At 63.0% G+C, this 113,897-nt stretch carries 108 protein-coding genes, 1 tRNA gene and 1 pseudogene (2 of these 110 running past the window's edge); 65 read left to right on the top strand and 45 right to left on the bottom strand.

Annotation, left to right across the window (positions count from 1 at the left end):
• The 3 genes in view from LB557_RS02985 to LB557_RS02975 are tightly spaced (at most 2 nt apart) and all read left to right on the top strand, a layout consistent with a single transcriptional unit that may run on beyond the window.
• Window positions 1–102, top strand: partial view of a M16 family metallopeptidase gene (locus LB557_RS02985; RefSeq protein ID WP_015318356.1) — the 3' portion only. 1,287 nt of this gene lie to the left of the window's left edge; the window shows 102 of its 1,389 coding nt (coding positions 1,288–1,389); its start codon lies off the left edge, out of view; its stop codon occupies window positions 100–102.
• Between the two features lie 2 nt (window positions 103–104).
• Complete coding sequence (locus LB557_RS02980) at window positions 105–1,502, top strand: M16 family metallopeptidase (RefSeq protein ID WP_181166518.1); 1,398 nt, start codon at window positions 105–107, stop codon at window positions 1,500–1,502.
• A complete protein-coding gene (locus LB557_RS02975; protein ID WP_140617132.1) occupies window positions 1,499–2,371 on the top strand; it encodes a patatin-like phospholipase family protein in 873 nt (290 codons plus the stop codon). Before LB557_RS02980 ends, LB557_RS02975 begins: the two co-directional genes overlap by 4 nt.
• An 84-nt stretch (window positions 2,372–2,455) precedes the next feature.
• Here LB557_RS02975 and efp read toward each other — a convergent pair whose 3' ends face one another.
• Window positions 2,456–3,025, bottom strand: coding sequence for an elongation factor P (gene efp / locus LB557_RS02970; protein ID WP_015318353.1), 570 nt, complete (start codon window positions 3,023–3,025; stop codon window positions 2,456–2,458).
• Between the two features lie 114 nt (window positions 3,026–3,139).
• On the opposite strand from efp, the gene epmA reads away from it, so the two are divergent.
• A complete protein-coding gene (epmA, locus tag LB557_RS02965) occupies window positions 3,140–4,186 on the top strand; it encodes an EF-P lysine aminoacylase EpmA (protein WP_224641488.1) in 1,047 nt (348 codons plus the stop codon).
• Window positions 4,187–4,210: 24 nt separating this feature from the next.
• On the opposite strand, the gene LB557_RS02960 is transcribed toward epmA, so the two are convergent.
• Window positions 4,211–4,627 (bottom strand): VOC family protein, encoded by a 417-nt coding sequence (locus LB557_RS02960; protein ID WP_015318351.1) that lies wholly within the window; start codon window positions 4,625–4,627, stop codon window positions 4,211–4,213.
• A gap of 175 nt (window positions 4,628–4,802) precedes the next feature.
• Here LB557_RS02960 and LB557_RS02955 point away from each other — a divergent pair, with 175 nt between their 5' ends.
• The 6 genes from LB557_RS02955 (at window position 4,803) to lpxK (ending at window position 10,395) form a co-directional block, all read left to right on the top strand.
• Entirely contained in the window at window positions 4,803–6,146 is a 1,344-nt protein-coding gene (locus LB557_RS02955; RefSeq protein ID WP_140661884.1) for a TldD/PmbA family protein, read from the top strand.
• Window positions 6,133–6,936 (top strand): 3'(2'),5'-bisphosphate nucleotidase CysQ, encoded by an 804-nt coding sequence (locus tag LB557_RS02950; protein ID WP_224641490.1) that lies wholly within the window; start codon window positions 6,133–6,135, stop codon window positions 6,934–6,936. Before LB557_RS02955 ends, LB557_RS02950 begins: the two co-directional genes overlap by 14 nt.
• A gap of 76 nt (window positions 6,937–7,012) precedes the next feature.
• The gene (locus LB557_RS02945) at window positions 7,013–7,258 is read left to right on the top strand and encodes a DUF4170 domain-containing protein (RefSeq protein WP_140661886.1); all 246 of its coding nucleotides are present in this window, start codon (window positions 7,013–7,015) and stop codon (window positions 7,256–7,258) included.
• 5 nt (window positions 7,259–7,263) lie between these two features.
• Window positions 7,264–8,055, top strand: coding sequence for a lysophospholipid acyltransferase family protein (locus LB557_RS02940; protein ID WP_224641492.1), 792 nt, complete (start codon window positions 7,264–7,266; stop codon window positions 8,053–8,055).
• The gene (gene waaA, locus LB557_RS02935; protein ID WP_224641494.1) at window positions 8,052–9,368 is read left to right on the top strand and encodes a lipid IV(A) 3-deoxy-D-manno-octulosonic acid transferase; all 1,317 of its coding nucleotides are present in this window, start codon (window positions 8,052–8,054) and stop codon (window positions 9,366–9,368) included. The genes LB557_RS02940 and waaA overlap by 4 nt, the downstream gene beginning before the upstream one ends.
• 1 nt (window position 9,369) lies before the next feature.
• The gene (lpxK, locus tag LB557_RS02930) at window positions 9,370–10,395 is read left to right on the top strand and encodes a tetraacyldisaccharide 4'-kinase (RefSeq protein WP_224583121.1); all 1,026 of its coding nucleotides are present in this window, start codon (window positions 9,370–9,372) and stop codon (window positions 10,393–10,395) included.
• A 96-nt stretch (window positions 10,396–10,491) separates the two neighbouring features.
• Here the strand turns inward: lpxK and LB557_RS02925 are convergent, their stop codons facing one another.
• The gene (locus LB557_RS02925) at window positions 10,492–10,725 is read right to left on the bottom strand and encodes a DUF2093 domain-containing protein (protein ID WP_010915490.1); all 234 of its coding nucleotides are present in this window, start codon (window positions 10,723–10,725) and stop codon (window positions 10,492–10,494) included.
• A gap of 114 nt (window positions 10,726–10,839) precedes the next feature.
• Between LB557_RS02925 and LB557_RS02920 the strand changes: the two genes are divergently transcribed.
• Window positions 10,840–11,442, top strand: coding sequence for a hypothetical protein (locus LB557_RS02920; RefSeq protein ID WP_224641497.1), 603 nt, complete (start codon window positions 10,840–10,842; stop codon window positions 11,440–11,442).
• Between the two features lie 59 nt (window positions 11,443–11,501).
• On the opposite strand, the gene LB557_RS02915 is transcribed toward LB557_RS02920, so the two are convergent.
• Window positions 11,502–12,428: a LysR substrate-binding domain-containing protein gene (locus LB557_RS02915; protein ID WP_140717657.1), complete on the bottom strand. Its 927-nt coding sequence runs from the start codon at window positions 12,426–12,428 to the stop codon at window positions 11,502–11,504.
• A 90-nt stretch (window positions 12,429–12,518) separates the two neighbouring features.
• Here LB557_RS02915 and LB557_RS02910 point away from each other — a divergent pair, with 90 nt between their 5' ends.
• Both LB557_RS02910 and LB557_RS02905 read left to right on the top strand, forming a co-directional pair.
• On the top strand, window positions 12,519–13,412 hold the full coding sequence (locus LB557_RS02910) for a DMT family transporter (RefSeq protein ID WP_140661889.1): 894 nt from the start codon (window positions 12,519–12,521) through the stop codon (window positions 13,410–13,412).
• Between the two features lie 133 nt (window positions 13,413–13,545).
• Window positions 13,546–14,307: a hypothetical protein gene (locus tag LB557_RS02905; protein ID WP_015318341.1), complete on the top strand. Its 762-nt coding sequence runs from the start codon at window positions 13,546–13,548 to the stop codon at window positions 14,305–14,307.
• 20 nt (window positions 14,308–14,327) lie between these two features.
• Here the strand turns inward: LB557_RS02905 and mutL are convergent, their stop codons facing one another.
• Window positions 14,328–16,217 carry a DNA mismatch repair endonuclease MutL gene (mutL, locus tag LB557_RS02900; protein ID WP_015318340.1) on the bottom strand — a complete coding sequence of 630 codons (1,890 nt, stop codon included), beginning with the start codon at window positions 16,215–16,217 and terminating at the stop codon, window positions 14,328–14,330.
• 43 nt (window positions 16,218–16,260) lie between these two features.
• The gene (locus LB557_RS02895) at window positions 16,261–17,163 is read right to left on the bottom strand and encodes a LysR substrate-binding domain-containing protein (protein WP_015318339.1); all 903 of its coding nucleotides are present in this window, start codon (window positions 17,161–17,163) and stop codon (window positions 16,261–16,263) included.
• Between the two features lie 92 nt (window positions 17,164–17,255).
• Here LB557_RS02895 and LB557_RS02890 point away from each other — a divergent pair, with 92 nt between their 5' ends.
• The 6 genes from LB557_RS02890 to LB557_RS02865 all read left to right on the top strand — a co-directional run bounded on the left by LB557_RS02890 (window position 17,256) and on the right by LB557_RS02865 (window position 24,932).
• Window positions 17,256–18,806: a trimethylamine methyltransferase family protein gene (locus LB557_RS02890; protein WP_224641499.1), complete on the top strand. Its 1,551-nt coding sequence runs from the start codon at window positions 17,256–17,258 to the stop codon at window positions 18,804–18,806.
• 44 nt (window positions 18,807–18,850) lie between these two features.
• On the top strand, window positions 18,851–20,500 hold the full coding sequence (locus LB557_RS02885) for an ABC transporter substrate-binding protein (RefSeq protein ID WP_015318337.1): 1,650 nt from the start codon (window positions 18,851–18,853) through the stop codon (window positions 20,498–20,500).
• A 73-nt stretch (window positions 20,501–20,573) separates the two neighbouring features.
• Window positions 20,574–22,556, top strand: a complete 1,983-nt coding sequence (locus LB557_RS02880) for an FAD-dependent oxidoreductase (protein WP_224641501.1) — start codon at window positions 20,574–20,576, stop codon at window positions 22,554–22,556.
• A gap of 52 nt (window positions 22,557–22,608) precedes the next feature.
• Window positions 22,609–23,718, top strand: coding sequence for a mandelate racemase/muconate lactonizing enzyme family protein (locus LB557_RS02875; RefSeq protein ID WP_224641503.1), 1,110 nt, complete (start codon window positions 22,609–22,611; stop codon window positions 23,716–23,718).
• A gap of 127 nt (window positions 23,719–23,845) precedes the next feature.
• Entirely contained in the window at window positions 23,846–24,322 is a 477-nt protein-coding gene (locus tag LB557_RS02870) for a DUF3828 domain-containing protein (protein WP_015318334.1), read from the top strand.
• A 4-nt stretch (window positions 24,323–24,326) separates the two neighbouring features.
• Complete coding sequence (locus tag LB557_RS02865) at window positions 24,327–24,932, top strand: YbjP/YqhG family protein (protein ID WP_224641505.1); 606 nt, start codon at window positions 24,327–24,329, stop codon at window positions 24,930–24,932.
• Window positions 24,933–24,940: 8 nt separating this feature from the next.
• Here LB557_RS02865 and queF read toward each other — a convergent pair whose 3' ends face one another.
• On the bottom strand, window positions 24,941–25,402 hold the full coding sequence (queF, locus tag LB557_RS02860) for a preQ(1) synthase (RefSeq protein WP_015318332.1): 462 nt from the start codon (window positions 25,400–25,402) through the stop codon (window positions 24,941–24,943).
• Between the two features lie 57 nt (window positions 25,403–25,459).
• Between queF and LB557_RS02855 the strand changes: the two genes are divergently transcribed.
• Window positions 25,460–27,505, top strand: a complete 2,046-nt coding sequence (locus LB557_RS02855; protein WP_140824549.1) for an FAD-dependent oxidoreductase — start codon at window positions 25,460–25,462, stop codon at window positions 27,503–27,505.
• 100 nt (window positions 27,506–27,605) lie between these two features.
• On the opposite strand, the gene LB557_RS02850 is transcribed toward LB557_RS02855, so the two are convergent.
• Entirely contained in the window at window positions 27,606–28,013 is a 408-nt protein-coding gene (locus tag LB557_RS02850; RefSeq protein ID WP_140824550.1) for a hypothetical protein, read from the bottom strand.
• Window positions 28,014–28,158: 145 nt separating this feature from the next.
• On the opposite strand from LB557_RS02850, the gene LB557_RS02845 reads away from it, so the two are divergent.
• Window positions 28,159–28,587 carry a MarR family winged helix-turn-helix transcriptional regulator gene (locus LB557_RS02845; RefSeq protein ID WP_224713004.1) on the top strand — a complete coding sequence of 143 codons (429 nt, stop codon included), beginning with the start codon at window positions 28,159–28,161 and terminating at the stop codon, window positions 28,585–28,587.
• 18 nt (window positions 28,588–28,605) lie between these two features.
• Here LB557_RS02845 and LB557_RS02840 read toward each other — a convergent pair whose 3' ends face one another.
• Window positions 28,606–29,343 (bottom strand): polysaccharide deacetylase family protein, encoded by a 738-nt coding sequence (locus LB557_RS02840; protein WP_224641509.1) that lies wholly within the window; start codon window positions 29,341–29,343, stop codon window positions 28,606–28,608.
• 68 nt (window positions 29,344–29,411) lie between these two features.
• Entirely contained in the window at window positions 29,412–31,484 is a 2,073-nt protein-coding gene (locus tag LB557_RS02835; RefSeq protein ID WP_015318328.1) for a putative bifunctional diguanylate cyclase/phosphodiesterase, read from the bottom strand.
• 306 nt (window positions 31,485–31,790) lie between these two features.
• Between LB557_RS02835 and LB557_RS02830 the strand changes: the two genes are divergently transcribed.
• Both LB557_RS02830 and tdh read left to right on the top strand, forming a co-directional pair.
• Complete coding sequence (locus tag LB557_RS02830; RefSeq protein WP_140617110.1) at window positions 31,791–32,978, top strand: glycine C-acetyltransferase; 1,188 nt, start codon at window positions 31,791–31,793, stop codon at window positions 32,976–32,978.
• A gap of 51 nt (window positions 32,979–33,029) precedes the next feature.
• Window positions 33,030–34,064, top strand: a complete 1,035-nt coding sequence (gene tdh / locus LB557_RS02825) for an L-threonine 3-dehydrogenase (RefSeq protein WP_015318326.1) — start codon at window positions 33,030–33,032, stop codon at window positions 34,062–34,064.
• 107 nt (window positions 34,065–34,171) lie between these two features.
• On the opposite strand, the gene LB557_RS02820 is transcribed toward tdh, so the two are convergent.
• Entirely contained in the window at window positions 34,172–34,609 is a 438-nt protein-coding gene (locus LB557_RS02820) for a MarR family winged helix-turn-helix transcriptional regulator (RefSeq protein ID WP_224583103.1), read from the bottom strand.
• Between the two features lie 87 nt (window positions 34,610–34,696).
• Between LB557_RS02820 and hmgA the strand changes: the two genes are divergently transcribed.
• From hmgA to LB557_RS02800, 4 genes are read left to right on the top strand one after another with little or no spacing between them, the layout of a single operon-like run.
• Complete coding sequence (gene hmgA / locus LB557_RS02815) at window positions 34,697–36,010, top strand: homogentisate 1,2-dioxygenase (RefSeq protein WP_224641514.1); 1,314 nt, start codon at window positions 34,697–34,699, stop codon at window positions 36,008–36,010.
• Window positions 36,011–36,021: 11 nt separating this feature from the next.
• Window positions 36,022–36,909 (top strand): MBL fold metallo-hydrolase, encoded by an 888-nt coding sequence (locus LB557_RS02810; RefSeq protein ID WP_224641543.1) that lies wholly within the window; start codon window positions 36,022–36,024, stop codon window positions 36,907–36,909.
• Entirely contained in the window at window positions 36,906–37,919 is a 1,014-nt protein-coding gene (locus LB557_RS02805; RefSeq protein WP_140661901.1) for a fumarylacetoacetate hydrolase family protein, read from the top strand. Before LB557_RS02810 ends, LB557_RS02805 begins: the two co-directional genes overlap by 4 nt.
• A 21-nt stretch (window positions 37,920–37,940) precedes the next feature.
• Window positions 37,941–38,477 (top strand): DinB family protein, encoded by a 537-nt coding sequence (locus LB557_RS02800; RefSeq protein WP_140662076.1) that lies wholly within the window; start codon window positions 37,941–37,943, stop codon window positions 38,475–38,477.
• 4 nt (window positions 38,478–38,481) lie between these two features.
• Here the strand turns inward: LB557_RS02800 and LB557_RS02795 are convergent, their stop codons facing one another.
• The 3 genes from LB557_RS02795 to hppD all read right to left on the bottom strand — a co-directional run bounded on the left by LB557_RS02795 (window position 38,482) and on the right by hppD (window position 40,259).
• Window positions 38,482–38,859 (bottom strand): type II toxin-antitoxin system VapC family toxin, encoded by a 378-nt coding sequence (locus tag LB557_RS02795; RefSeq protein WP_015318320.1) that lies wholly within the window; start codon window positions 38,857–38,859, stop codon window positions 38,482–38,484.
• Entirely contained in the window at window positions 38,856–39,080 is a 225-nt protein-coding gene (locus tag LB557_RS02790; protein ID WP_140661902.1) for a type II toxin-antitoxin system Phd/YefM family antitoxin, read from the bottom strand. The genes LB557_RS02795 and LB557_RS02790 overlap by 4 nt, the downstream gene beginning before the upstream one ends.
• Window positions 39,081–39,146: 66 nt before the next feature.
• Window positions 39,147–40,259 (bottom strand): 4-hydroxyphenylpyruvate dioxygenase, encoded by a 1,113-nt coding sequence (gene hppD, locus LB557_RS02785; RefSeq protein ID WP_015318318.1) that lies wholly within the window; start codon window positions 40,257–40,259, stop codon window positions 39,147–39,149.
• A 135-nt stretch (window positions 40,260–40,394) separates the two neighbouring features.
• Here hppD and LB557_RS02780 point away from each other — a divergent pair, with 135 nt between their 5' ends.
• The gene (locus tag LB557_RS02780) at window positions 40,395–40,862 is read left to right on the top strand and encodes an Lrp/AsnC family transcriptional regulator (RefSeq protein WP_041163864.1); all 468 of its coding nucleotides are present in this window, start codon (window positions 40,395–40,397) and stop codon (window positions 40,860–40,862) included.
• On the opposite strand, the gene LB557_RS02775 is transcribed toward LB557_RS02780, so the two are convergent.
• The 4 genes from LB557_RS02775 to aztA form a co-directional block, all read right to left on the bottom strand.
• The gene (locus LB557_RS02775; protein WP_015318316.1) at window positions 40,859–41,197 is read right to left on the bottom strand and encodes a TIGR01244 family sulfur transferase; all 339 of its coding nucleotides are present in this window, start codon (window positions 41,195–41,197) and stop codon (window positions 40,859–40,861) included. The two genes, LB557_RS02780 and LB557_RS02775, sit on opposite strands and share 4 nt — an antisense overlap.
• Window positions 41,198–41,341: 144 nt before the next feature.
• On the bottom strand, window positions 41,342–42,283 hold the full coding sequence (gene aztC, locus LB557_RS02770) for a zinc ABC transporter substrate-binding protein AztC (protein ID WP_140717685.1): 942 nt from the start codon (window positions 42,281–42,283) through the stop codon (window positions 41,342–41,344).
• A 31-nt stretch (window positions 42,284–42,314) separates the two neighbouring features.
• A complete protein-coding gene (gene aztB / locus LB557_RS02765; protein WP_140717687.1) occupies window positions 42,315–43,190 on the bottom strand; it encodes a zinc ABC transporter permease AztB in 876 nt (291 codons plus the stop codon).
• Window positions 43,190–44,002, bottom strand: coding sequence for a zinc ABC transporter ATP-binding protein AztA (aztA, locus tag LB557_RS02760; RefSeq protein WP_015318313.1), 813 nt, complete (start codon window positions 44,000–44,002; stop codon window positions 43,190–43,192). The genes aztB and aztA overlap by 1 nt, the downstream gene beginning before the upstream one ends.
• A gap of 220 nt (window positions 44,003–44,222) precedes the next feature.
• Between aztA and LB557_RS02755 the strand changes: the two genes are divergently transcribed.
• Window positions 44,223–44,567 carry a RidA family protein gene (locus LB557_RS02755; RefSeq protein ID WP_023773346.1) on the top strand — a complete coding sequence of 115 codons (345 nt, stop codon included), beginning with the start codon at window positions 44,223–44,225 and terminating at the stop codon, window positions 44,565–44,567.
• Between the two features lie 41 nt (window positions 44,568–44,608).
• On the opposite strand, the gene hutC is transcribed toward LB557_RS02755, so the two are convergent.
• Entirely contained in the window at window positions 44,609–45,355 is a 747-nt protein-coding gene (gene hutC, locus LB557_RS02750; RefSeq protein ID WP_015318311.1) for a histidine utilization repressor, read from the bottom strand.
• Window positions 45,356–45,360: 5 nt separating this feature from the next.
• A complete protein-coding gene (locus LB557_RS02745; protein ID WP_224641516.1) occupies window positions 45,361–46,716 on the bottom strand; it encodes a formimidoylglutamate deiminase in 1,356 nt (451 codons plus the stop codon).
• A 98-nt stretch (window positions 46,717–46,814) separates the two neighbouring features.
• Here LB557_RS02745 and hutI point away from each other — a divergent pair, with 98 nt between their 5' ends.
• From hutI to LB557_RS02705, 8 genes are all read left to right on the top strand, one after another.
• On the top strand, window positions 46,815–48,050 hold the full coding sequence (gene hutI, locus LB557_RS02740; protein ID WP_224641518.1) for an imidazolonepropionase: 1,236 nt from the start codon (window positions 46,815–46,817) through the stop codon (window positions 48,048–48,050).
• Window positions 48,047–49,588, top strand: a complete 1,542-nt coding sequence (gene hutH / locus LB557_RS02735; protein ID WP_015318308.1) for a histidine ammonia-lyase — start codon at window positions 48,047–48,049, stop codon at window positions 49,586–49,588. The genes hutI and hutH overlap by 4 nt, the downstream gene beginning before the upstream one ends.
• Window positions 49,588–50,406, top strand: coding sequence for an N-formylglutamate deformylase (gene hutG, locus LB557_RS02730; protein ID WP_015318307.1), 819 nt, complete (start codon window positions 49,588–49,590; stop codon window positions 50,404–50,406). Before hutH ends, hutG begins: the two co-directional genes overlap by 1 nt.
• Window positions 50,407–50,431: 25 nt before the next feature.
• The gene (hutU, locus tag LB557_RS02725; protein ID WP_224622089.1) at window positions 50,432–52,105 is read left to right on the top strand and encodes a urocanate hydratase; all 1,674 of its coding nucleotides are present in this window, start codon (window positions 50,432–50,434) and stop codon (window positions 52,103–52,105) included.
• Between the two features lie 3 nt (window positions 52,106–52,108).
• Window positions 52,109–52,687, top strand: coding sequence for a HutD family protein (locus LB557_RS02720; protein WP_140661910.1), 579 nt, complete (start codon window positions 52,109–52,111; stop codon window positions 52,685–52,687).
• A 288-nt stretch (window positions 52,688–52,975) separates the two neighbouring features.
• Entirely contained in the window at window positions 52,976–61,564 is an 8,589-nt protein-coding gene (locus LB557_RS02715; protein WP_224641520.1) for a GH36-type glycosyl hydrolase domain-containing protein, read from the top strand.
• 371 nt (window positions 61,565–61,935) lie between these two features.
• Window positions 61,936–63,708, top strand: a complete 1,773-nt coding sequence (locus LB557_RS02710; RefSeq protein ID WP_015318303.1) for a glucan ABC transporter ATP-binding protein/ permease — start codon at window positions 61,936–61,938, stop codon at window positions 63,706–63,708.
• Window positions 63,709–63,784: 76 nt separating this feature from the next.
• On the top strand, window positions 63,785–64,546 hold the full coding sequence (locus LB557_RS02705) for a heme ABC transporter permease (protein ID WP_140717704.1): 762 nt from the start codon (window positions 63,785–63,787) through the stop codon (window positions 64,544–64,546).
• An 8-nt stretch (window positions 64,547–64,554) separates the two neighbouring features.
• Here LB557_RS02705 and LB557_RS02700 read toward each other — a convergent pair whose 3' ends face one another.
• A complete protein-coding gene (locus LB557_RS02700) occupies window positions 64,555–65,613 on the bottom strand; it encodes a D-TA family PLP-dependent enzyme (RefSeq protein ID WP_224529927.1) in 1,059 nt (352 codons plus the stop codon).
• 198 nt (window positions 65,614–65,811) lie between these two features.
• Between LB557_RS02700 and LB557_RS02695 the strand changes: the two genes are divergently transcribed.
• Both LB557_RS02695 and LB557_RS02690 read left to right on the top strand, forming a co-directional pair.
• Window positions 65,812–66,498: a D-lyxose/D-mannose family sugar isomerase gene (locus tag LB557_RS02695; RefSeq protein WP_015318300.1), complete on the top strand. Its 687-nt coding sequence runs from the start codon at window positions 65,812–65,814 to the stop codon at window positions 66,496–66,498.
• Window positions 66,499–66,569: 71 nt separating this feature from the next.
• Window positions 66,570–66,971: a hypothetical protein gene (locus LB557_RS02690; protein ID WP_140617099.1), complete on the top strand. Its 402-nt coding sequence runs from the start codon at window positions 66,570–66,572 to the stop codon at window positions 66,969–66,971.
• Window positions 66,972–67,001: 30 nt separating this feature from the next.
• Here LB557_RS02690 and LB557_RS02685 read toward each other — a convergent pair whose 3' ends face one another.
• Window positions 67,002–68,687, bottom strand: coding sequence for a hypothetical protein (locus LB557_RS02685; RefSeq protein WP_224641523.1), 1,686 nt, complete (start codon window positions 68,685–68,687; stop codon window positions 67,002–67,004).
• Window positions 68,688–68,821: 134 nt separating this feature from the next.
• Window positions 68,822–69,454: a hypothetical protein gene (locus tag LB557_RS02680; RefSeq protein WP_224641525.1), complete on the bottom strand. Its 633-nt coding sequence runs from the start codon at window positions 69,452–69,454 to the stop codon at window positions 68,822–68,824.
• Between the two features lie 351 nt (window positions 69,455–69,805).
• On the opposite strand from LB557_RS02680, the gene LB557_RS02675 reads away from it, so the two are divergent.
• From LB557_RS02675 to LB557_RS02660, 4 genes are all read left to right on the top strand, one after another.
• Complete coding sequence (locus tag LB557_RS02675) at window positions 69,806–70,288, top strand: YidB family protein (protein ID WP_224641527.1); 483 nt, start codon at window positions 69,806–69,808, stop codon at window positions 70,286–70,288.
• 9 nt (window positions 70,289–70,297) lie between these two features.
• Entirely contained in the window at window positions 70,298–70,774 is a 477-nt protein-coding gene (locus LB557_RS02670) for a hypothetical protein (protein WP_140661918.1), read from the top strand.
• A gap of 278 nt (window positions 70,775–71,052) precedes the next feature.
• Window positions 71,053–71,295, top strand: a complete 243-nt coding sequence (locus tag LB557_RS02665) for a hypothetical protein (RefSeq protein ID WP_140717714.1) — start codon at window positions 71,053–71,055, stop codon at window positions 71,293–71,295.
• Entirely contained in the window at window positions 71,295–71,576 is a 282-nt protein-coding gene (locus tag LB557_RS02660; protein WP_224641529.1) for a hypothetical protein, read from the top strand. Before LB557_RS02665 ends, LB557_RS02660 begins: the two co-directional genes overlap by 1 nt.
• Before the next feature lie 311 nt (window positions 71,577–71,887).
• Here the strand turns inward: LB557_RS02660 and LB557_RS02655 are convergent, their stop codons facing one another.
• The 4 genes from LB557_RS02655 to LB557_RS02640 form a co-directional block, all read right to left on the bottom strand.
• A complete protein-coding gene (locus LB557_RS02655) occupies window positions 71,888–72,448 on the bottom strand; it encodes an EF-hand domain-containing protein (RefSeq protein ID WP_140746854.1) in 561 nt (186 codons plus the stop codon).
• A gap of 380 nt (window positions 72,449–72,828) precedes the next feature.
• A tRNA-Gln gene (locus tag LB557_RS02650) sits at window positions 72,829–72,902 on the bottom strand.
• Window positions 72,888–73,076: a hypothetical protein gene (locus LB557_RS02645; protein WP_224641530.1), complete on the bottom strand. Its 189-nt coding sequence runs from the start codon at window positions 73,074–73,076 to the stop codon at window positions 72,888–72,890. The genes LB557_RS02650 and LB557_RS02645 overlap by 15 nt, the downstream gene beginning before the upstream one ends.
• A gap of 3 nt (window positions 73,077–73,079) precedes the next feature.
• Complete coding sequence (locus LB557_RS02640; RefSeq protein WP_224641531.1) at window positions 73,080–74,012, bottom strand: lysylphosphatidylglycerol synthase domain-containing protein; 933 nt, start codon at window positions 74,010–74,012, stop codon at window positions 73,080–73,082.
• 295 nt (window positions 74,013–74,307) lie between these two features.
• On the opposite strand from LB557_RS02640, the gene LB557_RS02635 reads away from it, so the two are divergent.
• Both LB557_RS02635 and LB557_RS02630 read left to right on the top strand, forming a co-directional pair.
• Window positions 74,308–75,726 carry a Ppx/GppA phosphatase family protein gene (locus LB557_RS02635; protein WP_263492389.1) on the top strand — a complete coding sequence of 473 codons (1,419 nt, stop codon included), beginning with the start codon at window positions 74,308–74,310 and terminating at the stop codon, window positions 75,724–75,726.
• Window positions 75,727–75,751: 25 nt separating this feature from the next.
• The gene (locus LB557_RS02630; RefSeq protein ID WP_224713003.1) at window positions 75,752–76,549 is read left to right on the top strand and encodes an RlmE family RNA methyltransferase; all 798 of its coding nucleotides are present in this window, start codon (window positions 75,752–75,754) and stop codon (window positions 76,547–76,549) included.
• A gap of 134 nt (window positions 76,550–76,683) precedes the next feature.
• Here LB557_RS02630 and LB557_RS02625 read toward each other — a convergent pair whose 3' ends face one another.
• Entirely contained in the window at window positions 76,684–78,105 is a 1,422-nt protein-coding gene (locus LB557_RS02625; protein ID WP_224642245.1) for an MFS transporter, read from the bottom strand.
• A 241-nt stretch (window positions 78,106–78,346) separates the two neighbouring features.
• On the opposite strand from LB557_RS02625, the gene LB557_RS02620 reads away from it, so the two are divergent.
• The 5 genes and pseudogenes from LB557_RS02620 (at window position 78,347) to LB557_RS02600 (ending at window position 81,701) form a co-directional block, all read left to right on the top strand.
• A complete protein-coding gene (locus LB557_RS02620; RefSeq protein ID WP_015318288.1) occupies window positions 78,347–78,592 on the top strand; it encodes a type II toxin-antitoxin system Phd/YefM family antitoxin in 246 nt (81 codons plus the stop codon).
• Window positions 78,589–79,044 (top strand): annotated as a pseudogene (locus LB557_RS31700) (PIN domain-containing protein). The gene LB557_RS02620 and the pseudogene LB557_RS31700 overlap by 4 nt, the downstream one beginning before the upstream one ends.
• Before the next feature lie 135 nt (window positions 79,045–79,179).
• A complete protein-coding gene (gene guaB / locus LB557_RS02610) occupies window positions 79,180–80,682 on the top strand; it encodes an IMP dehydrogenase (protein WP_015318286.1) in 1,503 nt (500 codons plus the stop codon).
• Between the two features lie 22 nt (window positions 80,683–80,704).
• Window positions 80,705–81,256 (top strand): hypothetical protein, encoded by a 552-nt coding sequence (locus tag LB557_RS02605; protein ID WP_224642247.1) that lies wholly within the window; start codon window positions 80,705–80,707, stop codon window positions 81,254–81,256.
• 25 nt (window positions 81,257–81,281) lie between these two features.
• Window positions 81,282–81,701, top strand: coding sequence for an MAPEG family protein (locus LB557_RS02600; RefSeq protein WP_224642248.1), 420 nt, complete (start codon window positions 81,282–81,284; stop codon window positions 81,699–81,701).
• 47 nt (window positions 81,702–81,748) lie between these two features.
• Here the strand turns inward: LB557_RS02600 and rnd are convergent, their stop codons facing one another.
• The 3 genes from rnd to LB557_RS02585 form a co-directional block, all read right to left on the bottom strand.
• Entirely contained in the window at window positions 81,749–82,900 is a 1,152-nt protein-coding gene (gene rnd / locus LB557_RS02595) for a ribonuclease D (protein ID WP_015318283.1), read from the bottom strand.
• 75 nt (window positions 82,901–82,975) lie between these two features.
• Window positions 82,976–84,220, bottom strand: a complete 1,245-nt coding sequence (locus LB557_RS02590; RefSeq protein WP_140874321.1) for an MFS transporter — start codon at window positions 84,218–84,220, stop codon at window positions 82,976–82,978.
• A gap of 164 nt (window positions 84,221–84,384) precedes the next feature.
• Entirely contained in the window at window positions 84,385–84,951 is a 567-nt protein-coding gene (locus LB557_RS02585) for an avidin/streptavidin family protein (RefSeq protein ID WP_224642249.1), read from the bottom strand.
• 29 nt (window positions 84,952–84,980) lie between these two features.
• Here LB557_RS02585 and aspS point away from each other — a divergent pair, with 29 nt between their 5' ends.
• Window positions 84,981–86,768 carry an aspartate--tRNA ligase gene (gene aspS / locus LB557_RS02580; protein WP_224642297.1) on the top strand — a complete coding sequence of 596 codons (1,788 nt, stop codon included), beginning with the start codon at window positions 84,981–84,983 and terminating at the stop codon, window positions 86,766–86,768.
• Window positions 86,769–86,995: 227 nt separating this feature from the next.
• Here aspS and LB557_RS02575 read toward each other — a convergent pair whose 3' ends face one another.
• On the bottom strand, window positions 86,996–88,186 hold the full coding sequence (locus tag LB557_RS02575; RefSeq protein WP_224642250.1) for a hypothetical protein: 1,191 nt from the start codon (window positions 88,184–88,186) through the stop codon (window positions 86,996–86,998).
• Between the two features lie 331 nt (window positions 88,187–88,517).
• Here LB557_RS02575 and parC point away from each other — a divergent pair, with 331 nt between their 5' ends.
• Both parC and LB557_RS02565 read left to right on the top strand, forming a co-directional pair.
• Window positions 88,518–90,770 (top strand): DNA topoisomerase IV subunit A, encoded by a 2,253-nt coding sequence (gene parC, locus LB557_RS02570; protein WP_224642252.1) that lies wholly within the window; start codon window positions 88,518–88,520, stop codon window positions 90,768–90,770.
• Between the two features lie 263 nt (window positions 90,771–91,033).
• Window positions 91,034–92,242, top strand: coding sequence for an AI-2E family transporter (locus tag LB557_RS02565; RefSeq protein WP_224642254.1), 1,209 nt, complete (start codon window positions 91,034–91,036; stop codon window positions 92,240–92,242).
• A 10-nt stretch (window positions 92,243–92,252) separates the two neighbouring features.
• On the opposite strand, the gene LB557_RS02560 is transcribed toward LB557_RS02565, so the two are convergent.
• From LB557_RS02560 to LB557_RS02550, 3 genes are all read right to left on the bottom strand, one after another.
• Entirely contained in the window at window positions 92,253–93,149 is an 897-nt protein-coding gene (locus LB557_RS02560) for a DMT family transporter (RefSeq protein WP_224642256.1), read from the bottom strand.
• A 131-nt stretch (window positions 93,150–93,280) separates the two neighbouring features.
• Window positions 93,281–94,039 (bottom strand): arginyltransferase, encoded by a 759-nt coding sequence (locus LB557_RS02555; RefSeq protein WP_224642257.1) that lies wholly within the window; start codon window positions 94,037–94,039, stop codon window positions 93,281–93,283.
• Between the two features lie 139 nt (window positions 94,040–94,178).
• Entirely contained in the window at window positions 94,179–94,649 is a 471-nt protein-coding gene (locus tag LB557_RS02550; RefSeq protein WP_015318274.1) for an RDD family protein, read from the bottom strand.
• A gap of 204 nt (window positions 94,650–94,853) precedes the next feature.
• On the opposite strand from LB557_RS02550, the gene sthA reads away from it, so the two are divergent.
• Both sthA and LB557_RS02540 read left to right on the top strand, forming a co-directional pair.
• Window positions 94,854–96,242, top strand: coding sequence for a Si-specific NAD(P)(+) transhydrogenase (sthA, locus tag LB557_RS02545; RefSeq protein WP_140720793.1), 1,389 nt, complete (start codon window positions 94,854–94,856; stop codon window positions 96,240–96,242).
• Window positions 96,218–96,589, top strand: coding sequence for a TetR/AcrR family transcriptional regulator C-terminal domain-containing protein (locus tag LB557_RS02540; protein ID WP_224642299.1), 372 nt, complete (start codon window positions 96,218–96,220; stop codon window positions 96,587–96,589). The genes sthA and LB557_RS02540 overlap by 25 nt, the downstream gene beginning before the upstream one ends.
• A 27-nt stretch (window positions 96,590–96,616) precedes the next feature.
• Here LB557_RS02540 and LB557_RS02535 read toward each other — a convergent pair whose 3' ends face one another.
• Window positions 96,617–97,282 (bottom strand): alpha/beta hydrolase, encoded by a 666-nt coding sequence (locus tag LB557_RS02535; protein ID WP_224642259.1) that lies wholly within the window; start codon window positions 97,280–97,282, stop codon window positions 96,617–96,619.
• A gap of 201 nt (window positions 97,283–97,483) precedes the next feature.
• Between LB557_RS02535 and LB557_RS02530 the strand changes: the two genes are divergently transcribed.
• The gene (locus tag LB557_RS02530) at window positions 97,484–98,680 is read left to right on the top strand and encodes an OpgC family protein (RefSeq protein WP_224642261.1); all 1,197 of its coding nucleotides are present in this window, start codon (window positions 97,484–97,486) and stop codon (window positions 98,678–98,680) included.
• 18 nt (window positions 98,681–98,698) lie between these two features.
• Here LB557_RS02530 and LB557_RS02525 read toward each other — a convergent pair whose 3' ends face one another.
• The gene (locus tag LB557_RS02525; RefSeq protein WP_015318270.1) at window positions 98,699–99,775 is read right to left on the bottom strand and encodes a substrate-binding domain-containing protein; all 1,077 of its coding nucleotides are present in this window, start codon (window positions 99,773–99,775) and stop codon (window positions 98,699–98,701) included.
• A 367-nt stretch (window positions 99,776–100,142) separates the two neighbouring features.
• Here LB557_RS02525 and LB557_RS02520 point away from each other — a divergent pair, with 367 nt between their 5' ends.
• On the top strand, window positions 100,143–100,292 hold the full coding sequence (locus LB557_RS02520) for a hypothetical protein (protein WP_015318268.1): 150 nt from the start codon (window positions 100,143–100,145) through the stop codon (window positions 100,290–100,292).
• 15 nt (window positions 100,293–100,307) lie between these two features.
• Here the strand turns inward: LB557_RS02520 and LB557_RS02515 are convergent, their stop codons facing one another.
• Together LB557_RS02515 and LB557_RS02510 are read right to left on the bottom strand one after the other, a co-directional pair.
• The gene (locus tag LB557_RS02515; protein WP_224642262.1) at window positions 100,308–100,670 is read right to left on the bottom strand and encodes a DUF423 domain-containing protein; all 363 of its coding nucleotides are present in this window, start codon (window positions 100,668–100,670) and stop codon (window positions 100,308–100,310) included.
• A 32-nt stretch (window positions 100,671–100,702) separates the two neighbouring features.
• Window positions 100,703–101,956 (bottom strand): MFS transporter, encoded by a 1,254-nt coding sequence (locus LB557_RS02510; RefSeq protein ID WP_224642263.1) that lies wholly within the window; start codon window positions 101,954–101,956, stop codon window positions 100,703–100,705.
• A 115-nt stretch (window positions 101,957–102,071) separates the two neighbouring features.
• Here LB557_RS02510 and LB557_RS02505 point away from each other — a divergent pair, with 115 nt between their 5' ends.
• Window positions 102,072–102,737 carry a GntR family transcriptional regulator gene (locus LB557_RS02505; protein ID WP_224642264.1) on the top strand — a complete coding sequence of 222 codons (666 nt, stop codon included), beginning with the start codon at window positions 102,072–102,074 and terminating at the stop codon, window positions 102,735–102,737.
• 130 nt (window positions 102,738–102,867) lie between these two features.
• Window positions 102,868–103,101, top strand: a complete 234-nt coding sequence (locus LB557_RS02500) for a DUF982 domain-containing protein (protein WP_245262889.1) — start codon at window positions 102,868–102,870, stop codon at window positions 103,099–103,101.
• Window positions 103,102–103,167: 66 nt separating this feature from the next.
• Here LB557_RS02500 and LB557_RS02495 read toward each other — a convergent pair whose 3' ends face one another.
• On the bottom strand, window positions 103,168–103,314 hold the full coding sequence (locus tag LB557_RS02495; RefSeq protein WP_015318263.1) for a hypothetical protein: 147 nt from the start codon (window positions 103,312–103,314) through the stop codon (window positions 103,168–103,170).
• Between the two features lie 199 nt (window positions 103,315–103,513).
• Here LB557_RS02495 and LB557_RS02490 point away from each other — a divergent pair, with 199 nt between their 5' ends.
• Entirely contained in the window at window positions 103,514–104,485 is a 972-nt protein-coding gene (locus tag LB557_RS02490; RefSeq protein ID WP_224642265.1) for a glycosyl transferase family 90, read from the top strand.
• Window positions 104,486–104,622: 137 nt separating this feature from the next.
• Complete coding sequence (locus LB557_RS02485; RefSeq protein ID WP_224642266.1) at window positions 104,623–105,594, top strand: glycosyl transferase family 90; 972 nt, start codon at window positions 104,623–104,625, stop codon at window positions 105,592–105,594.
• A 24-nt stretch (window positions 105,595–105,618) separates the two neighbouring features.
• On the opposite strand, the gene LB557_RS02480 is transcribed toward LB557_RS02485, so the two are convergent.
• Window positions 105,619–106,662 (bottom strand): aldo/keto reductase, encoded by a 1,044-nt coding sequence (locus tag LB557_RS02480; protein ID WP_224642267.1) that lies wholly within the window; start codon window positions 106,660–106,662, stop codon window positions 105,619–105,621.
• Window positions 106,663–106,944: 282 nt separating this feature from the next.
• Between LB557_RS02480 and ppk2 the strand changes: the two genes are divergently transcribed.
• Window positions 106,945–107,865: a polyphosphate kinase 2 gene (ppk2, locus tag LB557_RS02475; RefSeq protein ID WP_015318259.1), complete on the top strand. Its 921-nt coding sequence runs from the start codon at window positions 106,945–106,947 to the stop codon at window positions 107,863–107,865.
• A gap of 255 nt (window positions 107,866–108,120) precedes the next feature.
• Here the strand turns inward: ppk2 and LB557_RS02470 are convergent, their stop codons facing one another.
• The 4 genes from LB557_RS02470 to LB557_RS02455 all read right to left on the bottom strand — a co-directional run bounded on the left by LB557_RS02470 (window position 108,121) and on the right by LB557_RS02455 (window position 111,667).
• Complete coding sequence (locus LB557_RS02470; protein WP_224642268.1) at window positions 108,121–108,765, bottom strand: dihydrofolate reductase family protein; 645 nt, start codon at window positions 108,763–108,765, stop codon at window positions 108,121–108,123.
• A gap of 132 nt (window positions 108,766–108,897) precedes the next feature.
• Complete coding sequence (locus tag LB557_RS02465; protein ID WP_224594304.1) at window positions 108,898–109,440, bottom strand: glyoxalase superfamily protein; 543 nt, start codon at window positions 109,438–109,440, stop codon at window positions 108,898–108,900.
• 260 nt (window positions 109,441–109,700) lie between these two features.
• Window positions 109,701–110,732 (bottom strand): porphobilinogen synthase, encoded by a 1,032-nt coding sequence (gene hemB, locus LB557_RS02460; RefSeq protein ID WP_140718243.1) that lies wholly within the window; start codon window positions 110,730–110,732, stop codon window positions 109,701–109,703.
• A gap of 113 nt (window positions 110,733–110,845) precedes the next feature.
• A complete protein-coding gene (locus tag LB557_RS02455) occupies window positions 110,846–111,667 on the bottom strand; it encodes a DUF2066 domain-containing protein (RefSeq protein WP_224642269.1) in 822 nt (273 codons plus the stop codon).
• Window positions 111,668–111,830: 163 nt separating this feature from the next.
• On the opposite strand from LB557_RS02455, the gene LB557_RS02450 reads away from it, so the two are divergent.
• The 3 genes from LB557_RS02450 to ldtR form a co-directional block, all read left to right on the top strand.
• Complete coding sequence (locus tag LB557_RS02450) at window positions 111,831–112,871, top strand: enoyl-CoA hydratase/isomerase family protein (protein WP_224622083.1); 1,041 nt, start codon at window positions 111,831–111,833, stop codon at window positions 112,869–112,871.
• Window positions 112,868–113,290 (top strand): DUF6163 family protein, encoded by a 423-nt coding sequence (locus tag LB557_RS02445; RefSeq protein WP_015318253.1) that lies wholly within the window; start codon window positions 112,868–112,870, stop codon window positions 113,288–113,290. The genes LB557_RS02450 and LB557_RS02445 overlap by 4 nt, the downstream gene beginning before the upstream one ends.
• Window positions 113,291–113,631: 341 nt before the next feature.
• Window positions 113,632–113,897 carry the 5' portion of a transcriptional regulator LdtR gene (gene ldtR / locus LB557_RS02440; RefSeq protein WP_013896002.1) on the top strand. Its footprint extends 250 nt past the window's final position, so the window shows 266 of its 516 coding nt (coding positions 1–266); it begins with the start codon at window positions 113,632–113,634; its stop codon lies off the right edge, out of view.

The raw sequence follows: 113,897 nt of genomic DNA, 5'->3' as shown, positions 1-113,897 counted from the left end.
AAGGTCACCACCGACGAGGTCAAGGCCGTTGCCGCGCGCTATCTGGTATTGGCCCGCTCGACGACCGGCTATCTCTTGCCGCAGCAACAGGCGGGGAATTGATGATGACGAACCAGTTTAGCGGCGCGTTGACGTCTCCCCGCCAGGCTCCCCCTTCTCCCCTCGCGCGAGAAGGGAAGGCCCTCCACGCCCTCGCAACCTTCTTCCTCTCCGTCCTCTTCCTGGTTCTGCCGGCGCTTGCCGCCCGCGCCATGGAGATCCAGTCCGTTACCTCCTCGAAAGGCGTCACGGCTTGGCTGGTCGAGGACTATTCCGTGCCGGTGGTCGCCGTCCGCTTCGTCTTCGGCGGCGGCTCGACGCAGGATCCTGTGGGGAAGGAAGGTCTCGCCAACCTGATGACCGGCCTGTTCGACGAGGGTGCCGGCCCGCTCGACTCGGAAGCCTTCCAGATCAAGCTCGATGATGCCGGGGCCGAAATGAGCTTCGACGAGACCCGCGATGGCATCTACGGTTCCATGCGCATGCTGGCCGAACAGCGCGACGAAGCCTTCGACCTGTTGCGTCTGGCGGTCAATGAGCCGCGCTTCGACCAGGCGCCGATCGACCGCATCCGCGCGCAGGTCCTGTCCGGCATCATCGCCAACGAGAACGATCCCGACACGGTGGCGCAGAACCGGTGGGCGCGCGCCGTCTATGGCGACCACCCTTATTCGCGTTCCGACCAGGGCACCAGGCAGAGCATCGCCGCCGTCACGCAGGCCGATCTCGAGGCCCTGCACAAGGCGGTGTTCGCGCGCGGCGGCTTGCATGTCGCCGTGGTCGGGGCCATCGACCCCGAGACCCTGAAGAAGAAGCTCGACATGGTGTTCGGCGACTTGCCGCGGGACCAGGCGCTCGCTCCTGTAGCCGATATCGAGCCCAAGCTGGCCCAGCATATCGAGGTCAATTACGACCTGCCGCAGACATCGCTGCAGCTCGCCTGGCCGGGCGTGAAGCGCAAGGCGACGGATTTCTTCCCGGCGGTGCTGATGAATGAGATCCTCGGCGGTGGAACTTTCACCTCGCGCCTGTTCCAGGAGGTCCGCGAAAAGCGCGGGCTCGCCTACAGCGTCAATTCCTCTCTGGTAAACCAGGACCATGCCAATGCGCTGATCGTCACCACTGGGACGCGCTCCGATCGCGCGGCCGAGACGCTCGCTATCGTGCGCGACGTCGCCAAGCGCCTGGCCGAGGATGGCCCGACTGAGGCCGAACTGGCGGCGACCAAGAAATATCTGATCGGCGCCTATGCGATCAGCAATCTGGATTCGTCGAGTTCCATCGCCGCCACGCTTGTCGAGCTGCAGATTGACGATCTCGGCATCGACTACATGCAGCGCCGGGCCGGCTATATCAACGCGGTGACGATCGATCAGGTCAAGGCGGCGGCGAAGAAGCTGCTGACGACCGAGCCGACCATCATGGTGGTCGGGCCGCCGCTGGCGGGAGCCGGCAAGGGATGAGCCCCACTTTCGGCATAGCGTTCGGCGGTGGCGGCGCGCGCGGTCTGGCGCATATCCATGTCATCGAGGCGCTGGACGAGCTCGGCATCAAGCCGGTGGCGATAGCCGGCTCGTCGATCGGCGCCATCATGGGCGCCGGCATGGCCTCGGGCATGACCGGCAAGGATATCCACGACTATGCCCGCTCGATCCTCGGCCGCCGCGCCGAGGTGGCGAGCCGCATGTGGCGGGCGCGGCCGGGCACGATCGCGGAAGCCATGCAAAATGGCATCCGCGTCAGCCAGTTCAATGTCGAGCGCATCCTGAAGGCGTTTCTGCCCGAGGCTATTCCCGAATCCTTCGCCGGATTGAAAATCCCGCTGAAGGTGACAGCAACCGACTATTTCGGCCACAAGCTCGCCGTGTTCGACGATGGCGACCTGCATTCCGCCCTTGCTGCCTCTGCCGCCATTCCTGCCGTCTTCCGTCCGGTGACGCGCGACGGCAGGCTGCTGATCGACGGCGGCATCTACAACCCCGTGCCCTTCGACCTGATCGAGAAGGATGCCGATATCATCATCGGCGTCGACGTGGTTGGCGCGCCGGAAGAGGCCGACCGCAAGCAGCCGACCTCCGTCGACCTGATGTTCGGCGCCACGCAATTGATGATGCAGTCGATCATCGCCAACAAGCTGAAACAGTGCCAGCCCGACATACTGGTCCGCCCAGCGGTATCGAAATACCGCGTCCTCGATTTCCTGAAGATCGAGGCCCTGATGAGCGAGACGGTTGAAATCAAGGATCGGCTGAAGCGGGAGGTGGAGGTCGCAATTGAACGGCGTTCCGCCAAGGTCGAAGCAAAAAGGACAAGAACACCAGCCAGGTCGTGATCGCGGTCAGCGAGACTGCGAGGCTACTTTGTGCCGTGTCGGCGGGGCATCAATGCCGAGGCGGCAACAATGCCTCCGCTTCGCTCAGTCCTTCGCCCGCTCCACATAGGATCCGTCCGCCGTCATCACCACGACGCGGGTGCCGGGCGCGATGTGCGGCGGCACGGTGGTGCGCACACCGTTGGAAAGCACGGCCGGCTTGTAGGAAGACGATGCCGTCTGGCCCTTGGTCGTCGGCTCGGTCTCGACCACTTCGAAGGTGGCGCGCTGCGGCAGCACCAAGGCGATAGCGATGCCGTTGAACTGTGACACCTGCACCGGCATGCCTTCCTTCAGATAGGGCGCCGCGTCGCCGACCACGGCTTCCGACACCGCCACCTGGTCGTAGGTTTCCGGGTTCATGAAGTGATAGCCTTCGCCATCGGCGTAAAGGAAAGTGTGCTCGCGCTCCTCGACATAGGCGCGCTCCACCTGTTCGGTGGTGCGGTAGCGCTCCGACACCTTCACCCCGTCGCCGATGCGGCGCATATCGAGCTGCGTCACGGGCGTGCCCTTGCCTGGGTGGATGTTTTCGGCAAAGAGGATCACATAAAGCTTGCCGTCCTTGTCGACGACATTGCCTTTGCGGAGCGAACTGGCGATGACTTTCACCACGGTTTTAAATCCTACGAGAGTTGACTGGCGTTTGCCGGCTTGCGCGGCGCTGGATGGGGGCCTAGCGCATCTTGGCGCGAACCGCCAGCCCCCTCGGCGAACCGAAGCGCGCTGATGACCGCCGCGTCGCCCTGGTGGACGCCGCATGTCCATGCCGACCGCCGTCCGCGCCTGATGCTGCGCAACGGGATGACGGCTGCCTTGCGCGACTGGTTCGCCCGCAACGACTTCATCGAGGTGGAGACGGCGGCGCTGCAGGTCTCGCCCGGCAACGAGGCGCATCTGGCGGCCTTCGCCACCGAAGCGGTCGGGCCGGATGGCGCCCGCTCGCCGCTTTATCTCCACACCTCGCCGGAATTCGCCTGCAAGAAACTGCTTGCGGCGGGGGAGCAGCGCATTTTCAGCCTGGGGGCCGTCTACCGCAACCGCGAGCGCGGTCCCTTGCATCATCCCGAATTCACCATGCTCGAATGGTATCGGGTGGGCGAGACCTATGAAAGCCTGATGCGCGACTGCGCCGATCTGCTGGCGCTGGCCGCGACACGGGCAGGGGCCACGCACTTCTCTTTCAGGGGCCGCGACTGCGATCCGTTTTCCGAGCCGCAGCGACTGACCGTGGCGGACGCCTTCAGCCGCCACGCCGGGATCGATCTGCTGGCCACGGTCGCGCCCGACGGCGGCACGGACCGGGACGCGCTGCATGCCGCTCTGATCCAGGCCGGTCTGCGCACCGCGCCTGACGACAGCTGGGCCGATTTGTTCAGCCGCGTGATGGTGGAAAAGATCGAACCCAATCTCGGCCTCGGCCGCGCGACCATACTTTGCGAGTACCCGGTCGCCGAGGCGGCACTGGCGCGGCCGAGCCCGAGGGATTCGCGCGTTGCCGAACGCTTCGAGCTCTATTGCTGCGGCGTCGAGCTCGCCAACGGCTTTGGCGAACTGACCGACGCGGCCGAGCAACGCCGGCGCTTCGTCATCGAGATGGACGAGAAAGAGCGCGTTTATGGTGAGCGCTACCCGCTGGACGAGGACTTCCTCGCCGCGTTGGCCATCATGCCGCAGGCCAGCGGCATCGCGCTCGGCTTCGATCGGCTGGTGATGCTGGCGACCGGCGCGCAGAAGATCGAGGACGTGATCTGGACTCCGGTCGCGGCATCTTGAAGACGGGCTGCCGCCCCTTTGATCTCAATGCGCGAATACCTGCTCCAGCGAGCGAAAGCCCTTGAATTCCAAGGCATTGCCCGAGGGATCCCGGATAAACAATGTCGCTTGTTCGCCGGGCTCGCCCTTGAAGCGGACCATCGGCCGCTCCAGCCAGTCTATGTCGTCGCGCGCTTCCAGCCGCGTCGCCAGACGCTGCCAGTCGTCCATCAAGAGCACAGCGCCGAAATGCGGGATCGGCACCAAAATGCCGTCGACCTTGCCGTCGCTTGCAGCTCGCGCGGCCTGCGGCCGCAAATGCGCCGACATCTGGTGGCCGTAGAGGTCGAAATCGACCCAGGTCGCCGACGAGCGGCCGATCGCACAGCCCAGCACCTCGCCATAGAAAGTTCGGGTTTCATCGAGATCACGGACTGGAAAGGCAAGATGGAAAGGCGTCATGGCGAAGGCTCCAGTTAGGCAAAAACCGCGACGTCCGCTCTTTGCGGGCGCTTCGATCGCGATTTGGTCGCAACATCCTGATTGCCCTTCGGCCATTGCACAAGCGGCAGTGGAACAATAGATGGTGCGGCAGCACCTGCCTTCCGGACAGGCTGAAGAAAACAGGATCAAGTGCATGACCGACAAGCTCGACGCCGCGAAATTGACGGACCGTGTCGCGGCCCTGGTCGAGGCCGCCAAACGCGCTGGCGCCGATGCCGCGGACGCCGTCGCGGTGCGTGGCCGCTCGACCGGTGTTTCGGTGCGGCTTGGCAAGGTCGAAAACACAGAGGCGTCCGAGGGGGACGACGTTTCGCTGCGGGTGTTCGTCGGCCAGCGTGTGGCCAGTGTATCGGCCACCGCAGTGTCCGATCCGAAGGCCCTTGCCGAGCGCGCCGTCGCCATGGCCAAAGTGTCCCCCGAGGATCCCTACCAGGGTCTTGCCGACCCCGCGCTGCTCGCCAGACAGACGCGCGATCTGGACCTGTTCGATGCAACCGAAGTGTCGGCGGACCAGTTGAAGGAGGCGGCCCTTGCGGCCGAGGCGGCGGCTCTCGCCGTCAACGGCGTAACCAATTCGGCCGGCAGCAATGCCAGCGCCGGGCTGGGCGGGCTGGTTCTGGCCACCTCGCACGGTTTTCTCGGCCAGTATGTCGCCTCGCGCTTTTCGCGCTCGGCCAGCGTGATCGCCGGCGAGGGCACCGGCATGGAACGCGACTACGAATTCTCCTCGCGCCAGCATTTTGCCGATCTCGACGCGGCCGAGGATATCGGCCGCCGGGCCGGCGAACGGGCCGTGCGTCGCCTTGGCGCGCGCAAGGCGGCGACCGGATCGGTCGACGTGGTGTTCGACCCGCGCGTCGCGCGCGGCATTGCCGGCCATATCGCCGGGGCCATCAACGGCGCTTCCGTCGCGCGAAAAACCTCGTTCCTGCGCGACATGATGGGCAAGCAGGTGGCCGCGTCCGCCATCACCGTCACCGACGAGCCGCTGCGGCGCCGTGGCCAGGCCTCGCGCCCATTCGATGGCGAAGGCGTCGAGGGCGAGAAGCTCCTGATGATCGAAAAAGGCGTCCTCAATCACTGGTTCCTATCGACATCGGCGGCCCGGGAGCTCGGCCTCGTCACCAACGGGCGCGGCACGCGCGGCGGCTCCTCCGTCTCACCGTCTTCCACCAATCTTGCCATCGAGCCAGGCGAAAGGTCGCCGGAAGACCTGATCGGCTCGCTCAAGAGCGGCTTCTACGTCACCGAAGTGTTTGGCCAGGGCGTAGACATGCTCACCGGCGAATACAGCCGCGGCGCTTCGGGCTTCTGGATCGAAAATGGGGCGCTTGCCTATCCGGTCGCCGAAGTCACCATCGCCTCGAACCTGAAGACGATGTTCCTCAACATGATGCCCGCGAATGACCTTGATCGCAATTTCGGCACCGCCGCCCCGACGCTCCTGATCGAAGGCATGACCCTTGCCGGAGCATGAGCTGACCACCGCCGGTGCCGATCTGGACCTGCCGCTGCTGCGCGACGCCGCCCGCGAGGCGGGTCTCATCGCCATGCGCTACTTCGGCAATAATCCGCAGGTCTGGATGAAGGGCGGCACCTCGCCGGTCAGCGAAGCCGATCATGCCGCCGATGCGTATCTGCGCCAGACGTTGCTTGCGGCACGGCCGGATTATGGCTGGCTGTCGGAAGAGACGGCCGACGACCCGGCGCGGCTTTCGGCGCGCCGCACCTTCGTTGTCGACCCGATTGACGGTACGCGCGGCTTCCTTGAAGGCCAGCGCGCCTGGTGCGTCAGCGTCGCCGTCGTCGAGAATGGCCGCACGCTCGCCGGCGTGCTCGAATGCCCGGCGATGGACGAGACCTATTCCGCGCTGCCAGGCCAGGGCGCATTCCGCAACGGCAAGCGCATTGCGGTGCGCAAGCCAGGCGACAAGCCCGAGATTTCCGGCCTGAAGCAGTTGATCGACCTGATGCCGGCCGGCTGGCAGGAGCGGCTGCAACGGGCGCCCTACAGCCCTTCGCTTGCCTACCGCCTGGCGATGATCGCCAGTGGCACGCTCGACGGCACCTTCGTCAAGCCGAACGCGCATGACTGGGACATCGCCGCCGCCGACCTCATCCTGCGCGAGGCAGGTGGCCAGCTGCTCGACCCGCATGGCCACGCGCCGTCCTATGCCGGCGAGGTGACCCGCCACGGTGCGCTCGCGGCCGGCAGCGGCGAACTGCTGGCCGTGCTGGTCGACGTCATAGCCAGGCTGGATGGCTGAAAGCGTTTTCGAAGGTTCCAAAGTCGGCGGCTTTGGTCTAGACCTGTCACAAACTCACGATATGTGAAGGACCGACATGGCCGCGGAAGACGGAAAGAAACAGCTTTTGCATCTGGTGTTCGGCGGCGAACTGAAGAAGCTTGGCGGCACCGAGTTCCGCGATCTCGATGCGCTCGACATCGTCGGCGTCTATCCGGATTATCAATCCGCGCACACGGCGTGGAAAGCCAAGGCGCAGGCCAGCGTGGACAATGCCCATATGCGTTATTTCGTCGTTCATCTGCACCGTCTGCTGGATCCCGATAGCAAGGCCACCGGTTGACTTCGATGGAGCATGATCTGGCGAAAGAGCCAGCCGGCGAGGCCGCGCCCACGGGCAGGGGCCGCAGCCGCACGACCAAGGCCTTCTGGCGCAGGATTCGCGAACCGCTCGCGCAGTCGCGATTCGTCAAGAACGCCGTTGCCAGTCTGCTCGCGCAGTTCGTCCGGCTGGTTCGCGCGACCAGCCCCCTGGTCGCCGGATCAGCGCGCTTTTCGGGCGGCGCCTATGCCGAGTTCGAGCCGGGGATCATTGCTCTGTGGCATGGCCAGCATCTTTTGACGCCGGCCTATTACCCCAAGCGCAAGCCGCTGGTTGCCATGGTGTCGCGTAGCGCCGATGCCGAGCTCAACGCCCTGATGCTGGAGAAATTCGGCATCGAGGCGGTGCGCGGTTCGGGTGGGCGCGACAATGCCAGGCATCTCGACAAGGGCGGGGCTAAGGCGCTCATCGCCCTCAAAAAGTCGCTCACATCAGGCAAGAACGTCGCCATGATCGCAGACATTCCCCACGGTACCCCGCGCGATGCAGGGCTCGGTATCGTTCTCCTGGCTCGCCTCTCCGGCCGGCCGCTGCTGCCCGTCGCCATCGCCACCAGCCGCCGCAAGGTGCTGGAAAAGAGCTGGGACAAGACCACCATCAACCTGCCCTTCGGCCGCTCCGCCGTGACCATCGGCACGCCGATCTTCGTGGCGGCGGATGCCGATGACGCCGAAATGGAACGCAAGCGCCAGGAAATCACCACCGCCCTCAATGCCGCGACCGCCGAGGCCTACCGCCTCGTGGATGGCCCGCGGTGAGCGGCCGCTGGGCCCGCACCATGTTGTCGGCATACCGTTTTGCCGGCGCGGCCGCCTATCCGTTGGTCGGGCCTTATGTCGCCTGGCGCACCTCGCGCGGCAAGGAAGACCGCAATCGCCGCCGCGAGCGCTACGGCGTCGCCGGCCGGCCGCGCCCCGAGGGCCCGGTGATCTGGATCCATGCCGCGAGCGTCGGCGAGACCTTGGCCGTCGTGCCGCTTGTCGAAAGCATCCTCGACTATGGCGTCAACATCGTGCTGACGACCGGTACGGTCACCTCGGCCCAGGTCGTCGACGAGCGGCTCGGCGACCGCATCATTCACCAATATGTGCCACTCGATCTGAAGCCGGCGGTCAGCCGCTTCCTCGATCACTGGAAACCCGATCTGGCGATCATCGCCGAATCCGAGATATGGCCGATGACCATCCTCGAACTTGGTGCCCGCCACGTGCCGCAGGTGCTGGTCAATGGCCGGCTCTCCGATCGCTCCTTCATGTCTTGGAAGAAGCGGGCCAACATCGCCGAGGCCCTGTTCGAGAATCTGGCCCATGTCGTTGCCCAGTCCGACGTCGACGGCGAGCGTTTTCGGGCGCTCGGCGCCCGGCCGGTCACGGTGTCGGGCAATCTCAAGGTCGACACCAACCCGCCGCCGGTCGACTTGCGAGCGCTTGGCACATTGCAGCGGCAGATCGGCGATCGGCCGACCTGGGCGGCGATCTCGACCCATGATGGCGAGGAAGTGGTCGCCGCGGAAGTTCACGCGACGCTGCACAGGCGTCACCGGGGCCTTTTGACGATCGTCGTTCCGCGCCATCCCGATCGGGCCGAAGCCCTTGCCGCGCAGATTTCCGGCATGGGCCTTAAAGTCGCGCGGCGCAGCAAGGGCGACCGTATCGGGGCCGATACCGATATCTTGCTTGGCGATACGATCGGCGAAATGGGCTTGTATCTCCGGTTGACCGAAATCGCTTTCGTCGGCCGCTCGCTGACCTCCGAAGGCGGCCAGAATCCGCTTGAGCCGGCCATGCTCGACACTGCCGTTCTCGCCGGGCGCAACGTGCAGAATTTTCGCGAGGCCTACCAGCGCCTGCTCGACAGCGGCGGCGCCAAGCTGGTGCGCGACCGCGACATGCTGGCCGGCGCCGTCAATTTCCTCCTGACCAACGAAGTGGCGCGCCACGAGATGATGGCTGCGGGGATCGCGACTGTCGAAGAGATGCGCGGCGCACTGGCACGCACGCTCAAATCGCTCGAACCCTATATCCAGCCGCTGGTGGTCAAGGCGCGCCTGAAGGGCGCCAACGGGCGCTAGAATGGCCTCCGAAGCACCGCCATTCTGGTGGGAAGAGCCGGACTGGAAGGTCCTGGCGCTGTCGCCGCTGTCTGCTGTCTACGCGCTGGTTGCCGGTCGCGGCATGCGGCGGGCCCGGCGCGAGAAGATCCAGGCGCCGGTTCTGTGTATCGGCAATTTCACCGTCGGCGGCACCGGCAAGACGCCGGTGGCGATCGCGCTCGCCCAACAGGCCAAGCGCATGCATCTGAAGCCCGGGTTCCTGTCGCGCGGCCACGGCGGTTCCTTCGCCGAGCCGCATGTCGTCGATGTCAGCCATGACAGCGCCAGGCATGTCGGCGACGAACCGCTGCTGCTGGCCGAACATGCCCCGGTGGCGGTGACGCCGAACCGTGCCGCTGGCGCCCGGCTGCTGCTGGAAAAACACGGTTGCGATTTCCTGATTATGGACGACGGCTTCCAGAGCGCGCGCATCCACATCGATTATGCGCTGGTCGTGGTCGATGCCCGCTACGGGATCGGCAATGGCCGCGTCATCCCGGGCGGTCCACTCAGGGCCAAGATCGTCGACCAGCTGGTTTTCACCAGCGGGCTGCTGAAGATGGGCGAGGGCACGGCCGCCGACGCCGTGGTCCGCCGAGCCGCGCGTGCCGGCCGGCCGATCTTCGAGGCCCACACGGAGCCGAGCAGCACGGCCGGGCTTGCCGGAAAGCGGTTCCTGGCCTTTGCCGGCATCGGTCATCCCGAAAAGTTCTTCGACACGGTGCGTGACGCCGGCGGCGAAGTGGTCCTGTCCAGGCCCTTTCCGGACCATCACTTCTACGCCGAGGACGAGCTTGCCGAACTGGCCGCGACGGCACGCGCCGAAGGCCTTGGGCTGATCACCACCGCCAAGGACGCCGCCCGGCTCCGTCACGGCGCCCCGCAGGACTTTCTCGACCGTCTCGACGTGCTGGAAATCGACACGGTGTTCGAGCTTGATCACGTGCCCGAACGCATTATCGAGGAAACGCTCGATGCCTGGCGGCAGCGCAAGCTGAGAAACTAACGCTATTCCAGGAAAAGTGCGTAGCGGTCTTCAGTAAGGAATTGCGTAAAACAAAGAAGGAGAGCGGGTCAGATTCTATCATAGACTGAGCCGCTTTTAACTCCGTTTGCGCAACTCCGGGTGCACCTCGATTTCGCGGCGCAGCGATGCGGTGGCGTTCACGTAGGGTTCCTGCCTGGCGACGCTCCAGTATTTCAGCTCGTCCAACGGGATGTTTTCGCCCGTCACCGCGCAGCGCACGAACGAGCCCGGGCTGGTGACCTGGAAATCGCCATCGAGATAGCGGATGCGGGCTTCCTTGCCGCCCGGGCCTTCGAAACGGTTCATCATGCAACGGCACTTGAGTTCATCGGGATTCAATCGCCATAAATCGTGGGCAAGGTCAAGCTTGGCGCAATGCTCATATAATATTGCGGTATGGCACAATGGTTGTCAGGAAGCGCCATGGACATCGCCAATGCCAGTATGACGTCTTTGCTGAAAGAAGCGCTCATTCCCGGGCCGGTGCCTTCGCCCATGGCCGATCCCGCGACCGCGGCTCTGGTCAAAGCGCTCGTCCAGCCGGCGGCGCCCGCGATGGTGCAATCGGCGCAGTTCGCCGCCCAGGCGCTGCAAGGCTCGCTACCGCGGCCGGCCGGTCAAACCTCGCAACGCCTGTCCTCCCCCGAGATCGAGGATGCCTACCGGGCCGTCATGGAACCTGACGCCGCCACCCACCATGCATTGGCACGAGCCTCGACGGGTGGGGCAGGGACGGACACCGATCAGGCTTCGCGCGGCTTAGCCCCGCCGCGGATAACGGCCAACGACAGCACCCCCAAACTCGCGGCGCCGCCGGCCCTATCCACATTCTCGCCGGCCGTCGCTTCGGCCGCGGTGCTGGTCGCGGCCAATGTCAACGCGCCGCAACCGCGCGGCGCCTCCATCCGTCCAGCGGGCCATGCTCCCCGATCCGAGCCAGTTCCGTCGTCGCTGTGGACGATATCGATCGTGACGGCCATCGTCTCGGCCGCAACCACCACGATCGTGCTTTTGCTGTTCCGTTAAGCGAGTATCACGCGATTTCCAGCAGCGGCCGTCACGTATTCTCCGAGATGCGTCAGAGCCTAATCGTCATCCTGCAGGAAAGCTTCCAGCCTTGCCGAAGCAAGCCCGGCCTGTTCGGCAATGCGCCTGGCGAGATCCGCGGCGGCCGCGCGCGGCCGGCCCACCGGACGATCCAGCCAGTAGGAAACGGGATTGAGCACGGTGCGATCGTCAACGGCGACGAGGCGGCCGGACTGTATCTGGTGCTCGGTGAGCGGCGGCCGCGCCAGCGCGATGCCGAGGCCATGAGCCGCTGCATCGAGCACCAGATTGTAATCCTCGAAACGACGGTCTTGCGGGCGCGGCCGGTAGTCCATGTCCTGCGCGGCCAACCAGGCGCGCCAGCCCGAAGCGTCGGAATCGTTGATCAGCGGGAATTTGAGCAGCCGGGCTGGATCGCCGCTGCCGATCTCCCGTGCGAGGCCCGGCGAGGCGATCGGGAAGAGATATTCTTCGAACAGTTGCACCGAGACACGGCCCGGGATGCGGCCGCGACCGCAGCGCACCGACAGATCGATGCCTTCGTCGGCGAGATCGGCCTGGCGGTTGTCGACATCGAGCACGATGCGCAGGCGGGTGGGATCGTTCTCCAGCGCCGCCATGCGCGGCATCAGCCACAGGCCGCTCACCGAAGGAATGGAGGCCAGGCGCACCACCGCGGTGCCGCGCGGCTCCACCCACCGGTCGGAATTGACCGAGATCAGCGCGAAGGCTTCGGTGGTCCTGAGATGCAGTCGATTGCCTTCGTTGGTCAGCGTCACGCCGCGCGCGCCGCGCTCGAAAACCTTCAGGCCAAGCCAGTCCTCGAGTTTGGCGACCTGCCGGCTGACCGCGCCATGTGTGAGGTTGAGTTTTTCGGCGGCGGCCGAGAAGCTCCCCGTGCGCGCCGCCGCGTCGAAAGCGCGCAACGTCTCCAAGGGCAGCATACTGTTCGAGCTGTGATCCATGCTCACAGGTGACCCTTGATTTGGTCGTTTGTCAATTGACCTGGAAAGGCGTTTCCTGCTCCCGAGACCTGAAGAATCCGAGGTACTGGGATGAGCATGACGACAGGCACGTTGAATTCGACACAGCGGATGGACACCACGGCCGCCATTGCCGTGGCGCTGACGGTGATCGGCTGGGCCTCCGCCTTCCCGGCGATCCGGGCCGGGCTCGCCGCCTTTCAGCCGCTGGAGCTTGGCGCCCTGCGCTTTGCCATCGCCGCCGTGCCGGCGGCGATCTTCCTTGCCGTCAAGCGTCCGGCTCTGCCCAGGATTGGCGATCTCTGGCGCTTCGCCTTTGGCGGCGCCATTTTCGTCGCGCTCTACACGGCGATGCTCAATTTTGGCGAACTGACGGTCTCGGCCGGAGCGGCGGGCTTCATCATCAATGTCAGTCCCATCTTTACCGCCATCATGGCAATGGCGCTGCTCGGCGAGCGCTTCTCCGGCCTGGCCTGGATCGGCACGGTCATCTCCTTCGCCGGCATCGGCATCATCGCCGTCGCCGACGGGCATGGCCTTCATTTCAATGCCGGCGCGCTGCTGGTACTTGGCTCGGCCCTCTGCTCGGCCGTCAACACCATCGTCCAGAAGCCGCTGTTTGCCCGTCATCATCCGCTAACGATCGCGGCGTCCAACATGGTGCTCGGCGCGCTCTGCCTGGCGCCCTTCCTGCCCACCGCTCTGCAGCAGGCCGCTGTCGCCAACACTGCCGGCGTCGGCGCCGTCATCTATCTCGGCATCGTGCCGAGCCTGGTTGCCTATGCGGCGTGGGCAACCGCGCTGTCGCGCCTGCCGGCGGCGCGTGCCTCGAACTTCCTCTATCTGGTCTCGCCGATGTCGGCCCTGATCGGCTTCTTCTGGCTGGGCGAGGTGCCGACGCTGCTCGGCATCCTCGGCGGCGCGCTGGCGCTCGGCGGTGTCATCGTGGTGAATTTGAAACGCTAATTCAAAAGCTTGCGATCTTTCCCTGACTCGTGTCGGGAACCACCGATTTCATCGCCAGTTGACGGCTGCCGCAAGGCAAGGCAACTGTCACTCGGTCTTGGCGGATGGTCGTCGCGGGCGCTGCGAGGTCGGGATGGGAAGACGTTTTATCTCAACGGTCGTTTGCTTGTTGCTGCTTAACGCGAAAGCCGTCGCGGGTTGGTACCACGTGGAAAACTACGAGGGTTTCCTCGGGCCGTCTCCCATCCATTTCTCCATACAGACATATGATAGCTTAGGCAGCGCGCCAAAGGTCGATGGAAGCTACTTCTACGACGCGAAGCAGAGCCCGATTGCGCTGTATGGCACGGTCACCGGCACCAAGTTCGTGCTTTGCGAGATTTCAGACGACAAGGAATTCTATCGGATAATTGTGCAGGGGCCGAGACCCGCTGTGGATACCACAAGCTGCCCATTCTCCCTCGACCTCAATGGAAACGCTGTGACCGGAAGCTGGAGCAAGGGCACGGATAGATATCCCGTCACCCTCAAGAAAATAGCGAGCCTGGATGACACCGGCGAGGCGAAGATCGACGGCACCGTCGAGATTTCCTTCTGGGCGCAGACAGCCACCGACAGGTTTTCGGGAATTTACACGAATACCAGCGCCGGCCTCTGCATGGAAAAAATGCGTGTCATCAAAAAGAGCAGCCGCAAGGTTGTCCAGGAAATTACCTTCGCCGATGATGACGTGTGCAGTGCCGGCATGCTGATGACGACCATCTATATGAACGTCGAGAAATGGGTGGAGCGAGGCAAGGACGTCATTTCCGTGAATTTTCGAGGCGGTGGCGCCGGAACCGCGGTCGATTACGTCTTCAATTCACGGACAAGGAAATATCAGCGGAGGAAATGAGGGCTGGCCGCGCAGCCGGTTCACCGCCGCCCGAACAGCCGCTCGATGTCGGCCAGCTTGAGCTCGATATAGGTCGGGCGGCCATGGTTGCAGGTGCCGGAGCCCGGCGTCGCTTCCATCTGGCGCAGCAGGGCGTTCATCTCCTCGGCCTTGAGCAGCCGCCCGGAGCGCACCGAGCCATGGCAGGCCATGGTGGCGGCGATCTTGTCCAGCCGTTCCTTGAGCGTCTCGACCGTGTCGTTGTCGGCAATCTCGTCGGCGAGGTCGCGGACCAATTGCTGGACGTTGGTCTCGCCGAGCATCGACGGCGTCTCGCGCACGGCGACCGCACCCGGTCCGAAACGCTCGATACCGAGGCCGAAGCGGGCGAGCGTTTCGGAATGCACGGCCAGCCGCTCGGCGTCCTCCTCCGGCAGGTCGATAATCTCGGGCAGAAGCAGCATCTGTGACGGCACCGGCCGCGCGTGCAGCGCGTTCTTCAGCGCCTCGTAAACCAGCCGCTCATGGGCCGCGTGCTGGTCCACGATGATGAGCGAATCCCTGGTCTGGGCGACGATATAGTTCTCATGCACCTGCGCGCGCGCGGCCCCCAGCACCGCGCCGAGCAGCGTCTCCGCCGCCTCGCTTTGCCCGGCGCGCGCATCGGCGCTGGCAAGCGGGCCGGCATCGAACGCGGCTTGCTCATTTTCGCCAAATCCGCCCTGTCTTGCGCCGGTGTGTTCAAAGCCCGGGCTGTCGAATTGCATGTCGAGCGGCCGCTGCGGCGAGCGCGCGGGATCGAAGCCGGCGGCGCCTGAAGCGCGATAGGCCGCGTCGTAGCTGCGATGGCCATTGGCCGGGCCGGGATGTGCATAGGACGGGCTGCCCGGCCGGAACGCTGCCATCATGCCGGCGGCGCCGGTGGTGGCCGAGCGGATGCCGGCATCGGCCAACGCCTGCCGGATCGCGCCGACAATCAACCCGCGCACGAGGCCCGGATCGCGGAAGCGGACATCGGCTTTGGCCGGGTGGACGTTGACGTCGACGATGGCCGGATCGAGCGAAAGAAACAGTACCGTCACCGCATGGCGGTCGCGCGGCAGGACGTCGGCGAAGGCGCCGCGGATCGCTCCGGCGATCAGCTTGTCGCGCACCGGGCGGCCGTTGACATAGGCATATTGCTGCAATGCGTTGGCGCGGGTGAAGGAGGGGATCGACACATGGCCGGTCAGGTGCACGCCTTCGCGCATCGCGTCGATGGCAATGGAATTGTCGGGAAAGTCGGCGCCCATCACCTGCGCGACCCGGCGCAAGCTGCCGTCCGCGCTATCGTCGGTCGCCGGCAGTTCCAGCGTCGTGCGGTCGGAACCGGCCAGCGTGAAACGCACCGTGGGAAAGGCGATGGCGATGCGCTTGACGATGTCGCTGATGGCCGAGCTTTCGGCGCGTTCGCCCTTCATGAATTTCAGCCGTGCCGGCGTGGCGAAGAACAGGTCGCGCACCTCGACCGTGGTGCCGCGATTGGCCGCCGCCGGCTTGATTGGCAGGACGCGGCCGCCCTCGATGCCGATCTCTGCGGCGCTGTCGCTAGAGGCCGTGCGCGAGCGGATCGACAGCCGCGACACCGAGCCGATCGATGGCAGCGCTTCGCCGCGAAAGCCGAGCGAACGAATGTCGTTGATATCCTCGGTGAGCTTGGAGGTGCAGTGGCGTGCAATGGCCAGCGCCAGTTCCCGTTCAGGAATGCCGAAGCCGTCATCGGTGACGCGGATCAGGTTCAGCCCGCCGCCCGATGTGACGACTTCTACCTTGCTGGCCCCAGCATCGAGCGCATTCTCGACCAGTTCCTTGACCACGCTCGCCGGACGCTCGATGACTTCGCCAGCGGCGATCTGGTTGATCATCGTTTCGGAAAGCTGGCGGATGGGCATGCTCTGATCTTACACGGATTCGGTGGGCGCGCGCGAGGCCACTTTACGCCTGCGCCAGCAGCCAATCCCTGACCTTGCGCGCATTGTCGCTGAGCTCGCGATTCTTCGGCCAGATGACGTAGAACGCGGTGCCCGTCTTCATGATGTGGTCCGTCACCGGCACCAGCAGTCCGGTCGACAGCAGCCGCTCGACAAGGTGGCGCCAGCCGAGCGCGATGCCTTGCCCTTCCATGACCGCCTGGATCACAATCGCATAGTCATTGATGCGCAAGCCACGCTCCGCATTGCGGAGACTGGCTCCGGCCGATTGGAACCATTCGTCCCAGTTCGGGGCCTCGCGATAGGGCTCTTCCAGATGAATGAGGCGGTGTGTCGCCAGTTGCTCGACGGTCTCGGGCCGGCCGAATTTCGTCAGATAACTGGGACCCGCGACCGGAAAGATCTCTTCGTCGGAGAGCGCTAGCGAGTGGTAGTCCGGCCAGTCACGTGGCACGCCTCCGCGCACGGCAAGCGGAATGCCTTCGGCGATGATGTCGAGATCTCGGTCGCCGGTCTGGATGCGCAGATCGATGCCCGGCAGTTCGTCGCGGAACCGCTGCAGGCGCGGCATCATCCAGAACGAGCCGAAGGCCGTCGAGGCGGCGAGCGTCACATGGCCGCCAGTCGCCTGCAGGCGCAGGTCCTCCGCCGACTTGCGGATGTGGGAAAGGCCGAGCGAGACGTCGGCATGGAAACGCTCGCCGGCCTCCGTCAGGCTGACCTGGCGATGGCGGCGCTGGAACAGCGTGGCGCCAAGCTGTTCTTCCAACCCGCGCACGGCATAGGAGACGGCGGCCTGAGTCATGCCGAGCTCGCGCCCGGCGGCGGTGAAACTCGACAACCGGCCGGCCGCCTCGAAGACGATCAGGCTGCCGGCGGAGGGCAGGAGGTGGCGAAGGCTTCGCATAAGCTCAGCTTATACAAGAGATCAGGATTTTCCAGCGTCACAGTCGAATTTCACCTCGCTAAGTTGACCGGGATCGAAGGGATGGAGGCTCCATGAACGCACCGGCCGCTGAATTGACCGAGCAAACCCATCGCCGTGGTGGTGGCCGTCTCGGGCGCAAGGCGATGAGGAGCGCGCCGATTGCCTCGTTCCCGACCCTGGTGCGCCAGATTCCGGTCTATGAGATCGTTCCCGATGAGGCGGTGGAACTGATCCACGAGGAGTCGCTCAAGATACTCGAAGAAGTGGGCTGCGAATTCCGCGACGACGGAGCCATCGAGCTCTGGAAGGCGGCTGGGGCCGATGTCAGGGAAACGCGCGTGCGTATCGACCGCGCGCTGCTGATGGAGCTCGTCTCGAAAGTCCCATCCGAATTCACGCTCCATGCGCGCAATCCCGAGCGCACGGTCCGCGTTGGCGGCAAGAACTCGATCTTCGTGCCGATGTATGGCGCGCCCTACATACGCGACCTCGACAACAACAGGCGCTACGGCACGCTTGCCGACCTCAACAATTTCCACAAGCTCGCCTACATGGCGCCGGCGCTGCATTCCTCGAGTTCGGTCATCTGCGAGCCGATGGAAATCGCCGTGCCGAAGCGGCATCTGCACATCATCCATTCGGCGCTGAAACATTCCGACAAGCCGTTCATGGGCATCGTGACGTCCAAGGAGCGCGCCGAGGACACGATGGCGATGGCTGCAATCGTCTTCGGCGAGGAGTTCGTCCGCGAAAACCCGGTGCTGGTGGCGATCACCAACTGCAATTCGCCGCTGGTCTGGGACGCCACCATGATCGATGCGATGCGGGTCTATGCAAGCCACAATCAGCCGCTGATCCTGGCGCCGTTCGCGCTCTGCGGCGCCTCGACCGCGGCGTCGGCCGTCGGCGCGGTGGCGCAGGTCAATGCCGAGGCGCTCGCCGGCGTGGCCCTGACCCAGCTCATCCGTCCCGGTTCGCCCCAGATCTACGGCCAGTTCATGGTCACGGTCGACATGAAGACCGGCGCGCCGATGGGCGGGACGCCGGAGGCCGCCCAGATGATGTATCTGATGGGCGCGCTGGCGCGGAAATACCAACTGCCTTGGCGCACGTCGGGCTTTCATGTCGGCTCCAAGCTCAACGATGCCCAGGCCGGCTACGAATCCAACATGCTGATGCATGCAGCCATCCTCGCCGGCGCCAACTACATCTGGCATTCGGCCGGATGGCTGGAAGCGGGGCTCACCTGCGGTTACTCGAAATTCGCCACCGACTGCGAACAGCTTGTCGGCTGGTACAAATATGCCGGCGGCCTGCCTTTCGACGATTTCAAGGAAGCGATGGCAGCGATCCGCGAAGTCGGGCCGCAGGGCCATTTCCTCGGCACCCAGCACACGCTCGAGCATTTCGAGAAGGCTTTCTTCATGCCGAGCATCATGGACTTCAACTCCTACGAACAATGGAAGGCGGAAGGGGCGAAGGACCACGACACGCGCGGCCGCGAGAAGGCGCGCAACATGCTTGCCGACTATGAGGAGCCGAAACTCGACGAGGGCATTGCCGACGGTCTCAAGGATTTGATCGCGCGGCGCGAGGAAAAACTGCCTGACAGCGTTAGTTGAAAAAGCAGGCAAAGACCTCACGGGAACAACAAGGGGAGAATGACATGACGATTTTCAGAAGCAACGGCGATCGTGTGCCGCCCGCTATCGAAGCGATGGCGGCGGAAGCGAAGGCGGGTCGCATGGACCGGCGCGAGTTCCTGGCGCTGGCTAGCGCGCTTGGTGCGTCGACGGCATTTGCCTATGGCATGATCGGCCTCGCCGCGCCGACGCAAGCTGTGGCCGAGGAACCGAAGAAGGGCGGGACGCTGCACGTCTCGATGGCGGTGAAAGCGCAGAAGGATCCGCGCACTTACGATTGGGTGGAACTGGCCAATATCTCGCGTTGCTGGCTGGAGCCGCTGGTGCGCTACACCAGGCAATTCACCTTCGAGCCGGTGCTGCTCGAAAGCTGGGACATCAACGACGACGCCACCGAATACACGCTGCATGTGCGCAAGGGCGTCGCCTGGAACAATGGCGATGCCTTTAGCGCCGATGACGTGGTGCACAATGTGACGCGCTGGTGCGAGAAGGGCGTCGCCGGCAACTCGATGGCGGCCCGCGTCGGTGCGCTGATCGATGCCAAGACCGGCAAGGCCAGGGACGGCGCCATCACCAAGGTCGACGACAACACGGTCAAGCTGAAGCTCAGCGAGCCCGATATTTCGCTCATTCCCAATTTCACCGATTATCCGGCGCTCATCGTGCACCGCAATTTCGACGCCGATGGCGCCGACCCGATCAAGAAGCCGATCGGCACGGGAGCGTTTGAGTTGGTCTCTTACGACGTCGGCCAGAAGGCGGTGGTCAAGCGCCGCGAGAACGGCAAATGGTGGGGCGGCGAGGCGCCACTCGACGGTATCGAATTCATCGACTACGGCACCGATTTCAACGCCACGGTGAACGCGTTCGATTCCGGTGAAATCGACCTCAATTTCGAGTCGCCCGCCGACTTCATCGACATTCTCGACAAGATGGGGCTGCAGAAGTCTGAGGTCGCGACCGCCACCACGCTGGTTGCCCGCACCAACATCACGCACAAGCCCTACGACGATCAGCGCGTTCGCAATGCGCTGCAGATGGCGGTCGACAACAACGCGGTGCTGCAGCTCGGCTACAACGGCCGCGGCACGGTCGGCGAGAACCACCATGTCAGCCCGATCCATCCGGAATACTATGCCCTGCCCAAGAAGGAGCGCGACGCCGCCGGCGCCAAGAAGCTGATGGCGGACGCCGGTCAGGCCGACTTCGAGCACGAGCTGATCACCATCGAGGACGACTGGCAGAAGAACACCGGCGACGCGATCGCCGGCCAGCTGCGTGACGCCGGCATCAAGGTCAAGCGCACGGTGCTGCCGGGCTCGACCTTCTGGAACGACTGGACGAAATATCCCTATTCGATGACCATCTGGTACATGCGCCCGCTCGGTGTCCAGGTGCTGGCGCTGGGTTATCGCACTGGCGAGGCCTGGAATGAATCGGCCTATTCCAACCCCGACTTCGACGCCAAGCTCAAGCAGGCGCTCTCGCTGATCGATGTCGCCAAGCGCAAGGAGGTGATGAAGGATGTCGAGCAGATCCTGCAGGACTCCGGCGTCATCATCCAGCCGTTCTGGCAGAAGCTCTACAGCCACACGAACAAGAAGGTGAAGAACTACGGCGTCCACCAGACCTTCGAGATGGACCTCCAGAACGTCTGGCTGGACGCCTGACGCCAGAAGTTCTGCCACACAGCGCCGGCGCTCCCTTGCGCCGGCGCAATGCCGCCGATGGGGAAGAATTTGCATGTCCGGCCGGGTCTTCAAACGTTTGTTCGAGCCGGCCACCTTGCGTGGCAAAACATTGCGCAACAGGATCGTGTTTGGAGCCCATACGGCGAACATGGCCGAGAACGGGCTGCCGACCGAACGCCATGTCGGCTACTACGCCGAACGCGCCATCGGCGGGGCCGGCATGATCGTGGTCGAGCCGATGCCCGTGCATCAGGCCGCCGTGCTTACCCGTGGCAATTTCAGCCCGTCCGATGACCGCGTCATCCCGCATTTCCGCAAGGTGACGGAGGCGATCCGCGGCAACGGCGCCGTCGCCATCCAGCAGCTCTACCATGTCGGTCAGCACGCGGACGCGGACAACTCGTTTCACCCCGGTTGGTCGCCTTCCGGCCTGCCGAGCTACCACGATTCCGACGGCTCGCATCGGATGTCCGAAGCCGAGATCGAAGAAATGATCGACGGCTTCGTCCAGGCCGCGCGCCGTTGCCACCAGGCCGGCTTCGACGGCGTCGAGGTCTGGGCGGCGTACCATTCGATGCTGGACCAGTTCTGGACACCCTGGTCGAACCGCCGGGACGACCGATGGGGCGGCAGCCTCGAAAACCGCACCCGCATGAGCCGTGAGGTGATGACCAGGATTCGCCGGGAATGCGGCGATGATTTTATCATCGGTCTCGCGATCAATGATGAGCCCGAAGTCGAAGTGGCGCTGAAGCGCGAAGCGCTGGCCGAGATCATCGACCTCCACGACCGCGATGCCTTGATGGACTATGTCACTTGCGGAACGGGTTCCTACTTCGATTTCTACAAGATCATGCCGACCTTTGTTTACCCGGAGAAGCTCGGTGCCGACCTGGCGTCCGTGCTCAAATCCACCGTGCGTCACGCGTTGATCACCGCCGAGAGCCATATCCGCACGCCCGAGAACGCCGAGAGCGTGCTGAGCGAAGGCCGTGCCGATCTCGTTTCCATCGTGCGTGGGCAGATCGCCGATCCGCATCTGGCTGCAAAGGCTGCCGCCGGCCGGCCGCAGGACATTCGCGGCTGCCTGTCCTGCAACCAGATGTGCTGGGGCCGGCGCAGCCGTGACTACTGGATCAGCTGCGTCATCAATCCTTCCGCGGGGCGGGAATGGGAGTGGGGCGGCGACCGCTTTGCTCCGGCCGGCCAGCCGAAGCGCGTACTGGTCGTCGGTGGCGGCCCGGCCGGTCTCGAAGCGGCGCGCGCCGCGGCCGAGCGCGGCCATCGCGTCACGCTGGCCGAGGCATCCGATCGCCTTGGGGGGCAGTTCCGTCTTGCCGGGCTGCAGCCGCGCCGTGCCCAGATTCTGGACCTGATCGACTGGTATGAGCGCCAGCTCGGCCAGCTCCAGGTCGACATCCGCTACGGGCAGTATGTCGAAGCCGACGATGTCGAGCGCGAAGGCGCCGATCACGTCATCGTGGCGACCGGCTCGATGCCGCCGGACGGCGCTTTCCAGCGGGCCTTGCCGCATTGGGAGAGCGTTCCGGGCGGCGGTCCGGTGCTCTCGGCCGAAGCGGTGATGGCGCGCGAGGCGAGGCCGGGAAAAAATGTTCTCTTGCTGGACGATGGCGGCAATTGGAAGGGCTGCGGCACCGCCTGGAAACTCGCCGAGGATGGTCACAATGTAACGCTTGTGACACCGGACGCCCTGGTCGGCAAAGAGCTTCAGCGAATGGCCGTCGATGCGCCGCTGCGACGGGTACTCGCCGAGCTGAAGGTGCGGTTTGTGACCGAGAGCGCCGTCGTTCATTGGGACGGCAGGGTGGCCAGGATCGCTTCGCTGCTCGACGGGACCGAGCAGCAGGTCGAGGCCGACGCTTTGGTCTTCGCCACCACCAGCATGGCGCAGGACAGCCTGTCCATCGAGCTCGAAAGGCGCGGAATTGCGCATACCTCCATCGGCGATTGTACCGCCTCCAGACAGGCGGCATTTGCCATTCATGACGGGCGCAAGGTGGCGCTTGGTCTTTGACCATCGCGAAAGGCGCCAGACCAGGCAAGGCATGAACGGGGCTAATGTCTGAATGCGTATCAGGTCAATCAAAGTCTATCAGGTGCTTCTGCCTGTTAAAGGCGGTGCCTACCGGATGGCCAGCGACACCGTGCAGAATTTGGACAGCACGCTGGTTGAAGTCACCACCGAGGATGGACTGTCAGGCTGGGGTGAGACTTGCCCGATCGGCCCTGTTTATCAACCCCAGCATGCTCTGGGCGCGAGAGCGGCAATTGCTGAAATAGCGCCGGGACTTATCGGCGAGAACACAGCGTCCATGCGCCGCCTCGCCAAACGAATGGACGAACGGCTGAACGGTCACAACTATGCCAAGGCGGCCTTGGACATAGCTCTCCTCGACCTCGCCGGCCAGTGGCTGGGCGTCCCTGTTTCAACACTTCTCGGTGGTGCGCTCACCGATCGCGTGCCGTCATACTACTCGACGACCGTCGGTGCTCCGGACGAGACCGCGCGTATTGCCGCCGACAAGGTCAATGCCGGATATCCACGGCTTCAGATCAAGATCGGCGGGCGGGATCTCGAACAAGACGTCGCCACTGTGCACAAAGTATGGGAGGCGGTTGGCTTCAGGGCCCGCATAGCCGTCGACGCCAATCGCGGCCTGACCGCTGCCGCGGCGCTGCACATCGATCGGCTTTGCCAGGCAATCCCGTTCGTGTTCGAACAGCCTTGCAACACCATGGAGGAAGTCGCTGGTCTCAAAGGGCGCGTTACGCATCCGATCTATCTCGATGAGAGTACCGAGGATTTGAATGCCGTGCTTCGGGCAGTTTCGTCAGGTATCGCCGACGGATTCGGATTGAAGGTCACCCGTCTTGGTGGTCTGACCAAGATGGCCACGGTCCGCGACCTGTGTGCGATACGATCTCTTCCGCACAGCTGCGACGATGCCTGGGGCGGAGACGTCATCGCCGCGGCATGCGTCCACCTCGCCGCTACCGTCGAGCCGAGACGTTTTGAGGGAGCCTGGATCGCGCAGGAGTACATCGAAGGGCATACTGATCCCGCAAACCCGATCGTGATCGAGAACGGGCATATACGCGTCCCGCAGATCCCAGGGCTCGGTGTCAAGCCTGAGCGCTCCCAACTCAACGCGCCGATCGCCACTTTCGGAAACTAAGGATCGTTGGATTTGATCTATGCAAGCAGACGCGCCGCCCGGAGGAGGCTTCATGAGCCGCAAAAAAGCCGATATGCACGATGCGTGGTATTGATTGCCTTCCGCAGTCAAACATTCGGGGAAATCCATGAAACTGCTGCTCGCTGCCATCCTGTCGATTGCCGCACCAGCCGCGGCATTGGCCGGCCCGGCGTCCGACGCCGTGAAGTTCTTCTATGTCCCGCAGGTCAAGTTCGAGGCCGACGCGCAATACCGCGATCGCTTCACCGAGCCGGTGACGAAACTGTTCGACCTCAACGACCAGGCCACCAAGAAGAATCCGGACCAGGTCGCCTGTATCGACTTCGACCCCGGCCTCGACGCGCAGGATTTCGACCAGAAGGCCCTTTCCAAGACACTGAAGCTGTCCGAGACGGTGGAGGGCGATACGGCGCAGGTGGTGGCGAGTTTCAGTCTTTTTCCGGAAGGAGACGATTCGCAGCGCGAAATGCACTGGTCGCTGAAGAAGGTCGACGGCAAGTGGAAGATATCGGACATTGCATCGAAGACCAGCGACTGGACGCTGAGCCAGCTCGAATGCATGGCGGGCCAAGATCCGGAGTGATGCGATGGCCGGTCGCACGCTTCTTTTGTTCTCGGCCGTGTGCCTGCTGGCGGCGGACTTGAACGGCGCGGCCGCTCAGGGGCTGTTGGGCGCGCCGCCGGCAAAAGCTCCGGCCGGGACCGCGCCCGATGACAGCGTGACGCCGGCAACCCCGCCTGGCGGCGCCGCGGAGCCGCCGACCCCACCCGTCGCATCGCCGCCAAGCGAGCCTGCCGCTCCAATCCAGCCGGGGTCGCCGACCGCGGTGGTGCGGCCGTTCTACGATCAGGTCGGCCTGGAGGTCGATCCTGCTCAGCGCGGCCATTTCATCGATCCGGCGAAAGCCGTGCTCGACAAGAGCGATGCCTTGCGCAAATCCGGGCAGGGCGAGTGCCTGGACCCCAACATGGCGCTCGACAATGCGGACTACGACAAGGCCGAGATCGACAAGAGCCTGAAGACGCTCGAAGCGATCAATGGCGACCAGGCCAAGGTGATCGTCGCCTTCGTCGTCGCCGGTAACCCGCACCGCCTCGAATGGAAGTTCAAGAAGGTCGATGGCGAATGGAAGATAGCGGACCTTTTGTCGGTGACCGGCGAATGGGCACTCAGCCAGTACCAGTGCGAATGATGGCCGAACTAGCCGCGCCCGCGATAGGGGGTGACGCCGGTATCCGGCAGCCAGGCGCCTTCGGGCGGAGCGCCGGTCTGCCAGAACACATCGATCGGAATGCCGCCGCGCGGATACCAATAGCCGCCTATGCGCAACCAGAGCGGCTTGGTCGCGGCCACGATGCGGCGTCCGATCATCACCGTGCAGTCTTCATGGAAGGCGCCATGGTTGCGAAACGAGGTCATGAACAGCTTGAGCGACTTCGATTCCACCAGGGCGGCATCGGGTGCGTAGTCGATGACGATGTGGGCGAAATCCGGCTGTCCGGTCACTGGGCAGAGCGAGGTGAATTCCGGGCAGGTAAAGCGCACGATCGCCGGCGGCCCGTCGCCGCGCGAAAACGGCACGGTTTCCAGGACCGCGGCTTCGGGGCTCTGTGGCGTCTCGACGTGCGTGCCGAGCTGGGTGAGATTTTTGGTATCGATCATATGCGGTTTCCCTTGGATTTGCCGCTCATTAGCACAAATTAAAACGGCAGGAAGACGATGACCAGCAACGACCCGCTTCTCCAACCCTACCAGCTCAAGCATTTGACGCTGAAGAACCGGGTGATGTCGACCAGCCACGAGCCGGCTTACTCGGAGGACGGCATGCCGAAGGAGCGCTACCGGCTCTACCATGCCGAAAAGGCCAAGGGCGGCATGGCGCTGACCATGACCGCCGGCTCGGCGATCGTTTCGCGCGACAGCCCGGCTGCCTTCGGCAATCTGCACGTCTATGACGACCGCATCGTGCCGTGGTTGGCCGAACTCACCGATGCCTGCCATGAGCATGACTGCAAGGTGATGATCCAGATCACCCATCTTGGCCGCCGCACGGGTTGGAACAAGGCCGACTGGCTGCCGGTGCTCTCGGCTTCGCCGGTGCGCGAGCCGGCGCATCGCGCTTTCCCCAAGACCATCGAGGACTGGGACATCGAGCGCATCGTCGCCGACTATGCGTCGGCCGCCCAGCGCTGCCAGGCGGCGGGGCTCGACGGCATCGAGTTCGAATCCTACGGCCATCTGATGGACGGCTTCTGGTCGCCTGCCACCAATCATCGCGATGACGAGTATGGCGGTTCGCTCGACAACCGCCTGCGCTTCACCAACATGGTGCTCGATGCGGTGCGGGCGGCGGTCGGCGAGAAATTCGTGGTCGGCATCCGCATGGTCGCCGACGAGGATTTCGACAAAGGCCTGTCGAAGGAGGAGGGCGTCGAGATCGCCAGGCGGCTGGCCGGCTCCGGCAAGCTCGATTTCCTCAACATCATCCGGGGCTCGATCGAGACCGACGCGGCGCTCACCAAGGTCATTCCGGTGACCGGCATGCGGTCTTCGCCGCATCTCGATTTTGCCGGCGAGGTGAGGGCGGCGACGAAATTCCCGACCTTCCACGCGGCGCGCATTTCCGATGTCGCCACCGCGCGCCATGCGATCGCCACCGGCAAGCTCGACATGGTCGGCATGACACGCGCCCATATCGCGGATCCGCACATCATCAAGAAGGTGATGGAGGGCCGCGAGCACGAGATACGTCCCTGTGTCGGCGCTACCTATTGTCTCGACCGCATCTATGAAGGCGGCGAGGCGCTATGCGTTCACAATGCGGCGACCGGCCGCGAGGCGGATATCCCGCACGTCATTGTCAAGACGGAAGGGCCCAAGCGGAAAGTGGTGGTCGTCGGCGCCGGCGCTGGTGGGCTGGAGGCGGCGCGCGTCGCAGCCGAGCGCGGTCATCAAGTCACGATCCTCGAGGCATCATCACAAGCTGGCGGCCAGGTGCGTCTGGCGACCCAGAATCCGCGCCGCAAGGAATTGATCGGCATCATCGACTGGCGGCTGGCCGAACTCGACCGGCTCGGCGTCGAGATCCGCTATGACACCTGGGCGGAACAGGACGATGTCCTGGCGCTGGCGCCCGACGTCGTGGTGATCGCCACCGGTGGCCTGCCGCAGAACCCGCCGCTGGCCTCCGGCGACAATCTCGTCACCTCGAGCTGGGACATCATGGCCGGCAGCGTCAAGTCGGCCGAAAATGTGCTGCTCTACGACGACAATGGCGGCCATCAGGGCATGGGCGCGGCCGAACTGATTGCCAACAGCGGCTCGAAGCTGGAACTGGTTTCGCCGGAACGCTTCTTCGCCCCCGAAATGGGCGGCATGAACCACGTACCCTATGTCAGGGCCTTCCAGGAAAAGGGCGTCACCGTCACCATCAATACCCGCCTGCGCTCGGTGCGGCGCGAAGGCAATCAACTGATCGCGGAACTCGCTTCGGATTTCGCCGATGGCTGGCGCGGAGAGCGCAGGGTCGACCAGGTGGTGGTCGAGCACGGCACGGCGCCGCTCGACGATCTGTACCTTTCGCTGAAACCGCTGTCGAAGAACGGTGGTGCGGTCGACTATGAGCGGCTGGTCAACGGCGGCGACATTTTTCCCAAGCGCAACGCGGATGGCGGCTTCGTGCTCTTGCGCATCGGCGACGCGGTTGCCTCGCGCAACATCCACGCCGCCATCTATGATGGGATCAGGTTCGGGATCAGGATTTGATCACGATCAGGTGGCGCGCAACGGCCTTTGCAAGGAGAGCCACCTGCCGCTCTGGTCCGTTGCGCGCCGCGCATGATCGGCTTTCACCGGCCGTGCGATTCTAAAACATCTTGGCGGTCGCCATGCAAAGCACGGTGATGACCAGCAGCCCGCCGGCGATACGTTCGCCCCTGGTCATTTTCGCGCGCAGCACCGTTTGGGTCGCGGCATCGGCGCCGGCAAGCTGCCTGCTGGCGGAGCCCACAAGCGCGCCTTGCACGCCGGCGGCGATCAGCGCCGTCAAAATGCCGAGCGCCAGTACCTTTTCCATCGAGCCAAAAGCACCCTCATGAAAGAAATACCAGAGCAGCAAACCGGTCAGGAAAGCCAAACCGGCCGCGCCCATTTGCGGCCGGAAGAACCGCTCGGCCCGGATGTCCGGATCGCGGCCAACCGCGATGGTTGTGCCGGCCCAGAAGACGCCGGCCATGACGTGCAGGCCGATGACGGCGATATAAACATACTGCATGATCGCATTCCTCTCATTCGCCCGCCGCCTACGCGCCGCAACCCTGTCGCGATGCCATCAATAAGGCAAAATTAGATATCTAATGGTTAGATGTCAATCATGAAGTCAAGTTTCACATTCCCACTGCTTGCTCTACTGTCAGATCATGACACCATTTGACCGCCCGCCGGTCGGCATGAATCTCGGCCGAACCGCCAAGCTTGTCGCCCAGGCCTTCGACGCTGCCTTGGTTGAAGCAGGCGGCACATTGCCGGTCTGGCTCACGCTGCTGTCTGTCAAGTCGAGCGAGCTTGCCAATCAGCGCGAACTCGCCGGCATGATCGGCATCCAGGGCGCGACGCTGACCCATCATCTCAACGCGATGGAAGCGCAGGGCCTGCTGACGCGGCGGCGCGATCCCGTTAACCGCCGGGTTCACCTGGTCGAATTGACGGAGACGGGAGAAGCGCTGTTCGAGACGTTGCGGCAAGCGGCACTCATCTTCGACAAGCGGCTTCGCAAAGGACTGTCCGACGAGCGTCTGGCGGAATTTGCGCAGGTGCTTGCGGCGTTGCGGAAAAACGTAGAGAGCTAGGAATGCCGGCCTGTTGGCTCAGTCATAGCTCTGGATTGTTCCAAACGCATAGTGGCGTAGTTTCAGCGCAGTGATCAGGCTGGTCAATTTGGTCTTGCCGTCAAAACCGTCCTGAAACATCTCGTCGTGCATGAGCAGGATCAACTTGCCGGGTTTGGCGAAATGGCCATAGCCGAACAAGTGATCGATCTCGCTGACCAGACGGTCGACGCTCTGGACCGGCTCGCCGCTGTCCTTGTGCACCCACTCGTGGTCCCAGCCATAGAGATAAAAGCCGGAAGCGGCGACGAACTCATAGTCGGGATCCTCACGGCCGGCTTGCGCCTGCCCAAGCGAATTGTCGTTCTTCGACATCGAAGGCAGCCGGAACACATCGCGCCCCGGCAAGCAGGCGTGCACAGCCGGTTTCAGGCCCAGCACGGCATTGGCCCTGAGCATGTCTGCGACCACGCCTTCCGTATCGCCATAAAAATGCCGGTAGTGATTGTAGGCGTGACTGTAGCTGTGGTTGCCGATCGTCACCAGCGGCATAGCCTTGGCGCGCCGCACCAACGTCTTGTTGGACGCACTGGCCTCGGCATGCATACCGACCATGAACAGCGTTGCCGGAACCTGCGCGGCCTCCAAGACGTCGAGGATGTTGCTTGTACCGTTCAGCGGACCGTCGTCGAAGGTGAGATAGATGGTGCGATCCGCGCCATGGGCAGGCAACGCCGACATCAACATGGCTGCCAGGGGAAGCCGAAAGAATGTCATGGGGCCGCCATCCCCTCGCGATCAGGACAGGCCGCCATTTCCGCGGCTGCTTGTCAAGGCTGGCCGGGTTACGCCAGGCTTCCCTGCAATACCGTCAGCCTGGCTTTCTTCGGCATGCGGGCGGTCAGCCATTCGAGCGCCTTGTCATGCGGCATCGGGAAGGCGATGGAATAGCCCTGCACCTGGTCGCAGCCGATCGCCATCAGCGAGTCGAGCTCGGCCTCGGTTTCGGCACCCTCGGCGACGATGGAGATGCCCAGCCCCCGGGCAAGTTCAGTGATGGCGCGCACGATCTTGGAGTTGTCGCCATTCTCGTGGATGTTTTGCACGAAGCGACGGTCGATCTTGAGCCTGTCGATCTCGTTGGGATTGACGTGGCTGAGCGAAGCATAGCCGGTGCCGAAATCATCGAGTTCCAGATGCACGCCGGCCGCCCTGATATGACGCAGCTTCGCCGCGATGCCAGTCTTCTCGTCGTCCAGAATGACGGATTCGACGATTTCCAGCGACAGTTTCTGCGGCGGCAGTCCGGCTTTCTCCAGCGTATCGAACAAAAACGCATCGAAATCATGCTCGCGCAACTCGGTACCCGAGACATTGACCGCAAGCCGGCCGAAGGCAATCCCGGCACGGTTCCACTCGGCGGCCTCGTTGATCGCCTTGCTGATCACGATGCGGCCGATCTCCGGCATGAAGCCGCATTTCTCGGCCACCGGGATGAATTCGCCCGGCGAGATCATGCCGCGCTCGGGATGATTCCAGCGCACGAGCGCTTCGATGCCGCTGATGGTGCCGTCGGTCAGCGAGACCTGCGGCTGGAAATAGACCTGGAACGCCTTTTCGGAAATGGCGACCTTGATGTCATGTTCGAGCTGCTTGCGGTAGTCGAGTTCGCGGCGCAGTTCCTCGGAAAAGAACGAGAAGTTGCCGCCACCCATTTTCTTGGCGGAGTAGAGCGCCAGATCGGCATGGACGAGCAGGTCCTGCGCGTTGTCGGCATCGATCGGATAGACCGCGATGCCGCCGCTGGCGCCCGGGAGAATGGTGGTGCCCTGGAACACGATCGGCTCGTTGATGTGCACCAGGATGCGCCGTGCCAGCATGTTGATGTCCTCGGTGCTGCCGGCCCCGTTGAGGATCATCACGAATTCGTCGCCGCCGAGCCGCGCGCACAGATCCGAGGCGCGGCAGGAATCGCGCATGCGCTGTGCCGTCACGACCAGGACATAGTCGCCGGCGGCGTGGCCCAGCGTATCGTTGATCTGCTTGAAGCGATCGAGGTCGAGCTGGACTACGGCCAGGCGCTCGCGCCGGCGATGCGCGCCCTTGATCAGCGTCTCGAAATGGTCGGTGAGGAAGGTGCGGTTGTGCAGGCCGGTCAGGCCGTCATGCACAGCGATGAAGGCCATCGAATTGCGCGCGTCTACCAACTCACGCGTCTTGCGCAGGATCGCGTTGGACATCGGCCTGAAGATGAACAGCGCCACCAGCAGGATGACGCCGAGTGTGGCGTAGAACAGCGTGCGGTGGAGGGAGAGCAGCTTTTCGGAGCGCTCGTCGGCATCGGCGCTGATGCGCTGGCCGAGCGCGGCATAGCCCGACAGCGTGGCATTGGCGACCGAGGCATCGAGATTGACGCGTTCGGCGCCGCCCTTGTAGCCGCCATTGTCGCCAAGATTGAGCTGCGATTCCAGTGCGGAGACCAGCCGGTCGCCATTGGCGATCAGGCCAACCGAGAAATAGTCCAGATGAAAGGGCTTGGCGAAAAGCACGCTCTGGATCGACTTCGCATCGAGCTTGGCCGGCGATTGCGGATCCGCGCCCGTCTGCTTGAGCAGCAGATCGTAGTTCGTCTCGAACTCCGCCGTGGCCTGCTTCAGCGCGCTGACCAGCGCCGGCTGCTTGTCGCGCGAGGCGGCGCCCGTTGCGTTGGCCAGGAAGACGATGCGCTGCGACAGCGTCTTCTGCGTACCGACGATGTCGAGCAAGGTGTTGTTGTGCTGCTGCGTGGCCATCGTCTGCTGCAGCAGGACGAAGGAGGCCGCGACCATGGCGGCAATGATCAGCAGCGCCAGCCAGTAGCCAGCCTTGATCAGCAGTATGAGCTTGCCTGAAACGGTTTGCACCGGCTGCTGAGACATGTTCGGGGGCGGTCCTCTCGCCAACGGATTTATGCGAGCACCATTGAACTGCAAACGTTAACAGGACTGGAAATCGACGGCCGCCCGGCGCGGACGAGAGGCGGAAAGATCACGAAATGGTTATCGGGTTCTTTCGCGGCCGCCCCGCATTTGAGCATTCGTCGGCCCATGCGTTTCCGGGTGGTCACCTGGGCAATGTCGGAACGTCCCAGCTGATGCTGCCCGGCCACCTGATCCGGTCGCTTTTGCGATGGATTTTTTGTGCGGGCGGGACGACAGTCTGCCGAAGTCAAACGGGGCCCGATCATGACCGCAGCATTTCTCTCCCATATCGACAGCGAGCTTGCCGGGTTGAAATCCGCCGGGCTCTACAAGTCCGAGCGGGTGATTTCCTCGATGCAGTCGGCTGAGATCGAGGTCGGCGGCGAGAAAGTGCTGAACTTCTGCGCCAACAACTATCTCGGCCTTGCCGACAGCGCGGAACTGCGCGCGGCGGCCACGCAGGCGCTCGACCGCTACGGCTACGGCATGGCCTCGGTACGCTTCATCTGCGGGACGCAGGAAGAACACAAGCAGCTCGAGACGACGATCTCCTCTTTCCTCGGCTTGGAGGACACCATCCTCTACGGCTCCTGTTTCGACGCCAATGGCGGCCTGTTCGAGACGCTGCTTGGCGAGGAAGACGCAATCATCTCGGATGCGCTGAACCACGCCTCGATCATCGACGGCGTCAGGCTGTCGAAGGCCAAACGCTTTCGCTACGCCAACAACGACATGGCCGATCTCGAGGCGCGATTGAAGGAAGCCAAGGATTGCCGCTTCCGGCTGATCGCCACCGACGGTGTGTTTTCCATGGACGGCATCATCGCCAATCTCTCAGGCGTCTGCGACCTGGCCGAGAAATACGACGCCATGGTCATGGTGGATGACAGCCATGCGGTCGGCTTCGTCGGCGGCAATGGGCGCGGTTCGCCCGAGCATTGCGGTGTCGAGGGCAGGGTTGACATCATCACCGGCACGCTCGGCAAGGCGCTCGGCGGCGCTTCCGGCGGCTACACCTCGGGCAAGAAGCAGGTGGTCGACTGGCTGCGCCAGCGCTCGCGGCCTTATCTCTTCTCCAACACGCTGATGCCGGCGATCGCCGGCGCCTCGATCAAGGTGTTCGAGCTGATCCGCAATGGCGACGGATTGCGCGAGCGCCTATATGCCAATGCGGCGCGGTTCAGGTCCCAGATGGGCAAGCTTGGCTTCACGCTGGCCGGGGCCGACCATCCGATTATCCCGGTGATGCTGGGCGATGCCACATTGGCGCAGGAGATGGCGGCGCGCATGCTGAAGCGTGGTATCTACGTCATTGGATTCTCATTCCCTGTGGTGCCGAAGGGCCAGGCCCGCATCCGCACCCAGATGTCGGCGGCGCACTCCAGCGCCGACATCGACCGGGCCGTGGAAGCGTTCGGAGCGGTCGGCAGGGAATTGGGCGTGATTTCCTGAAGGGCCGGTAGCGAAAAGCGATTCCGGATCAAAGATTCAAGGGACAAGAGAATGTCGAACATGATGAAGGCACTGGTGAAGGCCAAGGCCGAACCGGGCATCTGGATGGAAGAGGTTCCGGTGCCGGAGATCGGCCCCAACGATGTGCTGATCAAGATCAAGAAGACCGCAATCTGCGGCACCGACGTCCACATCTACAACTGGGACCAGTGGGCGCAAAAGACGGTTCCTGTGCCGATGGTTACCGGCCACGAATTCGTCGGCACGGTCGCCGACTTTGGTGCCGCGGTCACCGAATACAAGGTCGGCCAGCGGGTGTCGGGCGAGGGACACATCGTCTGCGGCCATTGCCGCAACTGCCGCGCGGGCAGGGGGCATCTGTGCCGTAACACGCTCGGCGTCGGCGTCAACCGTCCCGGCGCCTTCGGCGAGTACCTGGCCATTCCCCAGCACAATGTGGTGCCGATCCCCGACGACGTGCCGGACGAGATTGCCGCGATCTTCGATCCCCTGGGCAATGCGGTCCACACGGCGTTGTCCTTCGATCTGGTCGGCGAGGATGTGCTGGTCACCGGCGCCGGACCGATCGGCATCATGGGCGCGCTGGTGGCGCAGTGCGTCGGCGCACGCAAGGTTGTCATCACCGACATCAACCCGGTGCGCCTGGCGCTGGCCAAAAAACTCGGTGTCCAGCATGTCGTCGACGCTTCGCAGGAGAAGCTGCGCGACGTCATGCCGGCACTCGGCATGACAGAAGGTTTCGATGTCGGGTTGGAGATGTCGGGCGCCGCACCTGCCTTCCGCGACATGATCGACACCATGAACAATGGCGGCAAGATCGCCATCCTCGGCATCGCCCCGACTGGTTTCGAGATCGACTGGAACAAGGTCATCTTCAAGATGCTGCACTTGAAGGGCATCTACGGCCGCGAGATGTTCGAGACCTGGTACAAGATGATCGCCCTGGTGCAGGGCCCGCTCGACGTCTCGGCGCTCATCACGCACCGCATCGGCATCGACGATTTCCAGGCCGGCTTCGATGCGATGCGCAGCGGCAGTTCCGGCAAGGTGGTGATGGACTGGTAACGGCGCGCATAGCGCTATCCGGTGAAACGTCTGCGCGAGGCGCCCCCCTCTGTCCTGCCGGACAGAGGGGGGCGCTGTCCCCCCAGCCTATCCCCATTCTTTCAGCGCTACTTCTCTTCCAACGTCCTTTCAAGTGCCGCCACCCCACGCACAATCGCCGCACGTTCGTCCACGCCAAGTTTCGCCAGCAGTTCCCGCTCGAAACTCTGCGCCAGCGGCACCATCTCGCGATAGGCTGCAAGCCCGACTTTGGTAAGCGTCAAGTGCTCGACGCGGCGGTCGTTCTCGTCAGGTGTTCGTACCAGCCAGCGCCGCCGTTCTAACTCGGCCACGGCGCGCGAGACCTTGGTCTTGTGCATGGCCGACTGCTCGCCAAGTTCCGTCGCGGTCATCGTGCCGCGCTGTCCCAATCCCGACAACGTGCGCCATTCGGGCCGGGTCAGGCCATGGCGGTCCTTATAGACCTTCGAGAATTCGCGGCTGACCGCATCTGCAAGGCGGTAGAGCCGGTAGGGCAGAAAGCTTTCGAGTTCGAGAATGTCCATTGTCCGCATCCGGGAAAAACGGAAGATTGATAGTTACATTTTCGATGGTTACAAATGAAACCAATTTGGTCAATCCGGGAGGAAGCAATGGCCTTTTCCTATATGCCGGGTTTCGGCAACGACTTCGAAACCGAAACCTTGCCCGGCTCACTGCCGCAGGGACGCAACTCGCCGCAGCGGCCGGCCTACGGCCTCTATGCCGAGCAGCTTTCAGGCTCGCCCTTCACCGCGCCGCGCGGCACCAATGAGCGCTCCTGGCTCTATCGCATCCGGCCGAGCGTCAAGCACACGGGCAGGTTCAAGGCGGCGAGTTGTCCCCTGTGGAAGAGCGCCCCCAATGTCGGCGACCACGAGCTGGCGCTTGGCCAGTACCGCTGGAATCCGGTGCCGATGCCGAAAGAGCCGACCGACTTCATCAAGGGTATGCGCACCATCACCACCGCCGGCGACGTGCTTGGCCAGACCGGCATGGCTGCCCATGTCTATGTCGCCAACCGCTCGATGACCGACGATCATTTCTTCAACGCCGACGGCGAGCTGCTGATCGTGCCGCAGGTGGGCAGCTTGCACTTCATCACCGAGATGGGCGTCATCGAGCTTCGGCCCGGTGAAATCGCCGTGCTGCCGCGCGGCCTCGTCTTCAAGGTCGAACTGGTCGACGCCGAAGTGCGCGGCTATGTCTGCGAGAATTACGGCGCCAAGCTGACGCTGCCTGACCGCGGCCCGATCGGCGCCAATTGCCTGGCCAACCCGCGCGACTTCAAGACGCCTTGCGCCTGGTTCGAGGAGAAGGAGACGCCGTGCCGGCTGATCGTGAAATGGTGCGGCAATTTTCACGTCACCGAGATCGGCCATTCGCCGCTCGACGTCGTTGCCTGGCATGGCAACTACGCGCCCTATAAATATGATCTGGCGACCTTTTCGCCGGTCGGTGCGCTGCTGTTCGATCACCCCGATCCGTCGATCTTCACCGTGCTGACGGCGCCGAGCGGCGAGGAAGGCACCGCCAACATCGATTTCGTCATCTTCCCGCCGCGCTGGCTGGTGGCGGAAGATACGTTCCGGCCGCCCTGGTACCATCGCAACATCATGAGCGAGTTCATGGGCCTGATCCATGGCCAGTACGACGCCAAGGAGGAAGGTTTTGTCCCCGGCGGCATCAGCCTGCACAATCTGATGCTGGCCCATGGCCCGGATGCGCCTGGCTTCGAAAAAGCCTCGCGCGCGGACCTGAAACCGGTCAAGCTCGACAACACCATGGCCTTCATGTTCGAAACCCGCTTTCCGCAGATGCTGACCCGCTACGGCGCCGAACTCGAAACCCGGCAGGACAATTACATCGATTGCTGGGCCGACCTGAAGAAGCGGTTCAATGGCACGCCCGAGGGCGACTGGTCTTGAGCGGCAAGCCAATGCCGGACCGGCTGGTGCTGCTCGGGTCGAAAGGCGGTCCGGCACTGCGGCCGGGCGGGCCGTGGCCGAGCTCGACGCTGCTCGAAATCGGCGGGCGAGCCATCGTCGTCGATTGCGGGCTCGGCGTGACGCGCGGTCTGGTCGATGCCGGTGTCAGCCTGAAGGCACTCGACCTGATCTTCATCACGCATCTGCATTCCGACCATGTGCTGGAACTCGGGCCGCTGATCCACACCGCATGGACGGCTGGCTTGGCGACGCCGGTCACCGTGTTCGGGCCGCCTGGGCTTGGCCACTACTGGCGGCGCTTTTGTCAGGCGATGGAATTCGACATCGAGATCCGCATCGCCGACGAGGGCCGCCCCGATATTCGCGAGTTGGTTTCTGTCGACGAATTCGGCCAAGGGCATGTGGTCGAGGAGCGCGGACTGAAGGTGACGGCACTGCGCGTCGACCATCCGCCGGTGACCGATTGCTTCGCCCTGCGCTTCGAGCATGGGGGAAACAGCGTGGTGTTCTCGGCCGATACTGCTTTCTTTCCGCCGCTGGCCGATTTTGCCGATGGCGCTGCTATCCTCGTCCATGAAGCCATGCTGGAAGAAGGCATCGAGCGGCTGGTTGCCAGAACCGGCAATGGCGCGCGGCTCAGGGAACATCTGCTCGCCAGTCACAGCTTTGCCGAGGAGGCAGGCCGTATCGCCAGCGATGCCGGCGTCAAAAGATTGGTGCTCAATCACCTCATTCCAGCCGACGATACCGAGATCGGCGAGGTCGACTGGATAGCCGCTGTCAGGAAAACATGGGCTGGCGACTTGACGATCGCTCGCGACGGCCTTGTTGTGGAGTTAAGCGGCGCCAAGGCCGCATCAGGAGAGGGAACCGCATGAAGCTTGCCACGCTGAAGGACGGAACACGCGACGGAAAACTCGTCGTCGTTTCGCGCGACCTGACGCAATACACGGACGCCTCGTTCCTGGCGCGGACGCTGCAGGCCGCACTCGACGACTGGCGCAGGATCTCGCCGCATCTCGCGACCATAGCGGAATCGCTGGAGAACAATGCGATGCCGGCGGCCCGTTTTCACGAGCATGACGCGCATTCGCCGCTGCCGCGCGCCTATCAATGGGCCGACGGCTCGGCCTATGTGAACCATGTCGAACTGGTGCGGAAGGCGCGCGGCGTCGAGATGCCGGCAAGCTTCTGGACCGACCCGCTGATCTACCAGGGCGGCTCGGATTCCTTCGTTGCCCCGCGCGATCCGATCCGTCTAGCGGACGAGGCCTTCGGCATCGACATGGAAGCCGAGATCGCCGTCATCGTCGACGATGTGCCGATGGGCGCCAGCCTCGAGGAAGCGCGCGCCGCGATCCGGCTGGTCATGCTGGTCAACGATGTCACGCTGCGCGCGCTGACCGGGCCGGAACTGGCCAAGGGATTCGGCTTCTTCCAGTCGAAACCGTCCTCCGCCTTCTCTCCGGTCGCGGTGACGCCGGATGAGCTGGGCGATGCCTGGGACGGCGGCAAGGTCAATCTGCCGCTGCTTGCCGACATCAACGGCAAGCCGTTCGGCCGCGCCGATGCCGGTGTCGACATGACCTTCGATTTTCCGGCCCTGATTGCTCACGCTGCCCGCACAAGGCCGCTGGTGTCAGGCACCATCATCGGCTCGGGTACGGTGTCCAACAAACTCGACGGCGGCCCGGGCAAGCCGGTCTCTGCGGGCGGAGCCGGTTATTCCTGCATCGCCGAACTGCGCATGATCGAGACCATTGTGTCAGGCGAGCCCAAGACACCTTTCCTGCGCTTCGGCGACACCGTGCGCATCGAGATGAAGGACAGATCAGGGCATTCGATCTTCGGCGCCATCGAGCAGAAGGTCGAGAAATACCAGCGGTAGGCACAATGAGAGGTTTGAGTGATGGACCTGCTGGATCATCTGCGTCGCATGGCGAAGAACAATCTCTGGTCGAACGACCGGCTCTATCGCGCCGTGCTTGCGCTGAAGCCCGGTGAATTCGAGGCCGAGCGCACCAACTTTTTCCCGTCGATCAAGGCAACGCTCAACCATGTCCTCGCGGTCGATCATCTCTATCTCGATTTTCTCGAAGACGGCGGCCTCGGTGCGGCTGCCTACGATGACTTCGTGCCTTTCGATGCCGCGCCGGAGCTTTACCTGGCTCAGCTTGCGGCCGACCGGCGGCTGATCGCCTTCTGCGATGGCCTGTCGAAGGCCGATCTCGATCGCAGCGTCGTCACCGACCGGCGCGAGGACGGCATGATCCCGGAAAAGACCGGCGATATCCTGGCGCACGTCTTCCTGCACGACATCCACCATCGGGGCCAGGTGCATGCCATGCTCGCGGGTACCTCCGTAGCGCCGCCGCAGTTGGACGAGTTTTTGCTGGATTATGACGTTAAGTTGAGAACAGCGGAGGTCGAACGGCTGGGATTATGAAACGTCATGCCAGCGCGACGTCATAGAGAGCAAATTGCTTGTCCGCTGTCAGGATGGTGAGATTCTCGACCTGCGCTTGGGCGATCAGCAGCCGGTCGAACGGATCGCCATGGTGGCGGGGAAGGCGGCCGACAACATGCGCATGCTGAAACGTGATGGTCAGCGGCTGGAATTGCATTCTCGGGAGTAACGCCGGCAGGTCGTCCGGAACGTCGAGTTTGCCGATCGATCGCTTGATCGCGATTTCCCAAACGCTTGCCGCGCTGGCGTAAACGGTCGCGTCCGATGCAAGGACAGCCCGGTGCTCCTCGCTGAGTCGAGGGTCGTCCTTAATAGACCAAAGGATAATTTGCGTATCGGCAAGAAAGGAGCCGGCAGTCATTTGACGTATTCGTCCCATTCGGGACCGAGTTCGTCAAAATCGTCCGCTATCCAAATCTTGCCCTTTAAGGCGCCAATACGGGGCAGGAGATTTTCGCCAAGCGGTGGCACCAGCCGAGCCGCGATCTTGCCGTGACGTGTAAGCACGATCTCTTCGCCAGCTTCCGCACGGCTGATCAGTTCCGACAGTTTTGCCTTGGCTTCTGCAATGGAAACATTCATGGGCTCGACCTCCTCTGACCAAAATTTAGGTCATAATTAGTCGAGCCGCAAGCGGAGCCGGAGAAATTACTCTGCCGCCTGAACCTTGATCACACCGCGCTTGATCTGGTCCTGCTCGATCGATTCGAACAGCGCGCGGAAATTGCCTTCGCCAAAGCCTTCGTCGCCCTTGCGCTGGATGAACTCGAAGAAGATCGGCCCGATCACGGTCTTCGAAAAGATCTGCAAAAGAATCTTGGTCATGCCGCCGTCGACCACACCTTCGCCGTCGATCAGGATGCCATGCTTCTTCATCCGCTCGATCGGCTCGTCATGGCCGTTCACGCGGTCATACGACATGTCATAGTAGGTCTCGGGCGGGCCGGGCATGAATTTCAGCCCGTTCTCCGCGAGCTTGTCGGTGGCGGCGTAGATCTCGTCGGTTCCCACCGCGATGTGCTGGATGCCTTCGCCATTGTACTTCTTCAGATATTCGGCGATCTGGCTGGTTTCATCCTTGGACTCGTTGAGCGGAATGCGGATCTTGCCGCAGGGCGAGGTGATCGCCCGGCTGACCAGGCCCGTGATCTTGCCGTCGATGTCGAAGAAATGGATCTGCTTGAAACCGAACAAATTGCGGTAGAAATCCCACCATTTGTCCATCTGGCCGCGATAGACGTTGTGGGTCAGGTGGTCGAGGAAATAGAAGCCGACGCCTTGCGGCTTGGGGTCGCGTTCGCCGAGCCACTCGAATTCAGCGTCGTAGGCCGAGCCCTTCTTGCCATAGCTGTCGATGAAATAGAGCAGCGAGCCGCCGATGCCGACGATAGCAGGCACGTCGAGCGCCTTGTCGTCGCCTTCGTAAGGCATGGCGCCCTTCGAGACGGCATGCTCGAAAGCGTGCTTGGCATCGACCATCCGCCAGGCCATCGAGGCAGCACAGGGGCCGTGCTTGTCGGCGAATTTCATCGCATGCGAGCCGGGCTCGGCATTGACGACATAGTTGATGTCGCCCTGGCGCCAGACGGTGATGTCCTTGGTGCGATGCCTGGCTACCGCGACATAACCCATGCGGGTGAACAGCTCGGCCAGCTTCTGCGGCTCCGGATGCGCGAATTCGACGAACTCGAAACCGTCGGTGCCAGCGGGGTTGTCTTTGCTGATCGTGGCGGGCGGGGCGTCGTGCGGGAAAGGACCCATGATATCCTCCGGAAGCTGCTCGGCCTGAAAAGCCGTTCGAAACCATAATAGCGCGGAGCCCACGCACGGTGCTTGCATTCAAACGCTTGAAATGGTGATGTCATGCGCGAACCGTGCATGGTGAAGGCAAAAATCGTGGATGACGCGCGCATTGATCAGTTCGACCGCAAGATAATGGCGCTTTTGCAAGGCGACGCGCGGCTCACCAACAACGATCTCTCCGAGCGGGTGAACCTCTCTGCTTCGCAATGCTCGCGCCGCCGCCAACGGTTGGAGGAGGACGGCTACATCAAGGGCTATCGAGCGGTGCTCGACCGCGACAAGCTCGGTTTCTCGCTGGTCAACGTCATCTCGGTGACACTGGCCACCCACAATCGCGACAATGCGCGCCGCTTCGGCGAATTGGTGGCACGGCTGCCCGAGGTGCAGGAGGCTCACGCACTGACCGGCGAGATGGATTACATCCTGAAGGTCGTAACGCCAGACCTCAAATCACTGTCGGAATTCGTCAACGGCGTGCTCCTGCCGCACGAATCCGTGCAGCATGTGAAGACGGCGATCGTGCTGGAGACGCTGAAGGAGACCGGCGCGCTGCCGATTTAACCCTTCGACTGCTGGATCAGCCCGTACAGATTGGTACAGCGGGCTCCGGAGCGGCAATAGGCGAACACCGGGCCGTCGAGCTCATCGAGCGCCTCGGCCTGGTCGTCGACATTCTCTCGCGTGATCTGGCCGCTGATCACCGGAATGTAGCGAAAGGCGAGGCCAGCGGCCTCGACCGCGGCCTTGAGCGTGTCCGCCGAAGGCTGTCCCGGCTGCTCATCATCAGGCCGGTTGCAGATCACGCTCTTGAAGCCGGCTTCCTTGATGGCGGCAACGTCCTCGGGCTGGATCTGGCCCGAGACCGAATAGTCTTCACTGATCTGGCGGTATTCCATGGCTCGTATCCTCGCGATCTCTTTGACGGCAGTCTTGCCACTCCGGGAGGGGGGCGGCAATCCGCATCGAGGAATTCTCTGCCAAATAGACATCGCGCGCCAGAAAATCCAACCGGGCCGATACGGCCCGGCTGGCCGCAGAACTCAGCTGCCGAGAATGGCGCCTTTGATCTGGCGGATGTTGTTGTGCATCATGTCGATATAGGTCGAGCCGGGGCCGTCGGGCTGCGACAGCGCGTCCGAGTAAAGCGTGCCGCCGACCTTGATGCCGGTCTCGCTGGCAATCTGCTCGATCAGGCGAGTGTTGGTGATGTTCTCGACGAAGATGGCCGCGGCCTTGTCCTGCTTGACCTGCTCGACCAACTTGGCGACATCGGCGGCCGACGGCTCGGAATCGGTCGAGATACCTTGCGGGGCGAGGAAAGTCAGGCCGTATTCGTGCTCGAAATAGCCGAAGGCGTCATGCGAGGTGATGACGACGCGCTTTGCCTCGGGGATCGACTGGATCGCCGCCTTCACTTCGCCTTCCAGCGCGTCGAGCTTCTTGGTGTAGGCGGCGGCATTGGTCTGGTAGCTGACGCAGCCGTCGCTGTCGGCCGCACAGAAAGCTTCGGCGATGTTCTTCACATAGATTCTGGCATTGGCGATCGACTGGAAGGCGTGCGGGTCTGTGACCGTCTTGCCGCCGCCGGTGCCGGCGCCTTCGGCCGCGTCGGCTTCGGCGAATTCAGGCTTGAAGTCGATCGGCGTCACTCCCTTGGTCAGCGTGACGATCGAGGCCTTGGTGGCGCTGGCATCGACCAGCCGCTGCAGGAAACCTTCGAAATGCAGGCCGTTGACCAGCACGATGTCGGCCTTCGCCATGGCGACCGCGTCGGCAGGGCTTGGCTCATAGACATGGGCGTCGCCATCCGGCCCGACAATCGTGGTGATCGCGACGCGGTCGCCGCCGACGTTCTTGGCAAAGTCGGCAATGACCGTAAAGCTGGCGACCACCTTCAGCGGCGCCGCGAAGGCCGACGATGCGCCAAAGGCAGTTAATGTTATAACGCTCAACGTCAGGCCGGCACGGATCGTTTTCAGCATAAGCGGGGTTCCTTCTAGAGGGTGAGGCGGATCAGGCCGTTCTGTGACGGTGATGGATGATGCGACCGCGCAGGATGCCGCGCGTGCCAAACAGGATCGAGGCGAAATAGACGACACCGGCCGACAGGATGATGGCCGGGCCGGACGGCAACGACGCATGATAGGACAAGAGCAATCCGGCAATGCAGGAGGCAAAGCCGATCAGCACCGCCAGCACGCACATCGGCTCGACGCGTGCGGTCCAGAATCGCGCGGCTGCCGCCGGCAGCATCATCAATCCGACGGATAGCAAAGTGCCGAGCGCCTGGAAGCCGCCGACGAGATTAAGCACGACGAGGCCGAGGAAGATGAAATGCACCGGGCTGCCCATGCGGCTGACCGAACGCAGGAACAGCGGGTCGAGGCATTCGGCGACCAGCGCCCGCCAGAAGATGGCCAGGCTGGCCAACGTCACCGCGACGATGCCGGCAATCAGCATCAATGCCTCGTTGTTGAGCGCCAGCACCGTGCCGAACAGCACATGCATGAGATCGACGCTGGAGCCGCGGATCGACACCATCAGCACGCCGATGGCGAGCGAAATCAGATAGAGGGCGGCCATCGAGGCGTCCTCGCGTTGGATGGTGAAGCGCGAGACAGCGCCAGCGCCGAGCGCGACGATGACGCCGGCGATCAGGCCGCCAATGGTCATAGGCAGGATTTCAAGGCCATAGAACAGGAAGCCGGCGGCCGCCCCTGGCAGGATGGCATGCGCCATGGCGTCACCCGACAGGCTCATGCGCCGCAGCATCAGGAAGACGCCGATGGGGCAGGCGCCGAGCGACAGCATTAGCGAGCCGAACAGCGCCCGCTGCATGAAGCCGAAATCGGCGAAGGGAGCAATGAAGAGACTGTAGAGCGCGTCCATCAGGCGGCCCTCGGTCCGGCGCCATGGTGATGGTCGTGATCATGGCCATGATGATCATGATCATGGCCATGAGCGTGCTCGTCAGGCTCGCACCAGGGGGCGTTCTCTTCCCAGGCTTCGTGGAAGCGGCGCGCGCGCAGCAGGTTCTCAGGCTTCAGCGTCTCCCGGGTATCGCCCCAGGCAACCGGCTGGCGGGCAAGCAGCAGTGTTTCGGGAAAATTCTGGCGCACCAGGTCCAGATCATGGACCACCACCATGATGGTGCGCTCTTCGCCATGCCAGCGCTTGATCAGGGCAATGAGGTCACCGACCGTCTTGGCGTCGACCGCGTTGAAGGGCTCGTCGAGCAGGATCAGGTCGGCATCCTGCAACAGCACGCGGGCAAACAGCGTGCGCTGCAGCTGGCCGCCCGACAGCGTGTCGATCGGCCGCTTCTCGAAGCCGCCGAGGCCGACGGCCATCAATGCTTGGCTGACGGCTTCGCGATCTTCCCTGGTATAGCGGCCGAGCATGCCGCGCTTCGGCCACAGGCCAAGCGAGACCAGATCGACGACGCGGGCGGGAAAGGAGCGATCGAGTTCCGACTGCTGCGGCAGATAAGCTGCCCGCACGCCCGACGCGCGGATGACCTCGCCGGCCATTGGCTTCAGCACGCCGACAATACCCTTCATCAGCGTCGATTTTCCGGAGCCGTTGGCCCCGACCACGGCCGTCAGCGAACCCTTGCGGATCGTGCCATCGAGGTGATGGATCGCGGGATGACTGTTGTAGCCCAGCGTCAGGTCACGGAAGGTTAGGCAGGTCTGGGTCATATCGTTCCGTTGGGAAGTCGAGCCTGGCCGCGATAGTGGCCGTTGGATATGTGATGTTATTACATTAGTCAACGGGCCAATCCGGTGGATTTGCGACCCGGCGGCTCAACTTGCCGTGAGTTTCTTCCGCGCTGGTCCAAGGAGATTTGGCGCCGGCGGCCTTGCCCGAAGCCCACGCCGACTCTAAACAAGCGCAACCCTCAAACGAAGGAACCTCGCAATGAGCATTCGTCGCATCGATGTTGGCCCGCGCATGAGCCAGATCGTCATACACGGCAACACCGTCTATCTGGCCGGCCAGGTCGGCGAGCCCGGCGGCAACGTCGCCGCGCAGACCCGCGACATCCTCGCGACCATCGACGAATTGCTGGCCAAGGCCGGCACCGACAAGACCAAGATCGTCCAGGCGATCATCTGGCTGGCCGACATGGGCACCTTCGCCGAGATGAATTCCGAATGGGACAAATGGGTGCCGCAGGGCCACACACCCGCTCGCGCCACCGGCGAGGCGAAGCTCGCCGGCCCCGAATATCTGGTCGAGATTATTATTACGGCTGCGCTGTAAAGCGGCTGTAGGTGCCGATCTTCCCCAAGCGGGAGATCGGCTTACCCCTGCGACGGCGTGAACCTTGCCACCAGCGTGTGGCTTTCCGCCGGATAGATGAAGCGCACGTGTGTAACCGGGTGCTCCGCGCTCCAGGTGCGGCGCTCCACGACCAGGCAAGGCGCGCCAGGATCGATATCGAGCACGTCGGCGATAGTCTCATCGGCGGCCACGGCGCGTATCCGATGTTCGGCCTCGCTCCACGGCACGCGGCCGATCAGCCATGGACCCGCCGCGATTTCCAGAAACTCTTCGTCCCCGGCTTCCGCGACCGCCGAAAGATTGATCAGACGTTGCTCGAGTGCGAATGGCCGTTCGCCGGCAAAATGAAGGCCTTCGACCGCCAGCACCGAACCCGCGGCGGACAATCCGAGCAACGCCCTGTCCTCCACGTTGCTGCGCCGCCTCAGGCGTTCCAGCCGTTCGTAGCGATAGGGCAGGCCGAGCGCCTCGACCTCGATCCTGATGTCGTGAAGCTCCAGCACCGCTGCCTGCGATTGCGGCTGGCGGACAAAACTGCCCGACCGGCGGCGGCGTTCAATCAGACCTGCCTTGGCCAACTGCGACAGAGCCTTGTTCACCGTCATGCGTGAGCATTTGTATTCGGCGGTCAGCTCATGTTCGAATGGGATACGGTGGCCGGGCGCCCAGGTGCCGGACAGGATCTTTTCGCGGATATCGGACAGGATGCGCTGATGCAGCGAGACGGTCTCGCTGTCGTCTATGTCCGTCCGTTCAGCCATGCTCATCTGCGTTAACCCTCGGAAAGCGCAGTCATCACGCTGCGAAACCGTGCGGCGATAGCCCCGCGCTTGGCGTGTCTGCCAGCGCTGACCTGTTTCTTGCCATGCACCCAGACGCAATCGACCTTGCTGCCATTGGCAAAGATCCAGGCATCGAGGATCGCGTCGCCGGTCTTGCCAGCCAGCGAGGGATTACCGACGTCGAGCGAGACGAGATCGGCGGATGCCCCAGTCGCGATTTGCGAGGCGCCGGCACCAAGGGCGACGCCACCGCCGTCAAGCGCTGCGTCGAACAGGGCGCGGCCTGTTGAGCCGCCGGCTACCGCAAGCACATTGCGGGCGCGGTGCGCGAGGCGCTGCGAATATTCGAGCTGGCGCAATTCGTCGGGCAGGCCGATCAGCACATTGGAATCGGAGCCGATGCCGAAGCGGCCGCCATGCTCCCTGAACAATGGCGCGGCAAAGGTGCCGTCGCCGAGATTGGCCTCCGTGATCGGGCAAAGGCCGGCAATGGCGCTGGTCTTCGCCATGCCGATGGTCTCGGCATCCGTCATATGGGTGGCGTGAATCAGGCACCAACGCTGGTCGACAGCGGCAGCCCCAAGCAGAAATTCGATCGGACGCGCGCCGGACCAGGCAAGGCAGTCCTCGACTTCCCTGACCTGTTCGGCGATGTGGATGTGGATCGGTCCGTTTGGCGCCATGGCGGTGACTTCGATCAGCTCTTCAGGCGTCGCGGCGCGCAGACTGTGCGGCGCGACGCCGACGACAGCTTGATTCAGCGCGCGAACCGATTCACGGCTTTTCTCCACAAGCCGGGCGAACTGATTCACATCGTTGATGAATCGGCGCTGGCCCTCATTCGGAGCTGCGCCGCCGAAAGAGGAGTGGGCGTAAAACACCGGCAGCAGCGTCAGGCCGATACCCGTTTCGCCAGCCGCGGCAGCGATGCGCTCGGCCATCTCGGCTGGGTTGGCATAGGGTTGTCCATCCCGATCATGGTGCAGATAATGAAATTCGCCGACGCGGGAAAAACCGGCCTCCAGCATTTCGACATAGAGCTGCGCCGCCACCGCCTCGACTTGGTCGGGAGTCATCGACAGCGCGAAGCGGTACATCACCTCGCGCCAGCTCCAGAAACTGTCGGCGGAGGGGCCTCGCAACTCGGCAAGGCCGGCCATGCCGCGCTGGAAGGCGTGGCTGTGCAGGTTGGGCATGCCTGGCAGCAGAATGGAATGGCGTTCATCACCGGGCAAGGCGGCGGCTTCAGGCTCCACGGCCGTAATGCGCCCATTGGCAAAAGTGATCCGCACATTGTTGTGCCAGCCGTTAGGAAGAAGCGCCTGTTCCGCAAAGATATCGGTCACTTTTCTCTCCGCTTTCCGGTCTCGTATGTGATGATGGCACTTGCAGTGCGTTTCAATATGTATATACATAATCGCCACCGATTGAAACGGAAAAGATGATGGCCGTAGAGAGCAGCAAAAACCACGCAGGGGGGCTTCGCCTGTGGCGCAATGCGCGTCTGGCGACCATGGCTGAAAATTCTGCCGGATTGGGTATCGTCGAGCATGGTGCGCTCGCCGCGCGCGACGGCCGCATTATCTATGCCGGTCCGCAATCCGAGATGCCCTCGGCCTTTGCCCAAGGCGAGATCATCGATTGCGAGGGCCGCTGGATTACGCCCGGCCTGATCGACTGTCACACCCATCTGATCCACGCTGGCAACCGCGCCAACGAATTCGAGATGCGGCTGGCCGGCGCCACTTATGAGGAAGTCGCCAGGGCCGGCGGCGGCATCGTCTCGTCGGTCAAATCCTTGCGTGCTGCCAGCGAGGGCGACCTGGTTGCCCAGACGCTGCCGCGCCTCGATGCGCTGATTGCCGAGGGCGTAACCACAGTGGAAGTAAAGTCGGGCTATGGCCTCGATCTCGAAAACGAGAAGAAATCGCTGCGCGCCGCGCGACAGCTGGGCAATGAACGCCGGGTGACGGTTCGCACGACCTTCCTTGGCGCCCACGCGCTGCCGCCGGAAGCCAAGGGCGACAAGGATGCCTTCATCGATCTCGTTGCCAAAACGATCCTTCCCGGCGTCGTCGAGGAAGGCTTGGCCGATGCCGTCGATGGGTTCTGTGAAGGCATCGCCTTTTCGCCGGAGCAGATGGCGCGCGTTTTCGATGTCGCCCAGGCGGCTGGCTTGCCCGTCAAACTTCACGCCGACCAGCTGTCCAATCTGCATGGCGCTGAACTTGCCGCCCGCTATGGCGCGTTGTCGGCCGACCATCTCGAATATACCGACGAGGCAGGCGCGGTGGCAATGGCCAAGGCGGGGACCGTGGCGACGATCCTGCCCGGCGCCTACTACTTCATCCGCGAGACCAAGAAGCCACCGATCGGCCTGTTTCGCCAGCATGGCGTCAGAATGGCTGTTGCCACCGACAACAATCCCGGCACCTCGCCGCTGACCTCGCTGCTTCTGACCATGAACATGGCGGCCACCCTGTTCGGCATGACGGTCGACGAATGTCTTGCTGGCGTCACCCGCGAAGCCGCGCGTGCGCTGGGGCTGCTCGGCGAGACCGGCACGCTGGTATCAGGCAAATCCGCCGATCTGGCGATCTGGGACATCGAGCGTCCCGCCGAACTCGTCTACCGCATGGGCTTCAACCCGCTGCATGCCCGCATCTGGAGAGGACAATGACCGAACTGACCCTGAAGCCCGGCAATGCGACGCTGGCCGACTGGCGCGCCATATACCGTGGCGCCGTGCCGAAACTGGACGATGCCTGCCGTCCGAAAATCAAGGCGAGTGCCGAAGCTGTCGCGCGCATCGTTGCCAAGGGTGAGCCGGTCTATGGCATCAACACTGGTTTCGGCAAGCTGGCCAGCGTGCGCATCCCCGCCGACGATCTCGAGACACTGCAGCGCAACATCGTGCTTTCGCATGCCGCGGGCGTGGGCGAGCCGATGCCCGTTGCCGTTGCCCGGCTGATGATGGCGCTGAAACTTGCGAGCCTCGCGCAGGGCGCCTCCGGCGTGCGCTCGCAGACCATCGAGCTGCTTGAAGCGATGCTGGCCAACGACGTCATCCCGGTCGTGCCGGCGCAAGGTTCCGTCGGCGCCTCCGGCGACCTTGCCCCGCTGTCGCATATGACGGCGGTGATGATCGGCGTCGGCGAATGCTTTACTCCGCATGGCCGTTTCCCGGCCAAGGTTGCCTTCGTCTCGCATGGGCTGGAGCCCGTGACATTGGGCGCCAAGGAAGGTCTGGCGCTGCTCAACGGCACGCAGTTTTCGACGGCCTATGCACTGGCCGCTTTGTTCGATGCCGAGGTGCTCTACCAGTCGGCGCTTGTCGCCGGCGCGCTTTCGACCGACGCGGCAAAGGGTTCCGACGCGCCGTTCGACCCGCGCATTCATCTGCTGAGAAAGCACCGTGGCCAGATCGAGACCGCGGACGCACTGCGCGATTTGATGGCCGGCAGCGCCATCCGCGAGTCGCACCGGGTCGGCGACGAGCGTGTGCAGGATCCCTATTGCCTGCGTTGCCAGCCGCAAGTGATGGGCGCCGCACTCGATGTCCTGCGCAAGGCCGCCGATACGCTCGAAACCGAGGCCAATGGCGTCACCGACAACCCGCTGATCTTCGCAGAAGACGATACTGCTCTGTCCGGCGGCAATTTCCACGCCGAGCCGGTGGCTTTCGCCGCCGACATGATCGCGCTGGCCGTCTGCGAGATCGGCTCGCTGTCGGAACGCCGCATCGCCATGCTGGTCGATCCAGCGCTGTCAGGCATGCCCGCTTTCCTGACGCCCAAGCCCGGTCTGAACTCCGGCTTCATGATCCCGCAGGTTACGGCGGCCGCGCTTGTTTCGGAAAACAAGCAGAAGGCCTATCCGGCCAGCGTCGATTCCATCCCGACCTCGGCCAACCAGGAAGACCACGTCTCGATGGCCGCGCATGGCGCACGCCGCCTGATCGGCATGGTCGAGAATGCAACCGCGGTGATCGGCATCGAGTTGCTGGCCGCCGCGCAAGGCTGTGATTTCCATCAGCCGCTGGCGTCGAGCGCAGCACTGGAAGCCGTGCGCAAGCTGGTTCGCGCCGAGGTGCCGCATCTCGATAACGACCGGCATTTCCATCCCGACATGGAAAAGGCGATCGCCATGGTGCGCAGTGGTGCGGCTGTGAAAGCCGCGAGCGCTGTGGCACTGCCCTCGATTGCCGGAGCGGCGTGATGACGGCCAGCCCCTGGCTCACGGTCACGCGCGGCACGGCGCCGCTGTTGGTGTCGATCCCGCACACCGGTATCGACCTCGCCGGCCTCGAAAACCGGCTGGTCTCGCCTTGGCTCGGCCGTCGTGATTGCGACTGGTGGATCGACAATCTCTATGATTTCGCCGCCGGTCTCGGCGCCACTGTCGTGCACACCGCGATCTCGCGCACCGTCATCGACGTCAACCGCGATCCATCCGGCGCCTCGCTCTATCCCGGCCAGGCAACCACCGGCCTGTGCCCGACCGAAACCTTTGACGGCGACCCGCTCTACCGCGACGGCGAAGAGCCGGGGCCATCGGAGATCGACGAGCGCCGGCTGAAGTTCTTTGCACCCTATCACGCCGCCTTGCAGGCCGAGATCGACAGGTTGCGCACCTTGCATGGCAAGATTGTCCTCTATGACTGCCATTCGATCCGCTCGGTGCTGCCACGCCTGTTCGAAGGCACGCTGCCGGTGTTCAATCTCGGCACGAATGACGGCAAGAGCGCCGATCCGACGTTGCAGGCGATGGTCAACCAGATCATGGCCGAAACCGGCGAGACTTTTGTCGTCAACGGACGCTTCAAGGGTGGGTGGATAACGCGCCATTTTGGCCAGCCGCTACAGGGCGTGCACGCGCTGCAGATGGAACTCTCCAATCGAGGCTATATGCGCGAGCCCGAGGGGAAGGGCACGCCGGACAATTGGCCGGTGCCCTACGACGCCGCGTTCGCCGCTCCGATCCGCGCCACGCTGACGCGAATTCTTCAAACCGCCATTGACTGGGCCGGGCACTGACGCGCCGCCTCGTCCGAAAGGGACAATGATGAACAATCCCCGTCACAACATACGCGAAGTGCGCGCCCCGCGCGGCGACAAGCTCAATGCCAGGTATTGGACCACCGAAGCGCCGCTGCGCATGCTGATGAACAACCTGGACCCGGACGTTGCCGAAAACCCCAACGAACTGGTCGTCTACGGCGGCATCGGCCGGGCGGCGCGGACCTGGAACGATTTCGACCAGATCGTTGCTTCGCTGAAGATGCTTGGCGAGGACGAGACGCTGCTGGTGCAGTCGGGCAAGCCGGTCGGCGTGTTTCGCACCCACCCGGACGCGCCACGCGTGCTCATCGCCAACTCCAATCTGGTGCCGCACTGGGCGACCTGGGAGAAATTCAACGAGCTCGATAAAAAGGGCCTGATGATGTACGGCCAGATGACGGCCGGCTCCTGGATCTACATCGGCACGCAAGGCATCGTGCAGGGCACCTACGAGACCTTCGTCGAGGCCGGCCGCCAGCATTATGGCGGCAATCTCAGGGGAAAATGGATATTGACCGGCGGCCTCGGCGGCATGGGCGGCGCGCAGCCGTTGGCCGCCGTCATGGCCGGCGCCTGCTGCCTGGCGATCGAATGCAATCCCGACTCGATCGATTTCCGCCTGCGCACCCGCTATGTCGACGAGAGAGCCGAGACGCTCGACGAAGCCATGGAAATGATCGAGCGCTGGACCAAGGCCGGCGAGGCGAAGTCCGTCGGCCTGCTCGGCAACGCCGCCGAGATCGTACCCGAAATGTTCCGTCGCGGCATCCGCCCCGACATGGTCACCGATCAGACCTCTGCCCACGACCCCATCAACGGCTATCTGCCGAAGGGCTGGACGATGGCCGAGTGGCGCGAAAAGCGTGTCAGCGACCCCAGGGCGGTCGAGAAGGCGGCTCGCGCCTCCATGCGCGAACATGTCGAGGCGATGGTGGCGTTCTGGAACGCCGGCGTGCCGACGCTCGACTATGGCAACAATATTCGCCAGGTCGCCAAGGATGAAGGGTTTGAAAACGCCTTTGCCTTCCCCGGTTTCGTGCCGGCCTATATCCGTCCGCTCTTTTGCCGCGGCATCGGCCCGTTCCGCTGGGCGGCACTCTCCGGCGATCCGGAGGACATCTACAAGACCGATGCCAAGGTCCGCGAGCTCACTCCCGGCAACACCCATCTGCACAATTGGCTGGACATGGCCCGCGAGCGGATTTCTTTTCAGGGGTTGCCGGCGCGCATCTGCTGGGTTGGCCTCGGCGACCGGCACCGGCTGGGTCTCGCCTTCAACGAGATGGTGGCCAAGGGCGAACTGAAGGCGCCCGTCGTCATCGGCCGCGATCACCTCGATTCCGGTTCGGTCGCCTCGCCGAACCGCGAGACGGAAGCGATGAAGGACGGTTCGGACGCCGTGTCCGATTGGCCGCTGCTCAACGCGTTGCTCAACACAGCTTCGGGCGCCACCTGGGTGTCGCTGCACCATGGCGGCGGGGTCGGGATGGGTTTCTCGCAGCATGCCGGCATGGTTATCGTTGCCGACGGCACGCCGGATGCTGCAAGGCGCCTGGAACGGGTGTTGTGGAACGACCCGGCGACCGGCGTCATGCGCCACGCCGATGCCGGCTATGACATTGCGATCGAATGCGCCAAGGAGCACCAGCTCAACCTGCCTGGCATTTTGGGCTAAGCCATGCGCGTTCTTCGTGCCGCCGACTACCGCGTCATGCCGTGGAAGAACGGCGGCGGTACGACGACCGAGATCGCCGTCTCGCCCGCTGGCGCTGGGCTCGACGATTTCGACTGGCGCGTCTCGATGGCCCGGGTCGAGACGAGCGGGCCGTTCTCCAGCTTTGCCGGCATCGACCGCACCCTGTCGGTTCTGGAAGGCGAGGGGATCGTGCTTAATGTCGCCGGCCGTCCGCCCGAGCGGATGACTGCGGCTTCCCAGCCTTTTTCCTTTCCAGCCGACCAGCCGACGAGTGCCGCGCTGATCGCCGGCCCGATTACCGATCTCAACGTCATGACCCGCCGCGGCCGCATGTTGCATCAAGTCGAACGCCTGCCGGTTTCGGCGCCTGTGGAAATCTCGACCGAGGCCTGTTCCACCCTCATCCTTTGCCACAGAGGTCATGCCATTTTCGCCGGCGCCACGCCTGTCCGCCTCGAGCCGCTCGACACCCTGCTGCTCGGGCCGGATGTGCCTATCTTGCGGGTTGAGCCCGCCCCGGATGCGACCCTTTTCGTGGTCCGCATAATCAGGGCCGCCTGACGGGTTTGCCGCCAACGGTTACCGCCTGTTTCCAAACATGATCGTGATGCCGGCGAAATATAGCGTACACTGACGATGGCATCACGAAAAAGCCCGAATCCTCTCCGTCGATCGGTCCCGACGGGAGCGAGGGGCGCTCGTCTTTGAGTTGGTCGAAAGATGACGCTCCGTCGTGGTGCGGAAACAAACTTTCGGCATAGGGGTTGATGCAGCCGATTGCATTTGAACCGGTTTTAGGGCCATTGCCGTGGCGGTGACGCCGCTGAGTGCCCGCTTACGGAATTTTCAATGAATATTCAGACGAACCCAGCCCAGATCGAGAAGACAAGCGCGAGCTTCCCGGCCATCACGGAAGAGCCGATACGATCGGTATTCCTGCCGGAGGAACGGCTCCGGCTGCTCGGCGAGAGCCTGGCCAAGGGCGATCTGACGGATCTGTTCGGCTTGATCCCGTTCGACTTCCAGGCCCGCATCCGTGACAGCGCCAAGAAGATCCTCGAAGTCTACCGGTCGACCAATGCCGCGCAGGGGAGGGGCGAAACCATCACGCCGGCCGCGCAGTGGCTGCTCGACAACAACTATCTGATCGAGGAAACCATTTTCCAGGTCAAACGCGACCTACCGCGCCGCTTCTACCGGCAATTGCCAACGCTGAAACTGCCCGACGGCGGCACCGTGCCGCGCGCATTGGCTCTGGCCTGGACCTATGTCGCGCATTCCGACAGTTCCGTCTCGGCGACCATGTTCAAGTCCATCGTCCAGGGTTTTCAGTCGGTCGAGCCGCTGAAAATCGGCGAACTCTGGGCACTGCCGTCCCTTTTGCGCTTCGTGCTCATCGAAAACCTCCGCCGCCTGGCGGTCAGGGTCAACCGCACCCGCCAGATGCGCCAGATCGCCAACGACGTGGCCGACAAGGTGCTGGCGACCGACGACAATCCGGACCGGCAGGCGATCCTTGCCAATTTCAGCGCGCATGCACAGGACACCACCTTCGCCACTCAGCTGCTCTATCGCCTGCGTGACGGATCGCAGAATGCCGGCAAGGCGCTGGAGTGGCTGGAAGGCGAACTCGAAAAGACCGGCTCGGATGCCGAGGAAATCATCATTTCCGAGCACCAGACGCTGTCCAGCGGCAATGTGACCACCGGCAACATCGTTCGCGGCCTGCGCCTCATCAACGACGTCGACTGGACGGTGTGGTTCGAGGGCGTCAGTCGCATCGATACCGTGCTGCGCGAGCGCACGGATTTCGCCGCGCTCGACTTCTTCTCGCGCGATCAATACCGCACCGCGATCGAGGAACTGGCACGCCGCTCGAACCTGTCGGAGTACCGTGTCGCCGAAAAAGCCATCGAACTGGCCGGCCATGCTGTCAGCGAAACCGTCCCGGAGAGCGGTAAGGGGGTTGATGCCCAGGCTGCATCCGTTCACACCGATGTCGGTTTCTATCTCGTTGGCCCGCGTCGGCTGGAACTCGAAAAGACGATCGGTTATCGGCCCACGATCAGCCAGATCGTCAAGCGGACCTTCGCCAAAACCGGATGGCTTGGCATCGTCCTGCCCGTCTTCGCCCTGACCGTCCTGCTGCTCGTCCTGTCGGGCAACGCCCTTTCCAATCTCGGCCTGTCGGTTCCGTCCATCGTGCTGATGCTGGCCCTGTTTGCCGTGCCGGCCAGCGAAGGCGCGCTCGCTTTCTTCAACACCGTGGTCTCGCTCTTCCTCAAGCCGACACGCCTGATCGGCTATGACTACCGGCACGGCGTGCCGCCAGAGGCGCGCACCCTGGTGGTCGTGCCGTCCCTGATCGGCTCGCGTGACGATGTCGAGGAAAACATCCGCAACATCGAAGTGCATTACCTTGCCAATCTGGCGGACGAGATCCATTTCGCGCTGCTTTCGGATTGGCCCGACAGCAAGATCGAGATCGATGCGGCCGATACCGAGATCTTAGACTTCGCCCGTGCCGAAATCGCCCGCCTCAATGCGCGCTATCCCTCCGAAGGCGCGCCGCGCTTCTACATCCTGCACCGCCGCCGGCTCTACAATGCTGCACAAGGGTCCTGGATGGGTTGGGAGCGCAAGCGCGGCAAACTGCACGAACTCGATCTGTTGCTGCGCGGCGACAGCGATACCACCTTCCTGCCGCTCGAAGTGCCGCTGCCGGAAAAAGTCGTCCATGTGATGACGCTCGACGCCGATACCCGCACCACCCGCGATGCGGTATCGAGCCTTGTCGGCAAGCTTTGCCATCCGCTCAACCGCCCGCATTTCGACGCCGCCAGGCGCGTCGTCACCGCCGGCTACACCATCCTGCAGCCGCGCATCACCGCTTCGCTCACCAGCGGCGACGAAGCCTCGTTCTTCCAGCGCGTGTTCTCGGCCAATCGCGGCCTCGATCCCTACGTCTTCGCTGTTTCAGACCTCTATCAGGACGTCTTCAGCGACGGGTCCTTCACCGGCAAGGGTCTCTATCATGTCGATGCCTTCGAGGCCGCTTTGCAGGGCCGCATCGAGGAAAACACCATTCTCAGCCACGATCTGCTCGAAGGCGCGCTGGCGCGCGCCGCGCTGGTCACCGACGTCGAACTGGTCGAGGATTACCCGACCCGCTACTCGGTCGATGCCTCGCGCCACCATCGCTGGGCGCGCGGCGACTGGCAGCTTTTGGGGTACATCTTCAACCCGCGCTCCGGCGTTCCGGCCCTGTCGCGCTGGAAGATGGTCGACAATCTGCGCCGCTCGCTGACGCCGATCTTCTGGGTGATGGCGGCGATCGCCGGCTGGACCTTGCTGCCCTTCACGCAGGCCGCGCAGTGGCAGGCCTTGCTGATCCTGAGCCTGTTCATGGCGCCGACCTTCGACGTCGTCAACGCCATCCTGCCCAAGAGCGGCGACCAGACGCCGCGCGGCCATTTCTCGGCGCTGGCGCGCGACGTTGCCTTCGGCACCGCCATGGTGGCGCTGAAGATCGTGCTGATGGCACATAACGCCTGGATGATGGGCGATGCCATCGTGCGCACGCTCTACCGGCTGTTCGTCAGCCGGCAGAACCTCCTGGAATGGCGCACCGCCTCGCAGGCGCACAAGGCCGGCGACAACGATGTCGGCTCCTACTACGGAATGATGTACGGCGCCGTGATCATCGGCTTTGTCGGCCTCGCCATTCCGGTGCTGGCCGATTCCACCGGTGCCTTCGTCGCCTTTTTCTTTGCCTTGTTCTGGATCGGCTCGCCGGCGATCGCCAGCTGGATCAGCCGCTCCGCTGAAACCGAGGATCGGCTGCGCATATCGCAAGCCGACATCCACACGCTGCGCACCGTGGCGCGCCGTACCTGGCATTATTTCGAGAGCTTCGTGACGGCAGAGCATCACAATCTGCCGCCGGACAATTTCCAGGAGAGCCCCGCGCCAGTCGTGGCGCCGCGCACCTCGCCGACCAATATCGGCGTCTACTTGCTCTCGGTCGTCTCGGCACGCGATTTCGGCTGGATCAGCCTGTCCGATGCCATCACCCGCATCGACGCCACCATGACCACCATCGAGAGCATGCCGCGCCATCGTGGCCATCTCTTCAACTGGTACGATACCACGACGCTGAAGCCGCTCTATCCGCTCTACATTTCGGCTGTCGACAGCGGTAATCTCGCCGGCCACCTGGTGGCGGTGGCGGCTGCCTGCGCCGAATGGGCGGAGGCCCCGTCCGTCCACCTGCAGGGCGATTTCGAGGGCATCCTCGATACGGTGACCATCCTGAGCGAAAGCCTCGATGAACTGCCCGACGACCGCCGTCAGTTGCGCCCGTTGCGCCAACGCCTTGTCGATCGCCTCGACGGCATGCGGCGCGCGGTGGAGACGATCAAGGCACAGCCGGAAATGGCCTCCATCCGCACCATCAACCTGGCGGTCCTGGCCGGCGAAATCCGCAAGCTCGCCACCGCCATTCACACCGAAGCCGCATCGCCGCAGAGCGACGTCATCGTAGACTGGACGGCAAGGCTCGAAACCACCTGCGAGGCGCACGTCCACGACGCCCACAGTGACGAGAACGCCGTCGAGGCTCTGCGTGCCAAGCTGCTCACCTTGCGCGAGCGCACCCGTCGTTTCGCCTTCGAGATGGAGTTCGCCTTCCTGATGCGGCCGGAGCGCAAGCTTTTGTCGATCGGCTACCGGGTCGAGGAACATCAGCTCGACGAAAGCTGCTACGACCTTCTCGCCTCCGAGGCGCGGTTGACCAGCCTGTTCGCCATCGCCAAGGGCGATCTGCCGACCGAACATTGGTTCAGGCTTGGCCGCCCGATCGTCGAGATCGGCTTCCAGGGTGCGCTGATGTCGTGGTCCGGCTCGATGTTCGAATATCTGATGCCGCCGCTGGTGATGAAGGAGCCGCAAGGCTCGATCCTCAACCAGACGAGCAAGCTGATCATCAAGCGCCAGATGCAGTATGGCCGCCAGAAGAATGTGCCGTGGGGCATTTCGGAAGCGGCCTACAACGCCCGCGACCGGGAACTGACCTATCAGTACACCAATTTCGGCGTGCCGGGGCTTGGGCTGAAGCGTGGCCTTGGCCAGAACACGGTGATTGCGCCTTACGCGACCATCATGGCGGCGCAGTTCAACCCGCGCGAGGCGGTGCAGAATCTGACCCGGCTGCGCGAGATCGGCGCGCTTGGCCGTCATGGCTATTACGATGCGGTCGACTTCACGCCGCAGCGCGTACCGGAAGGCACCAACCACGCGGTCGTGCTGAACTACTATGCCCACCATTCGGGCATGTCGATCGCCGCCGTCGCCGACGCCATCTTCGAAGGTCGCCTGCGCGATCGCTTCCACAGCGATCCGGTCATTGAATCGGCCGAACTGCTGCTGCAGGAGAGGGCGCCACGCGACATTCCGACCGCGACCGTCCGCACCGAGGCCGACGAGCGCTCCAAGGACGAGACCGAGACCGAGAGCCCTGACACCCGCATCGTGCTCGATCCCGCGCGGGCGTTGCGTTCGACCAATGTGATGTCGAATGGCCGCTATTCGGTGATGGTGACCGCGACCGGCTCCGGCTACAGCCGCTGGGGCGATCTTTCCGTCACCCGCTGGCAGCCCGATCCGGTCGAGGATCGGCTTGGCTCCTACATCTTCCTGCGCGATGCCGCCACTGGCGACTGGTGGTCCGCGACTTCGGAACCCAGGCGCGCGGCCGAGGAAAAGACGCAGGCCCTGTTTTCCGATGACAAGGCGAGCTTCGTGAAGCTGGTCGGCACGCTGCGCTCCGAAGTGGAGTGCATCGTCATCTCCGAGGGCAATGGCGAAGGCCGTCGCATCACGCTCTACAATGAGAGCACATCCGACCGTCACATCGAGGTGACGTCCTTTGCAGAACTGGTCCTGGGTTCGGAAGCTTCCGACAACGCGCATCCGGCCTTCTCGAAAATGTTCGTGGAAACGGAAATCGCCGCCAACAACGGCGCGATCTTCGCCACGCGCCGCAAGCGTGAAACCAGCGAACCGGATGTGACGCTGGTGCATTTCGTCACCGATCCGTCGGGACCGGCGCGCGATGCCGAGGCCGAGACCGACAGGCGCGCCTTCATCGGCCGTGGCCGCACCATCGTCGATGCCGCCGCCTTCGATCCAGGCGCCAGGCTTGGCGGCCATTCCGGCTTCACGCTCGATCCCATCGCCTCGCTGCGTCGTCAGGTGCGCGTGCCCGCCAACAAGAAAGTATCGCTGACCTTCTGGACCGTCGTCGGGGCAAACCGTGCCGAGCTGGAGGAGGCGATAAGCCGGCTCGACCATCAGGAGAGCTTTGCCCGGCAGGCGATGCTTGCCTGGACGCGTAGCCAGGTGCAGACCCGCCATATGGGCCTCAGTCTGACCGACGCGGCCAATGTGCAGAAACTGGCGCGCTATCTGATCTATCCCGACCCGTTCCTGCGGTTGCCGGCCGAGTCCATCGCTTCCGGGTTGGGCAAGCAGTCGAGCCTGTGGCCGACCAGTATTTCGGGCGATTACCCGATCTTCCTGGTCAGGATCGGTGACGTTGCCGATCTCGAGATCGTAGCCCAGGCGTTGCGCTTCCAGGAATACATGCGCACCCGCGGCATGATGATCGACTTCGTCGTCGTCAACGAGCAGGCTTCGTCCTATGTCCAGGATCTGCAGCGCGCGGTCGAGACGCTGTGCGAAAACAGCCGCTTGCGCGGCAAGGAACTCGGACCCCGCCAGCACATTTTCGCGGTGCGCCGCGACCTGATGGAGGAAACCACCTACAAGACGCTGCTCGCCGTCGCCCGGGTTGTGCTGCATACACGTAACGGCACCATCTTCGACCAGATCGAACGGGCCGAGGCGGCCGCGCTGCAGGCGCGCGATGGCCTGCAGCCGGCAGGATTGCCGGGTTCGCGCGAAATCGCGGCGCTCGCACCGCAGATGCATGCATTCGCCTCGCAGGCTGTGGCCGACGTCAGCGCCGATGGCTCCGGCCTAAGCCTGTGGAATGGTTTCGGCGGCTTCGACGGCGACGGGCGGCACTATGTGGTGCGCCTGGCTGGCCGGCGCACGACGCCGCAACCCTGGATCAACGTCGTCTCCAACGCGTCGTTCGGCTTCCACACCTCGGCCGAGGGAGCGGCCTTCACCTGGAGCCGCAACAGCCGCGATTACCAGCTGACGCCATGGTCGAACGATCCGGTGTCCAACCGGCCGGGCGAGGGCGTCTATATTTACGACCAGGCCAGCGGCAAGGCGTTCTCTCCGCTCGCAGCGGTGGTGCGCGATCCCTCGATGACCTACGAGGCCTGGCATGGCCAGGGCTTCTCGACCTTCCGCTCGAAGCGCGGACCGTTGTCGATGGACCTGACCCATGTCGTCGATCCCATCGATCCGGTGAAGATCACGCGGCTGCGCATCCAGAATTCCGGCCCGGTACCGGCTCGGCTGCGCGTCTATGCTTACGCCGAATGGGTGCTTGGCGGGCATCGGTCGCGCACCGCGGCAACCATAGTGCCGTCCCGCGACGGAGCCACCGGCGCGTTGCTGGCGCAAAATCCCTACGGGCTCGATTTCAGCGAGCGGGTGGCCTTCCTCGCCGCCGACACCGGCGTCCACTCGGTGACGTCAGACCGGGCCGAATTCCTCGGCCGGCACGGGTCCAGCGAGCTGCCACAGGCGGTGCTGAGCGGTTCGGCCCTGTCGGGTCGCGTCGAGGCCGGAGATGATCCTTGCGCGGCGATCGCTCGCGACGTCGAGATTCCGGCCGGCGCCGACGTCACACTTATCTGGCTGCTCGGCGATGCCGATTCCGCGGCGCAGGCGAGCGCGTTGGTGCAGACGCACCGGGGCAAGGACTTCGACCAGCGCCTGGCCGACAATGAGCGCGAATGGCGCGCCTTCCTCGACACCATCCAGGTCGAGACGCCGGACAAGGCACTCGATGCCATGGTCAATCACTGGCTGCCCTATCAGAGCCTTGCCTGCCGCATCCGCGCCCGCTCGGCCTTCTACCAGGCAAGCGGCGCCTTCGGCTTCCGCGACCAGTTGCAGGACACGCTCGCCTTGCTGGCGCACGACCCGACGCTGGCGCGCGACCAGATCCTCAACGCCGCGCGGCGGCAGTTCCCGGAGGGCGACGTGCAGCATTGGTGGCTGCCGCGGACCGGCGCCGGCGTGCGTACCCTGATCTCCGACGACGTGGTGTGGCTCGCCCACGCCACGTCCCGCTATCTCATGGTGACCGGCGACGCCGCCATCCTGAAGGAGCAACTGCCTTTCCTCGATGGACAGGCGCTGGGTGAAGGCGAGCACGACGCCTTCTTCACCCCGGAAATCTCGAAGAAGACAGTGTCGCTCTACGACCACTGCGCGCGTGCGCTCGACCTTGCCATCAAGCGCAGCAGTCCAGCCGGCCTGCCGCTGATCCTTGGCGGCGACTGGAACGACGGCATGAACCGTGTCGGCGAACACGGCAAGGGCGAGAGCGTGTGGCTGGGTTGGTTCCTGTTGAAGACGCTGGGCGACTTCGCCGCGGTCGCCAAGACCGAGGGCGACACCAAGCGCGCACAGGCCTGGGCAAAGCATGCCGACGCGCTGAAGCGGGCACTCGAAAGCACGGCATGGGACGGCGAATGGTACCGGCGCGGCAGTTTCGATGACGGTACGCCTTTGGGCTCGCGTACATCGCAGGAGTGCAAGATCGACTCCATCGCCCAGTCCTGGAGCGTGCTGTCGGGCGAGGGCGACCCGGCGCGGTCGACCACGGCCATGGAGCAGGCGACGAAGCTGCTCGTCGACGACCGTCTCAAGATCGTCAAACTGTTCACGCCACCCTTCTCGAAGACACAGAAGGACCCCGGCTACATCAAGAGCTATCCACCTGGCGTGCGCGAGAATGGCGGCCAGTATACCCACGCGGCGACGTGGTTCGTCATTGCGCTGGCCGAGATGGGGCAGACCGATGAAGCTTATCGCTGCTTCTCGATGCTGAATCCGGTCAACCACGCGTTCGACGAGGCCTCGGCCGAGCACTACCGCGTCGAGCCCTACGTGGTGGCGGCCGATATCTACGCCGGCGATGACAAGGGAGGTCGCGGCGGCTGGACCTGGTACACCGGCTCGGCGGGCTGGCTTTATCGGGCGGCGGTCGAAGGCATCCTGGGCATCGAACGGCGCGGCAAGCAGATCACATTCCGGCCGAAGCTGCCCAGCCACTGGGATGGCTACCAGGCTTCACTCAAGATGCTGGGCGCCGAGATCAAGGTCCAGGTCATTCGCGACAAAAAGGCCAAGACGATCTCGCTCGAAGTCAATGGTTCGAAGACAAAATCGACGTCCTTCGCACCCAAAGCTGGTGACCAGACCGAGGTCGTGGTCAAGATACCGGCATGAAATCAACCATTTAGTGATTAGATCGCGCGTCCTCCGGGACGCGCGATGCCGTGCATTGTTTACTTGCGCGCGGGGTGCCGACGACGTTGGCCAGCCGCGCGGACCAAGTCATGCCGGCCTGCCGTGATTAAAAATGTGGCACAGCTCGACCACTGCCATGATTTTGCCGCAAGGCTGACATTTCACCTTTTATCTCAAACTGTTAGGTGATCACGCCAGATTTCGTATCGTCGTCATCTTTTGTTCGCTAAATGGGAACGGAAGAGATAGACGGGCATTGTTTTGCGACGCATCAACCGTTACGTGTCAGGAAATGGTGCGGTGCACAATATTGGTATTGGGCACAATAGAACGTTGGCGGAGTAGCTGAAGTGTCACTTCTGCAGATCTATTGGAGAGCGCTGGGGTATCTGGCTGCCGACAAGAAGCGCGTCGCGCTGATCTGTTCGGCCAACGTCGCTCTTGCAGCCATCGCGATACTTGAGCCGATCATGTTCGGCCGGGTCATCGACGCGATTTCCGCGCACGGTTCGGTTTTCTCCACGCTCGCCGTGTGGGCCGGCCTCGGCGCCTTCAATGTCATGGCTTTCGTCCTGGTGGCGCGCGGCGCCGACCGGTTCGCGCACGCCCGGCGCAGCGAAGTGCTCTGTCAGTCGTTCGAGCGCGTCATCACCATGCCGCTCGCCTGGCATCATCAGCGTGGCACCTCGAATGCCCTCCACACGCTGCTGCGCGCCGTCGAGACTCTGTTCAGCCTCTGGCTTGAATTCATGCGCCAGCACTTGTCGACCGCTGTCGCGCTCGTTCTGCTGGTTCCGACGGCGCTCAGCATGGATGTGCGCATGTCGATGGTTCTGCTCGTGCTCGGCGTGCTCTATGTCGGCATCGGCCGCCTGGTGATGAAGCGCACCAAGGAAGGCCAAGCTGCGGTCGAGCGCCACTATCACAAGGTATTCGCGCATGTGACGGACTCGGTGAGCAACGTCGCCGTGCTGCAGAGCTACAACCGTCTCGGCTACGAGGCCGAGGCGCTGCGTGGCTACGTCAAGAACCTGCTCGACGCGCAGAACCCGGTGCTCGACTGGTGGGCTATCGCCAATGCGCTCAATCGGCTGTCGTCGACGATCTCGATGATGGTGGTGCTTCTGATCGGCGCTTACCTGGTCACTCATGGCCAGCTGCGCATCGGTGACGTCATCGCCTTCACCGGCTTCGCCACGCTGCTGATCTCACGGCTCGATCAGATGTCGGCTTTCGCGAACCAGATTTCGGAAGCTCGCGCCAAGCTCGAGGATTTCTACAAGCTCGAGGACTCGGCCGCCGATACCGCCGAGCCGGATGGTCTGCGCGACCTTGCCAACGTCACCGGCCATGTCCGTTTCGAGGATGTCAGCTTCGAGTTCGCCAATTCGGGGCAGGGCGTCAGCGACGTGTCCTTCGAGGTGCAGGCCGGCCAGACCGTCGCCATCGTCGGACCGACCGGTGCGGGCAAGACCACGCTCATCAACTTGCTGCAGCGCGTCTTCTCGCCGTCCAGTGGCCGTATCCTGATCGACGGCATCGATACCCGCACGGTGACCCGCAAGTCGCTGCGCCATTCGATCGCCACCGTGTTCCAGGACGCCGGGCTTTTGAACCGCTCGATCGAGGACAACATCCGCGTCGGCCGCGCCGATGCGACCAACGACGAGATCCATGCCGCCGCCACCGCGGCCGCGGCGCAGGATTTCATCCTAGCCAAGAGCAATGGCTACGACACGGTGGTCGGCGAACGTGGCGGCCAGCTCTCGGGCGGCGAGCGCCAGCGCATCGCCATTGCCCGTGCCGTGCTGAAGGATGCCCCGATCCTGGTGCTCGACGAGGCGACCAGCGCACTCGACGTCGAGACCGAGGACCGCGTCAAGGAAGCGATTGACGAATTGCGCCGCGACCGCACCACTTTCATCATCGCCCACCGCCTGACCACCGTCCGCGACGCCGATCTGGTCGTGTTCATGGACAAGGGCAGGGTGGTCGAGATGGGTGGCTTTGCCGAACTGTCGCTGCGCAACGGCCGCTTCGCCAGCCTGCTGCGCGCCGGCGGCCTGCTCAACGACGAGGAAGTCCGCCGCCTCAGCCGGTCGGTGCAGGGCGAGGCCGCCTGAGCCATTAACGGTTCCGCAGAGCTGCGACACCGCCGCTCGATTGCCTCAAACGCATCGGCGGTCTATGTAAAGTGGCATGAGTGACATCACCTCACGCCTGAGCGGCTTGACCGATCTCGCCAATCCAACGCGGTTCGTCGGGCTTGCGGACAAGCTTGTGCCGTGGCTGGCGGCGCTCGCCGCGCTCACCCTCGCGATTGGCCTCTATATGAGCTTCACCGCGCCCGAGGATTTCCAGCAGGGTATCACCGTTCGCATCATGTACATCCACGTGCCTTTCGCCTGGCTCGCCATGATGTGCTACACGCTGATGGCGGTCTCCGCGCTTGGCACGCTGGTCTGGCGCCATCCGCTGGCCGATGTCGCGCTGAAATCGGCCGCACCCATTGGAGCGGTGTTCACCGCGCTGGCGCTGATCACCGGTTCGATCTGGGGCAAGCCGATGTGGGGCACCTGGTGGGTCTGGGACGCCCGCCTGACTTCCGTCTTCGTGCTGTTCCTGATGTATCTCGGCATCATTGCGCTGACCCGTGCGCTGGATGATGCCAGCCGCGCCGCCTGGGCCGCCGCTATCATCACGCTGGTTGGCTTCATCAATATCCCGATCATCAAATTCTCGGTCGACTGGTGGAACACGCTGCACCAGCCTGCCTCGGTGTTCCGGCTCGGCGGCCCTACCATCGACCCGAGCCTGCTCTGGCCTCTGCTGGTGATGGCTTTCGGCTTTACCGTGCTGTTCTTCGCGCTGCACCTGATGGCAATGCGCACCGAAATCCGCCGCCGCCGGGTGATAGCCATGCGGCGGGTGGCAGCGCGGCAGGCGGAGCGTCCGGTCTAGCTAGAATCTCATGTCATCAGCCCGCGTGCCGCCACCGGCAGCGTTTCGAGAACCTTCTCACCGTCTATCAGATTGACCTCGTTGAACAGGTTGGTGACGACGCAGCAGTGGTCTGGCACGACGCGCACGCGTTCGCCAATGCGCAGCCTGCCGTCGGCGGAAAGCGTGACCGTGCCGTGCTCCTCGCTCAGGCCCGTCACCAGTGCTCCGGGGACGCCCATCAACTCTCCAAAATCCTTTAGCCCTAGCGTATCGCTGGACAGGGCCTTGCTGCCGCTATCGAGAATGGCGCGCGTCGCTGTCGGATGGCTGACCACGGTCGCAAGCACCGTCAGCGCGCAATCGTCGAGGCTGCCGACACCTTTGGCGACTTGGTAGCGGTCGAGATAGATGTAGGTGCCGGGCCGGTATTCGGTGACGACGGAGGTATCGGCGGAACGCCACATGTCGGGCGTGCCGCCGCTGGAAATGCGCTCACAGGCGAGCCCTGAAGCCGCCAACGCCTGTTTGGCGTCGGCAAGCCAGGCTTCGGCCTCCACTGCCCGGCCGGCGGCCGGATAGGTCATCAGCCCGCCAAGGGCAAGGCCGCCCGCCTTGTCGATCATCTTCGCCAGCGCTACCGCTTCATTGGCTGTCTGCACGCCGCAGCGACCCATGCCGGTATCGCATTCGACCAGCACGGGCAGAGGATGGCCGGCATCGGTGAAAGCTGCCGCGAGCCCTTCCAGCGTGTCCATGCTGTCGGCCGTCACCGACAGGGTCACGCGGCCATGCAGCGCCTTCAGCCGCTCGAGCTTGGCGCGTCCCAGGATGTTGTAGGGAAGAAAGATATCGGTCAGCCCGGCGTCGGCCATTACCTCGGCCTCGCCGATCTTCTGGCACGTGATGCCGACTGCACCTGCCGCCATTTGCTTCTTCGCCCAATAAGGCAGCTTGTGCGTCTTGATGTGCGGCCTGAGCTTCAGTCCGTTCTTGTCGGCATGAGCCTGTGCACGAGCAATGTTGGCTTCGGCGCGCGCGACGTCGATCAGGATCGAAGGCGTATCGAGGTCATGGATGGTCGGCATCGGCTATCCCTGTGCAATTCGCAAGGGTTATGAGCCTCAAAGCACGCGATGTCACGCGGCCAGCGGGCCGCGATCTGTTGGCCATGGGTGGCACGCGCAAGGCTCCAACAGGCAGGGCTCGATCAGGCAAGGTGGATCGACACCGCACCGGCGTTCGGCTATGCGATTGTCGGAAAAATCGACACGAGGGTCATCATCATGAAACGCTCCGCCATCAACGACATCATCCGCGAAGCCGACGCTTTCATCCGCTCGTTCGGCTATATCATGCCGCCCTTCGCCTACTGGTCGCCGGAAGAGATGAAGGCGCGCCAGGTCGATTCTTCGGCCATCTTCACCTCGCGGCTCGGCTGGGACATCACCGACTATGGCCAGGGCAAGTTCGACGATCTCGGCCTGTTCCTGTTCACCGTTCGCAACGGCCGCTACGAGGACATGAAGAAGGGCATGGGCATGCTCTATGCCGAGAAGATCATGATTTCGCGCAAGGAGCAGATGTCGCCGATGCACCGCCACAACATCAAGGCCGAAGACATCATCAACCGCGGCGGCGGCAAGCTGGTGCTTGAACTGTTCATGCATGACCGCGACGGCGGCATCGACCCCAAGGCCGAGGTTTCGGTGCCGGTCGACGGAACCATCCACAGGCTGCCGGCCGGCGGACTGCTGAAGCTCGATCCGGGCCAAAGCGTCACGCTCTTGCCCGGCGTCTGGCACGCCTTCTGGGCCGAGGGCAAGGATGTCCTGATCGGCGAGGTGTCGACCGTCAATGACGATCGCACGGACAACGTCTTCCGCGAGCCGATCGGCCGTTTCGCCGATATCGAGGAAGACACACCGCCGTTGCATCTATTGGTGGCCGACTATGACAAATGGCTGGGCTGACGGCATCCGTCCTCAACCCGCTTTGACCCCGATTTGCGGGGCCAGCACCCAAGCCCGAGGAGAAATAAGTCTTGAAATCAGCTCTGGTTCTAGCCATTGCCGCCTTGGCGGCGCTCAGTTTCGGTATGCCGGTCCAAGCGGCGGGCTTCACCAATATCGTCCTTTCCGCGACGAAGGACGGGGGAACGCCTCAGAGCAACTTCCCTGTCGAGACACCGGTGATCTACGTCTCGGCTGACCTTGTGGATATCGCGCCAACCTCGAAAATCACATTCTCCTGGGTTTCGGTTGATTCCCACGGCGCCGCGCCGGAAAACTATACGATCGACAAGGTCGACCTCGACGTAGGAGCCAACAATCAGGCTGATTCACAACTCACCAAACCAACGGCGGGATGGCCGGAGGGCACCTATCGGGTTGATTTGGCCATTGATGGAACGGTTGCTGAATCAGTGCCCTTCAGCATTCCATGATTGAACTGCCCGGGAAGGGCGCGATGGGCATCAATGACAACAGCTGAGTGCCGATTGCACGCCCGTCCGGCACAGGCACGATGAGCTGATCGGCACATCGGCCTTGGCCAGCGCCGTGGCGAGTTTAGCCTGCAGTACAGGCAGCTCTTGGCTCTCGCCGCGCCGCCCCAAACATTCCACCAGCCCGTGCAGCGCCCAGACATTGTCCGGGTGCTGGGCGCAGCGCTGCACATTGCCGCTCAGGCCGAGATCGTCGCGATAGACCTGCTCGGCCTCTTGCGCGTGGCCCTGGTCGAGAAGCAGCGCCGCCAGCGCATGGCGCGGCGGGTGCATCCATGCCCAGGGCTCGGTGTAGGACAGATTGTCGTCCAGCTCGACCGCTTGCCTGAGATGGCCATAGGCCTGCTCGTGCCGGCCCTGATGGTAGGCAAGCTCGCCGTCGAGCAAGGCGGCACCGACGGCGAGCGAGGCGCGGGCCGGGTTGCTGAGAAAACGCCGCTCGGCTGGAATGCCTTCGAGATGCTGGTGGAAGCGTTCACGCTCGCGCTCGGCGTCGGTGAATTGCCTCAGCGTCGCATGCGCCACGCCCTTGGCGTAATGCTGCATGGCCGCCGTCAGCACATAGAGGCCGGGCTCTTCGGTTGCCGGCTCGTCGATGATTTCCCGCCAGCGACCGAAGCGCACCAGCACGTGCGATTTCATCGCATGATAACCTTCCACGGTCCGGGTGAGTTTGGGCCGATCCTGGATGGCGACCACGTCACGCGTCACCAGGCTGCGCACCTTGTCGGCGGCCCACAGCGCCGGCTGGTACTGGCCCGACAACATGCAGGTGAACATCATCAGGTGCAGATCGTGGCAGCAGCCGAGCAGATAATAGGTCGGCTCATTGGCGTAGGCGATATAAAGGTCGTTGGCCCGAACCGCCTTTTCGCTGGCGAGCTTCGCCTTCTCATACTCGCCGCACAGCACATAGATATGCCCCGGCATGTGGTTCATGTGCCCGGCATCGGGGCACATCTCGCCGAGCAGATCGGCCGAGCGCATGCCGCGCTCCGGCTGGGTCGACATTTCCAGCAGATGGATGTGCAGGTGGACGATCGCCGGATGCTGGGCGGTGCCGGCCTCGTCTGCGAGCAGGATTGACCGCTCGCAAACCTCCAGCGCTTCGACGACGTCGGAATTCGGCGCCGGTTCACCGGTCTTGAGATTCCACAGGCGCCGCACCGTGCGCATCATCAGCGCCTCGACGAGAAGCGCCATCACATCGTGATCGTCGGGAAAGTTTTCATGGACCCGCCGCATTGCGGCGGCATAGGCGTCGTCCCATTGCTCGAATTCCTGTGGCATCACCCGGTGCGGTTTCTGGAAACGGCAGGCCAATGCCCCGATCAATTGTCTTTCGACCTCGCTGGCTGCAACCGCACTGGCGCGCGCGAGCTGGACATGCTCGAAGCAACGCTTCGTCGCGCTGTTTGCCTCGGCCTCGCCATGCTCCTTCCAGGTCAGATTGTAGAAGGGTCCGGCTGCATAGGCGATTCCCCAATGAACCATCGGGCAGTCCGGATCGGTCTCCAGTGCCTTCTCAAAGCACTTGATGCCTTCCTCATGGTTGAAGCCGTAGCACCAGTTAAGACCGATATCGAACCAGCGCTGGGTCTCGGTGGAGCGGGTGGAGATCGGGCGGCGGTAGGCGCCGAGATTGAAGCGATCCATGGGGTCTCATTCAAGTCTGGTTCGCCACGAGCCAAGCCCTGGCCAGATTCTTCGCGATCAATGTGTTCCGAAATTCGGAGCCGTGGCAAACACCATGGCTTTGGGGTGAATGTGAAGAGCGGCAGCGCGCCGTTCTAGTCGGTTGCCTCGGGCGCCGCTTCGTCTTGCCAGCCGCCTAACTCCGGCAGGTCGTCAAGCCAACTTTTCTCGGTCATTACGGCATCGCCGGCCCGCGGGGCGGCCTCGGTGGCGTTTTGAATCAGCCAGTCCACCCACTTCCGATAGGCAACCGGGTCCATCCGGGGCGGCAGCACCTTGGCCTTGAGCAGCATCCTCTTGCGGAAGCTGGTTTGCCTGCGCAGTTTGGTCGTCGTGAACTTGATAGCCTTGCCTTGGTATTCAACCGTCCAGCGGTCGCCCCCATAACCGACAAGCCTTTCTACGGCGAAACCGGCATCGACCGGTCTCTCCCGCCAGGGAAGCTCGATGGCGTTCCTCCTCAGATCGAGAACCCATCGCCTGTAGTTGGCCCCGGGACACTGGGGCGGCAGCACGCCGGCCTGTTCGAGCATCTTCCGTCGGAAGGTAGGCTGCTTCTTGAGCTGGCCGGTCGTCAGCTCGATGCGATGTCCACGGAATTCGACATGCCAGCGGATCCTCCCATTGCCGACATACTTCACCAGCCTGTCGATAAAGAACTCGCCATCGGCAAGCATCACGCAGCCTTGGCTGATGCTTTCGACGATGAACTCGGTGTCAGTGACCATCAGGCGGCCTTGCAGGATTTGTTCGCGAAGCGTGGCGACAGCGATGTGCCGGATTTATGCATCAGAAAAGTGTTCCGGTTCCGATTTTCGCTAAGTGACCATTTTCATTGAAAAACGCTTGGCTGGGGTTCCTGGAAGCTTTTCGAACTTTCTGGGTCGCGCCTCAGCCTGAATTGCGGGTGCTTACGGACAAAGTAGGATACTAGCTTCGGGTTTGTGAGGCATCGACTTCCTGGCGCGTTTGCCCACCTCATGTGCACGTCCGGAGGTATCCACCTAAGGTTTGGTGGCCAATGCGGAACTTTTGGCAGGCCGAGAGCTTCTCCAAGCTCGAGACCACAGGAGGAACGAGTGGCCAATCCTGGAAGACTTGCGATCGCTATGCTGGGGGTCTTAGCTTATCAAAACCGCGACACGATCGCAGAGATGATCCGTGGAGCGGGAGAGCGCGATGCAAACAATCCGCAAGGGGGGATACTGGACCAGGTGTCCAGGGGCGTTGCCGGCACCGCGCTTGGCGATATTCTCGACCGTTTTAAAAATGCAGGTGCTGGCCCGAAGGTGGACTCCTGGGTTGGCACCGAGCCGAACGAGCCGATCGAGCCTCATGAGGTGGAAAAGGCTATTGACGCGCAGACGCTGGAGGCACTTTCAACGCAGACTGGCCTCTCGCGCGAGGAGCTCATTGCGAGGATCACCAGGGATCTGCCGGACGCCGTTAACCAGATGACCCCAAACGGCAAGCCGCCAGCAAATCACCGAACGAACGACTCGGTCGAGCCGACCCTACTAGACGACGTGCCACGGACCGGGAGCGGGACGCCGAAGCAATAGGAACAGGCTATGAGATATGGTCCCCATATTCTGCTGAGTTTACTTGTCACCATGGTGCCCACGTCGCTGCTCGGTGCTCAGGGATGGCAGGGCTTCGGGATCAAACATCTCGGCTTCGTGTTCGATGTTCCCCCGGGGTTTGTACTAACCCAGCGTTCCGACCAAGGGGCAGCCTTCGAGGGCAAAAACAAAGCGTTTCTCGCAGTATGGGGGGCGCAACTCGGCAAGGCGAGTTTTCGCACCGAGATAGAGCATCGCATGGCAGTGAATGAGCACGACGGCTGGAGGTTGACCTATAAGCGAGTGACGCCGCAATGGGCCAGCTATTCTGGGCTGAAGGACGGTCAGATACTGTATGTCCGGGCCGTCAAAGTCTGCGACGGCCGCGCGGCATTGTTTACGGCCACCTATAGTCGTGACGAAAAGCTCCCCTACGATCCGATTGTCGTTCGCATGGTAAGATCGCTAAGGGCCGATGGTTGTTAACCAAGCCGTATACAACACGGCTGGATGGCGCTGCTTGCATGTCCTGCTGGTAGGGCATCGTATCGATCTCCAGAGGCCGGTCCGATCAAAGCCCGACGTCAACGGTTGTGCGCCTCCTGGCTGCCCACGCTTGAGAGTCGCGGCCCTGGACGCGACCGCTCGCCGGCGAGGCCCTTCGCTGCCGGCATCGTCGAGACGGGTACACGTGAGCACGGCATCGAAGCTCCAGGAACAAAGTGGTTCCGCTAATGTTGGGAGAAAAATTAGCGGAAACTAATATGAAATTCTTACCCGTTCTGGAACCCTGCGACACCTGGGCGGTATTCGACACCACGACCGACGAACCGGCCGAGTTTGCAGGTGAGTGCCTCATTGGTCTGACAAAGGCCGCCGCTATTTGGCTCGCGGCAAGAGCCAGCGACGATGAAAGAAGAAACCGTTGCCGGCATGCATCGAGCATCAGCGTACTGGATAGCGGTAGGTTTCTTCAGCAGCAACCGCGTGAACAGTCGTGGGGGTGATGAGTGACGAGGCCATGGCCGCCATATTGGCCTCACGTGATGATGAAGTGCAGGTCCTCGGTGTATTCGACGCAGCGAACAAGAAAGAAGCCGCCCTTGAACTTCGCCGTCTTGGAGAGGCAGTTCACTTTTTGGCCAACGCGTCGGTATTGGGCTACGACGTTCGTTCTGCGATAATCTTTCATGGAGTTGCGGGAGCGCCAAACTTGAGGGCGAAACAATGTGAGCAACTTTGGGCGAAACACGGCGCGCTGCTGGTAAAGTCGGACTGCAGTTCTTGAGGGGCGGCTTGTCGGTGACGGGCTGGCCCGACTGTGTCTGCGAGTCCCACGGCTGGCTCGGCCTCGCTCGATCAGACTGCTTTACGGATGACCGCCTTGAACGGATCCATGTGAGGACATCTGGCCGGATGCCCCGATCAACTTGACCTCAGGTCACTGGATGGGCGATTGGGAACCGGCAGCGTGCTCGGGGGGAGAACGCGCCGACGGCCGTATTGCCTCTCCCCAAAGCGCCTCATGGCGCCTGTGGCGTTCGCCAAACTCCGAGCCGCTTTTTGACTAGCCGGATTTCAAGCTAAGACACTAGCCAATCACGGCATTTCTTCACGACCGCCAGAGCCATGCGAGAAGGACTGGATTTCATCCATGTCGATCTTCCCGTCACCGTTCTGGTCGATTGCAGAGAAGATTCTGCCGACAGCCTCCTGGACCTCGTTCTCGGACAGCGATCCGTCACCATCCGTGTCCAGAAGCGCCAGTACAAGTCGCATCCCGGTGCCGCGCATCATGCGAGGACCATGATTTCCGACCATTCCATGCTCACCGGCTGGACCGCCATTGCGGTGCCGCTGCCAACCGTCTCGATGACGGGAAGCTTCCTCTTGACGGTTGTCACCCTCCTCTTGCCGATTGTTACCTTCGTTAGAGCTCCGATCCTGTTGCATTCTCTCCTGGACGGCTTCCTCAATCATCTGGCGAATCATTTCATGCGTCGGCCCACCCGCCTGTCCGTTCACATCCGGCAGTTGCCCAGCTCCGGGCTGTTGGGTCGCCGGGGTTGGTGCAGGTGTTCCGTTCGTCTGGGCGAGCGCTGGGAAGGCCGCGAACATCAGAGCGGCGGCCGCGGTGGTCGTGCAGCGTGGAAATCTCATGACATGCTCCATTGGTTGGTCGTGGTCTGCCTCAAGCTGATTGGCTGGCCCCCAACTTGGAGTTCATTCCGATTGTTCCTCCCTGGAGATCGGGTCACGATGAAGTTACACGACCATGGAGGATGGGCTTCAACATACTGTGCCGACAGCAGCCGCACGTCATGGCCACGTGCAGTCAATTCTCGCCCAACGATGCAATGAGCTGCAGGCTTCGATCCCGACCAGGCAGCGTGGCAGGCTCTCGAAGAATGGCAGCACGCGCCCACGCGTCAGCTTCTTGCGAACGACAATCTCACCTCGTGGACTTGCAGAATCGGCAGCTGCAACGGCCTCATGCGAACCGACCGGGGCGAAACTGAAAAACAACGATTAAAGAGGTGTGGCTGGGGAACCTGGATTCGAACCAGGACTAACGGAGTCAGAGTCCGTGGGTCTACCGTTAACCTATTCCCCAGCAGGCGTGACAATCACCGTAAAAGTGAAAACCGCGCGGGCCGAACGGCTGAGCCGCTTGAGCGCTGCCTTGTAGCCGCCAGTGGAAAATAGTCAAGTCTGCTTTGCGGTTCAATTGCCAGGTTTCATCACCGGTTCCGAACACCAGCTTTTCCGGTGGCGTGCGAACCTCCAAGCCTCAGCTCTCCTTGCGGCTGAACTGCGAGCGTTCGAAGAACAGCACGATGCCCAGGCCCAGAAACAGCGGGACGATGAGATAAAACAGCCGGAACACCAGCAGCGCCGCCACCACGCCGACCGCGTCCATGTCGGAAAGCCCGGCCAGGAACACCACCTCGAAAACGCCGAGGCCGCCTGGCGCGTGCGAAATCTGGGCGACCGAGAAGGAGACCAGGAAGACGCCCAGCACGACGAAATAGCCGGGATTGTGCACCTCGGGCAGGGCGAAGAAGATGATCGCCGCGGCCGCGAGCAGCTCGATCGGGCCGATCAGCAACTGCCTGGCGACGATCGGCAGCGCCGGATAGTGCAACTGAAACCCGGCGATCCTCAACGGGCGCAGGTGCAGCCAACTGCCGAATACATAGGCTGCGATGAGGACCAGCATCGCAATGCCTGCCGCCTTCGACAGGCCGTGATGGGCGATGCCGGAAAAGCGGTCGATGATCTGCGGCTCGAACACCAGCACAAGGCCGGAGGCCAGTAACGTCGACAGTACGAAGGTTATCCAGCAGATCGCCACCAGCACCCCGACTTCCTGGCCGGTCAGCCCCCTTGTGCCGTAGGCACGGTAGCGAATGACGGCGCCGGAGAACACCGAGCCGCCGATATTGTGCGACAGCGCGTAGGTGGTGAAGGAGCAGAGTGTCACGAACAGCCACGACACCTTTTTGCCAATATGCAGCAGCGCGATGTGATCGTAGCCGGCTAGCGCCGCATAGGCGACGACCGAGCTCAAGCCCGCCAGCATCCAGCCACGAGTTGGAATGGCCGCCAGCCCATCCCAGACGTCGTCGAGCGAGATGCCGCGCAATTCATGCCAGAGCAGCAGCAGGGAGAAGATCACCGCGCCGATGCCGACGACCGGCCAGAAATAGCGTTTCCAGTTCATTGCCCGACTGCCATGCGTTGCGTATCCGCTTCCTTTCCGTCGAGAGGCCGTCCGCCCCGGATTTCCCATTCATTTCAGAGATGCCTCATTGAAGCCGGCTATTCAACCGCGAACACTTGTCGCGCCTGACGCCGTCCCTGTTTGCCGCGCGCCGCGACGGTGTTTCGCTACCAGCCCAGCCTTGCCGGTACATTACGCCAGTGCAAAAACAGGCCCGCGCACCCAGCCGGCAAAATTCAGCATGCGGCTCTTGGTGATCGGGCACGGCGCTGTTAGTCTGGCGGCAACTTGAAACATGCCAAAGCGCCTGCTGCGTCCTTCACCGGTTCGCGCGGCGCCGGAAGGAACGACAGTGGAAGACCGCGACACCGGCGCAGGCGCGCCGGAGGTGGGCGCGTCCAGCGCTTCCCTGGGGCCATCAGGCCCGGGGACAGCCGGTTGGCAGCAACGCCGCCCAACGGAGCCTCGCTCCGTGAATGGGCAGGCTGGCGACGCGACCCAGAAGGGCAAGCCCAAGAAACGGCGCAAGCGAAGGCGTGGACGCAAGGTTTTTGCGCGTGACGAGGCGCGCCCAGGGGACAATCAATCGCCGGTGCAAGGCAAGGCTCATGTCGCGGCGGTGGATTTGAAGCCTGTTGCCGCGGCGACAATCTCGCCCGCCGCTTCATTGCCTCGCCCCGAACAAGGCCACCGCCGGCCGCCGGTGCACGAGCTTCCCGTCTTCGCCGCGCTGGACCTCGGCACCAACAATTGCCGGCTGCTGGTCGCCGTTCCCACGCGTCATGGCCAGTTTCGCGTCATCGATGCCTTCTCGCGCATCGTCAGGCTGGGCGAGGGGCTCACCGCCAATGGCCGGCTCGGTCAGCCGGCGATGGACCGCGCGGTCGAGGCGCTGAAGGTCTGCGGCGATAAATTGCGCGGCCGCAAGATCAGGAAAGCAAGGCTGATCGCCACCGAAGCCTGCCGCACCGCCGAAAACGGCGTGGAGTTCCTCGATCGCGTCGAACGCGAGGCTGGCCTGAAGCTCGAGATCATCGACCGCCAGACCGAAGCCCGCCTCGCGGTTTCCGGCTGCGGTTCGCTGGTCGAGCGCGACACGCAGGGCGTTGTCCTGTTCGACATCGGTGGCGGGTCTTCCGAGATCGCGCTGATCGATCTCACCGGCCGCCGTTCGCCGCGGCTGGCCAATCACATCGTCTCGTGGACCTCGCTGCCGGTCGGCGTCGTCTCGTTGGCGGAACGCTTTGGCGGCCGCACCGTGACGCGCGAGATATTCACCGCCATGGTCGACGACGTCGCCGGCAGGCTGGCCGCTTTCGACGGCCGCGATCGGTTGAGCCATCTCAAGGCCGGCCCGAATTTTCATCTGCTGGGCACTTCGGGCACGGTGACGACGCTGGCCGGCGTCCATCTCGACCTCGAGCGCTACGATCGCCGACGGGTCGACGGCCTGTGGATGGACCGCGACAGCGTCGACCGCATGGTGGAGAAACTGGTCGGCTGGGATTTCCAGCAGCGCTGCGCCAACCCCTGCATCGGCGCCGACCGCGCCGATCTCGTGCTGGCCGGTTGTGCCATCCTCGAAGCAATCCGCGCCGTCTGGCCCTCGGAGAGGCTGCGCGTCGCCGACCGGGGCTTGCGCGAAGGAATATTGAGTGAGCTGATGGCCGATGACGGCGTCTGGCGCAATGACGGGCGTGCCAGGGCATCATGATCATGCTCAAACAAGAAATCAGGCAATGACGAAGAAACCGGAAAAGCCAGGATCCGCCAGCATTCGCGTGCTGAAGACGCGGATCAAGAAGAAAAGCGGGCTGAAGGAATCGTCGCGCCGCTGGCTGCAGCGCCACATCAACGATCCCTATGTCCAGCGCTCCAAGGCCGACGGCTATCGCTCGCGCGCGGCCTACAAGCTGATCGAGATCGACGACAAGCACCACCTCTTGAAGCCCGGCATGAAAGTAATCGATCTGGGTGCCGCCCCCGGCGGCTGGTGCCAGGTCGCGGCCGCGCGCACGAAATCGACGGCTGAAAACCCGCATGTCATCGGCATCGATTATCTCGAAATGGACGCCGTGCCCGGTGCGCCGGTGCTGCTGATGGATTTCCTGGACGCCGACGCGCCGCAAAGGCTGGCCGAAGCGTTGGGCGGGGACCCGGATGTCGTGCTGTCCGACATGGCGGCGCCGACCACCGGCCACAAGCGGACCGACCATATCCGCACCATGCATCTGTGCGAGGTGGCGGCCGATTTCGCGCTCTCGGTCCTCAAGCCGGGCGGCCATTTCCTCGCCAAGACCTTCCAGGGCGGCGCCGAAAATGAGTTGCTCTCGATGCTCAAGAAGAATTTCCGCTCCGTCCATCACGTCAAGCCGCCGGCCTCACGCGATGAATCGGTCGAGCTTTATCTGCTAGCCAAGGATTTTAAGGGGCGAGAGTCCGGTCCGCCGCCAGGCGGATCGGAACGTCCAGTGGACGTTCCGAAGGACTCGAGCGCCCGGAGCCATAGCGAAGGGCCGGGGGACGCCGACGGCTGAAAGGCCAGCTCCCCGCCGGTCCGCCGCCAGGCGGATCGGAACGTCCAGTGGACGTTCCGAAGAACTCGAGCGCCCGGAGCCATAGCGAAGGGCCGGGACACGCCGACGGCTGATCGCTCTGCGGCGACTTTGCCTCACTCTCCCGGCGATCTGACCGGTTCCAGCGTCTTCGGCGTCGTCAGCCGGCCATGGCCGGAGACGGCGTTACCGGCGTCGGGCGCCATCCGCATGAACGACAGCGACGCCGCCGCAGACACCGCCGCCACGATGAAGAAGGCGGTATGGAAGTCGCGCAGCGTCAGCGGGCCGCCATGGATCGAGGTCGAGACTTCCAGAATGCCGCCGGCGAGCGCCACGCCGAGCGCGATCGAGAGCTGCTGGAACACCGCCGTGATCGGCGTTGCCTTGCTGGTATCCTCGGCCGACACCTCGGCATAGGAGAGCGCGTTGACGCCGGTGAAGAACATCGAGCGGATGAAGCCGCCGACCAGCAATATGGCCAGCATCAGCGCATAAGGTGTTTCAGGGGTGAAGAGGCCGTAGATGGCGATCGATGCGGCAGCGACCAGCGAGCCGACGATCAGCACGCGGCGAAAGCCGACAACGCGGAAGATCAGCGCGGTGACGAATTTCATGCCGATGGCGCCGATCGCCGAGACAAAGGTGATCATGCCGGACTGGAATGGTGTCAGCCCGAAACCGATCTGGAACATCAGCGGCAAAAGGAACGGCACGGCGCCGATGCCGACGCGAAACAGCGAGCCGCCAAGCACCGACGACCGGAACACCTGGTTACGGAAGAGTTCGAGCGCCAGCAGCGGATTTTTGGCGCGGCGCGCATGCATGAGGTAGAGCCCGCCCGACAGCAGTCCCACGGCGATCGTGATGAAGCCGGTCGCCGGCGGCAGATAAGGCAGGCTGACCACAGACAGGCCAAAGACGACGCCTGAAGCGGCCAGCCCGCTCAGGACGAAACCGACGAAATCGAGCGGCGGCGTCTCGGTTGCCTCGGTTTCCGGCAGGAAGCGAGTGGCAAGCCAAATGCCGATCAGGCCGATCGGGACGTTGATCAGGAAGATCCAGTGCCAGGTGAAGTAGGTGGTGATGAAGCCGCCGATCGGCGGACCCACCAGCGGGCCGACCAGTGCGGGAACGGTCAGCCACGACATGGCGGCGACCAGCTCGCTCTTGGGCGTGGCGCGCACCAGAACCAGGCGCCCGACCGGGGTCATCATGGCGCCGCCAATGCCTTGCAGGAAACGCGCGACTACGAAGGCGGGCAGCGAACCGGAGAGGGCGCACGCCACCGAACCGGCAATGAACACTGCAATCGCGGCACGAAAGATGGTCTTGGCGCCGAAGCGGTCGGCCATCCAGCCGCTGATTGGAATGAAGATCGCCAGCGACACCAGATAGGCCGTCAGCGCCAGTTTGAGCGCGATCGGGCTGGTGTGGATGTCGATGGCGATCGCCGGCAGCGATGTCGCGATGACGGTCGAATCCATGTTTTCCATGAAGAGAGCGACCGCCAATATGAGCGGAATGGTGCGGTTCACAAGACGCGTCCGGACTGATTCTCTGTGTCGTCGGCTGGGGCAAGCCGGCACGCAGGGCGGTTATCACGGCCAGAGGGTGATGTCGTGTTAAATTGCTGTCACTTTTGTGCGACTGCAAGGATGCGGCCTTTCGCTTTGGCATGCCCCATGCCGGCAGAGATCCCTGCCAGGCAAGGGACACCTTGCATGGAACGACACACATCATTATTGTAGTGAATATAACTACTATGGGGACATTGCCATGGAAAAAGGTGTTTCGGCGGCCGATGCCAATCGCAGGTTTTCTCTCCTACTGCGCGGCGTTCGCGAAGGACAAAGCTACGTGGTGACCAGTCACGGGCGTCCGGTCGCTCGGATCGTGCCCGCGGATCATCAGGAGGGTGTGGCTGCCCGATCGCGCGCGGCGTTGTTGTCGCGCCTTGAGCGCCAGCCTGTCATGAATGCCGGGCAGTGGACGCGCGATGAGCTTTATGAGGACGAGCGTTGAAGATCGCGCTCGATACGAATATCCTTGCTTGCGCGGAAGGGGTGAACGGTGCGGAGAAGCGCGACATCGTTCTCGAATTGCTGCGCGATCTCCGGCAAGATGACGCGGTTATTCCTGTTCAGGTTCTTGGTGAACTCTTCAACGTTTTGATCCGCAAAGCAGGAAGACCGCCCCTGGAGGCACGGGATGCCCTTCTGAGCTAGAGCGACGCATTTTCCGTTGCCGCGACGACGCAAGACGTGATGATGATGGCCGCTGATCTGGCTACCGATCATCGACTCAGCATTTGGGACTCGGTCATTTTCTCCACGGCCTCGCAAGCTGGCTGTCGGCTGCTGGTCTCGGAAGATCTGCAAGACGGCTTCACATGGGGCGCGGTCACTGTCGTCAGTCCTTTCGCAGCGCCGCGTCACCCATTGCTTGATGCTCTAGCGGGGAAGCCTGGCGACTAGAACGCGGAACGACGCAACGATCGGCTTTTCATCCGTCCCGCGACGTGTTACCAGCCACCGCCAATCCTGAAAGGGAATAACGAGTCGGCGCTGTCCATTCCGGTCCAGCGCTTTTTCGCATTCAAAGGGCTGGCCATGGCAAAAATCATCGAAACGTCCACCGGCGCACTGGCGCTGACCTTTGACGACGTGCTTTTGCAGCCCGGTCATTCCGAGGTCATGCCCGGCCAGACCGACATCCGCACCCGCATCGCCGGCGACATCGACCTCAACGTGCCGATCCTGTCGGCGGCGATGGACACGGTCACCGAGGCAAGGCTTGCCATCGCCATGGCGCAGGCCGGCGGCATCGGCGTCATCCATCGCAATTTCTCGCCCGCCGAACAGGCCGAGCAGGTGCGGCAGGTCAAGAAATTCGAATCCGGCATGGTGGTCAACCCGGTCACGATCGGACCCGACGCCACGCTCGCCGACGCATTGTCGCTGATGCGCACCTATTCGATCTCGGGCATTCCGGTGGTCGAGAATGGCGGCGCCGGTGGCCACAAGACCGGCCGGCTGGTCGGCATCCTGACCAACCGCGATGTGCGCTTCGCTTCCGATCCGGCGCAAAAGGTCTACGAATTGATGACCCGTGAGAACCTGATCACGGTCAAGGAGAACGTCGACCAGGACGAGGCCAAGCGGCTTCTGCACCAGCACCGCATCGAGAAGCTGGTGGTGGTCGACAAAACGGGCAATTGCGTCGGGCTGATCACCGTCAAGGACATCGAGAAGTCGCAACTCAACCCGCACGCCACCAAGGATGCGCAGGGGCGCCTGCGCGCCGCGGCCGCCACCAGCGTCGGTGATGACGGCTTCGAGCGCGCCGAGCGTCTTATCGAGGCCGGCGTCGATCTTTTGGTGATCGACACAGCGCATGGCCACTCGCAGCGTGTGCTGGACGCGGTGACGCGGGCGAAGAAGCTTTCCAATTCCGTGCGCATCTTGGCCGGCAACGTCGCCACCGCGGAAGGCACGCGGGCGCTGATCGACGCCGGCGCCGACGCCGTCAAGGTCGGCATTGGTCCGGGCTCCATCTGCACCACTCGCATTGTGGCCGGGGTCGGCGTTCCGCAGCTTTCGGCCATCATGTCGGCGGTCGAGACAGCGCACAAATCAGGCGCCTCGGTGATCGCCGACGGCGGCATCAAATATTCCGGCGATCTCGCCAAGGCACTCGCCGCCGGCGCCAGCGCCGCCATGATCGGCTCGCTGCTTGCCGGAACCGACGAAAGCCCGGGCGAGGTCTATCTGCACCAGGGCCGCTCCTTCAAGGCCTATCGCGGCATGGGCTCGGTCGGCGCCATGGCGCGGGGCTCCGCCGATCGCTACTTCCAGGCCGAGGTGCGCGACACGCTGAAACTGGTGCCGGAAGGCATTGAAGGGCAGGTTCCCTATAAAGGACCTGTGTCTGGCGTGCTGCACCAGCTTGCGGGCGGACTGAAAGCCGCTATGGGTTATGTTGGTGGCCGCGACCTTGCCGATTTCCGCGACCGCGCCACCTTTGTGCGCATATCCAACGCCGGACTTCGTGAAAGCCACGCCCATGACGTCACGATTACCCGCGAAAGCCCCAACTATCCCGGCGGAGCCTGATTCTTCCGGGCTTTGGGGGAACTTGACCGCCACTGTGCTGCGCTTGTCGCGCCATGTCGGGGCGCTCTGCTTCCTCTCGGTGGCGGTTTTTGTCGCCATGACGGGGATGGAGTTCTTCTATTTTCGTCGACTGAGCGGGGGCCTGGCCTCGCTCGACATGCGCTATTTCGGATTCACGCCCGACGAAGGCATGGCCTGGCTGACGGCGCTTGGCCGGCGCGGCAGCGAGATCATCCTGGTCTGGCACTACCTGACCTTCGATCTTCTGTTTCCGGCGCTGTTGTCGCTGACGCTGGTCAGCCTGATCCTGGCAACTGGCCGGCGCCTGAAGAATTTCCGCGTGCTGCCGGGGCAGATGCAGGCGGTCTTCGCGCTGATCCTGGTGCTGCCCTATACGCTCGCCGACTACGCCCAGAACATCGCCGTGGCGCGCCTTCTGTCCGATTTCCTCTACGCCAACCCGGACTCGCTGTCCTTTGCCTCGGCGCTGATCGTCACCAAATTCGCGCTTCTCGCCGTCCCGGTCATCGTCATTGCCGCTTTCTGGCTGGCGGGCCAAAGACGTCGGAGTTGAAGCGGAGCAGGGCAGGGGCGGCTTCATGAACCAGACCACGATCTTCTGGCCTGTGCTGGCTCACGTGCTGCTGATCTACATCGTCTATATCGTCATGGGCCGGCGCCGCTATGTTGCTGTCAAGTCGGGTGAAGCCAAGGTCGGCCAGTACAAGGTTCGTTCGACCGAGCCGGCCTCTACTGTCACCGTCGCGAACAATTTGATCAACCAATTCGAACTGCCGGTGCTTTTCTACGTGCTGTGCCTGACACTGCACATGACCAACGGCGTCAATTACATCACCCTCGCACTGATGTGGATTTTTGTCGCGTCGCGCTATTTTCACGCCTGGTTTCACGTGACCAGCAACAAGCTGCTGGTGCGCAACCGCTCCTTCGTGCTGGGCGCGGTGGTGCTGGCGCTGGGCTGGATCTGGTTGGCCCTGCACTTGCTCGCGATCGTATGAGCTGCGCCAATCACCTTCACCAAAAGGGAAGGGGGAAAGGCCGGCGCTTATAGATCGAACACCGCGATCTTGCGATTGTCGAACTTGATGCCGATCTCGCCGCGTACCAGCTTCAGCGCGTGTTCGCCGAACACGGCGCGCCGCCATCCTTGCAACGCAGGCACATCGGCATCCTCGCCCTCGGCGGCGATGCGATCGATGTCATCGCTGGAGGCCAGCACCTTCGAGGCGACGCCCTGTTTTTCGGCGACGATCCTGAGCAGCACCTTCAACAGTTCCGCGGCCGCATTCGAGCCCTCGGGCGGCTGGAAGTTTTTCGGCAGTTTCGGCATTTGCTCCTTGGGCAGGGCGAGCGCGGTGTTGACCGCGCCGAGCAATGCCGTCGCCGTCGAGGAGCGTTCCCAGCCTTTTGGCGTGGTGCGCAGCTTGGCAAGGGCTGGCGCATCGCGCGGTCCTTGCTGCGCGATCTCGTAGATCGCGTCGTCCTTGAGCACACGGCCGCGCGGCACGTCGCGCTCGCGCGCCTCGCGTTCACGCCATGCCGCCACGGCCTGCACGATCGCCAGTTCCTGGGGCTTGCGAAGCCGCATCTTCAGCCGCTTCCAGGCATCCTCGGGGTGCGGATCGTAGGTCTCGCGCGAGGTCAGGACATCCATCTCCTCATTCAGCCAGTGGGCGCGGTTTTCCCGCGCCAGCTCGGCGTTGAGGTGCTGATAGACCTCGATCAGATGGGTGACGTCGGCCAGCGCGTAATCGAGCTGCTTGTCGGACAGCGGCCGATGGCGCCAGTCGGTGAAGCGCGACGACTTGTCGAGGCGCGCCCCGGTGATGCGCTGTACCAGCTGATCGTAGGAAACGCTGTCGCCGAAGCCGCAGACCATCGCCGCCACCTGGGTATCGAACACGGGGTGCGGAACGAGGTCGCCGAGATGGACGATGATTTCGATGTCCTGGCGCGCCGCATGGAAGACTTTGACCACCGCCTCGTTGGCCATCAGCCTGAAGAAGGGAGCCAGGTCGATGTCAGGTGACAGCGGATCGATCAGCGCGGTCACGCCGGGCGCGGCCATCTGGATCAGGCACAGGATTGGCCAGAAGGTCGTTTCGCGGATGAATTCGGTGTCGACGGTGACGAAATCCGACTTTTCGAAAGCGGCGAGAACGGTCTCGAGTTCTTTCTGGGTGGTGATGACGTGCATCAAATCGCTTTTGGCAGGAGTAGGGTCTTCCTAGATTTCAGCCGGGAAGGCTTTCGTCAAGCTGTGGCGCCACCGTCACGGTCCTTCCGGACTGTCTGGATCGCTATTTCTCCTCGCCAGCCGTGCGAAAATGGTCGACGTGCGCAACAGCGCCGTGAAGCGGCTGCGCTTGCCCGCCGGTACTCCAGAGCGTGCCTGCATGCGGTAGAGGATGACGGCAATGAAGATCGCGTAGACCACGGCGCTGAAGACGAACAGCGCGCTTGGCCCGAAATACTGCATCGCGGTCGAGGCCGCGAAAGGGCCGCCAATAGCGCCGAAGGAGTAGAACAGCATCAGGGCGGCGTTGATCAGCACGAACTCGCCGGCATCCGCGCGGTCGTTGGAATGTGCCGCCGACAGCGAATACAGCGGCATGGCGAAACAGCCGAAGATAAAGATGATGATGAAGTTGAGCAGCGGGTTGCTGCCGGCGATGAACACCAGCGCCAGAGCCGAAAGCATGGCGCAGCAGGTCGTCATCAGCAGCACCCGGCGCCGATCCCAGCGGTCGGAGAGGTAACCGAGCGGATACTGGATGATGGCGCCGCCGAAAATGCCGACGCTGACGAAGGTGACGACATCGCCGACCGACATGCCGATCTGCTCCGCATAGACCGGCGACAAGGTGCGAAAGGCACTGTTGGTGACGCCGACGGCGATGCAGCCAAAGCAGCCCAGAGGCGAAATCCGCCAGACGCGGGCCAGATCGAGCTTGACCTCTTCCGGCGGCGTCGGGTTGGAGCGGTCGCCGAGCGAGACCGGCACCAACGACAGCGTGATCATGATCGACATGATTGCGAAGATGGTGAAGCCACCGGCGCCGAAGACGGGAATCAGGAACTGGGCTGATGTCACCGATCCGGTATCGACCATCCGGTAGATCGCCAGCACGCGGGCGCGGTCGCGGTTGGTGACGCCGGAATTCAGCCAGCTTTCGACGATGGTGAACAATCCGGCGAAACAGAAGCCGCCGGCAAAGCGCACCGCGCACCACATCACCGGATCGAGAACCAGCACGAGCAGCAAGGTGCCGACGGAGGCGATCGCCGCCAGCGCCGAAAACGCCCTGATATGGCCCACCGCCTTCATGATGCGGGTAATGGCCAGGCAGCCGAGCAGGAAGCCGGCGAAATAGAAGGTGCCCATCAGGCCAATGTCGGAAGCCGAAAACCCTTCCTGCGCGCCACGCAGCGCGATCAGCGTGCTCTGCAGCCCATTGCCGCCGAGGAGGATGCCTGCGGCGAGAAGAAGCGGGATCAGGGGACGGATGGAGGACATGAAGGAATACAGCCGCTCATCGTTGATCCTTTTTGGACCATCGTCTCCGTCGATGCCAGCGGCAATTTGCCAATGAAAGGCAGCAATGCCTCGGCCCGAATTCAGCTCGGCGGATGAAACAGATGTCGATGGCGACCGGCAGCGCCGGTTAATCGGTCAGAGTATCAATCGACCCGCTCAAATGTGTCTAGGCTGGTCCCGAAGGCGCGCCATGTTCCAACCGTGGTCAGCTTTGCGGGCTCACCCTCGGCATCGGCTGAAAGAGCCAGGCCAGCCACCGTGTGCCACAACATCTCGATCTTGCCGTCTCGAAAAATGCCGGTATAGCTGACCGCCGCCGGCCCCGTCTTTCCTGACGCCGCGGAAGTAAAGCCGATCACATCCCCATGAGCGGCCCCGTGAAGAGGCACTTCCATCCCGGAAAAGCTGCTGTCGGGCAACGCTGTCTTGAAGACACCGCGGATCAAACCCTCACTATCGTCCTCGATAATTACAACCGAACCGTATTGATTGCGCCAAGTGCCCGCCAGGAAAACATGCTTGCCTCCTCTCAGTCCATCATGCGCTAACGCGACAGGCGGTTCACCGTTCCGCCACATGACCGACCATAAATTGAAAGCCGAAGTTCCAAGCTGAGAGATCGCCCCTCCGTCCCTTTGCCTTGACAAACCATGCCTCTCATGCGCTTTTCGCGCAAATTTTGGGCTGGGCTGCGATGCTTTGGCCCGCAACTCACAATCCCGGACTTTTATCCATGACCATGCACCGTTACCGCAGCCATACCTGTGCCCAGTTGCGAAAGAGCGACGTCGGCAATTCCGTTCGCCTGTCGGGCTGGGTGCATCGCGTGCGCGACCATGGCGGCCTGCTGTTCATCGACCTGCGCGACCATTACGGCCTGACCCAGATCGTCGCCGATCCCGATTCGCCCGCCTTCAAGGTCGCCGAGACCTTGCGCGGCGAGTGGGTGATCCGCGTCGATGGCGAGGTCAAGGCGCGCTTGCCCGAGACGGTCAACGCCAATTTGCCGACCGGTGAAATCGAAATCTTCGCTCGTGAGATCGAAGTGTTGTCGGCGGCCAAGGAATTGCCGCTGCCGGTGTTCGGCGAGCCCGATTATCCCGAGGACATCAGGCTGAAATACCGCTTCCTCGACCTGCGCCGCGAGACACTGCACAAGAACATCGTGGCGCGCACGAAGATCATCGCCGAGATGCGCAAGCGCATGGGCGAGGTGGGCTTCACCGAATTCTCGACGCCGATCCTGACCGCCTCGTCGCCGGAAGGCGCGCGCGACTTCCTGGTGCCGTCGCGCATCCATCCCGGCACCTTCTACGCGCTGCCGCAGGCGCCGCAGCAATACAAGCAGCTGATCATGGTGTCGGGCTTCGACCGCTACTTCCAGATCGCGCCCTGCTTCCGTGACGAGGACCCGCGCGCCGACCGCCTGCCCGGCGAATTCTACCAGCTCGACCTCGAAATGAGTTTCGTCGAGCAGGACGACGTGCTGTCGACCATGGAACCGGTGATGCGCGGTGTCTTCGAGGCCTTCGCCAACGGCAAGCCGGTGACGCAGAAATTCCAGCGCATCCCCTATGATGTCGCCATGCGCAAATACGGGTCCGACAAGCCGGACTTGCGCAATCCGATCGAGATGCAAGCCGTCTCCGACCATTTTCGCGATTCCGGCTTCAAGGTGTTCGCCAACATCCTGGTCAACGATCCGAAGGCCGAGGTGTGGGGCATTCCCGCCAAGACCGGCGGCAGCCGCGCCTTTTGCGACCGCATGAATAGCTGGGCGCAAGGCGAGGGCCAGCCGGGGCTGGGCTACATCTTCTGGCGCAAGGAAGGCGACAAGCTCGAAGGCGCCGGCCCGCTCGCCAAGAACATCGGCGAGGAACGTACCGAGGCGATCCGCCTGCAGCTCGGCCTTGCCGACGGCGACGCCGCTTTCTTCGTCGCCGGTGATCCGAAGAAGTTCGTGTCGTTCGCCGGCGCGGCGCGCACCCGTGCCGGCGAGGAGCTGAACCTCGTCGACCGCGAACGCTTCGAACTGTGCTGGATCGTCGACTTCCCGTTCTTCGAATGGAACGAGGAGGAGAAGAAGATCGACTTCGCCCACAACCCGTTCTCGATGCCGCAGGGTGGCATCGACGCGCTGAACGGCGAGGATCTGCTCGGTATCAAGGCCTTCCAGTACGACATGGTGTGCAACGGTTTCGAGATCGCCAGCGGCGGTATCCGCAACCATTTGCCCGAAACCATGGTCAAGGCGTTCGAGACAGTCGGGCTCGACCGTGCCACGGTCGAGGAACGCTTTGGCGGTCTCTACCGTGCCTTCCAGTATGGCGCGCCGCCGCATGGCGGCATGGCCGCCGGCGTCGACCGCGTCGTCATGCTGCTGGTCGGGGCGAAGAACCTGCGCGAAATCACCATGTTCCCGATGAACCAGCAGGCTTACGACCTGTTGATGAACGCGCCGTCGGAAGCCTCGCCGCAGCAGCTTCGCGAACTGGCGCTGCGGGTAGCGCCGACCAAGAAGGACTGACGGGTGCAACTGCCCTTTCTCCCCGTCACTATACGGGGAGAAATGTCCGGCAGGACAATGAGGGGCAGCGCGGATGCTGGCGATTTGCGAGCGATCGTAGCAGCCGGGGCCTTCTGACAGGCAATCGTTTCAGACTGGAATTCATATTCGCAAGCGTCGGCGCTGCCCCTCATCCGCCTGCCGCACCTTCTCCCCGTATAGTGACGGGGAGAAGGCAGCTAATTCGATCAGTCCTCGTTCGCCTTGACGCTGACGCCGAGCGTCTTCGGCAGGTCGAGCGGGTTGGACATGGCGCCCGCCATGATCAGCGCGAACGGCACCGATGCCGGCGGCTCGGCCGAGATTTCGAGGCTCTTCGGATCGTCGAGATATTTGCTGACAGCCGCCGTAACCTGGGCCGTCAGCTCGGGATTGTTGAGCTGCGCCATGCCGAACGGCACGATTGCCTTGGCCTGGTTGGCGATGTCCTTGGCCGACATGCCCTGCTGCTTGCCGACATAGTCCAGCACCTTGCCGGTCAGCGAATCGTCGTCGAAGCGGATCGATGCGCTGTTGAACGAAAGCTGCTGCAACAGGCCGAGCATGGCCATGCCTTGCGCCGAATTGTCGGCGCCTTCCGGCTGTGCGGCCATCTTCTTCTGCATTTCCTGCAGCGACTTGATGAAGTCGATCGTGTAGCCGCCGAGGTCGAACGTCATGCCGAGCGTGCCGGCATTCTCGACGGAGATGTCGTATTTCGACAGCTCCATCTTGCCGTCCGACGGCTGCCAGGTGCCGGCCATTTCAAGATTGCCCGAGATGTTCTGGTAGCCGAGCGCGTTGATGACCTCCTTGGACTTGGGATCCTCGACCAGCGAGAGATCGGCCGTGAACTTCTCCGTGTTGGCGGTGAATTCCATCGCCTTGCCGTCGGCGGGCGGCGTGATCTGGATGGCAAGGCCGTCCATCGAAAAGGCGGTCTTGTCGGCGACCTTGACCGTCATGTTCGAGAGTTCAGCGGATTTGTACATCATCAGCGAGCCAAGCGGGCTGGTGGAGCCGTCGGCCGGCACCGTCATGTCGTGGATGACGAAGGGGCTGAGATCGAGGGTGACGCCGTCCTTGCTGTGTTCGAAGGCCGAGGTCGACACGGTGCCGATATCATAGCCGCCATTGGCTTCGGTGATGTTCTCGAGCTTGACGTCGCCGATCGTCAGCGCTTCCTTTTCCGCGGCCGGTTTCACCGACACGCCCTGCAGCACCATGCTGGTGTTGTCGCCGGTCACGCCGGTCCAGGAGATGTTGACGCCCTGTGCGGAGAGTGCTGCCTTCAGCCGGTCAGCGACCGCGGCGTCCTGGGCAAGGGCCGCATTCAGCGGCAGCGTGAGCAAGAAGGTCGAAAGTGCGAATTTCCGGAGAGTTGAGCGGTTGATTGTCATCGCAAGGTCCCTGAGAGTGTCCTGAAATTATTTTTCAATTCTTTGCGCCATCACCATTCCGTGACGAACTGGACGGGAAAAAGGCGTGTCCCGGCACAATGGTCGAAAATCGCGCTGAAAGGCAAACCCGATCCGAACGCTATTGGAGAATGCAGTGAATTTGGCATGAAGGTCGGGCCGCCAGCGTGCTTCGCAATAGATGCGGCATGTAACAGATTGATGTTGGCCGGCAAGCTCAACCTTGCGGTCTTCTGTTGCAGAATTGCGCGCAAATCGACTGCTCCGATGCGCGCCTCTTGCCGCGAATCACCCGCTCGGCTAGGTCCAGCCCATGGGAAAAAGGCTTTTGCCGCCTGACAATGGCGGCGGCGATCATATCGAACCGGTCGACCTGAAGAAGGCGCTGGAAGAGCGCTATCTCGCCTATGCGCTGTCGACCATCATGCACCGGGCGCTCCCGGATGTGCGCGACGGACTGAAGCCGGTCCATCGCCGCATCATGCACGCCATGCGCCTGCTGCGCCTCAATCCCGACCAGGGGTTCGCCAAATGCGCTCGTATCGTGGGCGAGGTGATGGGCAAGTTCCACCCGCATGGCGACCAGTCGATCTATGATGCGCTGGTGCGGCTGGCGCAGGATTTTTCGATGCGCTACCCCCTGGTCGACGGCCAGGGCAATTTCGGCAACATCGACGGCGATAACGCCGCCGCCATGCGCTACACCGAAGCGCGCATGACCGACGTGGCGACCGACCTGCTTGCCGGCATCACCGAGGACGCGGTCGACTATCGGCCGACCTACAATGAAGAAGACGAGGAGCCGGTCGTGCTCCCCGGTGCCTTCCCCAATCTCTTGGCCAACGGCTCGTCCGGCATCGCGGTTGGCATGGCCACCTCGATCCCGCCGCACAATGCCGCAGAGCTCTGCGACGCGGCGCTGCATCTGATCGAGCATCGCGATGCGCCGGTGGCGAAGCTGATGGATTTCGTCCAGGGTCCGGATTTTCCGACCGGCGGCATCATCGTCGACAGCCGTGCCTCGATCCTCGAAGCCTATGAGACCGGCCGCGGCGGGTTTCGCGTGCGGTCGAAATGGAACCAGGAAGACCAGGGCAGGGGCACCTGGAGCATTGTCGTCACCGAAATCCCCTATGGGGTGCAGAAGGCGCGGCTGATCGAGAAGATCGCCGAGCTGTTGATGGCCCGCAAGCTGCCGCTGCTCGAGGATATCAGGGACGAAAGCGCCGAGGACATCCGCGTCGTGCTGGTGCCGAAGAGCCGTTCGGTCGACCCAGGCATCCTGATGGAATCGCTGTTCAAGCTGACCGAGCTCGAAAGCCGTTTCCCGCTCAACATGAATGTGCTGTCGCGCGGCAAGGTGCCCAACGTGCTGTCGCTGAAGGGCGTGCTGCAGGAATGGCTGGACCACCGCCGCGACGTCCTCATCCGTCGCTCGAAATTTCGCCTCGGCGAGATCGAGAGGCGGCTGGAAATCCTTGCCGGCTACCTGATCGCCTATATCAACATCGACGAGGTGATCAGGATCATCCGCGAGGAGGATGAGCCCAAGCAGGTCATGATGGCCCGCTGGTCGCTCACCGACACCCAGGCCGAAGCGATCCTCAACATGCGGCTGCGCGCCTTGCGCAAGCTGGAAGAATTCGAGATCCGCAAGGAATTCGACGGCCTGACCGCCGAGAAGAAGCAGATCGAGGCACTGCTGGCGTCCGATGCCAAGCAATGGTCGACCATCAAGTGGGAAGTCACTCAGGTTCGCGACAAGTTCGGTCCGGAAACCGAGATCGGCAAGCGCCGCACGCAGTTCGCCGACGCGCCCGAGCACGACCTGACCGATATCGCGCACGCCATGATCGAGCGCGAGCCGGTCACCGTGGTGGTTTCGGAAAAAGGCTGGCTGCGGGCGATGAAGGGCCATCTGGCCGATTTTTCGACGCTGACCTTCAAGGAGGGCGACAGCCTCAAGCTCGCCTTCCATGCCCAGACGACGGACAAGGTGCTGGTCTTCACCACCGGCGGCAAGTTCTACACCATCGGCGCCGACCGGCTGCCGGGCGGCCGCGGCCATGGCGAGCCGATCCGCATCATCGTCGACATGGACAATGACCAGGACATCGTCACCGCCTTCGTCCACGATCCCAAGCGCAAGCTGCTGCTCGCCTCTTTCGACGCCAACGGCTTCATCGTTCCCGAGGAAGAGGTGGTCGCCAACACGCGCAAGGGCAAGCAGGTGATGAACGTCAAGGCGCCGGACGAGGCCAAGCGCTGCGTGCCGATCACCGGCGATCACCTGGCCATCGTCGGCGAGAACCGCAAGATGCTGGTGTTCGCACTCTCCGAAATTCCGGAGATGGGTCGCGGCAAGGGTGTGCGGCTGCAGAAATACAAGGACGGCGGCCTGCTCGACCTCAAGCCGTTCACGCTGGAAACCGGTCTCTCCTGGCAGGATTCGGCCGACCGTACCTTCACCCGGTCGCGCGAGGAATTGGCTGAATGGATCGGCACCCGGGCGTCGGCGGGACGGATGGTGCCTAAGGGATTCCCAAGGACTGGGAAGTTCGGCTAGAAGCTGCCGATCTCGTCCCTCGTGGGGGAAATGGCCGGCTGGCCAGAGGAGGCGCTGTCCCGCCAGCGCATCAAATGGCTGGCTACACCCCTCGCAATTCTCGGTCCTTAAGATCAGATCAGGGGTTCACGCCCCCTCTGTCCTGCAGGAAATTCCCACGAGGGGGAGATTGGCAGCTCCGCCATCACCATTTGGAGTATCGTCACGATTGCTGCACTATATCGGTGCATAACTGACCGGATGGGCCGGGGAGAACAGGGCGTTTGAAGGAAGCAAAGATCCAGAAGCCGGAACGGCAGCAGCGCCTCTTCGGGCTGTCCACACCGCTTCGTTCGGCCGTCATACCGCCGCTCTCGGCGGCGCGCTGGCTGCTGGTGCTGATCGTTGCCGCCGGCGTCTATTTTTTCCACGGCTTCCTGTTCCCGGTGCTGGCCGCCCTCGTTATCGCCTTCGCCAGCTGGCCGCTCTACCGACGGCTGCTGGTCGGCGTCGGCGGCAACCGAACCATCGCCGCCACATTTGCCATCCTGTTCATCCTGGCCTTCCTGGTGATACCGATCGCGCTTGCCGGCACCTACGCCATCAACGAGGTGCGCGAATGGGTCGGCTGGGCGATAGAGACAAACCGCCACGGTGCGGTGACGCCGCAGTGGATCGCCACCCTGCCTGTGGTGGGTGAGTGGCTGAACGAGCAGTGGACGACCAATCTCGGCCATCCCGGCGGCATCGGCGAACTGATCCAGCTGGTCAGCGGCGCCAATATAGGCAGCATCTACCGCGGTGCGCTCGCCGCCGGCGGCAGCGCTTTCAGCCTCTTTCTGACGCTGCTATTCATGATGATCGCCCTGTTTTTCGCCTATCGCGACGGCGAGAATTTCGCCGGCCAGATCGACCGCCTCGGCGAGCGCATCCTGCCCACCCGCTGGGAACGGATCTCGCGCGTCGTGCCGGCGACCATTTCCTCGACCGTGACCGGCATGACGGTAATCGCCATCGGCGAGGGACTGGTGCTGGGCATCGCCTACTGGCTGGCTGGTGTGCCGTCGCCGGTGACGCTCGGCGCGCTGACCGGCGTCATGGCGCTCATCCCAGGCGGTGCGCCATTGTCCTTCACCCTGGTTTCGATCTACCTCGCCGCCAGCGGCTCGCCGATGGCCGGCCTGGCGCTGTTCATATGGGGCACGGTCGAGCTGTTCATCGTCGACAAGACGTTGCGCCCCAAGCTCGTCGGCGGCCCGATAAAACTGCCCTTCCTGCCGACCTTTTTCGGCCTGATCGGCGGCGTCAAGACGATGGGGTTCCTCGGCCTTTTCATCGGTCCGGTGCTGATGGCGCTACTGGTCGCCATCTGGCGCGAGTGGCTGCGCGAGGTGGAACTGGCCGACGAGATCGTGCCGCCGAATGAAATCGAAGCCGGTCCACAAATCGAGGTCCTGCCCGAACCCAGCGTGGTCAAGAAAGCCAGCGCCTGAATCTCGACCTCTACGCCGGATGGTGTACCGCGAGGTCGCCGCGGCGCTTGCGCCCAACATGCAACTGCCAGAGCGAATGGGCGACGAGCGTGACGATCAGGATGCCGCCGCCGATCAGGCTGTTGCGGGTCGGCGTCTCGGCAAAGATCATCCACACCCAGATCGGCGCCAGCACGGTTTCGAGCAGGTAGAACATCGCCACTTCCGGTCCTGAAATGTATTTCGGCCCGGCGGCGAGGCAGAAGAACGAGATCGGCATGATGACGGCGCCGTTGAAGATGATCCACCATGGCGCGTTTACGTGAAAGCCTTCGCCGCTCACCATGAAGGCCGCCAGCCCAAGCGGCAGAAGGACGCCGATCAGCGAGGTGAATCCCATATCTTTGCCGCTGGCTCGCGAGAGGGTGATGGCCACCGCGATGAAGAAAGCCGAGCACAGCGCCATGAAATCACCGAACAGCTTGCCGCTGCCAACCGAACCGCCGACGATGACCAGCACGCCGAGGATCATGACCAGCATGGCCGCGATCGTCACCGCTCCCGGCCTTTCCCGTAGGAATATCCAGGACAAGAGTGCGGCGAAGACGGTGTTGAAGGCCAGGATGAACACCAGGTCGGCGGTCGAGGTGTGGAAGACCGCGGTAACGAAGGTGATCGAGGTCAGCCCATAGCATATCGCCACGATCAGCCCGGACCAGCCGGGGATAAGCGGCGGGACATTCCGGCTCAGCGCGCGCCAGACCGACCAGATGATCATCGCGGCGATGAAGGTGGTTCCGGTTCGCAGCAAAAGGATGGTCCACGCGCCGCCATCCGCAAGGCGGATCAACGGTATGTCGACGGTCAGTATCAGTCCGCCGATGGCGGTTATCAGAAGGCCCTTCTGGTGATCATGGTGAGAGGACATGCAGGAACTTTCGCAATTGAATTGCAGGCGGCCGGTCGGCGCAAGCGCGCACTCTCTCCAGCCGAGCGGCTGAAAGACCAGCATCCCCTGCCTTGAAACAGTTTAAGCGTGGATCGGGGGAAAACTCAGCGTCAGACCGCTTCGTTGGTATAGCGCTCCCAGCCTTTTGGGCCGAGATGCTCCTGCGGCATGAAGCGCATCTTATAATTCATCTTGCGCGAACCATTGACCCAGTAGCCAAGGTAGACATGGGGCAGCCCCATCACCTTGGCACGGGCGATATGGTCGAGGATCATGAACGTGCCGAGCGAGCGGCTTTCGAAATCGGGATTGAAATAGGAATAAACCATCGACAAGCCGTCGGCCATCTTGTCGGTGAGCGCCACCGCTATGAGTTCACCCTGGCCTTTGCCGGTGATGAAGGTGTCGGGTCCGCGCCGCCGGTATTCGATCACCTTGGTGTCGACATGGGTATCCTCGACCATCATGGCGTAGTCGAGCACCGTCATGTCGGACATGCCGCCGCGGCGGTGGCGGGCATCGAGATAGCCGCGAAACAGTGAATATTGTTCGGTCGAGGGCTCGGCGTTGTGCATGACGCCGACGAGGTCGGAATTGTGCTGCAGCACGCGCTTCATGTTGCGGCTGGCGGTGAACTCCTGTGCCAGGATACGCACCGACACACAGGCGCGGCAGGTCTCGCAGGCTGGTCTGTAGGCGATGTTCTGCGAGCGCCGGAAGCCGCCTTGCGTGAGCAGGTCGTTCATCTCCGAGGCCTTGTCGCCGACCAGATGCGTGAACACCTTGCGCTCGAACTGGCCGTCGAGATAGGGGCACGGCGACGGCGCGGTCAGGAAGAACTGCGGCGACTGGGTCGGGTGCTGCGTCATCGAGCCTTGGAAACACTCCTTCGAATCGCTCTACCTTTGGCTCCGGCGGCGAAAAATTCAACAGGATTGTGAAGGTGTGGGCAACTCAACACCTTCACATTTGCGCTCAAGGGGGCTGCGGCTTTGCTTCAGGGCGGTTTCAGCGGCCGGTGCGGCTGACGACAGTGCCGAGCAAAAGATCGTGCAGCGTGCGCTTGCGGTCCGAGAACAGGGTCACCAGCAGGACCAGCGGCGACAGGATGACGTTGCCGGCCCAGAACAATACGGAATGGACGACCGCGGTCAGCCCGTCGATGCGGGTGCCGTCGAGACGGTCGAGGCGGATGCCCATCATCTTCATGCCCGTGGTGGCCTGGTCGGCGCTGCCCAACGTGTTCCAGATGTAGAGGATGGCGACTGCCGGCACCAGGACGCCGAACAGCATCCAGCCCAGGCCGAGGGTCAAGAGCCCGAGGAAGAACACCAGGATGGCGACCGGAATGCTCAGCAGGCCAACGATGAGATAGTCGAGCACGAAAGCCAGAATGCGCCTTGTGCGCACGCCTTCAAAAGCCCTGACATCGTCGAGCCGGGTGTTGATGATTTCGCCGTCGAGAACGCGAGCGTTCATGTCATTTCCTCGTAACAGGGGCCTGCTTAGCCTGCGCCCCACCGCACCAGAAATGGTGAAGGCTCGTGGCGGAATCAAGATCGGACCGTTTCGCCGTGGCGCCAGGCGGGACAGAATGGGCCGAGGGGCCGAAGCGGTTGAATTTGCAGCACGGATGGCGTTAACTTGCTGCGGCGCAACAAGACGCCGAGGGGACGGCGCAATATGGACTACGACATGCTGGTCATCGGCAGCGGCCCTTCCGGCCGCCGCGCCGCCGTGCAATCGGCCAAACTCGGCAAATCGGTGCTGGTGGTCGACCGGGGTCGGCGCCTTGGCGGCGTCTCGGTGCACACCGGCACCATTCCTTCCAAAACGCTGCGCGAAACGGTGCTCAATCTCTCGGGCTGGCGCGAGCGCGGCTTCTATGGACGCGGCTATCGGGTCAAGCAGGATATCTCGGTCGGCGACCTGATCGAGCGCCTGCACAAGACGCTCGACCATGAGGTCGAGGTGCTGCAGCACCAGTTCATGCGCAACACGGTCAAAAGCGCGCGCGCGGCGGTGAAATTTCTGGGCTCCAACAAGGTCAGCCTGACATCGGACAATGGCGACTACAGCGAAGTCGGTTTCGCCAACGCACTGATCGCTGTGGGCACCAGGCCGCATCGGCCGGCCGACGTGCCCTTCGACAAGACCCGTGTCTTCGACAGCGACGAAATGCTTGAACTCGACCGCCTGCCACGCACGCTGACGGTGATCGGCGCCGGCGTCATCGGCGTCGAATACGCCACGATCTTTTCCGCGCTCGACGTACCGGTGACCCTGGTCGAGCCGCGCAACTCCATCCTCGATTTCGTCGACCGGGAGATCGTCGACGATTTCATCCACCAGATGCGCGACCGCGGCATGACGATAAGACTGGGCAGCGCGGTCAAGGAAATCCGCTCCAAGCCGGATGCCGCCGAGGTGGAACTGGCCGATGGCCGCACCATCCGCTCCGAGGTCGTGCTCTACGCCGCCGGCCGCACCGGCAATGTCGGCAGCCTCGGCCTCGACGTGGTCGGCATCGAAGCCGACTCCAGGGGCCGCATCAAGGTCGATCCCCAGACTTTCCAGACCAGCGTGCCGAACATCTACGCGGCCGGCGACGTCATCGGCTTTCCAAGCCTCGCCTCGACCTCCATGGAGCAGGGCAGGGTGGCCGCCTGCCATGCTTTTGGCGTGACCCTGCCCGCGCCGCCGGAGACTTTCCCCTACGGCATCTACGCGGTGCCGGAGATCTCGACGGTCGGCCAGTCCGAGGAGCAGGTGCGTCAGAGCGGCGGCGCCTATGAAGTTGGCGTCGCGCGCTTCCGTGAGACGTCGCGCGGCCACATCATGGGCGTCGACACCGGCTTCCTGAAGCTGTTGTTCTCGATCAAGACGCGGCGCCTGCTCGGCGCGCACATTGTCGGCGAGGGCGCCACCGAACTCATTCATATCGGCCAGGCGGTGATCAATCTCGGCGGCACGGTCGACTTCTTCGTCAACAACACCTTCAACTATCCAACCCTGGCCGAGGCCTACAAGATCGCCGGCCTCGACGCCTGGAACAGGATGGGAAGAGGGTAGCCCCATTTGATGCAAGTTCGGGGGGGGGAGCCGTACACTCCCCTTCATTCTGTTGCCACTTCGAGCGGCTGCTGGAATTCCTGGCGGGCGAGGGCATGGCGGCGATTCCAGCCATGGAATTGCTGATGACGGTCGGCCGCTACACGGTCGGCTGTGTCATGGAGGAGCAAGCCGAAAATCCGTCAGGTCCGGGGCGTGGCGAAGCGCTGGATGCGGCGGCGCATGATCATCCGCTTTTGCATGAAGCATTGGTGCACTACCGTGCCGGCGGACACGAGGCGCTGTTTGAAAGCGGGCTCGCCCTGCTGATCGCCGGGGCAGAAGTTCGAATGGTGGCCGAACGCTGATTGGGCAGCGAGCGTCCGCGAAGGCGGTCAGCCTCCCTGTGCCGCCGCCGATTCCGCCAGCCATCGCTCGACGATCGCGGCGTCCGGGTCGCCGATTTCGTGGCCCGAGGGAACGATCCGGGCGTCGATCTCGCTCCCGTGCCGGCTGAGCAATGTCACCAGGTGCGGCGTGAAAGGCCCGTAGGTCTCGTCCGCCGCCCCGGCAATGATCAGCGTCCGTGTGCCCATGAGGTCCGTTGAAGGCACCTTGTCGAGCACCGGCATTGGCCTCAGCAGCGCCGCGCTCCGGACAATGCCGGGATGGAGCAGCATCAGGCTCGAAACCAGATTGGCGCCGTTCGAATAGCCAATGAATGTCGCGTGGGCGAGATCGAGCCCATGGCGCGCGGCGACTTCGCTTGCGAATGCCGCGAAGGCGGCGGTTTCGACACGGATGCTTTGCTGGCCGAAGCGCGTCGGCGTGATTCGCTCGAACCAGCGAAAACCGTCCTCCTGCGGGATGCGGCCCCGTACCGCGATCAGGGGGGCGTCGGGCGCGATGCGCCTCGCCAGCGGCACCATGCTTGTCTCGTCGACACCCGATCCATGCAGCAGGAACAGGCACGCGCGGCCGCTTTTGCCGGCGCCGAGGAGGCGATAGGGAAAGGCTAGATCCAGCATCGGAGGGCCATTTTCGACACTGGCGCCAGTCATACCGCATCCCGTTGATTATATGAGGTTTCGCTCAATTTGCCGGCTTCAAAACGCAATATTTTCATGCTCCGCGAAAGTTGATTGAACCAGGCTCATTCCGGCCCGTTTCTGCGCCGATACACTCCCTGTGGGAGGAATCGAAGCGGTGCGTCGGGGGTCGCATTGCTGGACATGAACAACCAGCTTTGAGGCCTTTTGTCGATGACTACCCCTGTTTCGCCAGATCGCGATTTGCGTATCTTGGAACGCGACACGCGTATCGATGTATTGCGCGCGCTGGCACTGCTCACCATCTTCGTCGACCATGTGCCGGGCACGGCTTTCGAGACCCTGACCTACAAGAATTTCGGGTTTTCGGACGCGGCCGAGGCGTTCGTGCTGATATCAGGCATTTCGGTCGCACTCGCCTACGGCACAAAGTTCCGGCCGGGTGGCCGGCTTCTGGCGACCTTGAAAATGTGGCGGCGGGCCGGCGTGCTCTACGTCGCCCACATCGTCACGACGATGGTGGTGATGGCCCTGTTCTGCGCCGTGGCGGTGTTTGCCAAGCGGCCGGAACTGCTGACGCTCATCAACATCGAGCCCTTGATGAAAAACACGCCGCAAGTGCTGGTCGGCATCGTCACGCTCGGCCATCAGCTCGGCTATAACAACATCCTGCCGGTCTATGCAGCGCTGCTTTTGATGGCGCCGGCGTTCGTCCTGTTCGTCAGCTCCAGGCCCGTCGCGGCGCTTGTCGTGTCCGGCACGCTATGGCTGGTTGCCGGAATTTGGGAGATCGCTCCGCCCAATTACCCCGAGCCCGGTTTCTGGTTCCTCAACCCGTTGTCCTGGCAGTTCCTGTTCAACATCGGCCTTGCCGCCATGCTGCATGTCAGGCGCGGCGGTGTCATTCCGGTCAACCGCTGGCTTGTCGGCGCGGCCGCGACCTATGTGCTGGCGGCTCTGGTGTGGGTGCATAGCCCGCTCTGGGGACAGATAACGTGGTTCAACCTGCCGGTGGTGATCGGCGGCTTCGACAAGACCTTCCTGTCGTTGCCGCGGCTGTTGCACATCCTGGCGGTCAGCTACCTCGTCGTCGCCCTGCCGACGGTGTCAAACCTGTTCCGCACCAGCCCCGACCATCCGCTGGCCATACTGGGCAAAAGAGCGCTGCCGGTCTTCATCGCCGGCACGGTGATCGCCATGGTCGCGCAGGTGATGAAGCTGATCAATCCGGGCGGGCTCGTCTATGACAGCCTGCTGATATCGGCCGGCATCGCCATGCAGTTCGCGCTCGCCTTCTATCTCGAATGGCTGTCGACCATCGGCGGTTCGGGCAAGGCCCGCACGGCCCAAACGGTTCCCGCGCCGGTTCGTGCGCCTTTGGGGACTGCCATGGCAAGAGCCAATCGGTAGGCGGTTCGGCCGTGCGGTTCAGCCGCGTGGCGAAGCCGTTGAGGCTCGCACGATCAGTTCGACCGGCAGTTGATGCCGGCTGACCGGCCCGTCGCTCTCCAGGATCGCCCTGACGGCAAGGCGGCCCATCTCGGCAATCGGCTGGGCGATCGTGGTCAATGGCGGCTCGGACACCGCTGCTTCCGGAACACCGTCGAAGCCGACGATGGAAACGTCGTCAGGCACGCTCAGCCCGCGTGCGCTCAGCCATTCGAGCGCCACCAGGGCTATTCTGTCCGACATGGCCAGAATGGCGGTGGGCGGCGTGTCGGAGGCGAAGATGGTCTCGAGCCCCGCCTTCGTGCTCGCCACGTCGTTGGCGGTCTCGTAGACAGGCACTTTGGTTATGTCGACGCCAACCCGCGAAAGCTCCCGGAGATAGCCGGTGAGGCGGTCGCGCGTTCCGGCATAGGTCGCCGCCCGAACCTGTTCGGCCGAAACAAGGCCCGTCCTGTTGTCGGCGAAGGGCAGGGCCATGACGGCGAAGCGGCGATGGCCGAGATCCGTGAGATGGCGGGCCGCCATGCCGGCGCCGGCGATGTTGTCGACTCCGATCGCGGCGACCGAGCCGTCCTCGGAGTCGAGGTCGAGCGCGACGAAGGGCAGCTTGCGCTCACGTGCCAACTCCACCAGGCGCGAGCCACCTTCGATGCAAAAGACGATGAAGCCGTCGACCAGAGCGCTCTGGATGTTCCAGGCAAGCTGCTCGTTGTTGGCGGCCGAGACCAGGGAAATGCCGGCTCCGGTCGCATCGCAAGCTTGCGAGATGCCCGCCATCATGACGCGCGCAAACGGATCGTCGAAGAAATAGGAGAGGGGCTCGGCGGTGGCCACGCCGATGGCGTTGACCTTGCCGGCCCGCAGCAGCCTGCCCTTTGGATCGGGGCCGCCATAACCCATTGCCTCGGCCGCGGCGCGAACCCGTTCGCGGACCTCCTCGCGCACGATCTCGGGGCGGCTGAATACGTTGGACGCGGTGCCGTGCGAAACACCGGCGGCCTTGGCGATGTCGGCCAGCCGTACGGGTCGTCGATTGCCTGCGGTGAGTGACGCCATTTGTGCGTGCCTCCTGACATCCATGTAGCACGTTCTTCCGCCGCATCTAGTATTTTCGTTGGATCGATTCAAATTCTGCTTGACCTGCGCCGGTTTCTATCCTAGATTTGAATCGATCCAAGTGGCAGCTTGTTCTGCTGAATAGCCAAAAAGGGAGGAGCGCCATGCATCCCGTCAACTACCTGTTCGCCGACATCTACCGCAACGACTGGAATATCGGGTCAGCCACCAACAAGGCCAGGCATCGTGGTGAGACGGGCCCATGGGTTCGCGAGCTTCGCTTCTTGGTGGCGCGCAAGCGGAGTGATCAAACCGGCTTTTTTCGCGCCCGACGATTGGATCGATTCAAAGACAAGGAGGATGAGTCATGCATCCCATCAAGCATCTGTTCGAAGATATCTACCGCAACTACTGGGGCATCGCACCGGCCACCGAGCGACCGGAAGCGCGACGGCGGGTGAAACCTGCTGTTGGCGGCCGTGCCCTTTGGGTCCGCCCGGAACGCCGCCGGGATTGACCTCAAGCAATCATTTCAGGGTCGTGGACGTGCCACGGCCGAGATCGCTATCGCCAGCCAGCCTGCAATGAGCAGGGTGCCGCCGATCGGCGCCGACATCGGAAACAGCCTTGAGCCCCAGAAATCGCGGGCGAGAAGATCGCCCGCGAAGAGGAGCAGCCCGGCGAGCAGAACGAGGCTGGCGATGCGCAGCCAGCGGTTCGCGCCGATAAGGCCGATGGCGAGGAAGACCGGCGCATGCATCAGCAGGAACGACGCGGCGGTGCCGGTAAAGGCGCCGCCGCGGTGGGCGGCGGCCGCCGAAAGCGCCACACCCGCCGCGCCGACGAGGCCGCCGGCAAGCACGAGGACGCGGCTGCCGTTTGGATCGGGGTTCATGGCCGGCGTGCTCCTTCTTTCTTCAGCAAGCGTCAGGGCTTGCGCGCTTCCAGCGCCATATGCCGCGTCCGCCGCGACTGGACGGTCCAGTTGTAGGCCGCCCCGAGCGCCATCAGCACCGACGTGCCGAGAAACACCGCCGGCATGCCGAAATGGCCGCCCACAAAACCGCCGGCCAGTGGCCCCGCGACCTGTCCGACATACTGCGCCGAGATCGCCAGGCCAAGCACGTTGCCGCCAACGCCGTCGGGGATGTTGTGCCTGATGACACTGGTGATGCAGGGCAGGAGGCCGCCCAGCGCCAGGCCCATCAGGAAACGCAGGCCGATAAGCAGCCAGCTGCTGGTGACAAAAGCCTGCGGGATAAGCAGCAGCGCCGAAACGGCCAGTGCTCCCACGACAACGTTCCAGTGCCCGATCCGGTCCGCGAGCTTGCCGAGCCAGGACGCCGAGAGGATGGTGCCCAGCGCGGCGGCCGACATCACAACGCCGGCGACGAGCGTCACCCTGCTCTGGTCCTCGACGAGCTGTTGCACATAGACGGTGATGATCGGCTCGATCGACATTGTGGCGAAGGCGAGCAGCATGCCGGTGGTCAGCATGGCCACGACCGGGCGCTTGTCCGGGATCCGCGACCAGCCGCTTCTCGGCTTTGCCGCCGACGCGGATTTGGCTGGCTTCGGGCGCGGGCTCTCCTTGATGAGGAAGGTCGTTGCCAGGAAGGCGAGGAAGATCACACCGCCTGACAAGAGGAAGGTGGCGCGAATGCCGATCACCGGCGGCAGCACGCCGCCCAACAGGGGACCGACCAGCGAGCCCGCCGTAATGCCCGCCGACAGCACGCCAAGCGCCCAGCCGGAACGCTCCTTCGGCGTCTGCATGGCCACCAGTATGGTTGAACCGGAGGAATAGCCGCCCGCGAAGCCGATCAGCAGGCGCAGCAGAACCAGTTGCCAGACCGTCTCGACCATGCCCGTCAGCGACATGCAGATCGCCATGCCGAAGGAGGCCCGCACCAGCATCACCTTGCGCCCGTAGCGGTCGCCCAGGCGCCCCCATAGCGGCGCGACCGTGGCCGCGGCGAAAAAGGTGGCGCCATAAGCGATGCCGGACCACTGCACGATTGCCGCGTGGCCCTGTGCGCCGAGCTGTTCGACATAGAGCGGCAGGAATGGCAGCAGCAAGGTCATGGCGATGAGCGTGCTGAACGAGCCCGCGAAACAGACCGCGAGATTGCGCCGCCAATGAATGTTGTAGCCGCTTTGCTGCGTGTCTTCCTGCGTCATGCCCTGCCTGCCCGGTATCAGCGCTTGTTGCGGATACCATTTTGGGATACCAAACTGGTCTCCGTCATGAACTTCACGCCGGCCGCTGTCAATGCGGCTTCGGAAAGGGCGCGCGATGTCGCAGATGCAGAATGTCGAACGGCAGCTTCGCGAGATGATCCTGGCGCTCGAGATCGGGCCGGGAGAGCGGCTGACCGAACGCTGGATCGAAAGCCAGTTCGGGGCCTCGCGCACGCCCGTCAGGGCGGCGCTGCTGCGGCTGGAGACCGAGGGGCTGGTCGGCAGGGACGGGCGCGGCTGGACCGTTTCGCCCATCAACCTGGCCGAACTCGAGCAGGTCGCGGTCTATCGCGAGGCGGTCGAGATCGCGTCATTGCGGCTGACGTGCGGGCAAGCCGACAAGAGCGCCATCGATGTCATCGAGGCGATGCTCGATTCCTGCGACGAAGATACGCCGCGCGAGGAGTGGCATCGTGTCGGCATGGATTTTCACATCGAGCTGGCGCGGCTCTCCGGCAACGAATTCCTGTTCCGGGCGGTTCGTGACGCGATGACGCGCCTGTCGCGCGCCCGCTGGCTGGAAGTGCGTGACGAGACGGCCCTTGGCCGTGCCTGGGTCGAACATCGCGCCATCCTTGCCGCGACACGCCTCGGTCAGGCCGATGAAGCCGCGCGGCTGCTGTCGGCCCACATCGTCGGCAGCCGTGATCGGTTGGTGACGTCGCTTGCCAACGACCGACGTGGCCTTCGCGCCAGGGGATTTGCCGTCGTCGCCGCTTAGCGCGGTCCATGCGCTGCGGCGCGCTGGCCGGAAAAACAGACGGGTCTGACGTGAAGCGCACTTTCGGCCTCGCTTCAAGGAAGCCGATGGCGTAAGAGCGGCAATGGAAAACAACCGGTTTGAAACACCCGTGACCGTCAAATCCGTCACGGCGGGAAGCACTCAGCTCTTGCGTTCGGCAAGGGAGGCTTCCGATTACCTCCTCAACAACTGGCCCGGCAAGCGCAGCCCCAAGCATCGTGCGGCGCTGCAGGCCTGTCACGACGCGCTCGCCGGCGACAAGCCGGCAATGAATGCCAGGCGCGCTTTCATCGCCGCGGCGCGGGAAGTGGATGTTTTCATCAGCGACAAGGCGCCAGCCTGATATTAGCTCGCGGTTTGGACTGACAATTGGATTGAGGCTCGGCCCGCATTAGCGGGCCGGATGCCGTTAATCCTTCGTTTCGGTCTCAGTCTCGGTTTCAGGCTTCGTACGTTCGCGCGCGGCAACCTTGGCCGCCAGCTTTTCAGCCTTCTTGGCCGCTTTCTGGCGGTCGCGCTCCTTGCGTTCCTGATCGTAGTTTGGTGCTCGCGCCATGTCGGCTCCTTTTTGTGACTGCCTTGCGGCCCTGAGCCTGCCTAGGAGCATTAGCCGTCAAACACAACAGCCGAAGCGACAATGCGTGGCTGCTGGCATCGAAGAGATGCGGGCGCTTGCCAGATCGGCGCCACAATGATGTAGGACATGCGGGCGCCAATGAATTGAGAACCGCCCGTTTGTTTTGATCAAGTGACCGATGGCCACAATTTCACGGACCGCAGCAAGAGTTTTCTATTATGCGAGAAACGTCGCGCGCGATGTCGCTCCGCAAGCGTTGTTTCGTGCCCGGCTGGCTGGCCGTCTCGAAAGGGCCAGGCTTTCGGGTGAGGCGGCGCGCCGCAGGCTGAATTATTACAACAAGTTGCAGGATGGTTTCGCGCCAAGCGCCCATGCCGTGCGCATCGGCAAACTGCCCTTCACGCCGACCATGTACTATTACGACCTGAAGGAATTCGCCCGCTACTTCGATCCCGGCCTGCTCATCGACCTGGAATTCGGCGACGTCAGGAATGTCCCCAAGGTGCCTTCCATCGTCAAGGACCGGCCAATCCGTGCTGACGACAAGAACGCGATCATCATGAAACTCGACAAGTTTCGTCATTTCCAGATGCCGGCTGATGCCATGTCGTTCGCCGACAAGCTGCCGTCCGTTGTCTGGCGCGGTGATCTCAACAATCCGATCAGGACAAGATTTCTGAAAGCCGTGCGCGACCTGCCGTTCTGCGATGCCGGTTCGCACAAGCCGAACGCACCGCCCGAATACGCCAGGCCTTTTCTCAGCATCAGCCAGCACCAGCGCTATCGCTACATCGTCTCGCTCGAGGGCAACGACGTGGCGACCAATCTCAAATGGATCATGAATTCGAAGTCGCTCTGCATGATGCCGCCGCCGACCTATGAGACATGGTTTGCGGAGCGGCAGCTCGAAGCCAACGTCCACTATGTGCCGCTCGCGGCGGATTTCTCGAACCTTGAGGACCACGTCGCCTATTTCGAGCGGAATCCGGCGGAGGCGGAGCGCATCATCGCGGCTGCGAACGCCTATTGCCGGACATTCGACGACGAACAGACCGAGCAGACGATCTCCCTGCTGGTGCTCTACAAATACTTCGTGCTCTCGGGCCAGATCAAACCGGATGCCGAGGTGTGGCGCTACATAACGGGCTAATTGCGGCGCTCGGTCGAGGCCGCCAGCCGCATTCGGGCGCTATCGGAATGCGTGGCTGGATGGTAGGGCAATCATGCTGCGGGAACCATCCCGACCGTCATTTGTTCAACCGCGTTTATCTTTGATCAAAAGAATCCATGGCCACCCTCCAACGAACGACGGCAAAGGTCTTCTACTATGCGCGGAACGTCATGCGCGACATCGCGCCCCAGGCGATCTTCCGGAGGCGATTGGCCAGCCGCCTGCAACAGGCCAGGCTCTCGGACGAGGCCGTGCGCCGGCGACTGAATCACTACAACAAGCTGCAGGATGCTTTTACACCAGGCCCGGACGCGGTGCGCATCGACAAGATACCGTTTGAACCGAGCATGTACTATTACGACCTGAAGGAATTTGCCCGCTATTTCGATCGATCATTGCTCATCGACCTGAAGTTCGGCGATGTCATCGGCGTGCCCAAGCTGCCGACCCTCGTCAAGGACCGGCCGATCCGCGCCGACAACGGCAATGCCGTCGTCATGAAGTTCAACAAATTCCGCCACTTCCACATGCCCGTCGATACCGTCGCCTTCGCCGACAAGCGCCCTGCCGTGGTCTGGCGCGGCGACCTCAACAACCCGATCAGGACACGGTTCCTGGATGTCGCGGGCGGCTTGCCGTTCTGCGATGTCGGTTCGCACAAGCGCAGCGCACCGGCTAAGTACAGCAAGCCTTTCCTCAGCATCAGCCAGCACCTGCGCTATCGCTACATCGTCTCGCTGGAGGGCAATGACGTGGCGACCAACCTCAAATGGATCATGAATTCCAACTCGCTCTGTCTGATGCCGCCGCCGACCTACGAAACATGGTTCGGCGAGAGCCAGCTCGAGGCCGGTGTCCACTATGCGCCGCTCGACCCGGATTTTGCCGATCTCGGCGAAAAAGTGCGCTATTTCGAAGCGCACCCGGCCGCGGCGGAGCGCATCATCGCCGCAGCCAATGCCTATTGCCGCAAATTCTCCAATGAACGGGACGAGCATGCGCTCTCCTTGCTCGTCCTCTACAAATATTTCGTGCTCGGCGGCCAGATCGAGCCCGATCCCGAACTCTGGCGGTTTATCGGCAGCTAGCTCTTGCTCTCGGCCTGACGCCGATCAGATATCGCTGCGGTCGAGAATCAGGTCGGCGGGGCCGAAGCGATCCTTCGCTGTCAGTTGCTGGTGCCAGTAGGGGTAGAGCAGGGGCGGCCGGCTGACCGCGTCGAGGCGCTGGCGTTCTTCGGTACCAAGCTTCAGGGCCGCCGCCGCAAGATTGTCCTTGAGTTGGACGTCGTTGCGGGCGCCGATCACCAGCGAGGAGACGGCAGGGCGGCCGAGCACCCAGGCGAGCGCCACCTGCGCCGCCGAGACGCCACGATCCTTGCCGATGTCGACCAGCACATCGACAATCCGCCACAGCCGGTCCTCGTCGCGGATGGGCGGCTCGGACCAGCCGGCAAGCTGGCGAGCGGTCGGGCTGTCGCGGCGGTATTTGCCCGACAGCAGGCCGCCGGCGAGCGGGCTCCAGACCAAAACGCCCAGCCCCTGGTCGACCGAGATCGGCAAGAGCTCGTACTCGGCCTCGCGCGCTTCCAGCGTATAGTGGATCTGCTGGGTGACGAAGCGTTGCTGGTGACGGCTGTCGCTGATGGAAAGCGCCTTCATCACCTGCCAGCCGGAATAGTTGGAGCAGCCGATGTAGCGCACCTTGCCCTGGCTGACCAAACTGTCGAGCGCGGCAACGGTCTCCTCGAGCGGAGCGAGGCCGTCCCATTGGTGGACGAAATAGATGTCGATGACATCGGTCTTCAAGCGCTTCAGGCTGCTCTCGCATTCACGGATCAGATGATGGCGCGACAGGCCCTCGTCGTTCGGGCCCTTGCCGATCCGCATCCGCGCCTTGGACGCGATCAGCACATCGTTCTTGCGCTTGCCGCCGAGAGCTTCGCCTATGATCTCTTCGGAGAGGCCGTTGGAATAGACATTGGCGGTGTCGATGAGGTTGATGCCGGCATCGATGCACATATCGATCATCCGCTTGGCTTCGGCGAGATCGCTGTTGCCGACCGCGGCGAAGGGCCCGGCGCCGCCGAATGTCATGGTGCCAAGCGTCAGTGTCGAAACCTTCAGGCCGGAACGGCCAAGGGTGCGGTATTCCATGTCAGATCCTCACGATTTTGTTGAAGAGGCGTGCCGGCAAGGCAGGCCTGGAAGGCGACCGCGCATTTGTAGGACAATTCGGCCGGCTTGTCGCCATGCGACGACGGTCGATCGATCGTACATTGCGGAATTTGCAACGCCGGCAATTGCGCCTGTGCTGCAATAAAACCGTCACTGCCGGCCTATATTGAAGTCGGCTCAGGTGTTTCCATTCCCGGCCGCCGGCCAGCAATTTGGAGCGCCCAGTGGTAACCGACAGGGCTTGCAAGCGGAGCAGTTGATATGACCGAGCTGAAACAGAATTCCCCTGCCAAGGACTGGCTTGAAGCCGAGCTCGCCGACACGCTCGACGAGGACTATGAGCTCGAAATGTCGGAGCCGGCCCTCTCGATGGAGATCGCCAAGATCTACAAGAACTCGCATCCGCCTTCGATCGATCGCATGCAGTATTTTCGCGACCTGATCAGCCTCCAGTCCGAATTGATCAAGCTGCAATCCTGGGTCGCCTACCACAAGAAGAAACTGGTGGTGATATTCGAGGGCCGCGACTCCGCTGGCAAGGGCGGCGTCATCAAGCGCATCACACAGCGGCTCAATCCGCGTATCTGCCGCGTCGTGGCGCTTCCGGCTCCGACCGAACGCGAGAAGTCGCAATGGTATTTCCAGCGCTATGTCCCGCATTTGCCGGCAGGCGGCGAGATCGTTTTGCTCGACCGCTCCTGGTACAACCGCTCCGGCGTCGAACGGGTAATGGGTTTTGCCAGCCCCGAGCAGGTCGAGGAGTTCTTCCATGACGTGCCGGAGTTCGAGCGCATGCTGGTGCGCTCGGGCATCACCGTGGTCAAATATTGGTTCTCGATCACCGACGAGGAACAGCAAATGCGCTTCCTGATGCGGATCCACGACCCGATGAAACAGTGGAAGCTGTCGCCGATGGACCTGCAGTCGCGGGTGCGCTGGGAACACTACACCAAGGCCAAGGAGGAGACCTTCGCCCGCACCAACATTCCCGAGGCGCCCTGGTTCATCGTCGAGGGTAACGACAAGAAGCGCGCGCGGCTGAACTGCATCGACCATCTGCTCAAGCAGCTGCCGTATGAAGAGGTGCCGCACGAGGAGATCACGCTGCCGGAGCGCGTCTTCAACCCGGAATACGAGCGCCAGGTGCTGCCGCGCGAGCTTTACGTGCCGGAGAAGTATTGAGCGAGAGTTTTGTCTTTCTCCCCGTCACTATACGGGGAGAAGGTGCCGGGCAGGCGGATGAGGGGCGGCGCTGGCTTTGACAATTGAGCCCGGATAAACCCCCGCGCGCGCTATCTTCTTCTGCTGACACATTGCCATCGGACATGCTCGACAGCGCAATCTTCTAGCGCTAGCGCCGCCCCTCATTGTCCTGCCGGACATTTCTCCCCGTATAGTGACGGGGAGAAAGGGGCTTTCGTCGAGGGTTTCGCCACCTTACGCCCGCTTGATCACCACGTGCGTGGCCAGTGCCGTCGCAACCTGTTCGCTGCACTGGTAGCCAAGATTCAGCATGTCGAGGCCCGCAAAAAGGTTCTCGCCTCTGCCAAGCAGCACCGGCGAGATCGCCACGTGCATGTCGTCGATCAGCTTTTCCTGCAGATACTGCCGGATGGTGGAGATGCCGCCGCCGACCCGCACATCCTTGCCTGACGCGGCGGCTTTGGCCTGTTCGAGAGCCGAATGGATGCCGTCGGTTACGAAACAAAAAGTCGTGCCGCCTTCCATCACGATGGGATCGCGCTTGTAATGCGTCAGCACGAAGGTCGGGACGTGATAGGGCGGATTGTCGCCCCACCAGCCCTTCCAGCTGTCGTCAGGCCACTCGCCCCGGATCGGCCCGAACATGTTGCGGCCGAGGATCCAGGCGCCGACATTCTCGAAGCTGCGCGCCGCAAAGTCTTCGTCAACGCCTGTCTCGCCGCCTTCCTGGCCAAACATCTTGCGGAAGGTGCGGGTGCTGAAAGCCCATTTGTGCAGGGCCGGTCCGCCGACACCGAGCGGATTTTCAAGGCTCTGATCGGGACCGGCGCCATAGCCGTCAAGCGACAGGCTGAAAGCGTTGACGCGAAGTTTGGACATGAGAACCTCCTCCTTGAGAACCAGTTGTCTTTTGCAAGTGGTTTCTTCTAGCAAACTGATTTTGAATTGCAAGTGGTATTTCCGAGTCGGAAAAGGTGTGTCCGAATCTTGCGGCAGGCTACGGCCACCGCCTCATTGGCCCGTCAGTTCCATGAAGCGGATGTGATTGCTGAACGGGTCTATGACCTCGACCGTCAGCCGGCCGTCTTCATGCTCCAGGCCGGGCTTCATGTAGCGGTAGTCCTTGCCGGCAAGCTCTTTCTGGAAGTCGCGGATGCCCTTGATATAGACGACCATGTTGCCGCCCGGCGTCGCGTCGCCCGCATGTTCGGACAGGTGCAGGACAAGGTTGTCGCGCGAGACTTGGGTGTAGAGAGGGAAATTTTCCCCATAGCGGTGCTCCCAGTCCACGGTGAAGCCGAGGAAGCCGAGGTAGAATTCGTGCGCCTTGGCAACGTCGAAGATGCGCACGATCGGCGCCGTCCGTTCAAACACGATCTTGCCCTGGCCGGCTGGCGGCGCTTCGATTTTTGCCGACAGGATATTCCAGCTCGCCAGTCCAAACTGGCGCGCGACGATCTCAAGGGCCTCGCTGTGGCTGATCGTCAGGTCGCGGGCGGCAAGCGCCTCCCGCATGGCTTTCGCCATCGTCTTGGCATCGCGATAGGCAAGCATGTCCGTTTCCTCGAGTCACGGCAAAGCCTTCGTCAGTGCCCGCATTGCCGACACCTTCGCCCGACGGTGAAACGGGTCAGGAAGCATCCTCAGGAGGCGTTCGCCATACCTCTTGGCCGAGGTGCGGGCTGCCGGCCGCTTCCGGCCATGCTTCCATCATAGCTGCAGCCGCCAGTTTTTGTCAGCGGGTTTTCGATAGAACCGCCGACCAGTTGAAAGAGTGGTGACATCTACTGAAGTGCCTTGCCCGGGAAGTCGGGCTACCCTTTCAGCATCACGGCCACTTCGGGTGCGAAATAGGTCAGGATGCCGTCGCAGCCGGCGCGCTTGAAGGCGAGCAACGATTCCAGCATCGCCTTTTCTCCATCGATCCAGCCATTGGAATCAGCCGCCTTGATCATCGAATATTCGCCCGAGACCTGATAGGCGAAGGTCGGCATCTGGAATTCGTCCTTCAGCCGGCGGATGATGTCGAGATAGGGCAGGCCGGGCTTGACCATCAGCATGTCTGCGCCCTCGGCGATGTCCTGGTCGGCCTCGCGCACCGCCTCGTCCGAATTGGCGTGGTCGATATAATAGGTCTTCTTGTCGCCCTTGAGCAGACCGGCGGTGCCGACCGCCTCGCGATAGGGACCGTAGAAGGCCGAGGCGAATTTGGTGGCGTAGGACATGATCGCCACGTCCTGGAAACCGTTGGCGTCGAGCGCATCGCGGATGGCGCCGATGCGGCCGTCCATCATGTCGGACGGCGCGATGATGTCGGCGCCGGCCGCCGCCTGGATGACGGCCGCCGCGGCGACCTGTTCGACTGTCTCGTCATTGACGATGATGCCGTCGCGCAGGATGCCGTCATGGCCATGGCTGGTGAACGGGTCGAGTGCGGCGTCTGTGATGATGCCGATCTCGGGCACCGCGTCCTTGATGGCGCGCGTGGCGCGGTTGATGATATTTTCCGGGTCGAGGATGTGGGACCCCGTCTGGTCGCGCAGGCCGAGATCGACGTTGGGAAAGGTGGCAAGAGCGGGGATGCCGAGCTTGGCCGCGCGTTCGGCCTCCTTGACGGCAAGGTCGACCGACAGCCGGAAGACGCCGGGCATGGCGGCAATCGGCTCCCGGACATTCCTGCCCTCGACGACGAAGATCGGCCAGATCAGGTCGTCCACCGAAAGCCTGTTCTCCTGCACGAGCCGACGCGACCAGTCGGCCTTGCGCATGCGGCGCAGGCGGCGGCTGCCGGTGACATCGTCGACGCTGCGCGCGCCGGCAGCTTTTGCTGGGGTGAATTTGTTCATGGCCAAAACTCCGGATCGGCGGCTTTTACCACGAGCTTTTGGTGCTGACCAATGCGACACGTTTGTGCCAGTGCCGAAAGCTGCCTGTAGCGATGTCCACCACGCCTGTTGGTTCAGGGCTGCCCGTTGCCCGAAAGGATCTGTGCCGCGCCTCCGATTGCCACACGGAACGCGTCGTCGAAGCTGACACCGCGCACCTGCCAACGATAGGTCTTGCCGTGATCGGCCAGTCGCCAATCGGCGACCCAGCCCAGTTCCTTGTCGCTCCACACGATGCTGCCGGCGAGCGCTCGGTCGCCTCCGGCTTGTTTGGCCACCCGATCCAGCCTTGCCATGTCCGTCGCGCGTAGCGCTCCTTCACCAAAGTCGGCAAGTTGCGCGGCTTTCGGAAACGCGACATGCATCAGCATCGGACCGGTGGCATTGACGAAGGATTCGCGCATCGTCTCGCCACGTCCTTCCTCGGCGCTCAGCATGAAATGCCGCGCGCCTTGTTCGGTCGTGAGGAAGACGGTGAGTGTCGGTCGCTCGCCAAGCCAGGGCCTGCTGCCGAGCGACGCCAGCAGCCTGTCGATCACGTCAGGTTTGTAGAAGCAAGTGAGATCATGCGGCCGGTCATGCGTCCCTTGCTCGTCATGGATCGGAATGCCCTCCATCCGGTCATGGTAGCGGAACGAGTCGACAAAGCTGCCGGCCTTGTCGCGCAGCGCGTCCATTTCGCGTCTGGCAAGCAGCCGCTGATCGCCCGAAACACGGACGAGCACCTTGTCGAGGCAGGTCCTGAAGCCGAGCTGACGATTTTCTTCACCCTGGCCGGTGACAATGGTCTGCGAGTGGTAAAGGTCGCCAAGGTCGGCTGCCCCCGCGGGGACATTGGTTGCCCACAAAAACGGCAGGCAACTCAGAACAAAGGCAAAGCGCAAAAATTGCGGCATGGCTAACTATCCTGCTCTCGGCCTGTCGTACCGGCCACCAATGTCTAGCATCGGCGACCGCTAGCCGCCAAGATCGAGGCGGCCAGGCTGCAGCCATTGACGCACCCATGTGCCGCCTTTAGCACTTCAGTCCCGCAGGCGCGGGAACAAGGATTCTCTGGCGATGGATTTTGGTGGAGGCGACGAAATTCGCTTCGAAAGGTTGGGCAGGGCCGGGGTCGTCACGCTGACGCGGCCGCAGGCGCTCAACGCCGTCACCCATCGCATGATCAAGGCACTGGGCAAGGCCCTGCGGTCCTGGGAACGCGACGAGGGGGTGGATGTCCTCGTGGTCAAGGCCGAGGGCAGGGCGTTTTCGGCCGGGGGCGACATCCTGCACATCTACGAAGCCGGCCGGGCTGGAAACCCACCGGTCGAATTTTTCGCCGACGAGTATCGCCTCAACGCCTACATCGCGCGTTTCAAGAAGCCCTATGTGGCGCTCATCGACGGTATCGTGATGGGCGGCGGGGTCGGCATTTCCTTCCACGGTTCGCACCGGGTGATGACCGAGAATGCCCAGTTCGCCATGCCGGAGGTCGGCATCGGTTTTTTCCCGGACGTCGGCGCCAGTCATCTGCTGCCCGACCTTGGCGGTTCCTTCGGCATGTACCTGGCGCTGACCGGGAACCGCATTCGTTATGGCGATGCGCTGTGGTCTGGGCTGGCCACCCACACCATCAAGGCTGAAGACCAGACAAGCTTCCTCGATCGGCTGGCGCTGACGGGCGATCCGGAATCGGTGCTGCGCGGTTTCTTTGTTCCGGCCAAGCGGGAGACCGACAGGCCGATCCTGGAGGCGATCTCCCGCCATTTCGCCCAACCGTCGCTGCCGGATCTGATCGACAGCCTGGACCGCGCGGGCAATGACGAATTCGCCACCGGGACGCTGGCAACGATCCGCACGCGCTCGCCGACCAGCCTTCGCGTCGCCTGGCGACAGATCAGCGCCGGGCAGACATTGTCGATGGACGACTGCATGAGGATGGAGTTCCGCATCCTGAACCGGATGCTGGCCGGCCACGATTTCTACGAAGGCATCCGCGCCGCCATCATCGACAAGGGCTCGAAGCCGCAATGGCGGCCGGCAGCGATCGATGCGGTTAGCGAGGCGGATGTCGAGGCCTATTTTGCCCCGCTCGGCGATCGGGAGCTCGAGTTGTGAGCGAAGTGACATCGAGACGCGTCATCCTGCAGCCCTCGACGGTCGAGGTGATCTTCGCCTGGTTCCAGCGCGTCATCGCGGGCTACTGCCTGCTGTTCGGCATCCTCTACTGGATCAAGCTGATCGGCTTCTATCCGGGCTCGCTGTGGCGGTTCGACCTTATGCCGGTGCATTGGCAGGTCGCGGCGGTGATGCTCGCCGTGTTCTTTCCCTTCGCCGCGGCGGGGTTGTGGATGCTGGCGTCCTGGGGTCCGGTGATCTGGTTCATCTGCGCGGTCACGGAGACGGTCATGTATGCCGGCTTTCCCGAGCTTTTCGGCCATCGTCTGCTGATTATCGTCTCGCATGCCTGCGTGGCGCTGCTCTATATCGTCTTTCGCGTCGTCATATACCTGCAGAAACGACCGGCACGGCACTAATGCATGTCGCCCCGAAGTGTCCTCGGTTGCGGGACAACGACATGCATAAAATCAGAAGCCTGCGGCAGGTCGGGCGAATCCTGTTCGCCGCGACATGCTGCAAGCCCTTGTACGCGTTGACGACCTGGCGACCGCCTGAATCCGGCGCGGCGATCATTGCCTAAATCTTTAGGTTAATCATCCTTGCTCGGGTGACCGTTCGTTAAGCGTCTTGCGAAACCTCTTACCGGTAAGCTCTTGTTAGCCCTAGCGTTTAAGTCGAATTTTATGAGTATTCGATAGTGTCGCGATCAAGGTGAAAAACAAAAAATCACCAAGGCGACAAACGAGAGGCAAAGACAATGATCAATTCGCGTCCGGCGGCGAAGACCGCCAACGTTTCCGACGATCGCCGCGAGGCTATCCGTTCCCTGTACATGGAATCGCTGCAGCTGGTCGAGCGCCTGCACCGCCGTCTGCTTGATGTCATCAAGGACGAATTCGACCGCAACGGCCGCTCCGACATCAACGCCATCCAGGCGCTGCTGCTCTTCAACATCGGCAATTCCGAGCTGACCGCCGGCGAACTGCGCTCGCGTGGCTATTATCTCGGCTCCAACGTTTCCTA

Source organism: Mesorhizobium sp. BR115XR7A (genome assembly GCF_020165315.1).
Taxonomy (GTDB): domain Bacteria; phylum Pseudomonadota; class Alphaproteobacteria; order Rhizobiales; family Rhizobiaceae; genus Mesorhizobium; species Mesorhizobium australicum.
This window is presented reverse-complemented; position numbering and strand designations above follow the sequence as displayed.

Bases quoted from the DNA above. Each gene is read 5' to 3' on its own strand.
- LB557_RS02980 (WP_181166518.1), top strand. From the start codon at position 105: ATGACGAACCAGTTTAGCGGCGCGTTGACGTCTCCCCGCCAGGCTCCC.
- parC (WP_224642252.1), top strand. From the start codon at position 88,518: ATGGGAAAAAGGCTTTTGCCGCCTGACAATGGCGGCGGCGATCATATC.
- LB557_RS02450 (WP_224622083.1), top strand. From the start codon at position 111,831: ATGGATTTTGGTGGAGGCGACGAAATTCGCTTCGAAAGGTTGGGCAGG.
- aztA (WP_015318313.1), bottom strand. From the start codon at position 44,002: ATGACCCAGACCTGCCTAACCTTCCGTGACCTGACGCTGGGCTACAAC.
- LB557_RS02885 (WP_015318337.1), top strand. From the start codon at position 18,851: ATGACGATTTTCAGAAGCAACGGCGATCGTGTGCCGCCCGCTATCGAA.
- guaB (WP_015318286.1), top strand. From the start codon at position 79,180: ATGGCAAAAATCATCGAAACGTCCACCGGCGCACTGGCGCTGACCTTT.
- LB557_RS02525 (WP_015318270.1), bottom strand. From the start codon at position 99,775: ATGGCGTCACTCACCGCAGGCAATCGACGACCCGTACGGCTGGCCGAC.
- LB557_RS02850 (WP_140824550.1), bottom strand. From the start codon at position 28,013: ATGCAGTATGTTTATATCGCCGTCATCGGCCTGCACGTCATGGCCGGC.
- LB557_RS02790 (WP_140661902.1), bottom strand. From the start codon at position 39,080: ATGAATGTTTCCATTGCAGAAGCCAAGGCAAAACTGTCGGAACTGATC.
- LB557_RS02530 (WP_224642261.1), top strand. From the start codon at position 97,484: ATGACTACCCCTGTTTCGCCAGATCGCGATTTGCGTATCTTGGAACGC.
- LB557_RS02955 (WP_140661884.1), top strand. From the start codon at position 4,803: ATGACCGACAAGCTCGACGCCGCGAAATTGACGGACCGTGTCGCGGCC.
- LB557_RS02870 (WP_015318334.1), top strand. From the start codon at position 23,846: ATGAAACTGCTGCTCGCTGCCATCCTGTCGATTGCCGCACCAGCCGCG.
- LB557_RS02575 (WP_224642250.1), bottom strand. From the start codon at position 88,186: ATGACAATCAACCGCTCAACTCTCCGGAAATTCGCACTTTCGACCTTC.
- LB557_RS02470 (WP_224642268.1), bottom strand. From the start codon at position 108,765: ATGTCCAAACTTCGCGTCAACGCTTTCAGCCTGTCGCTTGACGGCTAT.
- LB557_RS02960 (WP_015318351.1), bottom strand. From the start codon at position 4,627: ATGACGCCTTTCCATCTTGCCTTTCCAGTCCGTGATCTCGATGAAACC.
- LB557_RS02550 (WP_015318274.1), bottom strand. From the start codon at position 94,649: ATGAACGCTCGCGTTCTCGACGGCGAAATCATCAACACCCGGCTCGAC.
- LB557_RS02600 (WP_224642248.1), top strand. From the start codon at position 81,282: ATGAACCAGACCACGATCTTCTGGCCTGTGCTGGCTCACGTGCTGCTG.
- LB557_RS02775 (WP_015318316.1), bottom strand. From the start codon at position 41,197: ATGGAATACCGCCAGATCAGTGAAGACTATTCGGTCTCGGGCCAGATC.
- LB557_RS02795 (WP_015318320.1), bottom strand. From the start codon at position 38,859: ATGACTGCCGGCTCCTTTCTTGCCGATACGCAAATTATCCTTTGGTCT.
- LB557_RS02660 (WP_224641529.1), top strand. From the start codon at position 71,295: ATGAGTGACGAGGCCATGGCCGCCATATTGGCCTCACGTGATGATGAA.
- LB557_RS02915 (WP_140717657.1), bottom strand. From the start codon at position 12,428: ATGGATCACAGCTCGAACAGTATGCTGCCCTTGGAGACGTTGCGCGCT.
- hemB (WP_140718243.1), bottom strand. From the start codon at position 110,732: ATGAACAAATTCACCCCAGCAAAAGCTGCCGGCGCGCGCAGCGTCGAC.
- LB557_RS02520 (WP_015318268.1), top strand. From the start codon at position 100,143: ATGCATCCCATCAAGCATCTGTTCGAAGATATCTACCGCAACTACTGG.
- LB557_RS02820 (WP_224583103.1), bottom strand. From the start codon at position 34,609: ATGGACATTCTCGAACTCGAAAGCTTTCTGCCCTACCGGCTCTACCGC.
- LB557_RS02920 (WP_224641497.1), top strand. From the start codon at position 10,840: ATGGACATCGCCAATGCCAGTATGACGTCTTTGCTGAAAGAAGCGCTC.
- LB557_RS02910 (WP_140661889.1), top strand. From the start codon at position 12,519: ATGAGCATGACGACAGGCACGTTGAATTCGACACAGCGGATGGACACC.
- LB557_RS02705 (WP_140717704.1), top strand. From the start codon at position 63,785: ATGAGTGACATCACCTCACGCCTGAGCGGCTTGACCGATCTCGCCAAT.
- LB557_RS02890 (WP_224641499.1), top strand. From the start codon at position 17,256: ATGAACGCACCGGCCGCTGAATTGACCGAGCAAACCCATCGCCGTGGT.
- LB557_RS02840 (WP_224641509.1), bottom strand. From the start codon at position 29,343: ATGACATTCTTTCGGCTTCCCCTGGCAGCCATGTTGATGTCGGCGTTG.
- LB557_RS02670 (WP_140661918.1), top strand. From the start codon at position 70,298: ATGAGATATGGTCCCCATATTCTGCTGAGTTTACTTGTCACCATGGTG.
- LB557_RS02715 (WP_224641520.1), top strand. From the start codon at position 52,976: ATGAATATTCAGACGAACCCAGCCCAGATCGAGAAGACAAGCGCGAGC.
- LB557_RS02940 (WP_224641492.1), top strand. From the start codon at position 7,264: ATGGAGCATGATCTGGCGAAAGAGCCAGCCGGCGAGGCCGCGCCCACG.
- LB557_RS02485 (WP_224642266.1), top strand. From the start codon at position 104,623: ATGGCCACCCTCCAACGAACGACGGCAAAGGTCTTCTACTATGCGCGG.
- LB557_RS02535 (WP_224642259.1), bottom strand. From the start codon at position 97,282: ATGACTGGCGCCAGTGTCGAAAATGGCCCTCCGATGCTGGATCTAGCC.
- LB557_RS02510 (WP_224642263.1), bottom strand. From the start codon at position 101,956: ATGACGCAGGAAGACACGCAGCAAAGCGGCTACAACATTCATTGGCGG.
- LB557_RS02700 (WP_224529927.1), bottom strand. From the start codon at position 65,613: ATGCCGACCATCCATGACCTCGATACGCCTTCGATCCTGATCGACGTC.
- aztC (WP_140717685.1), bottom strand. From the start codon at position 42,283: ATGCTGAAAACGATCCGTGCCGGCCTGACGTTGAGCGTTATAACATTA.
- ppk2 (WP_015318259.1), top strand. From the start codon at position 106,945: ATGACCGAGCTGAAACAGAATTCCCCTGCCAAGGACTGGCTTGAAGCC.
- LB557_RS02685 (WP_224641523.1), bottom strand. From the start codon at position 68,687: ATGGATCGCTTCAATCTCGGCGCCTACCGCCGCCCGATCTCCACCCGC.
- LB557_RS02720 (WP_140661910.1), top strand. From the start codon at position 52,109: ATGCGCGTTCTTCGTGCCGCCGACTACCGCGTCATGCCGTGGAAGAAC.
- hutG (WP_015318307.1), top strand. From the start codon at position 49,588: ATGACGGCCAGCCCCTGGCTCACGGTCACGCGCGGCACGGCGCCGCTG.
- LB557_RS02895 (WP_015318339.1), bottom strand. From the start codon at position 17,163: ATGCGAAGCCTTCGCCACCTCCTGCCCTCCGCCGGCAGCCTGATCGTC.
- hutC (WP_015318311.1), bottom strand. From the start codon at position 45,355: ATGAGCATGGCTGAACGGACGGACATAGACGACAGCGAGACCGTCTCG.
- LB557_RS02865 (WP_224641505.1), top strand. From the start codon at position 24,327: ATGGCCGGTCGCACGCTTCTTTTGTTCTCGGCCGTGTGCCTGCTGGCG.
- hutI (WP_224641518.1), top strand. From the start codon at position 46,815: ATGGCCGTAGAGAGCAGCAAAAACCACGCAGGGGGGCTTCGCCTGTGG.
- mutL (WP_015318340.1), bottom strand. From the start codon at position 16,217: ATGCCCATCCGCCAGCTTTCCGAAACGATGATCAACCAGATCGCCGCT.
- LB557_RS02590 (WP_140874321.1), bottom strand. From the start codon at position 84,220: ATGTCCTCCATCCGTCCCCTGATCCCGCTTCTTCTCGCCGCAGGCATC.
- queF (WP_015318332.1), bottom strand. From the start codon at position 25,402: ATGATCGATACCAAAAATCTCACCCAGCTCGGCACGCACGTCGAGACG.
- lpxK (WP_224583121.1), top strand. From the start codon at position 9,370: ATGGCCTCCGAAGCACCGCCATTCTGGTGGGAAGAGCCGGACTGGAAG.
- LB557_RS02880 (WP_224641501.1), top strand. From the start codon at position 20,574: ATGTCCGGCCGGGTCTTCAAACGTTTGTTCGAGCCGGCCACCTTGCGT.
- LB557_RS02835 (WP_015318328.1), bottom strand. From the start codon at position 31,484: ATGTCTCAGCAGCCGGTGCAAACCGTTTCAGGCAAGCTCATACTGCTG.
- LB557_RS02620 (WP_015318288.1), top strand. From the start codon at position 78,347: ATGGAAAAAGGTGTTTCGGCGGCCGATGCCAATCGCAGGTTTTCTCTC.
- LB557_RS02665 (WP_140717714.1), top strand. From the start codon at position 71,053: ATGAAATTCTTACCCGTTCTGGAACCCTGCGACACCTGGGCGGTATTC.
- aztB (WP_140717687.1), bottom strand. From the start codon at position 43,190: ATGGACGCGCTCTACAGTCTCTTCATTGCTCCCTTCGCCGATTTCGGC.
- hmgA (WP_224641514.1), top strand. From the start codon at position 34,697: ATGGCCTTTTCCTATATGCCGGGTTTCGGCAACGACTTCGAAACCGAA.
- hutU (WP_224622089.1), top strand. From the start codon at position 50,432: ATGATGAACAATCCCCGTCACAACATACGCGAAGTGCGCGCCCCGCGC.
- LB557_RS02640 (WP_224641531.1), bottom strand. From the start codon at position 74,012: ATGAACTGGAAACGCTATTTCTGGCCGGTCGTCGGCATCGGCGCGGTG.
- hutH (WP_015318308.1), top strand. From the start codon at position 48,047: ATGACCGAACTGACCCTGAAGCCCGGCAATGCGACGCTGGCCGACTGG.
- LB557_RS02555 (WP_224642257.1), bottom strand. From the start codon at position 94,039: ATGACGCAGCACCCGACCCAGTCGCCGCAGTTCTTCCTGACCGCGCCG.
- LB557_RS02805 (WP_140661901.1), top strand. From the start codon at position 36,906: ATGAAGCTTGCCACGCTGAAGGACGGAACACGCGACGGAAAACTCGTC.
- LB557_RS02875 (WP_224641503.1), top strand. From the start codon at position 22,609: ATGCGTATCAGGTCAATCAAAGTCTATCAGGTGCTTCTGCCTGTTAAA.
- LB557_RS02490 (WP_224642265.1), top strand. From the start codon at position 103,514: ATGGCCACAATTTCACGGACCGCAGCAAGAGTTTTCTATTATGCGAGA.
- LB557_RS02680 (WP_224641525.1), bottom strand. From the start codon at position 69,454: ATGGTCACTGACACCGAGTTCATCGTCGAAAGCATCAGCCAAGGCTGC.
- LB557_RS02695 (WP_015318300.1), top strand. From the start codon at position 65,812: ATGAAACGCTCCGCCATCAACGACATCATCCGCGAAGCCGACGCTTTC.
- LB557_RS02755 (WP_023773346.1), top strand. From the start codon at position 44,223: ATGAGCATTCGTCGCATCGATGTTGGCCCGCGCATGAGCCAGATCGTC.
- LB557_RS02905 (WP_015318341.1), top strand. From the start codon at position 13,546: ATGGGAAGACGTTTTATCTCAACGGTCGTTTGCTTGTTGCTGCTTAAC.
- LB557_RS02800 (WP_140662076.1), top strand. From the start codon at position 37,941: ATGGACCTGCTGGATCATCTGCGTCGCATGGCGAAGAACAATCTCTGG.
- tdh (WP_015318326.1), top strand. From the start codon at position 33,030: ATGTCGAACATGATGAAGGCACTGGTGAAGGCCAAGGCCGAACCGGGC.
- LB557_RS02845 (WP_224713004.1), top strand. From the start codon at position 28,159: ATGACACCATTTGACCGCCCGCCGGTCGGCATGAATCTCGGCCGAACC.
- LB557_RS02635 (WP_263492389.1), top strand. From the start codon at position 74,308: ATGCCAAAGCGCCTGCTGCGTCCTTCACCGGTTCGCGCGGCGCCGGAA.
- LB557_RS02830 (WP_140617110.1), top strand. From the start codon at position 31,791: ATGACCGCAGCATTTCTCTCCCATATCGACAGCGAGCTTGCCGGGTTG.
- LB557_RS02515 (WP_224642262.1), bottom strand. From the start codon at position 100,670: ATGAACCCCGATCCAAACGGCAGCCGCGTCCTCGTGCTTGCCGGCGGC.
- LB557_RS02655 (WP_140746854.1), bottom strand. From the start codon at position 72,448: ATGAGATTTCCACGCTGCACGACCACCGCGGCCGCCGCTCTGATGTTC.
- LB557_RS02945 (WP_140661886.1), top strand. From the start codon at position 7,013: ATGGCCGCGGAAGACGGAAAGAAACAGCTTTTGCATCTGGTGTTCGGC.
- epmA (WP_224641488.1), top strand. From the start codon at position 3,140: ATGACCGCCGCGTCGCCCTGGTGGACGCCGCATGTCCATGCCGACCGC.
- LB557_RS02495 (WP_015318263.1), bottom strand. From the start codon at position 103,314: ATGGCGCGAGCACCAAACTACGATCAGGAACGCAAGGAGCGCGACCGC.
- LB557_RS02630 (WP_224713003.1), top strand. From the start codon at position 75,752: ATGACGAAGAAACCGGAAAAGCCAGGATCCGCCAGCATTCGCGTGCTG.
- LB557_RS02480 (WP_224642267.1), bottom strand. From the start codon at position 106,662: ATGGAATACCGCACCCTTGGCCGTTCCGGCCTGAAGGTTTCGACACTG.
- LB557_RS02855 (WP_140824549.1), top strand. From the start codon at position 25,460: ATGACCAGCAACGACCCGCTTCTCCAACCCTACCAGCTCAAGCATTTG.
- LB557_RS02975 (WP_140617132.1), top strand. From the start codon at position 1,499: ATGAGCCCCACTTTCGGCATAGCGTTCGGCGGTGGCGGCGCGCGCGGT.
- sthA (WP_140720793.1), top strand. From the start codon at position 94,854: ATGGACTACGACATGCTGGTCATCGGCAGCGGCCCTTCCGGCCGCCGC.
- LB557_RS02465 (WP_224594304.1), bottom strand. From the start codon at position 109,440: ATGCTTGCCTATCGCGATGCCAAGACGATGGCGAAAGCCATGCGGGAG.
- LB557_RS02455 (WP_224642269.1), bottom strand. From the start codon at position 111,667: ATGCCGCAATTTTTGCGCTTTGCCTTTGTTCTGAGTTGCCTGCCGTTT.
- hppD (WP_015318318.1), bottom strand. From the start codon at position 40,259: ATGGGTCCTTTCCCGCACGACGCCCCGCCCGCCACGATCAGCAAAGAC.
- LB557_RS02560 (WP_224642256.1), bottom strand. From the start codon at position 93,149: ATGTCCTCTCACCATGATCACCAGAAGGGCCTTCTGATAACCGCCATC.
- aspS (WP_224642297.1), top strand. From the start codon at position 84,981: ATGCACCGTTACCGCAGCCATACCTGTGCCCAGTTGCGAAAGAGCGAC.
- LB557_RS02810 (WP_224641543.1), top strand. From the start codon at position 36,022: ATGCCGGACCGGCTGGTGCTGCTCGGGTCGAAAGGCGGTCCGGCACTG.
- LB557_RS02505 (WP_224642264.1), top strand. From the start codon at position 102,072: ATGTCGCAGATGCAGAATGTCGAACGGCAGCTTCGCGAGATGATCCTG.
- rnd (WP_015318283.1), bottom strand. From the start codon at position 82,900: ATGCACGTCATCACCACCCAGAAAGAACTCGAGACCGTTCTCGCCGCT.
- LB557_RS02925 (WP_010915490.1), bottom strand. From the start codon at position 10,725: ATGATGAACCGTTTCGAAGGCCCGGGCGGCAAGGAAGCCCGCATCCGC.